Annotated in this window: 96 protein-coding genes and 2 pseudogenes (1 of these 98 running past the window's edge); 56 read left to right on the top strand and 42 right to left on the bottom strand. The window is 64.6% G+C overall.

Annotated features, from left to right (window positions below; genetic code table 11):
• The coding region (locus NCR37_RS21035) for a manganese catalase family protein (RefSeq protein ID WP_250474961.1) at positions 1-131 on the bottom strand (131 nt) is incomplete at its 3' end.
• A gap of 407 nt (positions 132-538) precedes the next feature.
• On the opposite strand from NCR37_RS21035, the gene NCR37_RS21040 reads away from it, so the two are divergent.
• Both NCR37_RS21040 and NCR37_RS21045 read left to right on the top strand, forming a co-directional pair.
• Entirely contained in the window at positions 539-1,708 is a 1,170-nt protein-coding gene (locus NCR37_RS21040; RefSeq protein ID WP_250474763.1) for a zinc-dependent alcohol dehydrogenase, read from the top strand.
• A gap of 241 nt (positions 1,709-1,949) precedes the next feature.
• A complete protein-coding gene (locus tag NCR37_RS21045) occupies positions 1,950-3,692 on the top strand; it encodes a ShlB/FhaC/HecB family hemolysin secretion/activation protein (protein ID WP_250474962.1) in 1,743 nt (580 codons plus the stop codon).
• Between the two features lie 41 nt (positions 3,693-3,733).
• Here the strand turns inward: NCR37_RS21045 and NCR37_RS21050 are convergent, their stop codons facing one another.
• The 3 genes from NCR37_RS21050 to NCR37_RS21060 all read right to left on the bottom strand — a co-directional run bounded on the left by NCR37_RS21050 (position 3,734) and on the right by NCR37_RS21060 (position 7,905).
• On the bottom strand, positions 3,734-6,067 hold the full coding sequence (locus NCR37_RS21050; protein ID WP_250474764.1) for a two-partner secretion domain-containing protein: 2,334 nt from the start codon (positions 6,065-6,067) through the stop codon (positions 3,734-3,736).
• 293 nt (positions 6,068-6,360) lie between these two features.
• Positions 6,361-6,729, bottom strand: coding sequence for a hypothetical protein (locus NCR37_RS21055; protein ID WP_250474765.1), 369 nt, complete (start codon positions 6,727-6,729; stop codon positions 6,361-6,363).
• Positions 6,730-6,798: 69 nt separating this feature from the next.
• The gene (locus NCR37_RS21060) at positions 6,799-7,905 is read right to left on the bottom strand and encodes an NADH:flavin oxidoreductase/NADH oxidase (protein ID WP_250474766.1); all 1,107 of its coding nucleotides are present in this window, start codon (positions 7,903-7,905) and stop codon (positions 6,799-6,801) included.
• Between the two features lie 237 nt (positions 7,906-8,142).
• On the opposite strand from NCR37_RS21060, the gene NCR37_RS21065 reads away from it, so the two are divergent.
• The 5 genes from NCR37_RS21065 to NCR37_RS21085 all read left to right on the top strand — a co-directional run bounded on the left by NCR37_RS21065 (position 8,143) and on the right by NCR37_RS21085 (position 14,723).
• Entirely contained in the window at positions 8,143-8,793 is a 651-nt protein-coding gene (locus NCR37_RS21065) for a hypothetical protein (protein ID WP_250474767.1), read from the top strand.
• Between the two features lie 281 nt (positions 8,794-9,074).
• Positions 9,075-9,770 (top strand): ABC transporter ATP-binding protein, encoded by a 696-nt coding sequence (locus tag NCR37_RS21070; protein ID WP_244850670.1) that lies wholly within the window; start codon positions 9,075-9,077, stop codon positions 9,768-9,770.
• On the top strand, positions 9,767-12,328 hold the full coding sequence (locus NCR37_RS21075) for an FtsX-like permease family protein (RefSeq protein WP_250474768.1): 2,562 nt from the start codon (positions 9,767-9,769) through the stop codon (positions 12,326-12,328). Before NCR37_RS21070 ends, NCR37_RS21075 begins: the two co-directional genes overlap by 4 nt.
• The gene (locus tag NCR37_RS21080) at positions 12,328-13,431 is read left to right on the top strand and encodes a lipocalin-like domain-containing protein (RefSeq protein WP_250474769.1); all 1,104 of its coding nucleotides are present in this window, start codon (positions 12,328-12,330) and stop codon (positions 13,429-13,431) included. Before NCR37_RS21075 ends, NCR37_RS21080 begins: the two co-directional genes overlap by 1 nt.
• A 77-nt stretch (positions 13,432-13,508) precedes the next feature.
• The gene (locus NCR37_RS21085; protein ID WP_250474770.1) at positions 13,509-14,723 is read left to right on the top strand and encodes a YeeE/YedE family protein; all 1,215 of its coding nucleotides are present in this window, start codon (positions 13,509-13,511) and stop codon (positions 14,721-14,723) included.
• Positions 14,724-14,727: 4 nt separating this feature from the next.
• On the opposite strand, the gene bluB is transcribed toward NCR37_RS21085, so the two are convergent.
• Positions 14,728-15,375: a 5,6-dimethylbenzimidazole synthase gene (gene bluB, locus NCR37_RS21090; protein ID WP_250474771.1), complete on the bottom strand. Its 648-nt coding sequence runs from the start codon at positions 15,373-15,375 to the stop codon at positions 14,728-14,730.
• Positions 15,376-15,597: 222 nt separating this feature from the next.
• Here bluB and NCR37_RS21095 point away from each other — a divergent pair, with 222 nt between their 5' ends.
• Entirely contained in the window at positions 15,598-16,785 is a 1,188-nt protein-coding gene (locus tag NCR37_RS21095; RefSeq protein ID WP_250474772.1) for a hypothetical protein, read from the top strand.
• A 39-nt stretch (positions 16,786-16,824) separates the two neighbouring features.
• Positions 16,825-17,844, top strand: coding sequence for a polysaccharide deacetylase family protein (locus NCR37_RS21100; RefSeq protein WP_250474773.1), 1,020 nt, complete (start codon positions 16,825-16,827; stop codon positions 17,842-17,844).
• An 18-nt stretch (positions 17,845-17,862) separates the two neighbouring features.
• On the opposite strand, the gene NCR37_RS21105 is transcribed toward NCR37_RS21100, so the two are convergent.
• Both NCR37_RS21105 and NCR37_RS21110 read right to left on the bottom strand, forming a co-directional pair.
• Positions 17,863-18,990 (bottom strand): MraY family glycosyltransferase, encoded by a 1,128-nt coding sequence (locus tag NCR37_RS21105; RefSeq protein WP_250474774.1) that lies wholly within the window; start codon positions 18,988-18,990, stop codon positions 17,863-17,865.
• A 397-nt stretch (positions 18,991-19,387) separates the two neighbouring features.
• On the bottom strand, positions 19,388-19,954 hold the full coding sequence (locus tag NCR37_RS21110; protein WP_250474775.1) for a serine O-acetyltransferase: 567 nt from the start codon (positions 19,952-19,954) through the stop codon (positions 19,388-19,390).
• 165 nt (positions 19,955-20,119) lie between these two features.
• On the opposite strand from NCR37_RS21110, the gene NCR37_RS21115 reads away from it, so the two are divergent.
• Both NCR37_RS21115 and NCR37_RS21120 read left to right on the top strand, forming a co-directional pair.
• Positions 20,120-21,097, top strand: coding sequence for a right-handed parallel beta-helix repeat-containing protein (locus tag NCR37_RS21115; protein ID WP_250474776.1), 978 nt, complete (start codon positions 20,120-20,122; stop codon positions 21,095-21,097).
• Positions 21,098-21,189: 92 nt separating this feature from the next.
• Positions 21,190-22,272 (top strand): EpsG family protein, encoded by a 1,083-nt coding sequence (locus NCR37_RS21120; RefSeq protein WP_250474777.1) that lies wholly within the window; start codon positions 21,190-21,192, stop codon positions 22,270-22,272.
• A 62-nt stretch (positions 22,273-22,334) separates the two neighbouring features.
• On the opposite strand, the gene NCR37_RS21125 is transcribed toward NCR37_RS21120, so the two are convergent.
• Complete coding sequence (locus NCR37_RS21125) at positions 22,335-23,450, bottom strand: GNAT family N-acetyltransferase (RefSeq protein WP_250474778.1); 1,116 nt, start codon at positions 23,448-23,450, stop codon at positions 22,335-22,337.
• Positions 23,451-23,558: 108 nt separating this feature from the next.
• Between NCR37_RS21125 and NCR37_RS21130 the strand changes: the two genes are divergently transcribed.
• The 3 genes from NCR37_RS21130 (at position 23,559) to NCR37_RS21140 (ending at position 27,148) form a co-directional block, all read left to right on the top strand.
• Positions 23,559-25,025: a GNAT family N-acetyltransferase gene (locus NCR37_RS21130; protein ID WP_250474779.1), complete on the top strand. Its 1,467-nt coding sequence runs from the start codon at positions 23,559-23,561 to the stop codon at positions 25,023-25,025.
• A gap of 503 nt (positions 25,026-25,528) precedes the next feature.
• Positions 25,529-26,719 carry a glycoside hydrolase family protein gene (locus tag NCR37_RS21135; protein WP_250474780.1) on the top strand — a complete coding sequence of 397 codons (1,191 nt, stop codon included), beginning with the start codon at positions 25,529-25,531 and terminating at the stop codon, positions 26,717-26,719.
• A 198-nt stretch (positions 26,720-26,917) separates the two neighbouring features.
• Positions 26,918-27,148 carry a hypothetical protein gene (locus tag NCR37_RS21140; protein WP_250474781.1) on the top strand — a complete coding sequence of 77 codons (231 nt, stop codon included), beginning with the start codon at positions 26,918-26,920 and terminating at the stop codon, positions 27,146-27,148.
• Positions 27,149-27,292: 144 nt separating this feature from the next.
• Here the strand turns inward: NCR37_RS21140 and NCR37_RS21145 are convergent, their stop codons facing one another.
• The 7 genes from NCR37_RS21145 to NCR37_RS21175 all read right to left on the bottom strand — a co-directional run bounded on the left by NCR37_RS21145 (position 27,293) and on the right by NCR37_RS21175 (position 36,965).
• Entirely contained in the window at positions 27,293-28,489 is a 1,197-nt protein-coding gene (locus NCR37_RS21145) for a glycosyltransferase (RefSeq protein WP_250474782.1), read from the bottom strand.
• The gene (locus tag NCR37_RS21150) at positions 28,486-29,661 is read right to left on the bottom strand and encodes a glycosyltransferase family 4 protein (RefSeq protein WP_250474783.1); all 1,176 of its coding nucleotides are present in this window, start codon (positions 29,659-29,661) and stop codon (positions 28,486-28,488) included. Before NCR37_RS21150 ends, NCR37_RS21145 begins: the two co-directional genes overlap by 4 nt.
• Positions 29,658-30,848 (bottom strand): glycosyltransferase family 4 protein, encoded by a 1,191-nt coding sequence (locus tag NCR37_RS21155; protein WP_250474784.1) that lies wholly within the window; start codon positions 30,846-30,848, stop codon positions 29,658-29,660. Before NCR37_RS21155 ends, NCR37_RS21150 begins: the two co-directional genes overlap by 4 nt.
• Positions 30,845-32,140 (bottom strand): murein biosynthesis integral membrane protein MurJ, encoded by a 1,296-nt coding sequence (murJ, locus tag NCR37_RS21160; RefSeq protein WP_250474785.1) that lies wholly within the window; start codon positions 32,138-32,140, stop codon positions 30,845-30,847. Before murJ ends, NCR37_RS21155 begins: the two co-directional genes overlap by 4 nt.
• Before the next feature lie 85 nt (positions 32,141-32,225).
• The gene (locus NCR37_RS21165) at positions 32,226-33,329 is read right to left on the bottom strand and encodes an SDR family oxidoreductase (protein WP_250474786.1); all 1,104 of its coding nucleotides are present in this window, start codon (positions 33,327-33,329) and stop codon (positions 32,226-32,228) included.
• A 20-nt stretch (positions 33,330-33,349) separates the two neighbouring features.
• Positions 33,350-34,627: a Vi polysaccharide biosynthesis UDP-N-acetylglucosamine C-6 dehydrogenase TviB gene (tviB, locus tag NCR37_RS21170; RefSeq protein WP_250474787.1), complete on the bottom strand. Its 1,278-nt coding sequence runs from the start codon at positions 34,625-34,627 to the stop codon at positions 33,350-33,352.
• A gap of 91 nt (positions 34,628-34,718) precedes the next feature.
• Positions 34,719-36,965: a polysaccharide biosynthesis tyrosine autokinase gene (locus tag NCR37_RS21175; protein WP_250474788.1), complete on the bottom strand. Its 2,247-nt coding sequence runs from the start codon at positions 36,963-36,965 to the stop codon at positions 34,719-34,721.
• A 552-nt stretch (positions 36,966-37,517) separates the two neighbouring features.
• Here NCR37_RS21175 and NCR37_RS21180 point away from each other — a divergent pair.
• The 6 genes from NCR37_RS21180 (at position 37,518) to NCR37_RS21205 (ending at position 42,798) form a co-directional block, all read left to right on the top strand.
• Entirely contained in the window at positions 37,518-38,135 is a 618-nt protein-coding gene (locus NCR37_RS21180; RefSeq protein WP_250474789.1) for a DJ-1/PfpI family protein, read from the top strand.
• 176 nt (positions 38,136-38,311) lie between these two features.
• Complete coding sequence (locus NCR37_RS21185) at positions 38,312-38,737, top strand: NUDIX domain-containing protein (RefSeq protein WP_248324568.1); 426 nt, start codon at positions 38,312-38,314, stop codon at positions 38,735-38,737.
• Positions 38,738-38,909: 172 nt separating this feature from the next.
• Positions 38,910-39,944 carry a PDDEXK nuclease domain-containing protein gene (locus tag NCR37_RS21190; protein ID WP_250474790.1) on the top strand — a complete coding sequence of 345 codons (1,035 nt, stop codon included), beginning with the start codon at positions 38,910-38,912 and terminating at the stop codon, positions 39,942-39,944.
• Positions 39,945-40,049: 105 nt separating this feature from the next.
• On the top strand, positions 40,050-41,969 hold the full coding sequence (locus tag NCR37_RS21195) for a DNA-binding protein (protein WP_250474791.1): 1,920 nt from the start codon (positions 40,050-40,052) through the stop codon (positions 41,967-41,969).
• A gap of 77 nt (positions 41,970-42,046) precedes the next feature.
• Entirely contained in the window at positions 42,047-42,460 is a 414-nt protein-coding gene (locus NCR37_RS21200; protein ID WP_250474792.1) for an ester cyclase, read from the top strand.
• Entirely contained in the window at positions 42,457-42,798 is a 342-nt protein-coding gene (locus tag NCR37_RS21205; RefSeq protein ID WP_250474793.1) for a GFA family protein, read from the top strand. The genes NCR37_RS21200 and NCR37_RS21205 overlap by 4 nt, the downstream gene beginning before the upstream one ends.
• A 13-nt stretch (positions 42,799-42,811) precedes the next feature.
• On the opposite strand, the gene NCR37_RS21210 is transcribed toward NCR37_RS21205, so the two are convergent.
• Both NCR37_RS21210 and NCR37_RS21215 read right to left on the bottom strand, forming a co-directional pair.
• Complete coding sequence (locus tag NCR37_RS21210) at positions 42,812-44,365, bottom strand: MFS transporter (protein WP_250474794.1); 1,554 nt, start codon at positions 44,363-44,365, stop codon at positions 42,812-42,814.
• A complete protein-coding gene (locus NCR37_RS21215) occupies positions 44,362-44,877 on the bottom strand; it encodes a MerR family transcriptional regulator (protein WP_250474795.1) in 516 nt (171 codons plus the stop codon). The genes NCR37_RS21210 and NCR37_RS21215 overlap by 4 nt, the downstream gene beginning before the upstream one ends.
• 168 nt (positions 44,878-45,045) lie before the next feature.
• Between NCR37_RS21215 and pssA the strand changes: the two genes are divergently transcribed.
• The 8 genes from pssA to NCR37_RS28545 all read left to right on the top strand — a co-directional run bounded on the left by pssA (position 45,046) and on the right by NCR37_RS28545 (position 52,886).
• The gene (gene pssA, locus NCR37_RS21220) at positions 45,046-45,654 is read left to right on the top strand and encodes a CDP-diacylglycerol--serine O-phosphatidyltransferase (protein ID WP_250474796.1); all 609 of its coding nucleotides are present in this window, start codon (positions 45,046-45,048) and stop codon (positions 45,652-45,654) included.
• 174 nt (positions 45,655-45,828) lie between these two features.
• The gene (locus NCR37_RS21225) at positions 45,829-46,749 is read left to right on the top strand and encodes a DUF3034 family protein (protein ID WP_250474797.1); all 921 of its coding nucleotides are present in this window, start codon (positions 45,829-45,831) and stop codon (positions 46,747-46,749) included.
• A gap of 11 nt (positions 46,750-46,760) precedes the next feature.
• Positions 46,761-47,189: a group I truncated hemoglobin gene (locus NCR37_RS21230; RefSeq protein WP_250474798.1), complete on the top strand. Its 429-nt coding sequence runs from the start codon at positions 46,761-46,763 to the stop codon at positions 47,187-47,189.
• A complete protein-coding gene (locus NCR37_RS21235) occupies positions 47,186-47,797 on the top strand; it encodes a methylamine utilization protein (RefSeq protein WP_250474799.1) in 612 nt (203 codons plus the stop codon). The genes NCR37_RS21230 and NCR37_RS21235 overlap by 4 nt, the downstream gene beginning before the upstream one ends.
• Before the next feature lies 1 nt (position 47,798).
• On the top strand, positions 47,799-50,138 hold the full coding sequence (locus tag NCR37_RS21240; protein WP_250474800.1) for a putative bifunctional diguanylate cyclase/phosphodiesterase: 2,340 nt from the start codon (positions 47,799-47,801) through the stop codon (positions 50,136-50,138).
• Between the two features lie 436 nt (positions 50,139-50,574).
• Positions 50,575-51,252, top strand: a complete 678-nt coding sequence (locus tag NCR37_RS21245; protein WP_250474801.1) for a response regulator — start codon at positions 50,575-50,577, stop codon at positions 51,250-51,252.
• 82 nt (positions 51,253-51,334) lie between these two features.
• Positions 51,335-52,018 (top strand): response regulator, encoded by a 684-nt coding sequence (locus tag NCR37_RS21250; protein WP_250474802.1) that lies wholly within the window; start codon positions 51,335-51,337, stop codon positions 52,016-52,018.
• Positions 52,019-52,430: 412 nt separating this feature from the next.
• A complete protein-coding gene (locus NCR37_RS28545) occupies positions 52,431-52,886 on the top strand; it encodes an ESPR-type extended signal peptide-containing protein (RefSeq protein ID WP_350029077.1) in 456 nt (151 codons plus the stop codon).
• Positions 52,887-53,620: 734 nt separating this feature from the next.
• On the opposite strand, the pseudogene NCR37_RS28550 reads toward NCR37_RS28545, so the two are convergent.
• Together NCR37_RS28550 and NCR37_RS21260 are read right to left on the bottom strand one after the other, a co-directional pair.
• A pseudogene (locus NCR37_RS28550) lies at positions 53,621-54,538 on the bottom strand (two-partner secretion domain-containing protein); the annotation flags it as partial.
• 469 nt (positions 54,539-55,007) lie between these two features.
• Positions 55,008-56,033 carry a hypothetical protein gene (locus NCR37_RS21260; RefSeq protein WP_250474804.1) on the bottom strand — a complete coding sequence of 342 codons (1,026 nt, stop codon included), beginning with the start codon at positions 56,031-56,033 and terminating at the stop codon, positions 55,008-55,010.
• Positions 56,034-56,254: 221 nt separating this feature from the next.
• On the opposite strand from NCR37_RS21260, the gene NCR37_RS21265 reads away from it, so the two are divergent.
• The 8 genes from NCR37_RS21265 to NCR37_RS21300 all read left to right on the top strand — a co-directional run bounded on the left by NCR37_RS21265 (position 56,255) and on the right by NCR37_RS21300 (position 69,278).
• Entirely contained in the window at positions 56,255-58,144 is a 1,890-nt protein-coding gene (locus NCR37_RS21265; RefSeq protein WP_250474805.1) for a peptide transporter, read from the top strand.
• A gap of 278 nt (positions 58,145-58,422) precedes the next feature.
• On the top strand, positions 58,423-60,162 hold the full coding sequence (locus NCR37_RS21270; RefSeq protein WP_250474806.1) for a ShlB/FhaC/HecB family hemolysin secretion/activation protein: 1,740 nt from the start codon (positions 58,423-58,425) through the stop codon (positions 60,160-60,162).
• A 67-nt stretch (positions 60,163-60,229) separates the two neighbouring features.
• Positions 60,230-62,116, top strand: coding sequence for a peptide transporter (locus NCR37_RS21275; RefSeq protein ID WP_250474807.1), 1,887 nt, complete (start codon positions 60,230-60,232; stop codon positions 62,114-62,116).
• Between the two features lie 7 nt (positions 62,117-62,123).
• Positions 62,124-63,890 (top strand): methyltransferase domain-containing protein, encoded by a 1,767-nt coding sequence (locus NCR37_RS21280; RefSeq protein ID WP_250474808.1) that lies wholly within the window; start codon positions 62,124-62,126, stop codon positions 63,888-63,890.
• Complete coding sequence (locus NCR37_RS21285) at positions 63,890-64,207, top strand: hypothetical protein (RefSeq protein WP_250474809.1); 318 nt, start codon at positions 63,890-63,892, stop codon at positions 64,205-64,207. The genes NCR37_RS21280 and NCR37_RS21285 overlap by 1 nt, the downstream gene beginning before the upstream one ends.
• 445 nt (positions 64,208-64,652) lie before the next feature.
• Positions 64,653-65,081: a hypothetical protein gene (locus tag NCR37_RS21290; RefSeq protein ID WP_159832538.1), complete on the top strand. Its 429-nt coding sequence runs from the start codon at positions 64,653-64,655 to the stop codon at positions 65,079-65,081.
• Positions 65,082-65,310: 229 nt separating this feature from the next.
• Complete coding sequence (locus NCR37_RS21295; protein ID WP_250474810.1) at positions 65,311-65,976, top strand: response regulator; 666 nt, start codon at positions 65,311-65,313, stop codon at positions 65,974-65,976.
• Positions 65,976-69,278 (top strand): ATP-binding protein, encoded by a 3,303-nt coding sequence (locus NCR37_RS21300; protein ID WP_250474811.1) that lies wholly within the window; start codon positions 65,976-65,978, stop codon positions 69,276-69,278. Before NCR37_RS21295 ends, NCR37_RS21300 begins: the two co-directional genes overlap by 1 nt.
• A gap of 12 nt (positions 69,279-69,290) precedes the next feature.
• On the opposite strand, the gene NCR37_RS21305 is transcribed toward NCR37_RS21300, so the two are convergent.
• The gene (locus NCR37_RS21305; protein ID WP_250474812.1) at positions 69,291-70,856 is read right to left on the bottom strand and encodes a sensor domain-containing diguanylate cyclase; all 1,566 of its coding nucleotides are present in this window, start codon (positions 70,854-70,856) and stop codon (positions 69,291-69,293) included.
• A 206-nt stretch (positions 70,857-71,062) separates the two neighbouring features.
• On the opposite strand from NCR37_RS21305, the gene aroQ reads away from it, so the two are divergent.
• A complete protein-coding gene (gene aroQ, locus NCR37_RS21310; RefSeq protein WP_250474813.1) occupies positions 71,063-71,500 on the top strand; it encodes a type II 3-dehydroquinate dehydratase in 438 nt (145 codons plus the stop codon).
• Between the two features lie 22 nt (positions 71,501-71,522).
• Here the strand turns inward: aroQ and NCR37_RS21315 are convergent, their stop codons facing one another.
• On the bottom strand, positions 71,523-71,684 hold the full coding sequence (locus NCR37_RS21315) for a hypothetical protein (RefSeq protein WP_250474814.1): 162 nt from the start codon (positions 71,682-71,684) through the stop codon (positions 71,523-71,525).
• Between the two features lie 44 nt (positions 71,685-71,728).
• Positions 71,729-72,025 (bottom strand): hypothetical protein, encoded by a 297-nt coding sequence (locus NCR37_RS21320; RefSeq protein ID WP_250474815.1) that lies wholly within the window; start codon positions 72,023-72,025, stop codon positions 71,729-71,731.
• A 294-nt stretch (positions 72,026-72,319) separates the two neighbouring features.
• Here NCR37_RS21320 and NCR37_RS21325 point away from each other — a divergent pair, with 294 nt between their 5' ends.
• Both NCR37_RS21325 and NCR37_RS21330 read left to right on the top strand, forming a co-directional pair.
• Positions 72,320-73,720: an amino acid permease gene (locus tag NCR37_RS21325; protein WP_250474816.1), complete on the top strand. Its 1,401-nt coding sequence runs from the start codon at positions 72,320-72,322 to the stop codon at positions 73,718-73,720.
• A gap of 48 nt (positions 73,721-73,768) precedes the next feature.
• Entirely contained in the window at positions 73,769-74,965 is a 1,197-nt protein-coding gene (locus NCR37_RS21330) for an amino acid aminotransferase (RefSeq protein ID WP_250474817.1), read from the top strand.
• Positions 74,966-74,994: 29 nt separating this feature from the next.
• Here NCR37_RS21330 and NCR37_RS21335 read toward each other — a convergent pair whose 3' ends face one another.
• The gene (locus NCR37_RS21335) at positions 74,995-75,387 is read right to left on the bottom strand and encodes a hypothetical protein (RefSeq protein ID WP_250474818.1); all 393 of its coding nucleotides are present in this window, start codon (positions 75,385-75,387) and stop codon (positions 74,995-74,997) included.
• A 137-nt stretch (positions 75,388-75,524) separates the two neighbouring features.
• Between NCR37_RS21335 and NCR37_RS21340 the strand changes: the two genes are divergently transcribed.
• The 5 genes from NCR37_RS21340 to NCR37_RS21360 all read left to right on the top strand — a co-directional run bounded on the left by NCR37_RS21340 (position 75,525) and on the right by NCR37_RS21360 (position 81,398).
• Positions 75,525-75,773 carry a hypothetical protein gene (locus NCR37_RS21340; protein WP_250474819.1) on the top strand — a complete coding sequence of 83 codons (249 nt, stop codon included), beginning with the start codon at positions 75,525-75,527 and terminating at the stop codon, positions 75,771-75,773.
• A 53-nt stretch (positions 75,774-75,826) separates the two neighbouring features.
• Positions 75,827-76,150, top strand: coding sequence for a hypothetical protein (locus NCR37_RS21345; RefSeq protein ID WP_250474820.1), 324 nt, complete (start codon positions 75,827-75,829; stop codon positions 76,148-76,150).
• Positions 76,151-76,299: 149 nt separating this feature from the next.
• On the top strand, positions 76,300-78,900 hold the full coding sequence (locus NCR37_RS21350; protein WP_250474821.1) for a glucose/quinate/shikimate family membrane-bound PQQ-dependent dehydrogenase: 2,601 nt from the start codon (positions 76,300-76,302) through the stop codon (positions 78,898-78,900).
• A gap of 347 nt (positions 78,901-79,247) precedes the next feature.
• Positions 79,248-80,975 (top strand): outer membrane protein assembly factor BamB family protein, encoded by a 1,728-nt coding sequence (locus NCR37_RS21355; RefSeq protein ID WP_250474822.1) that lies wholly within the window; start codon positions 79,248-79,250, stop codon positions 80,973-80,975.
• 42 nt (positions 80,976-81,017) lie between these two features.
• Complete coding sequence (locus tag NCR37_RS21360; RefSeq protein ID WP_250474823.1) at positions 81,018-81,398, top strand: DUF1801 domain-containing protein; 381 nt, start codon at positions 81,018-81,020, stop codon at positions 81,396-81,398.
• A gap of 262 nt (positions 81,399-81,660) precedes the next feature.
• Here the strand turns inward: NCR37_RS21360 and NCR37_RS21365 are convergent, their stop codons facing one another.
• Positions 81,661-83,040, bottom strand: coding sequence for a CoA transferase (locus NCR37_RS21365; RefSeq protein WP_250474824.1), 1,380 nt, complete (start codon positions 83,038-83,040; stop codon positions 81,661-81,663).
• A 382-nt stretch (positions 83,041-83,422) separates the two neighbouring features.
• Here NCR37_RS21365 and NCR37_RS21370 point away from each other — a divergent pair.
• Positions 83,423-83,587: pseudogene (locus tag NCR37_RS21370) on the top strand (glucose-6-phosphate dehydrogenase); the annotation flags it as partial.
• A gap of 126 nt (positions 83,588-83,713) precedes the next feature.
• Here NCR37_RS21370 and pdxA read toward each other — a convergent pair.
• From pdxA to NCR37_RS21385, 3 genes are read right to left on the bottom strand one after another with little or no spacing between them, the layout of a single operon-like run.
• Positions 83,714-84,715: a 4-hydroxythreonine-4-phosphate dehydrogenase PdxA gene (pdxA, locus tag NCR37_RS21375; protein WP_250474825.1), complete on the bottom strand. Its 1,002-nt coding sequence runs from the start codon at positions 84,713-84,715 to the stop codon at positions 83,714-83,716.
• A 34-nt stretch (positions 84,716-84,749) separates the two neighbouring features.
• Entirely contained in the window at positions 84,750-86,078 is a 1,329-nt protein-coding gene (locus tag NCR37_RS21380; RefSeq protein WP_250474826.1) for a four-carbon acid sugar kinase family protein, read from the bottom strand.
• Positions 86,075-87,082 (bottom strand): 2-keto-3-deoxygluconate permease, encoded by a 1,008-nt coding sequence (locus NCR37_RS21385; protein ID WP_250474827.1) that lies wholly within the window; start codon positions 87,080-87,082, stop codon positions 86,075-86,077. Before NCR37_RS21385 ends, NCR37_RS21380 begins: the two co-directional genes overlap by 4 nt.
• A 289-nt stretch (positions 87,083-87,371) precedes the next feature.
• On the opposite strand from NCR37_RS21385, the gene NCR37_RS21390 reads away from it, so the two are divergent.
• The gene (locus tag NCR37_RS21390) at positions 87,372-88,145 is read left to right on the top strand and encodes a DeoR/GlpR family DNA-binding transcription regulator (RefSeq protein WP_250474828.1); all 774 of its coding nucleotides are present in this window, start codon (positions 87,372-87,374) and stop codon (positions 88,143-88,145) included.
• Positions 88,146-88,160: 15 nt separating this feature from the next.
• On the opposite strand, the gene NCR37_RS21395 is transcribed toward NCR37_RS21390, so the two are convergent.
• A complete protein-coding gene (locus NCR37_RS21395) occupies positions 88,161-90,635 on the bottom strand; it encodes a hybrid sensor histidine kinase/response regulator (protein ID WP_250474829.1) in 2,475 nt (824 codons plus the stop codon).
• A 267-nt stretch (positions 90,636-90,902) separates the two neighbouring features.
• Complete coding sequence (locus NCR37_RS21400; protein ID WP_250474830.1) at positions 90,903-91,841, bottom strand: LysR family transcriptional regulator; 939 nt, start codon at positions 91,839-91,841, stop codon at positions 90,903-90,905.
• Positions 91,842-91,952: 111 nt separating this feature from the next.
• On the opposite strand from NCR37_RS21400, the gene gbd reads away from it, so the two are divergent.
• From gbd to NCR37_RS21425, 5 genes are all read left to right on the top strand, one after another.
• Entirely contained in the window at positions 91,953-93,092 is a 1,140-nt protein-coding gene (gbd, locus tag NCR37_RS21405) for a 4-hydroxybutyrate dehydrogenase (protein WP_250474831.1), read from the top strand.
• A gap of 105 nt (positions 93,093-93,197) precedes the next feature.
• Positions 93,198-93,401 carry a hypothetical protein gene (locus NCR37_RS21410; protein WP_248324604.1) on the top strand — a complete coding sequence of 68 codons (204 nt, stop codon included), beginning with the start codon at positions 93,198-93,200 and terminating at the stop codon, positions 93,399-93,401.
• 140 nt (positions 93,402-93,541) lie between these two features.
• Entirely contained in the window at positions 93,542-94,462 is a 921-nt protein-coding gene (locus NCR37_RS21415) for an urea transporter (RefSeq protein WP_250474832.1), read from the top strand.
• A 420-nt stretch (positions 94,463-94,882) separates the two neighbouring features.
• Positions 94,883-95,659 carry a class II aldolase/adducin family protein gene (locus NCR37_RS21420; RefSeq protein ID WP_250474833.1) on the top strand — a complete coding sequence of 259 codons (777 nt, stop codon included), beginning with the start codon at positions 94,883-94,885 and terminating at the stop codon, positions 95,657-95,659.
• A gap of 23 nt (positions 95,660-95,682) precedes the next feature.
• Positions 95,683-95,868 carry a 4-oxalocrotonate tautomerase gene (locus tag NCR37_RS21425; protein ID WP_175945609.1) on the top strand — a complete coding sequence of 62 codons (186 nt, stop codon included), beginning with the start codon at positions 95,683-95,685 and terminating at the stop codon, positions 95,866-95,868.
• Between the two features lie 48 nt (positions 95,869-95,916).
• Here NCR37_RS21425 and NCR37_RS21430 read toward each other — a convergent pair whose 3' ends face one another.
• From NCR37_RS21430 to NCR37_RS21445, 4 genes are all read right to left on the bottom strand, one after another.
• Positions 95,917-98,091 carry a malate synthase G gene (locus NCR37_RS21430; protein ID WP_250474834.1) on the bottom strand — a complete coding sequence of 725 codons (2,175 nt, stop codon included), beginning with the start codon at positions 98,089-98,091 and terminating at the stop codon, positions 95,917-95,919.
• Positions 98,092-98,280: 189 nt separating this feature from the next.
• Positions 98,281-100,518: a xanthine dehydrogenase family protein molybdopterin-binding subunit gene (locus tag NCR37_RS21435; RefSeq protein ID WP_250474835.1), complete on the bottom strand. Its 2,238-nt coding sequence runs from the start codon at positions 100,516-100,518 to the stop codon at positions 98,281-98,283.
• A 41-nt stretch (positions 100,519-100,559) separates the two neighbouring features.
• The gene (locus NCR37_RS21440) at positions 100,560-101,564 is read right to left on the bottom strand and encodes an FAD binding domain-containing protein (protein WP_284506965.1); all 1,005 of its coding nucleotides are present in this window, start codon (positions 101,562-101,564) and stop codon (positions 100,560-100,562) included.
• Positions 101,565-101,574: 10 nt separating this feature from the next.
• Entirely contained in the window at positions 101,575-102,177 is a 603-nt protein-coding gene (locus tag NCR37_RS21445) for a (2Fe-2S)-binding protein (protein ID WP_250474836.1), read from the bottom strand.
• 398 nt (positions 102,178-102,575) lie between these two features.
• Between NCR37_RS21445 and NCR37_RS21450 the strand changes: the two genes are divergently transcribed.
• A complete protein-coding gene (locus tag NCR37_RS21450; RefSeq protein WP_250474837.1) occupies positions 102,576-103,262 on the top strand; it encodes a nitroreductase in 687 nt (228 codons plus the stop codon).
• A gap of 220 nt (positions 103,263-103,482) precedes the next feature.
• Here the strand turns inward: NCR37_RS21450 and NCR37_RS21455 are convergent, their stop codons facing one another.
• A complete protein-coding gene (locus NCR37_RS21455) occupies positions 103,483-104,799 on the bottom strand; it encodes an MFS transporter (RefSeq protein ID WP_250474838.1) in 1,317 nt (438 codons plus the stop codon).
• Positions 104,800-105,028: 229 nt separating this feature from the next.
• Between NCR37_RS21455 and NCR37_RS21460 the strand changes: the two genes are divergently transcribed.
• Entirely contained in the window at positions 105,029-105,925 is an 897-nt protein-coding gene (locus NCR37_RS21460) for a LysR substrate-binding domain-containing protein (protein WP_250474839.1), read from the top strand.
• A gap of 94 nt (positions 105,926-106,019) precedes the next feature.
• Positions 106,020-107,213: a M20 aminoacylase family protein gene (locus NCR37_RS21465; protein WP_250474840.1), complete on the top strand. Its 1,194-nt coding sequence runs from the start codon at positions 106,020-106,022 to the stop codon at positions 107,211-107,213.
• Here NCR37_RS21465 and NCR37_RS21470 read toward each other — a convergent pair whose 3' ends face one another.
• Positions 107,214-108,086: an endonuclease/exonuclease/phosphatase family protein gene (locus NCR37_RS21470; protein WP_250474841.1), complete on the bottom strand. Its 873-nt coding sequence runs from the start codon at positions 108,084-108,086 to the stop codon at positions 107,214-107,216.
• A 157-nt stretch (positions 108,087-108,243) separates the two neighbouring features.
• Here NCR37_RS21470 and NCR37_RS21475 point away from each other — a divergent pair, with 157 nt between their 5' ends.
• Complete coding sequence (locus NCR37_RS21475; RefSeq protein WP_250474842.1) at positions 108,244-108,702, top strand: DUF4019 domain-containing protein; 459 nt, start codon at positions 108,244-108,246, stop codon at positions 108,700-108,702.
• Between the two features lie 18 nt (positions 108,703-108,720).
• On the opposite strand, the gene NCR37_RS21480 is transcribed toward NCR37_RS21475, so the two are convergent.
• The 7 genes from NCR37_RS21480 to NCR37_RS21510 all read right to left on the bottom strand — a co-directional run bounded on the left by NCR37_RS21480 (position 108,721) and on the right by NCR37_RS21510 (position 114,975).
• Positions 108,721-109,026, bottom strand: coding sequence for a high-potential iron-sulfur protein (locus NCR37_RS21480; RefSeq protein WP_250474843.1), 306 nt, complete (start codon positions 109,024-109,026; stop codon positions 108,721-108,723).
• A gap of 388 nt (positions 109,027-109,414) precedes the next feature.
• Complete coding sequence (locus tag NCR37_RS21485) at positions 109,415-109,543, bottom strand: MFS transporter small subunit (protein ID WP_159834252.1); 129 nt, start codon at positions 109,541-109,543, stop codon at positions 109,415-109,417.
• 27 nt (positions 109,544-109,570) lie between these two features.
• Positions 109,571-110,965 carry an L-lactate MFS transporter gene (locus NCR37_RS21490; protein ID WP_250474844.1) on the bottom strand — a complete coding sequence of 465 codons (1,395 nt, stop codon included), beginning with the start codon at positions 110,963-110,965 and terminating at the stop codon, positions 109,571-109,573.
• A gap of 244 nt (positions 110,966-111,209) precedes the next feature.
• Positions 111,210-111,995 carry an enoyl-CoA hydratase gene (locus NCR37_RS21495; RefSeq protein WP_250474845.1) on the bottom strand — a complete coding sequence of 262 codons (786 nt, stop codon included), beginning with the start codon at positions 111,993-111,995 and terminating at the stop codon, positions 111,210-111,212.
• A 13-nt stretch (positions 111,996-112,008) separates the two neighbouring features.
• The gene (locus NCR37_RS21500; protein ID WP_250474846.1) at positions 112,009-113,652 is read right to left on the bottom strand and encodes an acyl-CoA synthetase; all 1,644 of its coding nucleotides are present in this window, start codon (positions 113,650-113,652) and stop codon (positions 112,009-112,011) included.
• A gap of 31 nt (positions 113,653-113,683) precedes the next feature.
• Positions 113,684-114,319, bottom strand: a complete 636-nt coding sequence (locus NCR37_RS21505; protein ID WP_250474847.1) for a glutathione S-transferase family protein — start codon at positions 114,317-114,319, stop codon at positions 113,684-113,686.
• Positions 114,320-114,348: 29 nt separating this feature from the next.
• On the bottom strand, positions 114,349-114,975 hold the full coding sequence (locus NCR37_RS21510) for a glutathione S-transferase family protein (protein ID WP_250474848.1): 627 nt from the start codon (positions 114,973-114,975) through the stop codon (positions 114,349-114,351).
• 272 nt (positions 114,976-115,247) lie between these two features.
• On the opposite strand from NCR37_RS21510, the gene NCR37_RS21515 reads away from it, so the two are divergent.
• Positions 115,248-115,343, top strand: partial view of an ABC transporter substrate-binding protein gene (locus NCR37_RS21515; protein WP_250474849.1) — the 5' end (the start) only. 1,164 nt of this gene lie beyond the right edge of the window; the window shows 96 of its 1,260 coding nt (coding positions 1-96); the start codon lies at positions 115,248-115,250; the stop codon falls past the right edge of the window.

Here is a 115,343-nt window from a genome sequence, read left to right on the forward strand (position 1 = left end):
GTGAAGTAGCGCATGGCGGCGGCAAGCTCGCCTTGCGGGCCGCCGAACTGCTCGAGGAGCAGATTGGCGAGGCCGGGGTTGGGCGCGGCAACGCGCACCGTGTACTGCAGACGTTTGTTGTGGATGAACATGGCAGGCTCCTTCGATGAAAGTGCGAGAGGTCCAAACAAGCGATGCGGGGAAGCGCCATCGAGCGTCCAGGGCTAGAACCGGATGGGCGCATCGAGTGAATAGCAGTGGGTATTCCCACGGCGCGCCGCGCCGTTGGATTTTTCCAATCGCGCCGATAGGGGCGACGCGCGGCGCGGTTTGCGCGGGCGTTTCCCAGGCGTGGGGCATTCGCCCCTCAAGGGGTGGACCCCGCTGCGCCGTTCGCGTTATTGCATCGCTTACGTACTGCGCGCAGTCGATGCCGTCATGGACATCCTGCGGCCGCCAACGCGGAACACGCGTTGCTGACCTTGTTTGCGGTCGCGGCATTTCCGCCGCTCACCGATGCAACACGCGATCCGACCTTTCACTCCCGCTGGAGGCAACAATGAAGGCGCTGATTTGGCAAGGCAAGAAAGACATCCGATACGAGACAGTCCCGGACCCGGTCATCGAGCACCCGCGCGATGCCATCATCAAGGTATCGACGTGCGCAATTTGCGGTTCGGACCTGCATCTCTTCGACGGCTTCATGCCTGGCATGGAATCCGGCGACATCATGGGCCACGAGTTCATGGGTGAGGTGGTCGAAGTCGGCGCCGACAACAAGGCGCTCAAGAAAGGCGATCGCATCGTTGTGCCGTTTACTATCGTTTGCGGCGAGTGCGATCAATGCAAGCGCGGCAATTTTTCGGTCTGCGAACGCAGCAACCGCAACAAGGATGTCGCGGACAAAGTGTTCGGCCACACGACTGCGGGCCTCTTCGGCTACACGCATCTGACGGGCGGTTATCCCGGCGGACAAGCCGAATACGTGCGCGTGCCGTTCGCGGACAAGACGCACGTCAAGATTCCGGACGGCCTGACGGACGAGCAAGTGCTCTTTCTCGGCGACATCTTCCCGACCGGCTGGCAGGCCGCCGTGCAATGCGATATCGAGCCGACCGACACGGTCGCGATCTGGGGCGCGGGCCCGGTCGGCCAGATGGCGATTCGCAGCGCGGTGCTGCTCGGCGCAAAGCAGGTGATTGCGATCGACTATATTCCCGAGCGCCTCGCGATGGCGCGCGCGGGCGGCGCGACCGTCATCAATTTCAAGGAAGAGAGCGTGCTGGAGCGCCTGCGCGATCTGACGCAAGGCAAGGGTCCGGAGAAGTGCATCGACGCAGTGGGCATGGAATCGCATGCGACGCGTTCCGTCGATGCCATGTACGACCGCGCGAAGCAGGCCGTGATGCTGGAGACGGACCGTCCGCATGTGCTGCGCGAGATGATCTACGTATGCCGTCCGGCGGGCACGCTGTCGGTGCCGGGTGTGTACGGCGGGCTCATCGACAAGATTCCGTTCGGCGCCGCGATGAACAAGGGACTGACGTGGCGCATGGGTCAGACGCACGTGAACCGCTGGACGGACGACTTGCTCAAGCGCATTCAGGACGGACAGATCGACCCGTCGTTCGTCATCACGCACACGGTGTCGCTCGCGGACGGGCCGGCCATGTACAAGACCTTCCGCGACAAGGAAGACGGCTGCATCAAGGTCGTGCTGAGGCCCTAAGCGCGTGATGCGTTGCGCGCGGGGCGAGTCGATTCGTATGCTTACCGTGCGCTTTCGCACATTCATGCCGGACGCGTGCTGGCGGGCCGGACCGCCGCCGATATATAGTCGGCGGCCCAGCAACGGACAGCATCGGAGGCGGCATGACACACGCTGACAACGCGCGGCGCGGCCTGCCTGCCCGCCGCGTCGAAAGTTCGGCCATGCGCATTCGCGGCGCATGACGCGTCTTTTTCCGCCGATGCGCGCGCTGGCCGTCGCGGTGGCCGCGCTGTGCGCGCATATGGGCGATGCCGCAGCGCAGGCTTATCGCGATGTCGCGCCGATCGCGCCGCCCGCCGCCGAGCGCCCACGCGCGCCGCAGCCGCCGCAGCAACCGGCCGACGAGTCGCAGGCCGTCGCAATCGAAGACTTGCGCGGCATGGCGTTCGCGCGCGCAGGCGAGGCCGCATCGGGCAATCGGCAGTCCGCCGCGCAGGGCGCGATCGCGTCCACTGACCTTCCGCTCCTCGACGCCGCGTTTCTCGACACCTTCGCCGCCGATCTCGGCAAGCCGCTTACCTTCGCGCGTCTCGCGCAGATCCGCCGCGCGGTCGTGCAGCGATATCGCGCCGCGGGACAGCCGCTCGTCGATGTCTACGTGCCCGAGCAGGACGTGAGCAACGGCGTGGTGACCATCGCGGTCGCCGAGTTCCGCGCGGGGCGCGTGATGGCGAAGGGCAACCGCTATTTCTCGGATGCGCTGCTCACGCGCGAGATGCCGCTTGCGAGCGGCGAGCCGATCCACGAGGCCGATGTCGCAGCGGGGCTCGCGCTGCTCAACGCGAATCCGTATCGCCGCGTCGATGTGATCTATGCTCCGGGCGAGGCGCAGAACACGACCGACGTCGTGCTGCAAACGGACGACCGCCTGCCGCTGCGCGTCTACGGCGGCTACAACAACGACGGCGTGCGCGATCTTGGACGCGACCGGGTTCTCGCGGGCTTCGACTACGGCAACCTGTTCGGCATCGACGCGCGCATCGGCTATCAGGCGACGGCGAGCAACGACCTCTTCTCGGGCAACCCCGACATCGAAGGACGTCCCGATCGCGCGCGCTTCGTCGCGCATTCGTTCAACTTTTTCGCGCCGCTGCCGTGGCTGGATCGCATCGAACTGTTCGGCGTGTTCGCGCAAAGCACGCCGCGCCTGCCGGACAGTTATGGACAGACCGGGATCAGTTCGCAGTTGAGCTTTCGCTACGACCGCCTGCTTCCGCCGCTGGACCGCGCGGGCGCATGGCAGCAGCAGATTCAGTTCGGCTATGACTTCAAGCGCTCGAACAACGACCTCGAATTCGGCGGCTTTCAGGTATTCAACGCGAACACGCATATCCACCAGTTCGTGTTTGCCTACGATCTGACGAACAGCGACCCGACGGGCGGCACGCATCTGAACGCGTCGCTCTTTGCGAGTCCCGGCCGTCTCGACAGCAGCAACAACGAAGCTGCCTTCGATGCCGCGCGGCTCGGCGCGACGCCGCGTTATCAGTACTTGCAACTGTCGGGGCAGAAGGAGTCGCCGCTGGGCGCGTCGGGATTTTCGGTGTCCGCGCGCGGGCTTTTTCAGTGGACCGGCAACACGCTTTTGCCGAGCGAAGAACTCGGACTAGGCGGCGATGCGACCGTGCGTGGCTACGAGCCGTATGCAGCGCAAGGCGATCGCGGCTGGAACGTGCAGACGGAAATGCGCGCGCCCCCGCTCACCCTAGGCGTCGCGGCGATGCAGCCGTTCGTCTTCTTCGATGCCGGACACGTGTGGAACCGCATTCCCGAAGCGGGCGAGGTCAACAACGCATCGCTTGCGAGCGTCGGCGCGGGCATTCGCTTCCAGATGGGGCGCTTCGTCAGCGTGCGGGGAACGTTCGGGTTCCCGCTGAAAGCGGTCGTGCCGAACGGATCGAAGGCGCCGCTCGGTGAAGTGTTCGTCGTGATCGGCAGTTGAAGGGCGGGCCGCAGCCCGCCCTTCGCTCTGCGCGAGACGCCTCAGGGCCGCGCCTGCTCCCAGCTCAGAACCGGATGCGTCGCGTTGGCGGGCATGGTCCACGCGCCGCCCGCGCCGAAGTTCCACGACTTGAAGTTGCCCGGCACGCGCATTTGCGCGTTGGAGAGCCCGTTCGCGTCGCCCGGCGCGGTGCCGTTGTTGACGGCCACGGCGTTCGTGAGCGTCGTCGTGTCACGGTTCCAGTAGACGTTGCCGATCACGCCCTCGTTCATCGCCGCGATGCCGCCGTACCCGGCAAACGGAGGTCCGCCGCCGCCGACCTGACCGACCGCGAACGATTCGTTGATGACGCCCGCGCTGCCGTTGTCGTAGACCAGTCCGCCGTCGCCGGTCTGGCCGCCCGTGCTGCCGGTCGCGTAGGACTGCGTGATCGTGCCGTTATTGAAGGCGACGAGCCCGCCCACCGATGCATGCGAGCCGCCAGTCAGATTGCCCGTCGCATACGACTGCGCGATGGTCCCGGTATTCACGCCCACGAGACCGCCCGACGGGCCCTGGAAGCCGACCGTCGCGCTGCTCGACGAACGCTCGATGCGGCCGTTGTTCGCGCCGACGAGCCCGCCGTTTCCTCCGCCGCCGAAGCCGCCGTACGACAGGTCGCCCGAAGTCGAGGCATACGTGACGAGGCCGTTGTTCTGCGCGGCGAGCAGGCCGTAGGTTCCGGGCGCGCCGCCGCCCACGCTGGCGTTCGTCAGCTTGATATCGCGCACGACGCCGCTCGCGCCGATCACCCCGAACATGCCGACGTAGCCCGACGACGAAGGATCGCTGACCGCTAGCCGGTCGATGGTGTGGCCGAAGCCGTCGAACTGGCCGGTGAACGGCGTGGCGGGCGTCGCGCCGATCGGCGTGAAGAAGTTGGGATACGCGGTCGCGCTCGCGTCGATGTCCTTGCCGAGCGCATAGTTGCCCGCGAGGTTCTGCGAGACGCGGCCGAGATCGGCGAGCGAGTTGACGAGCTTGTACGCGGTAATCTGCGTGACGACGCCGCTATACGGCGCGGCCGTCCAGCCGGCGTGCGTGAGCAGCGTGCCGGGCGCGTAGCTGCCGTTCATGTCGTAGAGCGCGCTCACGATGCCCGTGCTGCCCGACCAGTCGATGTTGCCGCGATTGGTCACGCTGCCGCCGTTGTCCACGCCCTTCGAATCGGCGCGCAGCGTGAGGCTGCCGCCGCCCGTGTTCGCGATAGTCGATGTCTGCGCCACCGTGACGCCATGCCCCGCGCCGAACGTCAGCGACGCGTTGCCGTTCCATCGCACGTTGCCGTTCACGGTCAGATCGCCGCCGGACTGTGCATTCACGGACGTGCCGTTGCCGAGGCTGCGCGACAACGCGTTCGCGGTGGCGCCGTCGATGGTGAAGGTCGGCGACGCGAGCGACCACTCGCCCGCGACAACGTTTGCGTTCGCGACATCGAGCGTGGCCGCGCGGGTTTCGACCGTGCCGCCGCTGCCGTTGGCATTCGTCGCGGCGAGAGTGCCCGCCGCATGCACCGCGCCCTGATCGGCGACGAGCCACACGTGGCCGTCGCGCTTCGCGGTGCCGGTCGCGCGGATCGCCGCGTTGTTGCCCGCGAGCGCGTAGACGTTGCCGTCGGCGGCCTGAAGGCTCGCTTGCGCCGCGTGGATCACGCCCGCGTTCGCGACCGTGCCGTGGCTGCCCGTTTGCACGAAAATCTGCTGGCCGCTCGATGAATCGTGCAGCAGCACTTGCGCGCCCGCCGCCAGTTCGGCGCTGCCTTTGGGCGCGTCGATGGAGCCGGCGTTGACTGCGGCCGTGCGCGAGACGAGGAAGACATCGCCGCCGCTCGATCCGATTTTGCCGAGATTCACCACGACGCCGCGGCCGTCGCCGGAAAAGGTGAGGTCGCCGCCCGTCATGAAGGCCGCGTCGCTCACGTTCAGCGAGGACGCGACGAAGCGCCCGCCCGTCGCGACCACGCCGCCCGGCCCGATCACCACGCCCTGCGGGTTGATGAGATACACGCTGCCGCTCGCGGTGAGCTGGCCGAGAATGGTGGACGGATCGCCGCCCGTCACGCGATTGAGCGTCGCGCCGTTGCCGTTGTTGAACGTGACCTGCCGGCCGCTGCCGATGGAAAAGCTCTTCCAGTCGATTACTCCGCGCGTCGAGGTCTGGTCGATCACGAGCGACCGGCCGCCGCCGGTGATCGAACCGCTGCCCACGGCGAACTGGCCGCCGCTCGGAAGCGGCGGCGCGGCGTGCGCGGAGTGAAGACCGACGATAAGCGGCACGATGGCCGAGAGCGGCCGAAGCCGCGAGGCGCGACTGAAAGAACCGATGCTGCGCTGCATACACCCTCCGGGCTGTGTCGATTTGTTTTGTCGTTCTTTGGCCGCTGACGGTGTAGCCGCGCCGTCATCGGCTAGCGAGAGGGCGAACATCGATGTGCGAGCAGGCGGCACGAATTTAGCAACGCGCCCGAACGCCGAAGTGTGTGCTACCGCACATTGGGCCCGCAGAAAATATCCGCGCGGCCGAAGGCTTGCTGCAAGGCGCGGACGACCGGCTTGTCAAGTGAAATAAGCGTTTGGAGGAAGGCGTTCTGTCGGACAAATGCAACGCCCGCGCGCGTGGTTGCCCACCGTCAGCGCAAGGGCCGCCGCCGGTCCGTTAGCTGAACCACGCACGCGTGGAAGATGCGCTGGACGAGCTCGCTCTCGTAGTCGAGATCGTCGCCTTCGATGATTTTCTCGATGGCGCTGCGTCCCGCTTCGGTATCGAGCAACGGACAGAAGCGCGACGCGAGCGCCTGAGCGGTGACGGAGAGCTTCGCGGTCTCGATCCAGTCGGCGGCGCGGTTGTGGTTGTCCAGCCAGCGATGCGCCGCGCGCACCTGAAACGACGGCTCGGGCCACGCGCCTTCGAGATAAAACGCGCCGAGAAAGCCGCATGTGAGCCAGCAGAGAAGATGCACCCGGTCGTCGGGTCCGAGCGGATAGCGGACTTGACTCATGATGGCACCACATGACACGGCGACGCGCGACGGCTTGAAGATAGCACGCCGCGGCGTTTGCGCGGGGCCTCAGTCCTCTTCGAACAAGTCTCTATATTGATGCGGCTGTGAGCGCAGATACTGCTTGGGCGCGCGCACGTGCGCGCCCAGTTGCGCCGCCGCGTGCCACGGCCAGCGCGGGTCGTAGAGCGCGGTGCGGGCGAGCGCGATCATGTCCGCGTCGCCCGTTCCGATGATGCTCTCCGCCTGCTCGATGCCGGTGATGAGCCCCACCGCGACGACCGGCATCTTCACCGCGCCCTTGACCGCGCGCGCAAGCGGCACCTGATAACTAGGACCGACAGGAATCTTCTGCGCCGGGTGCAGACCGCCGCTCGACACGTGGATCGAATCGCAGCCGCGCGCCTCCAGCGCGCGCGCGAAGGCGATGGTCTGTTCGATATCCCAGCCGCCTTCCACCCAGTCCGTGCCGGACACGCGGACCGTCACCGGCCGGTCCTCGGGAAAGGCGCCGCGCACGGCGTCGAAGACTTCGAGCGGAAAGCGCATGCGGTTTTCGAGCGAGCCGCCGTATTCGTCGTCGCGCCGGTTCGAAAGCGGCGACAGGAACTGATGCAGCAGATAACCGTGCGCCGCGTGAATCTGAATGAGGTCGAGGCCGAGTCGCGCGGCACGCTGCGCCGAGGCGGCGAAGGCGTCGCGGATGCGCTCCAGCCCCGCGCGGTCCAGCGCGACGGGCGGCGTTTCGTTCTCATCGAACGGCACGGACGAGGGCGCTTCGGTCTGCCAGCCATGCGCGTGGTCGGGCGCGAGTTGCGCGCCGCCTTCCCACGGCACTTCCGTCGATGCCTTGCGGCCCGCGTGGCTCAACTGGATGGCGATCGGCATGTCGGACCAGCGGCGGATGCCCTTCAGCGTGCGTTCGAGGGCGGCTTCGGTCTCGTCATTCCATAGGCCGACATCCGCCCACGTGATGCGGCCTTCGGGCAGCACGGCGGTCGCCTCGATGGTGAGCAGCGCCGCACCCGACAACGCGAGCTGGCCGAGATGGATCAGGTGCCATTCGTTCATGCAGCCGTCTTCGGCCGAGTACTGGCACATCGGTGCAATGACGATGCGGTTCGCCAGTTCGAGATTGCGCACGCGCGCGGGGGAAAACAAAGCGGCTTGTGGCATAGGGGGTCTCCGGAATGACAGATGGTCGGAGAGGGCAGCAATCGATATTCCGGCATGCCGGCGCCGTGTCCGCGCGCGTCCAATAACCATTGAATGCCAAATGAAGGCCGGTTCCTAAGCGTTTGTTAAGGAACCGTTCCGGAAAATGCAGGTTGCCCGCCCGGCGGGCGCCCCACAAAACAACTGCGAGGTCGCCGCCATGCCGCATTCCTTTGCCCTTCGACCGAGCCTGCATGCATGATGCAGCGCGTCTGCACGTCTTTCCCGCTGAAACTGGCCGATGACGCCGTGTGGCGTTATCACGATCTCGCGAAATCGCGCGCCGTCGACCGGCCGCCCGCGAGCGGCGAGTTGTGCGTGTGGCTCGTCACGAGCGAATTCCGCTTCGCGTCGGCGTCGAACGTCGGCAGCTGGCTGAGCGTCGCGGAGCGCAGGCGCGCGCGACTGCATCCGCATTCGGCCATCGGGCGGCGTTTGGGCGTGGCGCGCGCGACGCTGCGGCTCGTCGTCTCGCAGATGTTCGATTGCCGTCCGCAAGAAGTGCAGGTCGAGGACGGCCCGGACGAGCGCATCATCGCCACCGACCCGCGCGGCGAACGCAGCGTTCATGTCGATGTCGCGTATTCGGGCATCTGGATCGTGATCGCGGTGGGATCGGCGAGCGTCGGGATCGGCGTCACGGTGGATGCGCTCGCGGATGCCGCGCGTATCGCCAAGACGCGCGCCGAACGGTGCGAGAGCGGCGCGGATGCATCGTGGCACGCGATCGTGCTGCCGATGCCCGGCGAGATACGCGGCGTCGTGGCGGTCGGCGGTGCGGTGACGGACGTGCAGGCGTTCGGCTGGGAGAAGCCGGCCGTAGCCGATGCGGTGAAGACGGGGCGGTGACGGCGCGAATGCGGCGAAACGCGGTCAGCGCTCCGATGGGATCGTTTGCATGACGAATAAACGAGTCGTGCCTGTGAAGAAAGTTTTCCTAACGAATGTCCGGCCACAATACGGCGCCTCCTAACATTCCGAGCGTCAATCACTAGGCTTTCATCGCGCCGCCCAAACATCAGGCGAATCAGCAAAGCTGACCGTCGAACGAGACGCGAACGAGCTTTCACATCGGACGAAACACCTTAGGCATAATACTCGTTACCCGAGGATACTGAGCGCGCTTGCCTATGACACGCCCCGCCCTGGAATGCCGCCGCCTTCACAAAACCTATGGTCCCGGCAGAACCATTCTTGCAGGGCTGGACTTCACGCTCGGCGCGAGCGAATTCATCGCGATTATGGGCGATTCGGGCGTGGGAAAATCCACGCTGCTCAATCTGATCGCAGGCCTCGACGCCCCCGACAGCGGCGAGATTCTGATCGACGGCGTGCCTATCTCCGCGATGAGCGACGAAGCTGCCACCAAAACCCGGCGCGAAAAGCTCGGCTTCGTGTTTCAGGCGTTTCACGTGCTGCCGCATCTCACGCTGGTGCAGAACGTCGCGGTGCCACTGCTCCTGAACGGCCTGCCGACCACGCCCGCGCACGGCATGCTCGCCGCCGTCGGTCTCTTCAATCGTCAGAACGATCTCCCGCGCCAGCTTTCCGGCGGCGAACTTCAGCGCGTGGCCATCGCGCGGGCGCTGGTGCATCGCCCGCGGCTGATACTCGCCGACGAACCGACCGGCAATCTCGATCCGCAAACGGCTCACGAAATTCTCGGCCTCTTCCACGCCGAAACGAAAGCAACCGGGGCGGCCGCGATCATGGTCACGCATTCGGAAGCCGCCGCCGCGTTCGCGGACCGCGTGCTGATCCTCGCCGACGGCACGCTGCACGAAGCCGCGTCGCTCGCGGCGTTCAACGAGTCGCGCGCACGATGACGGCGCGCGCCGCCGGTCATCGCATGCTCGCGCGCTGGCTGCTGGGCGCTCAATGGCGCAGTCATCGCGGGCGAGCGCTCGTCGCCGTGCTGACGATCGCGCTCGGCGTCGGGCTCGGCTACGCGGTGCAACTCATCAATAGCGCGGCCTTCAACGAATTTTCCGCCGCCGCGCGCAGCCTGTCCGGGCAGGCGGATTTGCAGGTGCGCGGCGCGCAACAGTTCATCGACGAGCGCCTTTATCCGATGCTCGCCATGCGCCGGGGCGTCGTCGTGGCGAGCCCCGTGCTCGAACTCGATGTCGCGGTGCCGAAGCAAACCGCGCCGCTCAAGGTGCTCGGCATCGACGTGTTCCGCGCGAAGCGCATCGCGCCCGATCTGACCGGCGTGCCGTCGCCGCAGACGCCGCTCGACGTCTTGTCGGACGACGCCATCTTTCTCTCGACGGCCGCGCAGCAATGGCTGAACACGCGCGTCGGCGCGGACGTCGATTTGCAGAACGGCACTTCGCCGGTGCGCTTGCGCGTGGCGGGCGGCATCGTGCGGGCCTTGGCCGGCCAGCGTATCGGCGTGATGGATATTGCGGCCGTGCAGTCGCGTTTCGGCGTGCAGGGGCGGCTCTCCCGCGTGGACCTGCAACTGGCGCGCGGGGTCGATCGCGAAGCGTTTCGCCGCGCGTTGCAGGATGAACTGGGCCCGCGCTTCGTCGTCGCGGAGACGCGCGACACCGAAAGCCGCACGGACAGGCTGTCGCGCGCCTACCGCATCAACATGAACGTGCTCGCGCTGGTTGCGCTCTTCACCGGCGCGTTCCTCGTCTTCTCGACGCAGGCGGCGGGCGTCGTGCGACGCCGCGCGCAGTTCGCGATGCTGCGCGTGCTCGGCATGACGCGCGGCCAGCTCGTGCGGCAGATCATGTCCGAAGGCGCGTTGCTCGGCGTGGCGGGCGCGCTGTTGGGCATCGCGCTCGGCTTTGCGGTGGCCGGGCTCGCGCTGCGCTTTTTCGGCAGCGATCTCGGCGGCGGCTACTTCCCGGGCGTGCAGCCGCGCGTGCATTTCGAGCCGGTTTCGACCGCGATCTTTCTGGCGCTCGGCTTGGGCGTCGCGCTCGCGGGCACCTTCGTTCCCGCGCTCGAAGCGGTTCGCGCGCGCCCTGCGCCGGCCCTGAAAGCGGGCAGCGAGGAAGCCGCGCTCTCGCCGCTTTCGACGCCGTGGCCCGCGCTCCTGTGTCTCGTCGCGGGCGCGGCGCTCACGCAGGCGCCGCCCATCGACGATGCGCCCATCGCGGGTTATCTCGCCGTCGCGCTGCTGCTGGTGGGCGGCATCGCGCTGATGCCGCGGCTCACGGCGATGGTCTTCGGCGCGGCGAGCGCGGCCTACGCGTGGCTGCGCCGCAATCATGGTCGCAGCGCGGTGGGCACGCTCGCGCTCGCGCGGCTCGCGAACGCCCCGGGCCAGGCGTCGATTGCAATGGGCGGCGTGCTGTCGAGCTTCACGCTGATCGTCGCGATGGCGATCATGGTGGCGAGCTTCCGGATATCGGTCGTGGACTGGCTGGAGCATCTGCTTTCCGCCGATGTCTACGCGCGGCTCGCATCCACCGGCGATACGGGCGGCCTCACGCCGCAGCAGCAGGCGCAGATCGCGGCCACCGGCGGCGTCGCGCGGGCGGCGTTCTCGCGCTCGTCGCAGGTGACGCTCGATGCCTCGAAACCGCCCGTCGCGGTGATCGCCCGCGAGATCAACGGCGCGGACCCCGGCGCGATGCTGCAAATGACCGGCGCGACGCTGCCGCCCGAAGCCTGGCGGGCCGACGAAACGCCGGTGTGGGCGTCCGAGGCGATGGCCGATCTCTACGGCTATCGCACCGGCCAGCGCGTGACGCTGCCGCTCGGCGGCGCGGACGAACATTTCGTCGTGGCGGGCATCTGGCGCGACTACGTGCGGCAGACGGGCGCGCTGCAACTGCGGCTCGCGGACTATCGGCGGCTGACGGGCGACATGGGCGCAACCGAAGTGGCCATCACGCTGCGCCCGGGCGTGCGGGCAGGGCAGGTCATCGCGGCGCTGCAAAGCCTGCCGTTCGGCGACGCGCTGGAGTTCTCGCAGCCCGGCGACATCCGCTCGCGCACGCTGACCATCTTCGACCGCAGCTTCGCAGTGACATACCTGCTCGAAGCGGTGGCGATCATCATCGGCTTGTTCGGCGTCGCGGCGACGTTCTCGGTCCAGACGCTCGCGCGCTCGCGCGAATTCGGCATGCTGCGCCATGTCGGCGTGACGCGAAAGCAGATCCTCGCGCTGCTCGCCTCCGAAGGCGGCCTGCTGACGCTGCTCGGCATTGCCATGGGCTGCGTGCTCGGCTTCGCCATCAGTCTGATCCTCGTTTTCGTGGTCAATCCGCAATCGTTCCACTGGACCATGTCGCTGCATGTGCCGTGGACGATGCTCGTCGTCATCGGCGTGGTGATGCTCGTGTCTTCCTGTACGACGGCGGTGCTGGCGGGGCGGCGCGCCGTATCGGTCGATGCGGTGCGCGCCGTGCGGGAGGACTGGTGATGCGCTCGTTGCTCGCGATGCTTTCGGCGCTGGCCGCGTTCTTTTCGACGAGCGCGCTCGCCGCCGATGCGCCGTTCGCGGCGGTCGAGCCAGGCCGGGCGATCGACTGGCCGCAGGACAGCGGCGCGCATCCCGCGTACCGCACGGAGTGGTGGTATGCGACCGGCTGGCTGCAAACGCCGGACAAGAAGCCGCTCGGCTTCCAGATCACCTTCTTTCGCTCGAATACCGGCAAGGGCGGCGGCGGCGCGTTCGATCCGTCGCAGGTCATCGTCGCGCACGCCGCGCTCTCCGATCCGGCGTTCGGGCGGCTCGTGCACGATCAGGACATCGCGCGGCAGGGTTTTGGGCTCGCGTATGCGGCGAACGGCAACACCGACGTCAAGCTCGACGCATGGCGCATGGTTCGCGAAGCGGATGGCCGCTACGCCGTGAGCGCAGATGCCGCCGGCTTCGCGCTGCATCTCACGTTCACGCCGACGCAGCCGCCGATGGTTCAGGGCGAGCGCGGTTATTCGCGCAAGGGGCCGTCGCCGGAAGAAGCGAGCTATTACTACAGCGAACCGCAATTGCAGGTGACGGGAAGCGTCACGCGGCCCTCCGCGAAAGGCCGGGGCGATACGGTCGATGTCACCGGCAGCGCGTGGCTGGATCACGAGTGGTCGAGCACCTTGCTCCCCGCGGACGCCGCCGGCTGGGACTGGCTCGGCGCGAACCTCGACGACGGTTCCGCGCTGATGGCGTTCAAAGTTCGCAGCCGCGATGGCCGCGCGGTCTGGGCGCACGCGGCGCTGCGCGACCGCGATGGCCGCACGACGCGGTTCGGCCCCAACAATGTCGAGTTCACGCCGGAGCGCCAGTGGCGCTCGCCGCGCACGAACACGCGCTATCCGGTCGCGATGACGGTGCGCGTCGGCGCGATGCGCTGGCGTCTTGCGCCGCTCATCGACGATCAGGAACTCGACTCGCGTGAATCCACCGGCGCGGTGTACTGGGAAGGCGCCGTGACGGTGAAGGGCGAAGGTCAGGCCGAAGGCAAGGGCGGACGCGGCTATCTCGAACTCACGGGCTACGGCAAAGAGGCCGAAGCAGGGAAGCGGTGACGAAGCGGCCGCCAGCAAGAACCCCAAAATAGGCCGACAATATAGGGGTTTACGCAAATTCACCGCCTCGACTCATCATGTCCGACTTAGCCAGCCCTCTTCGCCGCCGCACCGAGATCAACCCGAAGCCGTTGACCGTGGCCTGCCTCCTTCTACTTGCCGGTGTGCTCTATCTCGCGCAGACTGCGGGCGCGCGTCAGGCCGCGTTGTACGTCGTCGGCGCGCTGCTCGGCGTCGCGCTCTATCACGCCGCCTTCGGCTTCACTTCCGCGTGGCGCGTTTTCATTGCCGATGGCCGCGGCGCCGGCCTGCGCGCGCAAATGCTCATGCTGGCCGTGGGCGTCGCGTTGTTCTTTCCCGCGCTGTCCGCCGGGTCGCTCTTCGGCATGCCTGTGAGCGGGCTCGTGTCGCCTGCGGGAACGTCGGTCATCGTGGGCGCGTTTCTCTTCGGCATCGGCATGCAACTGGGCGGCGGCTGCGCATCCGGCACGCTCTATACGGTCGGCGGCGGCAGCACGCGCATGATCGTGACGCTTGCCGCGTTCATCGTCGGATCGGTGATCGCGACCGCGCATATGCCGTTCTGGACCGGGCTGCCTTCGTTGCAGCCCATCTCGCTCGTGAAGTCGCTGGGCCTCGCGCCCGCGCTCGCCGTCAACTGGATCGTGTTCGCGCTGATCGCCGCGCTGACGGTCGTCATCGAGAAGCGCCGGCACGGCAAGCTCGTCGCCGCGCACGTGCAGCCAGCGCACACGTCGCCGTGGCTGCATGGTCCGTGGCCGCTCTTGGCCGGCGCGCTGGCGCTCGCGGTGCTCAACTTCGCCACGCTCGCGCTGTCGGGCCGGCCGTGGGGCGTCACGTCCGCGTTCGCGCTGTGGGGCGCGAAGGCGGCGTCCGCTATCGGCTTCGACGTTGCGAGCTGGCCGTACTGGATGAGCAAGCCGAACGCCGCGGCGCTCGCCGCGCCGGTTTCGCACGATGTGACGTCCGTGATGGATATCGGCATCGTGCTCGGCGCGATGCTCGCCGCCGCGCTCGCGGGCCGCTACGCGCCGGTCTGGCGCGTGCCGATGCGCTCGCTGATCGCTGCCATCGTCGGCGGTCTGCTGCTCGGCTACGGCGCGCGGCTCGCATACGGATGCAATATCGGCGCGTACTTCAGCGGCATCGTGTCGGGCAGCCTGCACGGCTGGCTGTGGCTCGTGGCGGCGTTCTTCGGCAACGTGCTCGGCACGCGCCTGCGCCCGCTCTTCGGGCTGGAAGTCGAACGCGTCAGGCCGACGGCCTGTTAAGAAGTCAACGCGCCGGCCACCGGTTCTCGAAGACGCATTCTTCGTGCGGCCGGCGCGTGGCCCACCCTTCGGTTTCCAGCATCGGCGCGTCGTAGAACCGCTCGACGTGTCCTACGCAGAGAATCGCCACGGGCCGCGCGCCTGCGGGCATCGCGAGCACGTCGGCAATTTCGCGCGGGTCGAAAAGCGACACCCATCCCATGCCGATGCCTTCCGCGCGCGCCGCCAGCCACATGTTCTGAATGGCGCAGGCCACCGACGCCAGATCCATCTCGGGCAGCGTCCGGCGGCCGAACACATGGCGCTCGCGGCCGTCCATCAGCGCCATGACGAGCACCTCCGCGCAATCGCGCATGCCCTCGACCTTCAACTTCATGAACGCATCGCGCCGCTCGCCGAGCGCATCGGCGGTCAGCAGACGCTCGCGCTCGACCGCCGCATGAAGTTGCGCGCGAATCTCGGGGCATGTGATCCGGACGATACGCCACGGCTGCATGAAGCCGACGCTCGGCGCATGCAACGCGGCGTCGATGAGCCGCTGCATCACGGGCGGCGCAACAGGATCGCTCACGAAATGGCGCATGTCGCGGCGCTCCTGAATGGCGCGGTATACGGCGTTGCGTTCCGATTCGCTGAAGGTCTGGTTATCCATGGTCTCGAAGAAATTGCGGTACCGCCACTCTATCCGCATCGCGGTTTGCCGGACAGCCGACCTTCGCTCAGTACGCCTTGCATTTGCATAACGGTGCGGTAGCCCACCTTCGCGGCGAGGAAAATCAGCGAACATGCGCGAGGCTGTCCGGAACAGTCGCCTGACCGATATCAGTCTCGTGCGAGCTGCGGGGCTGGGTCGACACATCGTCTGGAGATCGCCATGTTCAACGAACCCGTTCTGCGCCGCGGTGTACGCTGGATGCTGCTCGTCGTGATGTATTACGTGGTCGCGGCGGCATCGTACAACGGTTATTTCACGAAGTGGCAATTCCGCGACCAGACGCCGGAATGGGCGTTGCCCGCCATGCTCGATGGCACGATCGATCGTCCCTTCGTTTATCGCCAGTTATTGCCGATGCTCGCGAACGGCGTCGAACGCGCCATGCCGGAGAAGCTGAAGACGAAAGTCGACGCGCTTCTGATGGACGACAACCGGACGCATCACCCGATCACATGGTTCTACCCGAGCGCCGTCGACGCGCGTAATCCCCAGTACGCGCTGCGTTATTACCTGATCTTCGGCATGTCGTTCACCGCGCTTTTTCTCGCGATGTTCGCCATGCGCGCCGTCTGCCTGACCTTGCAGGCGGACAGAACCGCCAGCACGCTCGCACCGATGGCGCTCGCCGCGGTCTTCCCGCTGATATTGACCGACGGCGCCTATTTCTACGACTTCCCCGAACTGCTTTTCATGATGCTCGCGGTATGGCTCGCGGCGACCGGCCGAGCGTTATGGCTAATTCCGCTCACGGCCATCGCGACCTTGAACAAGGAATCGTTTCTCTTCTTCGTGCTCACGTTGTTTCCGTTTCTTCATGCGCGACTTTCTTTGCGTCGTGCCGTGATCGCGCAGGCGGTGTTGCTCGCCATCGCGGCGGCCGTCAATGTGGCCGTCAAGCTGAAATATGCGGGAAATAGCGGCGATGTCGCGCAGTTTCATCTATTTCATAATCTCGACTTTCTGATTCATCCATTGAGCTATCTGCGCTTCGAATACAACTATGGCGTCGTGATGTCGAAGGGTTTCAACGTCATCAACATCGTGATTGCCGTTGTTCTGCTGCGCTCGGGATGGAGCAAGCTGCCGCTCGTATTCCGGCGTCATGTATGGATTGCGCTGGCCGTGAACGTGCCGCTTTTCATCACGTTCGGATTCCACGATGAATTGCGCAATCTGAGCATGTTGATCGTGGGCCTTCTCATGATTCTGTGCGTGAACATTGCACTCCTCTTGGCGTACGAGCGCGCGGGCGCAACCGCGGCGGCGGATGCGCGAAGCGATGTGCCCGACACGCCCGCCGCGACGCCACTGCGCGAGCGCAACGCCATGGCCCGTTCCTCTCGTTGATCCACCGTAGCCGCGCGTATTTTGTCGGGAGACCGATTCATGCCATTCGATCACGGCGTCTTCACCGTTTCTCTCGACTTCGAGTTGCTATGGGGCGTGCGCGAAACGCGCACCATCGAAAGCTACGGGGACAACCTGCGCGGCGTGCGGCGCGCCATTCCCGAGATGCTTCGCGTGTTCGGCGCAAGCGGCATTCACGCGACGTGGGCGACGGTAGGCTTCCTGTTTCATCGCGATGTCGCGGAACTGAAGGCGAATCTGCCGGATGCGCGGCCGCGCTATACGCGGCCGGGCATATCGCCCTATGAGTACATCGAAGCTGCGCGCGATCTCGATCCGCTCTATCACTTCGCGCCGGAACTGATCGAGCGCATTGCGCGCCAGCCGGGACAGGCCATCGGCACGCATACGTACTCGCACTACTATTGCCTGGAAGAGGGACAGGGCCTGCGCGAATTCGAAGCCGATCTCGCGCGCGCCGTCGAAGTGGCGCGGCGCGCGGGCGTGTACGTGCGAAGCATCGTGTTTCCGCGCAACCAGTGCAACGACGCATACCTCGCTTCGCTTAGCCGCTTCGGGGTGCTGTGTTATCGAGGAACGCAAGAGGGGCACGCCTATGCGGCGTCCGACAAGGCAGGACAGAGCCGGCTCAAGCGAGCGACGCGCCTGCTCGACGCATACATCGACCTCTCCGGCCACAACACCTATGCGCTCGACGACTGCTATCGCGCGATGCCGTTCAATTTCCCGGCGAGCAGCTTCTTGAGGCCGTATAAGCGCAAAACGGCGTGGCTGGACAGTTTTCGCCTGAAGCGAATCACCGACGCGATGACCTACGCGGCCATCAACAAGCGGCTCTATCACCTGTGGTGGCATCCGCACAACTTCGGGCGCGACACGGCGCAAAACATCGCGTTCCTGCAGCGCATCGCGGACCACTACGCGCATCTGCGCGACAAGTACGAATTCGTGTCGATGAACATGGAAGAGCTGTGCGCGCTCGCCGCCCATCATCGGACGAACGAGCCCGAGTACAGCGCATCCGAAGCGGCGACCTGAGCCGCTGCTTCCGTTCCGTCAGCGCCGCGTCTCCTGCGACGTGGCCGGCGTGATCGACGAATGGCCGACCAGGAAGCGCGGTGTCCTGAAATGCACGATGCACGTGTAGAACCACACGTAGACGCTCACGAATACGAGGTCGGTGGCGAATAGCGCGACGGGCTCGTTCCAGAACAACGACGCAGGCACGACGCCTACCGAGCACAGCACCCACAGATAAGGCGACGTGCGCGCATTGCGGCGTCCGCGCTGCCGTACATCGCGATAATCCGCGCCCCGTAGTGCAATGCGCCGATACACGAGCGTATGCAGATGCACGCCGTCCGGTTCGCTGACCGGCCGCCCGCGCACCAACTTGCGCCGATAGATCGAGAAGATGGTTTCGAACAGCGGATAGATGGCGACCACGGCCGCGTACCACGCCGAAACCGCCGGGTGGCGCGCGATCAGGAGTACGAGCAGTTCCGCCATGACGAAGCCGATGAAATAGGCGCCGCCATCGCCGAGAAAGATCGCGGCGCCCGGATAGTTCCAGACGGCGAAACCGAGGATGGTGCCGATCATCGTCAATGCAACGCTCATGATGAGCCAGTCGCCCACTTGATGCGCGACAAAGCCTATCGAGCCGAAGATGAGGATGGACGATACCGAAGCGAGGCCGTTCATGCCGTCGATCAGGTTGATCGCATTGGTGAGCCCCGACACCGTGAGCACGGTTAGCGCGATGGCGAGCGGCATCAGCGCGAGACCGCGATCGACGATCGGCAAATCTACGCGCCCGATCACGGCATTCAACGCATAGACGCCGCCGATCGCGCCCGCCATCGCCGCGAGCAACCTTGCGCGCGGGCTCACGCGCTTGGTCAAGTCCTCCACGCAGCCTGCCGCGAACGGCACCGCCGCGCATGCGAGCAGCAACAAAGACTCGCCGCGCGGGTTCGCGCCGAATAGCCCGCCCATGACAAAGGTAATACCCGTTCCTCCGATGATTGCGATGCCGCCGACACGCGGAACCGGAAACGCATGATTTTTCTGCACTCCCGTGAGATCGTTGTCGAGCCATCTCGATCCCGCATGGCTCGTGTATTTCACGATCAGAAGAGTCAGACAAAACGAAGTGAAGCAGCCGAGGGCAAGGTTCAGCATTGTCGTTTACTCATTTTGTCAACAGTGCGGAGGATTCGGTTTGAAACATGCTGCACCTGCGTACGATGGCCGCGATTCGATGCGCACGCGCCCATGCGGTTAAGCAGATGCAACAGACTCGCTTCGGCTCAAAAAAGGAACACCGATAAATAAGGGCTCCGAAGTCCCGTTTAGAAGAAACCTTTATTATGATTAATCAGGGAATTCCCGCGCATTCGCGGACGTTTGGAGTCCGAATATCATCGCGCGGACAGCCGTTTCGGTAACTAGGTTTTTCGTTGACGAAATGTTGGCTAGACCGCGTATTGATCCAAAATTGGCGGGTCGCAAAAGCCTACGTTTGTGCTTTAGCGACCTTGCGGACATATCTCATGTCGCCATCATGACAATCGAACGGTCATGCAATGTCCGGAGCGGCCCATCGGCGGACGATATAGCGGCCTTCGCGCTTTCGTGCGAGGTCGTCGCTCACCACGCGGGCAGGCGCGCCCGCAACCGTGACGTTGGAAGGCACATTCGACGTCACGACGCTTCCCGCGCCGATAGTCACCGAATCGCCGATTAATACGTTCTCTACAATGCACACGTTTGGACCGATATATACGTTGTCCCCAATGGTTGCGGCTTGTCCGTGATTGGAGCCGATGGTGACGCCTTGAGAGAGATTGCAATTGGCGCCGATCAACGTTGTTTCATTCACGACGATGGTGCCGAAATGGCCGATGTAGAGTCCCGGTCCGATACGCGTTCCCACCGGAATGACAATGCCGAATTGACGCTGTTTGCGGCGCAATATGATTCTAAGGAGTACGCCGGACAATCCTCGGGAATACCCCGACGCGAGGCGAAACCACACGGAGTAATTGAATCCTTCGGATGAAACGAATTTGCGAATGAACACGCCGGCACCGATCGATCCGGCGTAGCGGTAGAGATCGCTTCTGATAAGGTCGATGGGCTTCATTGCTCGATTTGTCGTGTGAGTTGAAGAGCGGGAATGGCGGGCGTTGCCGCGTAGCCTAGCGGGGACGAGCGGGCATATAAGTGTGAGAACTCACATTTCGTTTGGCTTATTCGATATGACGCGCGCATGCGCCTGAACGGTATGCAGAGAAGACTCGCGATACAGATGATTGCATCTGGCGTCCTGATGAAAAGCGTCGCGCCGCGGCTCGCGTGGGCAGACGATACGGTCGATGCCGCCACCTTCGGGGTGAAAGGCGACGGCACGACGAACGATCGCGTCGCGCTTCAGAAGGCCATCGACGCATCCGTCGGCAAGACGCTCGTGATCGGCGGACGCTGCCGCATTGACGCGAGCGGCATCGCACTCCGGAGCGGATCGCGCGTGCGCTTCCGCCCCGGCGCATCCATTAAGCTGCTGCGGCACGACACGCCGTTCTATCAGATCGTCCGCATCTGGGACGTGAACGACGTCGTGCTGGAAGGCGCCATGCTCGACGGCAGCAAGGAACTGAACGCCGCGCCCGCCAAACGCCATGAAGAGGGCTACGGCATGGGCATTTCGGTAGCGGGCAGCGCCAACGTGACGATTCGGTCGGCGACGACCATCGGCTGCTGGGGCGACGGCGTGTACATCGCCAACAGCTATCGGCCGAGCGCCACCGCGTCGGACGGCATTCGTCTCGTCGATCACCGCGCGGTCGGTTGCCGGCGACAAGGCGTGTCGATCATCAGTGGCCGCAATATCACCATCGAGCGCGGCGTGTGGGAAGACATCGGCGGCACGGCGCCCTCAGCGGGACTCGATATCGAGCCGAATTCGAATGAGGACGTGCTCGAAAACATCCGCGTCGTCGATCCCGTCACGCGCCGCTGCAAGATCGGCATTCTCGTGTTTCTCGCGCAATTGCCGGGACCGAGGGCGAAGAATGTCGATATTCGAATCACCGGGCATCGCGATGAAAATTCGGCCGATAACGCGTTCAGTGTTTCAGGACTCGATACGAAAGGGTGGATCGTGAAGGGCCGCGTGGAGAGCCGCGCGCCTACATGGGTGAATTCCCGGCTTGCGTCGGTTGAGAACGTGGACTATGACAAGCGCGGTCCCACTGTCGTCGTGACGGACCTGCGGCTCGTCCGATAGCGCCGTCCGCGCGTTGTGTGACAACGTACAGACTCGATGCGTGCGCCGCCGCACGCTCGCGTTAGGCCGATTATTCCTTTGGGAATCCTTAGATGAAAGCACGGGCAATGCGATTGAGCGACGCACAGGCGTCCCGGACAGGGCATCGCGCGCAGAACTTCTTTGCGACGCCGAGCGGCTGGGCTTATATCGCCATTGCGCTGGTCATTCTGTATCTGATGGCGACGAGTCCGCGCGAGGTGTCCACGCTGCTCGACCAGGACAACTACCTCGAATACTTCCGCCGCACGACGTGGGACTGGTTCGTCAGTTCCTATTATCAACGGACATCGACGCTTGCATTTGTCATCAGCACCGTCACCGAGGAGTTCGGCTGGCGCGCATGGGTGGTCGGGCTGAATGCGCTCGGCTTGTCGCCCGAAACGGGCGTGCGCGTGACCGTGGTGCTGCTCAACACGCTGATCTTTATCGCGCTGCTGGAAGTGCGCAGGCCGCTCGTCGGACTATGCCTGTGGGCAGTCGTGCCGATGGCGCTCGCCACCGTCGGCACATTTCAGATTCGTCAGGGCATGGGCTTTTCCATCGCCATGCTGCTCTCGCTGCGGTATCAGCGGCCTGTGACCGGCTGGGTACTCGCGAGCTTCGTTCACACGACGTTCGCCATTCCGGCGCTGCTGCTCATGGCAATTCGCGCGTGCGGCGACCGCCGGCGGCTTTCTTTCGCATGCGCGGGCGTCACGGCGCTCGTGCTCGTATCGTCAGCGGGCTTTCTGTTCCGCAACTTCGGCGGCCGACGCATCGACGAATATGCAGGCTATCAGAACGACTTCACGATGAAGCTCGTGATCTTGCTGGTCGTCTATATGACCGCGTCCATCGTCATGCTGTATTCGGAATGGAAGAACAGGCCGAAGGCGCAGCCCACGGTCTGGACCGAGCTGGCCACCATGCATATCGTGCTGGTCTTTTATCTGGTGCTCGCGTTCGCGCTGTTCCCTTTCGGCAAGGGGCGCGTCTGGTATTGCGTGCAGCTGCTCTTGCCGTTCATCGTGGCGCAGATTCGCTTCCGCAATGCTTTTTCGATCTGGTGGATCGTGGGCGTGTTGCTGGTGCTATCCGCCGAGATCATCAAGAGCTACTTCGAGGGCGTCTACGCGTACTTCATCGGAGGCTAGGCAGCGAGCGGTGGTCATCGACGCGATGTGTAAGCCGATGACGACCGCCCGAGCGCGTCAGATCACGTCTTTTCCGCCGGCATTTTGCGCAGACGCTTGGCGCCTGTCTTGGTCGCGGTCTTTTCGCCGCGCAGGACGGTACGCAGGGCGCCGAAGTCCGCGCGCACTTTCTCGATTTCATAGCGCGTGACGAGACGGCCGCCGAAGCCCGACAGGAAGTCGAGAATGCTGGCGGTGGAAATGCCGTCGAGGTCGAACAGCAGCTTGCGTTCGCGGGCCACGCGCGCCGCTTCCCAGATGAGCAGGCTGATGGCTCCACCGTGCGCTTCCGGAAGACGCGAAGAAAGCAGGTAATAGAGCGCACGGTCGTCCCAGACGAGCGCGGTCTCGGCCACGAGCTTGCCGGTCTGATCGAACGCGCCGAGCAACGTGCCCGACTTGCGCTGGAGCACTTCAGTAAGCAGTCGCCGCATGATCTGCGAGCCATAGACGTTGTTGCGCTTGCGCACGGCGAGGTTATCGTCGTAGAAGCGCGTGAAGCCGTCCGGGCTGTCGATCTCGCGAATGGTGAGCTGCTCGCTCGCGCGCCGCACCCAGTTGCGGGTATTGCGGCGCAGGCCGGACCATGCCTCTTCTTCCGTGCGTTCGGCGGGCATTTCCATCGTGTAGCCGATCGACACGTCGTAGCCGTGAATCATGAAGGCGAAGGCTTCGGCTTCCGACATGCGCGTATCCATCAGTTGATGGAAATGCGCGACCGGCGGGAGCTTGGCGATCAGTTGCCTCGTAATGTCCAGTCGATAACACCATTCGCGGTCGGGGGTGCCCGACTTCTGCGGCTTGATGACGGGCCCGAGCGTGCGGGTCATCGGCGGCAAGGCCGAGATGCGCCAGATGCCCTTGCGTTCGAGCGTGTACGGCATCTCGCCGATGACTTCATCGCCCTGTTTGACCTCGGCGATGCCCCACCTGCCGTCGCTGGTGATATCGAGCCACCACGGCTGATGAAAGATCGACCGTTCGAACGCTCCTTGCGGTCGAGCGTTGTCGTTCGCGCTCGTGACGATCTCTTTTGATTTAGCCTTGGGTTTGTTGGGTTTTGTCTTGGGTTTGGCTTTGACTGCTTCGGTATTCGTCGTATCGGGTAGAGCACTGACAGAAAAGCATTCGTTATCCATTGTCCCTCGCAACTCGGTTCATGATAGCCATGGGGCTAGATTCGGGCCTTTCGGCAGTATCAGGATCAGGCGCTGTGCGCGTTAGTCGACAACTTTCCGACGCCTCGCATGGCGGGATGGAAAGCGTGTGCCGAGATCGGATCAAAGAGGCAATGCATATTTTTCGGCGATGTCAAGTCACGTCATCAGGCGACGTATTACGGTGTTTTACCGCAGGGTATTGAGCATTCGCGTGAACCACTGTACGGCATCGCACGTTGCGCCCCTTGCTCGCCGATGCAAGATTTCAGGCGCAGGACACCCAAGGGTCCAGACTCGCGTACTTTTGTCCAACCCGTCGATCCCTGTTCCACGGGCGATCCTAAACCAAGCAAGGGCTTAGGCACATTCATGATTGCACCAGCACCGCACATCGAGATCATCAAATCACCCGAAGTATTCAAGGCACTCGAACCCGAATGGCAGGCCCTCTGGAGCCGCGCCAAGGGACGCCATCACGAATCGTTCCCGGTTGCGTGGCTAAGTTGGGAGTGCGTCGCCAAACCGCTCGGGCGCGCGTTGCGGCTCATCGCGGTTCGTAGTGAAGGTCGGCTCATTGCGGCATGGCCGCTCGTGCGCTCGCGCAATCGGCTCTGGACCATACTGCGTCCGTTGAGCCCGGAATCCGCTGACTATACGACCGTGCTCGCCGACCCCGACTATGCGTCGCCCGCGCTGACCGAAGCAGTCTGGCGCGCGGCGCGAGAGCAGTGCCCCTCGGACATTATCCTGCTTCCTTATCTGGACAAGAACGGCGATCTGTATCGGCTGGCGAGCGCCCACGACGGCATGATGGTGGCGAACGAGCATCCCTACGCCATTGCGCGACTCTCGCGCGAGAAGGACTGGGAGAGCTTCTCCGCTCCGCTCGGCACGCTATCCGGAAAGAAGCCCGGCGCGTTGCTCAGGCGTCTGGAGCGGCAGGGCAAGGTCGAGATTCGCATTCTTGGCCCCGACGACGCCGACGAAAACGCCCGCATGGTCGACTGGATGCTTGCCTGCAAGCGCAACTGGGCCGAGCGCGTCGACAAGAAGGGCGCCTGGCTCTATTCCCCGCTCTTCCGCAATTATCTAGTCAACATCCTCAACTACCCGGCCGGGCCTGACTCCGAGCCGAGCGCGCGGATGATGGTGCTCATGCTCGACGGCGCTCCCATCGCGGCCAATATGATCGGGATGGGCACCGACAGCATTCTCGGCGCGATGGGCGGATTCGACCGCCAGCACAGCAAGCTCGCGCCCGGCGCGATCACCACCGAGGCGTGGGTGCGCTGGGCGCTCGAACACCAACTGGACTTTGACCTCGGCGTCGGGTCCGAGGCATTCAAGCCGTACTGGAGCAAAGGCAATCTCGCGATCGCAGTCAGTCTTCAGATCGCCCAGTCTCCGTGGGGACGCGTCGCATTCGCCATGCAGGACGGCATTGCGAAACTCGCCGCTATTCGCGCCGGAATGCGCCGGCCGAGTACCGATGCGACATCCGGAAAAACCCGCGGTGAATCAGTAGAAACCCGCACGAGCGAAGCCGCTAAATAATCTGAATAAATCCGCCGGCTGGAAAATCGTGCAATAAAACACGCAGCCGGCGCATTAATTCAGAGGAATATTGTCAGAAAGAATTTCACTTATCTTCAGACGTGAAAACCGTCGTCCTTTTGCGACGACGGATTAATTTCGCCACTCGCGCGAAATTAATATCAATCCTCAGAAGTAATCCCTCACGTTTTCCCGAATCCCCCGCCTGGCGTGCGATTGAGGCGTACGTACGTCCTCGACATTATGACCTGTCCCCGCTATTTCGTTACAGCTCGTTACGAAACAATATTAATGGTCATACAAGGTTATGTATCATACGTCCCCGGTGTCGGTATTAGATACCTTTTTACGCGAGCGTTATGAAGTAAGTTTGACCGGCATATTCGAAGTGGCTTGCTTTGGGCAATTAAAGCCCCGGTTAAACCGCTCGGCAAATGTCACCCGATTTATCGGTCTTCGACGAACGTTCTTTTCCTAGTCGCCTATCAATAACGTCAAGCACAATGTCCTTTTCCAAAAAAACCGTTAATTCCTTCTTCGAGCACACCGCCTCCCAAACCGAAAACCGCGTTTTCACGCGCCGCAAGTTCGTCACCGCGCTTGTCATGGGCGCCGGCACGGCGGCACTGGCCGCGTGCGGAGGCGGCAGCACCGACGACCTCGCCGCCACCGACAAACGCTGGCACCGCGCGTCGACCGCTTCAGGCGCGTCGGCGGCATCGAGCACCAGCGTGGCATCGTCGACGCAAGCGGCCGCGAGCACCTCGACCTCGGGCACCGTCGTCAACGCGAGCTCCTTCGGCGTGAAGGCCGACGGCGTGACCAACGACCGCGTCGCGCTGCAAAAGGCCATTGACGGCTCGGTGGGCAAGATTCTGCTGATCTCGGGCAAGGTGCGCATCGATGCGGCCGGTCTCGATCTGCGCTCCAATTCGCACCTGCGCTTCGCAAGCGGCGCGTCGATCAAGCTGCTCGCGCACAACACGGCGAGCTACCAGATGCTGCGCGTGTTCGACGTCGATAACGTTCAGATCGAAAACGCCACGCTCGACGGCAGCAAGGAGTTGAATTCGGCCACGAACGATCCGAACGACGGCGGCCAGGGCATGGGCATCTCGATTGCCGGCGGAACGAACGTGACGATCACCTCGCCGACTACCATCAACTGCTGGGGCGACGGCATCTACATCGGCAACTCGTATCGCACGGTCACGAAGGCGAGCAACGCGGTCATGATCACCAAGCACGTGGCCACGGGCTGCCGCCGTCAGGGCGCGACGATCACGAGCGGCAGCAACATCACGTTCGACTCGCCGACGTGGTCGACCATCGGCGGCACGATGCCTTCGGCCGGCCTCGACATCGAGCCGAACAACAACAACGCGGTGTTGCAGAACATCAAGATCATCAGCCCGACGACGAACAGCTGCCACTACGGCATCCTCGTGTACCTGGGCGCGTTCCCCGGACCGGTGGCGAAGGTCGTGTCGATCGACATCACGAACCACCACGACAACGCTTCGAACCACGTGGCGTACGCGGTCGGCGGCTTGCAACTGAACGGTCGCTCGGTCACGGGCCACATCAGCAGCGACAACCCGGTGTACACGCATTCGGCGCTCGGCTTCAGCAAGACGGACTGGGATAACGCCGGTCCGTCGGTCGAAGTGACGAACATGACGTACACCCGCTAAGCGGCAGCAGCCGTTGCCGTGGACAGAAGAGCCGCCTTTTTGCCGCGGCTCTTCTGTTTGTCGGCTGTTTCTGATTTCCACTCAGCGCCAACGCACTAAACTTCCAGGGAAATCTGCCGAAAACTTAAGGCATGGATGGTGCTCTAAAAGGGTGGCCCGATTGCGGTTTACCCGGGCACCGAATCATCTGGAGAGTGCATGAATTTCGCCACTACTGTCGGCACGATCGCGTTTTTTGCGGTCGTCGCTCTGGCCTTGCTGGCGCTGGCCGAAGTGCTGCTGCCGTCGCGGCGGCGCAGCCGCCGGAAACCGGAAAACGCGGAGGCGTCATCCGGAATGTTCGGCGGCATGCGTTCGCGGTTCCACAAGTCCGGGCCGCTGAAGCCGAACGAAGCGGCTCAGTCGTCGCGCTCGGGCCACTCCGACTGAAGGCGTGCAGTTTTTTCAAAGTCGGCCGGTCATCCCGTTCAACGCCACCCAAAGCTTCAATCGTCAGTCTGTCGTGTCGTGGGCAACAGCGAACGCACGTAATGGGACCAAAGCGGTGACCCAAGCGGCAACCAAAGCGTCGTTTCAGGCATTGAGCCTTTCCGCACGCGGGCCGCGCGGCATCGTGCGGGTTGTGCGGTACGTTTCCTCATAGCGGCGCCAGGTCGTGTCGATGGAAAACTGACGCTCTATCCGCTCGCGAGCCGCCTTTCCCAGCGCCGCGCGTGTCTCCTCACTCAGCGTCAGCATCGCGATGAGCGCCGTTGCAAGCGCGTCTGCGTCTTGCGGCGGAACCACGAACCCCGTTTCGCCGATGAGCCATTTCGTATCGCCCACGTCGGTCGCCACGCAGGGCACGCCGCAGGCCATCGCTTCTCCGACCACCGTCGGCAAGCCTTCGCTGCGCGACGACAGGCAGAAGACGTCGAGCGCCGCAAGTGTCGTTTGCGGTTCCGGCAACGCGCCGAGCAGCCGGCACGCCTGCCCGACGCCGGCCTCGCGCAAGCAAGCGACGAGTTCGCCGTTGCTCTCGTCGAGGCCGCGCCCGGCCATCACGAAGCGGCAATGCGGGAGCGCCTGAAGCACGCGGCGCATCGCGGCGATGAAATTCGGGTAGTCCTTCACCGGGTGATATCGCCCGACGATACCGATCACCGGCGCATCCGCGTCGAAGCCGAACGTGCGGCGCAAGGTCTCGCGCGCCTGCGGCATCGGTCTGAAGACATCCGGCTCGAAGCCGTTCGGAATCACCATCATCTTGGTCGCGCAATAGCCGCCGTGCGCGTGCGAACGCCTGGCCGCCTCGCCGCAGCAGATGATCGAATCCGGCACGCGCGCCGACAGCAGCGCGCACGCTCGCGTGACCCAGCGCGTCGTGCGGTTGCTGCCGGTCGAGCGCAAGTCGGTGTGGTGGATGCCCCATACAAGCGCGGGACGCGGCGCGCGCAAACCGCGCATCCGTCGCCAGGCGCTCGCGGCATGCACGGCGAGCCCGCCCATCAGATCGCCGTGATAAAGCCACGTCTGCACGACATCCGGATCCAGTTCGCCGAGCCAGCGGATCAGCGTCGCGAACTTGCGCGGACCGGGCGCACCGCGGCGCATGCCGAGGATGCGTACTTCGGCGCCCGCTTCGCGAATGCGCGCCGCCAGCGTGTCTTCGGACGAAAGCGAGATCACCGTATGCCGAACGCCGGTCCCGCGCGATGCGCGTATCAGCCGGTAAAGGAGCATCTCCGCGCCGTCGGCCGGCAGCGCCGTGATGATATGGACGATTTTCACGGCGCGATGTGAAGCGACGAAGGCGCGCGTTCCGGCGCGGGCGCGAGCGTGCGGTACACGCCGATGGTCTTGTCGAGCACGATGGCTTCGTCGAACTCGCGCAAGGCTTTGTCGCGAGCGGCAAGACCCAGCCGGCGCGCGAGCGCGCGATCGTCGTCGAGCAGGCGGATCGCGTTAGCGAGCGCCGTCGCATCGCGCACCGGCACCACGAGACCGTCCTCGCCGTTGCGACTGACGACTTCGCGGCAGCCGGGCGCGTCCGTCGTGATGAGCGGCAGCGCGCACGCCGCCGCCTCGATCAGCGATTTCGGCAAGCCTTCGCGATAGCTCGGCAGCACCATCACGTCGGTTTGCGCGAGCAGCGCGGGCATGTCGCTCACGTGACCGCGCCATTCCACGAGACCTTCGGCCACCCAGCCTTCGATGGTCGACCGCTCGATGGACGCCGGATTGCCCGCGTCCGGCATGCCCGCGAGCACGAAGCGGAGGGTGCGATGCTCGCGCTTGAGTACGCGCGCTGCTTCGACGAATTCGGCGATGCCTTTGTCCCACAACATGCGCGCGGCGAGTAGCACGCGCAGCGGTTCGGACGAGAGCGGTGCGTCGTCGGGCGGCGCCTTGAAGCGCGAGCAGTTCACCCCCGAGCCTTTGATGAGATGAATCGCTTTTTCGTCGACGAGGCGCGCGGTCTTGAACATCGTCACATCGTCGGGGTTTTGAAGAATGAGCGCGCAGTCGTCGCCATCGAGCGCGACGCGCAGCACGCGTCGAACGAGCGGGCGCAGCAGCCGCGCTTTGAGATCGCGGCTCGTGAACACATAGCCGAGGCCCGCCACCGAATTCACCCGTGCGGGCACGCCGGCCAGCTTCGCGCCGAGTGATCCGTACACCGCGCTCTTGATCGTGAAACCGTGCACCAGCGCCGCGTCCTCTTCGCGAAAGAGGCGGGCGAGCCATAACACCAACGCCAGTTCGCGGAACGGATTCAGACTGCGGCGGATCATCGGCACGGCGCGCCAGCGAAAGCCGAGTTCGCACAGCTTCGGCCCGTATTCGCCGGGCGGCGATATCAGCACGACTTCGTGACCCATATCGCGTAACCGGTAGGCCAGCGACAGGCGGAAGTTGTACAGATACCAGTCGGTATTCGCAAACAGGATGACTTTGTTCATGGCCTCGTCCCATGCAGCGTAGTTGTGCCCCGACGATTGCGGACGTTCGCGCTCTGCGGCGCGTGGATGCCGGCTGCCCGCACACCGACGCGCTCGAATAGCGCGTCCCAGAGCCTGAGAACTGCGTCGACCGAGTAACGCTCGCGCATCGACTGTGCGCCTTTGCGTCCAAGTTCAGCGCGCAGTCTTGCGTTGCCGAGCAGACGGGCCAGCGCGTCGGCGAGCGCGTCGCGGTCGTTCGGCGGCACGAGCAGCGCGTCTTCGCCGTTGCGCGTGATGTCGCGCGGGCCGCTGCGGCAATCGACCGCCACGGCGGGCACGCCGAGCGCCATGCTTTCGGCGAGCGCGAGCCCGAATCCTTCGAAGCGCGACGACATGGCGAACGCCTGCGCGCGCCGCATCTCCGCCCACGGATCGCTCGTGACGCCGGGCATGGAAATGCGTTCGCCGAGACCGAAGCCGTCGATCTTCGCCTGTAGCGATGCGCGCTCGGCGCCTTCGCCCCATATGGTCAGGTCCCACAGCGGGAAGCGCGGAGCAATCGCCGCGAACGCGTCGATGAGCAGTCCGTAATTCTTCTGCGGATGGAGACGCCCGAACGAAGCGAGGCGCATGCGTCCGTTCTCGGCCGCAAGCGCGCGCGGCCCGCACTCGCGGAAGAGTTCGGGCGGCAGCGGGTTCGGCATGACCGCCATGTGGCGCACGCCGGGAACCATCGCCCGAAAAGGCTCCACGACATTGTCGGTCAGGACCGTTACCGCGTCCGCGTGCGGATAGGCAAGACGAGTGGCGAGCCGCCAGAACCGCGAGCGGCCGTCGACGGACGGATCGTTGTGCTCGCACACGACGAGCGGCACGCGTTGCCTAAGCGACGCGAGAATGCCCGCGACGTTGACGTTATACAGAAAGCACACGACGACATCCGGCCGGCTCTCGGCGATGATCGCGCGCAGCGCGCGCTGGCGCTCCAGATAACCGAGCGCGCCGCCGCGCGGCTGCTTCACGCGGTCGGCCAGCCGCACGAAGCGCACTTTGTCCGACAGCGCATAGAAGCAGGGCGTGCTACGACGATACGTCGCGACCAGCGTGACGTTGTCGCCGCGCTCGCTCCACGCATTGACGAGCGTGGCCGCGACGCGTTCGGCGCCGCCGCTTCCCATCGAACTCACGAGCAGCGTGATGTTCATGTAACCAGATCTCCCGTGGGACGCGCGGGCGGCACGCGCCTCGCGACGATCATCGAAAGGCCGAAGACCGAAGCGTGCATCATGCCGGTTGCGAGCAGCACGCCCGGCATGCCGATCCAGCGCGTGAGCACGACGTTGGCCAGCACCTTCACGACGAAGGCGAGCGCCGTGACGACCGCCATGTCCTTGTAGCGCCCCTCGACGGCCAGGAGGTTCATCATCACCAGCGCCGCGAAATAGAAGGGCAACTGCACGAGCGAATAACGCATCAGCTCGGCGACGAGCAGCGTATTGCTCGCGGTGAACGCGCCGCGCTGAAAGAGCACCTGCACCATCCACGGCGCGAGCGGATAGGCAATCACGGCGCACACCGTCCCCGCGCCCAGCATCAGCACGGACCATTGGAACGCGGTCTGCCGCGCGCGCGTCACGTCGTCCTTGCCGAGAATGTCGGAGAGCACGGGCAGCGTGCCCTGCGCAATGGCGAGCGCGCCCATGCTGATCAGCAGGCCGAAGACGCGGTTCGCATAACCGAGCGTGGCGACGGCGCCATCGCCCAGATGCGCGACGAAGTATTGATCCAGCGCAGGCGAGCAGCACACCACGAGCTGGCCCAGCATGAAGACGCGCACTGCGCGATAGATGGGTTGCCAGCGCTGCGAACGGAACGTGAGCGAGAGGCGCGCGTAACGGCCTTCCACCTTGCCGCCGAGCGGCCAGACCACCAGCACGAATAGGGCATAGCCGAGCAGCGTGCCCCACATGAGCGGCACCATTGCGCTCTTTTCCGTCATGAACAGCACGAGCAGCAGCGTCATCACGGCGGGCAAGCCGTCGAGCAGCGTGCCGATATGGCGCTCTTTCGACTGCAAGCGCGTGCCGTACGCAGTCTCGATCATGATAAGTACCCCGATGGGCGCCATGACCAGCATCATCTGATGCGCCATCTCCCTCGTCTTCGCGGAGAGGCCGCCCGCCATGAATTGAAGCGCATACGGCCACACGAGATAAAGGATCGCAGTGAAGAGAATGCCGACGACGATTCCCCATGCCACCAGTTCACCGAGAAACTGCGCCTCATCTTCGGCCGACTGGCGGCGCAGATCCACGAACGCCGGAACGAGCACGATTGCGAACACCGCCGAGCATGCGGCCGGCAGCCACGAAACGAGCGTCAGCGTGATCTGATACGCATCCACGACGTGACTGATGCCATAGCGGTACGCGATGACCATTTCCTTGGCCGCGCCCGCGCATCGCCCGAGCAGGACGAAGACGGCGACGCGTGCCATCCCGCGCGCGGCGCGCAGGTGATCCGGGTGAAGCTGTAAAAGCCGTTCTCTCAGTGCCGCAAATTGTGAGATCAACGCAAGGGCCTCATGGTCCGCCGCCTGCGGCCGAAAGCGCCTGTGCGCTGATTGGCTCGCGGTCAGCTTGTTCTGAAAGGAAGCGGACATACCACGGCATGGCTCTCTCGATGCCATCCGCGAAAGCGACCTTGCGTCCGTAACCGAGCAGACGCTCGGCCTTGGAGACGTCGGCTTGCGAATGACGCACGTCGCCTGCGCGAAACGGGCCGTACTCCGGGTCCCGGCGGCTCGTAATGCCATGTCGGGCGAGCGCCCGCTTGAGTTCTTCGTATAACTGCTTGAGCGTCGTGCGGTCCCCGACCGCGACGTTGTACACCTGCCCCTTCGCCTCGCGCTCTGCCATCGCGGCAAGGATATTCACTTGCACGACGTTATCGACATAACAGAAGTCGCGGCTCGTCTCACCGTCGCCATTGATAGTGATGACTTCGTCTTCGATCAGCGCGGCGGTCCACTTCGGAATCACGGCCGCATACGCGCCGTCCGGGTCCTGACGCTTGCCGAAGACGTTGAAATAGCGCAGCCCCGTCGCGTGGAAGTCGTAGGTCCGCGCGAACACCGACGCATACAGTTCGTTCGCATACTTGGTCACGGCATACGGCGAGAGCGGCTGGCCGATGCGATCCTCGATCTTCGGCAAGCCCGGATGGTCGCCGTAGGTCGAACTCGACGCGGCGTACGTGAAGCTCTCGACGCCCGCTTCGCGCGCCGCGCACAGCATGTTGAGAAAGCCGCTCAGGTTGACATCGTGCGTCGCGATGGGATCGCGCACCGAACGCGGCACGGAACCGAGCGCCGCTTCGTGCAGCACATGATCCACGCCTTCGAGCGCCGCCTTGCAATCGCCGGGATGGCGGATATCGCCTTCGATGAAGCGAAAGCGCTGCCACTGCCGCTCGTCGACGAGGCTGCGCACTTCGTCCAGATTGCGCCGGTGCCCGGTCGCGAAGTTGTCGAGGCCGACCACGCGTTGATCGAGCGCCAGCAAGGCTTCGAGCAGGTTCGAGCCGATGAAACCGGCCACTCCGGTGACAAGCCACGTCTGCGGCTTCTTGCGCAACGCTTCGCATACGGATTCGTATCGGTCGAGGTCAAGGTCGGAGTCGGGCATGGTCGTTCTCTGTGAAGGCGTCACAGACGCAGGTCGCTGGCGTCGGCCGGAAGCACGTATTTCAGGTCGTACACCACATGCTGGTCCTTGCCGAGCGCATGCAGCGCGTCAGCGCCCATCTCCGCGAACTGACGATGCGATACCGCCACGATGATCGCGTCGTACGCGCCTTTCGAAGGTTCCTCGATGGGCTGAATGCCGTACTCGTGATACGCGTCTTCGCGCGAGATCCACGGATCGTAGACATCGACGTTCGTGCCGTATTGCTGCAGCTCCGTGACGATATCCACCACGCGCGAGTTGCGCATGTCCGGGCAGTTCTCCTTGAACGCGAGGCCCATCACCAGCACGCGCGCGCCGGGAATGTAGATACGCGCCCGGGTCATCGCCTTCACGAGTTGCGAGACCGCGTAGGTGCCCATGCTGTCGTTCAGGCGCCGCCCCGCGAGAATGATCTCGGGGTTGTAGCCGATGGATTGCGCCATGTGCGTCAGATAATAGGGATCGACGCCGATGCAGTGGCCGCCGACGAGCCCCGGCCTGAAGTTGAGGAAGTTCCACTTGGTGCCGGCCGCAAGGAGCACGGCTTCGGTGTCGATGCCCATCTTGTTGAAGATGATCGACAGCTCGTTCACGAGCGCGATGTTCACATCGCGTTGCGTGTTCTCGATGGCCTTCGCCGCTTCCGCCACGCGAATGCTGCCCGCCTTGTGCGTGCCCGCGGTGATGATCTGCCGATACAACTCGTCCACCGCGTCCGCGACTTCGGGCGTCGAGCCGGAGGTCACCTTCTTGATGTCGGGCAGGCGATGCAGCTTGTCGCCCGGATTGATGCGCTCAGGACTGTAGCCGGCGAAGAAGTCCACGTTGAAGCGCAGGCCCGACACGCGTTCGAGCACGGGCACGCATTCTTCTTCCGTGACGCCCGGATACACGGTCGATTCGTAGATCACGACATCGCCGGGTTTCAGCGCCGAGCCGATGGTTTCGCTCGCGCGCAGCAGCATGCCGAGATCGGGGCGCTTGTGCCGGTCGATCGGCGTCGGCACCGTGGCGATGAAAACGGTGCAGTCCTTGAGCGCTGCGGGATCGTCGGCGAAGACGAGCGATTTTGCGGCGCGCAGTTCGTCGTCGGGGACTTCGAGGGTCGCGTCGTGGCCTTCGCGCAGCGAGTCGATGCGATGGCGGTTCACGTCGAAGCCCACGACTTCATGATGCTTGCTGAACTCGACGGCGAGGGGCAGGCCGACATAGCCGAGCCCGATCACGGCGATCTTCTGGTCAGTAAGCGAACGCATGACGGTTTCTCCAGTCTCTAAGCAACGCGTGGGGTCGGATGGTGCCTGGCGGTTCGTCTGCTGCGGCCCCACGGCGCGGGACCGGGCGAGCTTATTCGGGTGCGGACTCGTAGTTGTGCGCCACATAGGCGCTGCTGCCGTAGCGGCCCGCGAGCGCCTTGTTCGCCGTATGCAGCGAGACGCCGTTGAGCAGCACGCCGGTCACGCGCGCGCCCGTCTGGTTCAGCCGCTTCATCGCCTCCTTGATTTCGCCGACGCGCGTGCGTCCATACAGCGAAACGAGGAAGATGGTGCCGGCCGCCGGAGCGATCGCGCCTGCGTCCGACACGGCGAGCACGGCCGCGGCGTCCACCAGCACGATGTCGTAGCTTCGCGACGCTTCTGCGATCACCTCGCGATACTTCGAGTTCAACAGCAGCTCGGCCGGGCTCGCCGGATACGGTCCGCCTTGCAGCACATCGAGATTGGGCAGCACGTTGCGTTGCACCGAGCCTTCGAAGGTATGCGTGCCGAGCAGGATGTTCGCGAGCCCCGGGCCCGGCTGAATGCCGAACTGCCGATGCAGATAGCCTTTGCGCAAGTCGGCATCGATCAGCAGCACGCGCGTGCCGCCCGATGCGAGCACCGTGGCGAGATTCGCGGACAAGAACGACTTGCCGACGCCCGGCAGCGGCCCGGCGATCATGACGACGTTGTTGCGCGCGCCGACCAGCGAGAACTGGAGCGCCGAGCGCAGAATGCGCAGCGCTTCGACCGTCGGGTCCTTCGGGAACTGAGCGGCGAGCACCGCCTGACGCGGCGACGTGCCGTTCACGACGCTGGAGAGCGCTGGCTGACGCGCGCTCTGCGGAATCGTCGCGAATACGCTCAGACCGGTTTCGACTTCGATCTCCTGCGTATCCGTGACGCCGCGGAAGATGCGGTCGAGCAGCATCGCGAGGCCCACGGCGGCAAAGAGGCCGAGCGCGAGCGCGACGGCGAACGCGAGCCATTTGATCGGCTTGACCGGCAGTTCGGGCACGTCCGCCGTGTCGATCAATTGAACCGACGCGGCCTTGCCTGCCTTGATGAGCATCATCTCTTCGATGTTGTTGCGCAACGCCGTGTAGAGGTCGGTGCTCACCCGGACGTTGCGCAGGAGGCGCAGCGCGCCTTGCTCTTCCATCGGCATGGAACGCGTGCGGTCGTTCAGCTTCGAGAGAAACTGCTCGGTCGCGGCGATCTGCTTGTCGATCGCGACGATTCGCGGGTGCGCGCTCGAAAACGTCGTGGAGAGCTCGTCGCGCGAATGGCGCAAGGTGAGGAGCTGCGCGCTGGTGTCGGCGGTCTGCTTGAGCAGCAGGCGGTTCGCTTCATCCGTATCGAGCAGCGAATTCCTGTCGCGGTAAGTGTTGTACGCGTTCTCCGCGTCTTCCATCTGACGCTTGAGCACCGGCAACTGGCGTTGCAGGTAAGTCAGCGAATTCTCCGCGATGACGGCCTTGCGGTCGCCATTGAGCCGCACGTACTGCCGGCCGATCTCGTTGATGGTCGCGGCCACCTGCACGGCGTCGGCGCTTTCGAGCGTCGCCTTCAGCACGCTCGATTTATTACCCTGCTCGCTGATCTTCATCTGACTCTGGATCGCGTCGATGGTCAGCTGACGCGAGTAGTGCACGACCTCGAAGCCGACGCCCGGATTGCCCCGCAGCGCCGTGACGAGCAGGCGCACCGGTCCTTTCGGCGTCTGCACGAGCAACACTTCGCCCACGGTGCCGATGACCGGCGTGCCGAGCGCGGGATTGCTCAACTCGTACTGTCCGTCCTTGCGCGCCGTCAGCGTGAACTTGCTGCCTTCGAGCTGGCGCGGCACGTCGAGGTCGGGCACGGTGATGGATTCGTCGCCCCACGCGTAATCGCCGAAGCCGAAGAGGCCCGGCTCCGACAACTCGCCGTTGTGATGCGAGAAGCGGTTGCCGAAAATCGGCAAGCGCCGCGGCTCGGCGCTGATGTACAGCTTGAGCGCGTCGACCGCCCGCGAGACCACGAGCTTCGAGCCGAGCACCTGCATTTCGCCTTCCGCCGAGGAGCGATCGTCGAGCGTCGGCAGCATGTTGCTCAGCGGATCGCCGGGGCGCGAATTCGATACGTCCTTGTTGTCTTCGACCTTGATCAGAATCGCGGATCGATAGATGGGCGGGCTCAGATACGCGTAAGCCGCGCCGAGCAACAACGCGAAAAGCACGACCACCGTGATCAGCACGCGGTGATTGATCACCGTGTCGATTAAAGAGGCAAAAGGAATCTCGTCGTCGGTTTCGGTAGCGGCTTCGTCGGACGTTTTAGTTCTGGCAATCATATTCAGCAGTTCCGGGCGCTTATGGTCGGTTCAGACAGAGACGGCGGACTTCTGCAGCGGGATGCTCCGAGTGAGTTTCTAAGGAAGACAGATGAATGTTCCGTGTGCGCTTGAGAGAAATTGCGCGTGACGCAACCGTATCAGTCTGCATTTCACGGGTATGCGCGGAACCCCACACTCCGGCCTGCGGGTATATCGGACGGCGAATCAAATTGCCTGAGGAATATAGAAGAACGCTCGCAGCTAGTTAATTCGGGTTACTAATGCAAGCGTCTTAGAGTCGGTGTTTATACGGACGCCGTATCCATCTAATGAATCGAACGTGAATTGCATGTTCTTATGACTCGCGTATTAATCGAGTCGACTATTTCGCAATAAAGCCGGTTTTGTTCGAACGCTTAAAAGAACGATAATGCGAAAGCTTCGTCGGAAGAATGGACGGTGGCAGAAAGGCTCGATGTACTAATAGAGACCCGGCCCCGGAAGCCCCGGTTGCCTGCGTCCGCTCGTGGCTTTAGCATGCGAAGTCCCTAACGCCGATCCCTAGCCGCCATGCACATCGCCATTCTCACCTTCGAAGGCTTCAACGAACTCGACTCGCTGATCGCGCTCGGCATACTCAATCGCGTCAAGAAGCCGGACTGGACCGTGTCGATCGCGAGCCCGTCGGCGGAAGTGCGCTCGATGAACGGCGTCGTGCTGAAGGCGCAGGCATCGCTGGAAGACGCGGCCGCTGCCGATGCGGTCATCGTGGGCAGCGGCATGCTGACGCGCGAAGTCGTCGCCGACGCGAGCCTGATGGCGCGGCTCGCGCTCGATCCCGCGCGGCAGCTCGTGGGCGCGCAGTGCTCGGGCACGCTCGTGCTCGCAAAGCTCGGCTTGCTGCAAGGCGTCCCGGCGTGCACCGATCTCACGACGAAGCCGTGGGTGCAGGAAGCGGGCGTCGCGATCCTGGAGCAGCCGTTCTTCGCGCGCGGCAATGTCGCGACGGCGGGCGGCTGCCTTGCATCCCAGTATCTGGCGGCGTGGGTCATTGCGCGGCTCGCGGGCGTCGATGCGGCGCAGAGCGCGCTCCACTATGTCGCTCCGGTGGGCGAAAAGGACGCCTACGTGGATCGCGCGATGACCAACGTGACGCCGTACCTAGACGCGGCGAGCGTTGTCGCATGAGCGCTTTCCCCGGTCGATAGCCCCTCAAGCCCGTTAAACATCTGCCGAAAAAAGCGGTATAACCGATTGCGCGGCGCGTCGGTTATGCGTTACAACGAAATGACCGTCAGCGGCCGCAATGCTGACGAGGCAGCCGCGCGAACGGGGCGACGCGGCAATCATTTGGAGATGGGGACATGAGGGTTCGGGCGACGGTGTTGCTGGTTCGCCAACATGCAGTGCTGCTGGTGAAGGAACGGGGCGGTCCGTGGTTTCTGCCGGGCGGCGAAGTCGGTCACGGCGAGCTGGCGATGAGCGCGGCCATCAGGGAGCTCTACGAGGAGACCGGCGCGGAGGCAAGCGCAGCGGCGTTTCTGTGGCAGCACGTGTCGGCGCACCACGTGCATCACGTCTATCGCGTGGCGATTCCGGCCGACGCCCGTCCGCATGCGAACTATCGCGCAGGCATCGACGAAGTACGCTGGGTCGAGCTTTCGCAGCTCGCGGCCATGCCGGTCACGCCGGGCACGCGCGCCATTCTGAATCGCGCGGCCGGCGGCGGCACGACGCGTTCGTCGTGGCGCGACATCGGCTCGGCGCCGGGGGCGTCGGCGGGGTTCTGAGGGGCAAAAGCCGCGTGGCGCGGCTTGCGCTACGATCGCCACTGGCGCGCGGCCGGATTGCAGCGGGATTCCGGCCGGATTGCAGCCGGATTGCAGCCGGATTGTCTCCGCGCCGCGGAGACAATCGGCCAGCGCGGTGCTGCGCCAGATCGCCGATTCCGACCCTCACCCTATGAGCGACCTCATTCCTTCTTCGCTTCTCGACGAAGTCCGCCGGCTGATCGATGCCGCCCGCGAACGCGCGGCGGCCGCCGTCAACGCCGAACTCACGCTGCTCTACTGGCAGATCGGCAGCCGGGTACGCACCGAAGTGCTGCGCGGCACGCGCGCCGAATATGGCCGGCAAGTGGTCGCGACGCTCGCGCGCGAACTCGGCGCCCGCTACGGACGCGGCTGGAGCGAAAAGCAACTGCGGCACTGCATGCGGCTCGCGGAGATTTTCCCGGACGAGCAGAGTGTCTCCGCAGTGCGGAGACAATTGAGCTGGACGCATCTCAAGACCCTGATCTATATCGACGATCCGCTCAAGCGCGATTTCTACATCGAGCTTGCGCGCGTCGAGCGGTGGTCGTCGCGGCAAATGCAGGAGCGCATCAATTCGATGCTGTTCGAGCGCAGCGCCATTTCGCGCCAGCCCGAAGCCGCCATTGCGCATGACATTGCCGCGATGCGCGACGAAGGGCGCATGGAACCGGCGGCGCTTCTAAAAGACCCGTACGTGCTCGACTTTCTCGGGCTGAACGACCATTACCTCGAAAAAGACCTCGAAGACGCGATTCTCCGCGAGATGGAACAGTTCCTTCTGGAACTCGGCGCGGGCTTCACGTTCGTCGCGCGTCAGAAGCGCCTCCAGATCGACGACGACGACTTCTACATCGACCTGCTGTTCTACAACCGCAAGCTCAAGCGCCTCGTCGCCATTGAACTGAAGCTCGGCGCGTTCAAGGCAGAATACAAGAGCCAGATGGAACTCTATCTGCGCTGGCTCGCGAAGCACGAGCAGGAACCGGACGAGTTGCCGCCGCTCGGCATCATTCTGTGCGCGGGCAAAAAGCAGGAGCAGATCGAGCTGCTGGAATTGAACAAAAGCGGCATTCACGTCGCGGAATATCTGACGGTGCTGCCGCCGCGCGAGACGCTCGAAGCGAAGCTGCATCAGTCGATTCAGGCCGCGCGGTCGCGCCTTCTCACGCAGGAGCCGGATTGAAGCGGTGCTTCATCCGACGAAAGCGGGGCGCGAGCGCCAAGTTGTTGGATAATCCTATCTTTCGTCTGGCAAGTCGTTGCCCGATGCCTGTAATTCGAGGCGCCTATGTTCACAGAAGCAGACAACATCACCGATGAAGAGATTTTCTCGACCGTTCAACGCCTGACCGACGCCGGTCGTCCGGTATCGCCCGTGACGGTCTGGTCGGAACTGCGTCGCGGTTCCATCGTATCCATTGCCGCCGCGCTCGAACGCTGGCGCGACGCCCGGCAGCCCGCGCCGCCGGCCGCGCAGCCTTCGGCCGAGATGCCGCAGGAACTGGCCGACGCGCTGATGAGCGCGGCGCATCGGCTGAGACAAGCATCGTGGGACGAGGCGCATAGCGCGGGCGCGCACCGTGCCGACATGCTCGGGCAACGCCTCCAGACGGCGCTTGCCGAGCGTGACGAGGCGCTCGCCGTCTACCAGCAGACCGAGGGCGACGCGGCGAACAGCCGCCGGCAGCTGGAAGAGCTAATGCACGCGCTGCGGGCATCGGAAGAAGCGGTCGCGCGTCTGCAGAATCAACACAATGCCGCGAACGAGCGCGCCGAGGCCGCCGAAGCGCGCGCCGGCGAACTCGCGCAGCGCGTGTCCGCGCAGGACGCCGAACTGAGCACGGCGCGACTGTCGCTCGACGAGGAGCGCAAGGCGCGCGAAGCCGTGAGCGCCGACCTCGCGAACAAGAACGAAGAGCTTGCGCGTATCGCTCACGAGCGCGACGAAGCGCGGCAGCATCACGCGGCGAGCTCGCAGGAAGTCGAGCGTCTGTCGCAGGAGGCCGGCACGGCGTCGGCGCGCGCCGAGACCGCGACCGCGCAGGCGAACGAAGGCGCCGCGCGCATCGCCGCGCTCGAAGCGGAACTGGACGCGGCGCGTCACGCGCTCGCCAGCGAACGCGAAGCCGGCGCGGCGCGAGAAGCGGAAGCCTCGGCCCGCGACGAAGCATTGCAGCGCGCGACGCGTGAACTCGACGAAGCACGCGCGAAGATTGACGAGAACCAGACGCGCATGTCGGCGCTGGAGTCGGAACTCGCGGCACAGCGCGAGGCAAGCGCGGCGGCATCGGTCGCGCACGAAGCGTTGCAGCACGCGACTCGCGAACTGGACGAAGCGCGCGCCAGTATCGACGAGAGCCAGAACCGCATCGCGGCGCTGGAGTCCGAACTGATGGCAGAGCGCGAGGCGAGGGCGCAGCACAGCGCAGCGGCATCCACGGCGCAGGAAGCGTTGCAGCAGGCCACGCGCGAACTGGACGAAGCTCGCGCCCAGATCAACGACAGCCACGCGCGCATCGCGGCGCTGGAATCCGACTTGTCGAGAGAGCGCGAGACGAGCGCGGCGCAGAGCGCGCAGGCATCCACGGCGCAGGAAGCGTTGCAGCAGGCCACGCGTGAACTGGACGAAGCACGCGCCCGCATCGACGAGATCACGCAGGAGAAGCACGTCGCGCAAAGCGAACTGGCGCGCGTCACGCAGGAAGCCGCCGCCGCCGTCGCCCGCGCCGACGAAGCGCAGCAGCACGCGGCGTCGCTCACGCAGCAGCTTGCCGAGCGCGAGAAGAGCGAGGCCGCCATGCGCGACGAACTGCGCGACCACAAGATCGCGTTGCAGACGGCGGGCGCGGCCAAGGAAGAGGAAATCGCGGCATTGCAGCGCCGCATCTCCGCGCAGGCGCAGACGCATTCGAAGGCCTATGACGAGCTTCGCGGCAACGCAGAGCAATGGGTCACGTATGCGCGCGACCTGAAGCAGCGGCTCGACGTGGCGAACGAGAAGATCCTCTTCATCGACGCGCGCAGCACCGGCGAGGTCGCGTTGTTGCGCCGGCTCTCAACGGAACTGGAGCGCCTGAAGCCGGATCACGAACTCGTGTTCCGCGAGGCGCAGCAGAAAGTGATCGGCGAAAAGATCGCGCAGCAGCTTGCGCAGAAGGGCTATCGATACGATCCGACGACGGCCGTCATGTCGAAGATAGAAGGCTAAACGCGCCGCGTGTGGGCGCACCGCTTCAACTGATCGGAGCGGTGCGCGCGTTTCATCACCGCGATGAGGCTTTTGCAATGCAAACGGAACGCAGCGGCCTGGCAGAGATATACCGCGACTACATCGCGTGCCTGAACGAGCAGAACTGGCCGATGCTCGGCGCGTTCGTTCACGATGACGTGATCCACAACGGCCAGTCCATCGGGCTCGCCGGCTATCGGGCGATGCTCGAACGCGACTTCGCGCAGATTTCCGATCTTCGCTTCGATATCCGCCTGCTCGCCGCCGATCCGCCTTTCGTCGCGAGCCGCTTGTGGTTCGACTGCACGCCGAAGCATGACTTCATGGGCCTGCGCATCGACGGCAGGCGCGTTTCGTTCGCGGAGAACGTGTTCTACGAGTTTCGGGAGCGCAAGATCGCGCAGGTCTGGTCCGTGATCGACAAAGCCGCGATCGAAGCGCAACTTTCAACCGCTGCTCCCTTGCCATGATCGACGCTTCCTGTCATTGCGGCGCCATCCGATTCACACTCGACGCTCCGCCCGCCGAAATCAACGAATGCCAGTGTTCGCTCTGCCGCCGCTACGGCGCGCGATGGGCGTATTACCCGTTGCCGGCTGTCCGCTTCGCGCCCGATTGCGGCCCGACCGACATCTACATGTGGGGCCCGCGCCGGCTGCAGTTTCATCGCTGCACGCAGTGCGGGTGCCTCACGCACTGGCGCGCCGTGGACGTGAATCGCCCGGTCATGGGCATCAATACGCGGATGATGCCGCGCGAAGCCGTCGCCGGCGCGCGCGTGTTTCACGGCGGCGAGGCCGCCGAATAGCCGATGCGAGCGATCAATCGATCTGCTTTTGCCACACGGCGAGCACGCTCGCGCAGAGCGCAACGCCGATCAGAAAATAGAAGCCATCGAGCGAACTCAGAAAGCTCGCCTGTTGCGTGACGATGCGTCCCACTTCCGCGAGCGCCAGGCTCTTCGCCTGCTCAGCGCCGTAGCCGAGCGCCGCGAAACCGCCAGTCAATTTCTCGTACGTGTTCTGGAACAGCGGATTGAATGCGCTCACGGATTCCGCGAGCCGCGACTCGTGCACGGCCATGCGATGCTGCTCCAGAATGATCATGGTCGCGGTCGAGAACGAATACGTCAGTTGCTTGACGATATTCTTGAAGCGGTAGCCGTGGTTGAATTCCTCGATCGCGAAGAGGCGAAAGGTGACGTTCGCCACCGGCAGCGCGATGAAAAGCAGCAACAGGCCGCGCAGCACAAGCGGCGCGACGAGCCACTGCATGCTGACATCGGGCGGCATGCTCGACATCCACAACCCGACGAACGCCGCTAGCAGAAAGCCCGGCACGATCATCCATTTCTTGTGCGTGATGCGCGCGGAAAAGCGGAAATAGACGAACGCCATCACGACCGAGAACAGCGACGAAAGCCCGACGAGCCGCCCGGCGTTTTCCACCGGATAGCGCAGGCCGCCTTCGAGAAAGCGCGACACGAGATAACTCATCGCGTTGCTGACGTAATAGAACGCGATGTACAGCGCGATGCCCGCACGGAAGGACTTCTCGCGCAGCGCATGCAGCCGAAGCAGCGGCTGCGGATGATGCCACTGATGCCACACGAACCAGCCGAGCGACAGCACCCCGGCGACTGTGAGCACGATGAGTTCGGGCGATGTGCTGAACAACTCGAAGCGCACTTGCTGCATCACGATCTGCAACGCGCCCTGCGCGAACGCGAAGGTGATGTACGGCCAGAAGTGCGCCTCGCCGCGCTGCTCGCGCTCTACGTGGCCCGTATGCGGCACCGCGAGCAACGCGAACACGCCCATCGCGACGCCGCCCGCCGCGCCGCATGCGAAAAGCGCGCGCCAGCCGAGCCACGCGACGACATATCCGCCGATCAGCGGCGCGAGTCCGCTGCCAAGCAGGATCATGAGAAGGAAGTAACGCACCGCAGTCGCTCGCCGTTGCGACGTGATCTGCGTCTGGATGAGGATGCGGCACGCGCTCATCATCGGGCCGATGAAGTAGCCCTGAAATCCACGGGCGAACGCCAGTTCCAGCGACGATTCCGACGCGGCTGCCGCCACCGCGCCCGCCGCGAACAGCAGCAGGCATCCGCCGACGTAGCGCCGGTAGCCGAGCCGCTCGATCCACCATTGTTGCTGGAGAATGCCAAGAACCGAGGCGACGGCATACGCGCTCGATGCCCACACGAGTTCGTCTGCCGATGCGTTGATGCCGCCCGCGATATAGCTCGTGAAGAACGAAAAGACCGCGTTGTCGAAGTAGTCGAGGCCGGTGGCGAGCGCAATCGCCCACGGAAAGGCGTCGTCGAGAAGGCGCGACGCGAACGAGCTTCGCGCAAGCGGCACGGCGGTCATTCGGCGGCGTCCTCGCTGCCCTCGCTGCCCTCGGTCTTGCGCCGCTGCCGCGCAGCCAGCCTTTCCTGAAAGAGCGTTTCCTGTTTTTCGCCGGCGATGCGCCGCCGGATGTAGTCGAGGTCATCGCTCAGTTCGGCGCGCACGGCCTGCGCCTCTTTCAGCTCGCGCCGGACCCCGGCGATGCGCGCGTCGAGCGCATCCACCTGCTGCGCGAGCGCCGCTTCGATTTCGCGCAGCGATTCGCTGGAATAGCCTTTGCGTCCGTCGCCCATGGGTTCGACCGGCCGCTTCAGCAATTCGACGATGCCTTGCAGCGAGAAGCCGAGCGCGCGAAGCCGCAGAATGCGCGCGAACCGTTCGAGGTCCTGCTCGCTGTAAAGCCGGTAACGTCCAACGCTACGGCTCGGCGCGACGAGGCCGCGCTCCTCGTAGTACTTGAGCGTGCGAGGCGTGACGTTCAGACGCTCGGCGGCGTCGCGAATGGTGAGCAGCGCGGGTTTGCTGGAAGACATGACGGCGAGCGCCCGGAATGGGAGACTTGCCGCGGATTATAGCGCAAACCTGTACGTTCACGTTCACGTTGAGCCGGCGCGTCCGAAAGAGGGCGCGATGATAGACTTGACCCGACTCCGAGGCTTTCCGCGACGCAAATGACCGACATACAGCAAAGACAGAAAGGCATGAAACGTTTTTCGATGATCCGGGATTTCCACCTGGCCGACTGGTTCACGCTGGGTAACGCGATCTGCGGCACGGGCGCGCTCTTCTCGACGATGAGCTACATCGACGACGCGGAAGTCCTGCACATCTATCTCGCGTGCGCGCTGGTGTTCGCGGCGCTCGTGTTCGATGTGCTCGACGGCCGCATCGCGCGCTGGCGTCAGAAGGCGTCGCTCCTCGGCAAGGAACTGGATTCGCTCGCGGACGTGATCTCGTTCGGCGTCGCGCCCGCCATCATCGGCTATGGATTCGGCATGCGCGGGCTGTACGACCGCGTGGTGCTGGCGTACTTCGTTGCTTGCGGCGTGTCACGGCTCGCGCGCTACAACGTGACCACAGAGGAAATGTCGGGCGGCAGCGGCAAGGTCACGCACTTCGAGGGCACGCCCATCCCGACATCGTTCGCCATCGTGCTGATGCTTGCGGTGGCCGCCTGGTCCGGCGCGCTCGGGCCGAACATGTGGTTCGGCGAATGGCGCATTGCGGGCTTCACGCTGCATCCGCTCGTGCTGGTCTACGCGCTCTCCGGCTCGCTCATGATCAGCCGTATCCGGATTCCGAAGCCCTAGCGTCCTGCCGCGTCTATCAAGTTTCGCCCAGCACCGCCGTATACCTGTGGATGAAAGGCGCCCCCGCACGGGTAAGTGCCGCCCAGACGCCGAGGCTCGCCGCGCTTTGCACGCGGCATTCCCCGCGCGGCCGACGGGATTCTGACGAACCCGTCTCACGAGCTCATCCACGCAATGCCATTCATCCGCAAGACTGCGGGCCTTGCCTGCGCCATCGCGTGCGCATGCGCCGGCCTCGCGACCCTTTCGCCGCCAGCGCGCGCCGACGACGCGCCGGAAGCGCCGAACGTGCCGCTCACGGGCGGCAAGCTGCTGCTGACGGGCGGCGTATCGCAAGTCGAAGGCGCGGCCGGCGGCGGCCTCGCGCCGTGGGCCGTCATCGGCGGCTACGGCACCGCGCGCCAACTCGGCGCGAACGTTCACGGCACGTATCTCCACACGCAGGACTACGCGCTCGGCACGTGGGGCCTCACGGTCGGCGTGGCGAACCGCGTGGAACTGTCGCTCGCGCGTCAGCGGTTCGACACGCGCGAAGCCGGCGCGAAGCTCGGCTTGGGCGAGAACTACACCTTCAACCAGAACATCTTCGGCGTGAAAGTGCGCCTGCTCGGCGACGCCGTGCTCGATCAGGACACGTGGCTGCCGCAGATCGCGGCCGGCGTGCAGTTCAAGCACAACGAAGAGGGCGGCGTGCTGAAGGCGATCGGCGCGGCGAGCAATTCGGGAACCGACTTCTATCTCTCGGCGACCAAGCTGCTGCTCGCGCAAAGCCTGCTGCTCAACGGCACGTTGCGCTTCACCAAGGCGAACCAGTTCGGCCTGCTGGGCTTCGGCGGCGACAAGTCGAATGCGTATCACCCGGAATTCGAATCGTCGGTGGCGTATCTGCTGACGAAGAAGATCGCCATTGGCGGCGAATACCGCATGAAGCCGAACAATCTCTCGTTTGCGCGGGAGCAGGACGCGTACGACGCGTTCATTGCGTGGGCGCCGAACAAGCACATCTCACTGACGGCGGCGTATGTCGCGCTCGGCGATATCGCGACGATCAGGAATCAGCGCGGGCCGTACGTTTCCTTGCAGGCGGGGTTCTGATGAGGACGACGATGATCCTTCGCCATGCCGCGCTCGCCGCGTGCGCGTTCGCAGCTCTCAGTGGCACCGCTCAGGCCGGCGACGACATGCTCTATCGCCAGTTCGGGGAACAGGCCGGACTCACGCGAATCGTCGATGATCTGTACGACAACGTGCTCGCCGATCCGCGCACCGCGCCTTACTTCGAGAACGCGCCCATCAAGCGCATCAAGACCAAGCTCGTCGAGCAGTTCTGCGTGCTGCTCGGCGGCCCGTGCGAATACACCGGCCGCCCGATGCGGCGCACGCACGAAGGCCAAAACATCGACCGCGCCGCGTTCGACGCGCTCGTCGAAGACTTGCAGGCCGCGATGGACAAGAACGGCGTGCCGTTTCACGCGCAGAACAAGCTGCTCGCGAAACTGGCGCCCATGTACCGCGACGTACAGGACCGCGAATGACACCCCGCTTCGTTATCTCTTCCCTGCTGTCGGCGATGGCGCTCATCGCGGCCTGCGCGCACGCGGCGAGCGTTCACGTGCAAGTCGTCGATCAGGCGGGCGCGCCCGTGCCGGACGCCATCGTGTATGCGGTGCCGGCAAGCGGCAAGCTGCCCGCGACGAAACCGGCCAGCGCGGTCATCGATCAGGTGAAGCGCCGCTTCGTGCCGCTCGTGTCCGTGGTGCAGACGGGCGCATCGGTCACGTTTCCGAACAAGGACAACATCGAGCACGACGTGTATTCGTTCTCGCCGGCCAAGCGCTTCGAGTTGAACCTGTACCACGGCATTCCGGGCGCGCCGGTCGTGTTCGACAAACCCGGCCTCGTCGTGATGGGCTGCAATATCCACGATGCGATGGTCGCGTATTTGCTAATCGTCGAGACGCCGTATTTCGCGAAGACCGACGCGAAAGGCGCAGCCACCATCGACAACCTGCCGGCCGATGCATACAAGCTGACCGCGTGGCATTTCCGCCAGGCCGATGCGAACGCGCAGCCCACGCAGAAGTTGAGCGCGGTTTCCGACGCGACGGCGAAGTTCTCACTGCAACTGAAGGCCGCCGAATAGCATGCGCCTGCACAGCCTGCGGGCGCGCATCGCGCTGGTGTTCGTGTTGCTGATGCTCGTCGCGCAGGCGGCGGCGTACGTCGTCATCAATTCGGTGATTCTGAAGAACGCGCACCAGAACGCCGAGGAACAGTTGTCGGTGGCCGAGCGCGTCTTCGGGCAAGTGCTGCGCGGCAACAGCCAGCAGTTGACGCAGGCGGCGAGCGTCGCGGCGTCCGACTTCGGTTTTCGCGAGGCGGTCGCGACGCACGACAGCAAGACGGTCGCTTCCGCGTTGCAGAATCACGGCGACCGCATTCACGCGGATATCGTGATGCTCGTCGATCTCGACGGCACGCTCGTTGCCGACAGCGGCGGCGCGGCGCATCAGGGCGCGGCGTTCCCGTTCCCGCATCTCATCAAGACGGTGGCGCAAAAGGGCGACGCGTCGTCCTTCGGCATGATCGGCGGCAAGGCGTATCAGCTCGTCGCGGTGCCGGTGAAGGCGCCTATCGTGATCGCGTGGGTCGTGATGGGCTTCGCGATCGACGACGCGCTCGCCCGCGAAATGAGTTCGCTGACATCGCTCGATGTGTCGTTCCTGACCGTCGACAAACGCGGCGCCTGGGGCGTGCTCGCGAGTTCGCTGCCTGAAGCGGCGCGGGCGCGCCTCAAGAATCAGGCGCAGCTCGCCGAGGATGGCTACGCGACGCGCGTGCTTCATCTGCACTCTGAAGGCGAGACCGTCGCGGTGTTGCTGGAACGTTCGCTCAGTCAGGCGCTCGCGCCGTTTCATCGACTGCAATCGGCGCTGTTGCTGATCACCATGCTGGGCGTGATCGTGTCGATTGCGGGCAGCATGCTAATGGCGCGCTCGGTCACGCGTCCGCTCGCGGCGCTCGCGCAGTTCTCGCGGCGCGTCGGACACGGCGATTACAGCGCGGCGATCGACGTGCGCCATCAGGATGAAATTGGCGAACTGGCGAGCGCGTTCAATCAAATGCAGGAAGGCATTGTCGAGCGCGAGCGCCGCATCACCGAACTCGCCTACATGGACCGTCTCACCGGCCTGCCGAATCGCGCGCTCTTCAACGACCGGCTGCAAGAGGCGATCGTGGCGGCGCGCGTAGAAAGCCGCGCGTTGTCCGTGATGATGATGGACCTCGACCGCTTCAAGCTCGTGAACGACACGCTCGGGCATCCTATCGGCGACATGCTGCTGCGCGAAGTCGCGAAGCGCCTGCGCGCCTCATTGCAGCGTCCGGCGGATACGGTCGCGCGTCTGGGCGGCGACGAGTTCGCCGTGCTGCTGCCCGCCGACGATCTGCCGGCGGCGCGCGTGATCGCCGCGCGCATGCTTCGCGCGCTCGAAGAGCCGATCATGATCGAAGGCCAGCTCGTCGACGTGGGCGCGAGCATCGGCATCGTCGCGTTCCCGGACAACGGCAGCGACATGAACGTGCTCTTGCGCCGCGCCGATATCGCGATGTACGTGGCCAAGCGCGCGAACCTCGGCTATGCGCTCTACGACGAGCGGCACGACGAGAACAGCGCCGAACGCCTATCGTTGATGAGCGAACTGCGGCAGGCCGTCGAGCACGATCAGCTGACGCTCTACTATCAGCCGAAGATCGATCTGGCGACGCATCGCGTGAAATATGTCGAGGCGCTGGTGCGCTGGGATCATCCGACGCGCGGGTTCATCGCGCCGGACCAGTTCATTCCGTTCGCGGAGCAGACCGGCTATATCAAGACCGTGTCGCGCTGGGTCGCGAACAAGGCGATCGCGCAGTGCGCGGCGTGGCAGGCGCAAGGTATCGAGCTCGCCGTGTCCGTCAACGTCTCGGCGCGCGAGTTGATCCAGTCGACGCTGCCGGAGACGTTCCAGAGCCTGCTTGACCGGCACGGCGTGGCGCCGCAGTGGATACGCGTCGAAATCACCGAAAGCGCCATCATGGACGATCCGAATCACGCCATCGAGACGCTCGACCGTCTGCACGCGCTCGGCATTCGTCTGTCCATCGACGACTTCGGCACCGGCTATTCGTCGCTGTCGTATCTGAAGCGCATGCCCGTGGACGAGCTGAAGATCGACAAGTCGTTCGTGATGGGCATGACGCATCACAAGGACGACGAGACCATCGTGCGATCGACCATCGACCTCGGGCATAACATGGGGCTGAAAGTGGTCGCGGAAGGCGTCGAAAACGAAGCGACGATGCAGTGCCTGCGCGCGCTCGGCTGCGACCTCGCGCAAGGCTTTCACCTGAGCCGGCCGCTGCCGCCCGCCAAGCTCATCGACTGGCTCGACCACTGGCGCATGCAGAGCAGCGTCGAAACCGAACCGTCGCTGCCCGCCTGAATCGCGTTCCATGCCCGGCATAACGATGATTAACCATCGGGCATGCCACCTTCGCAACACCGCGTGCGCAAGCGTTTAGAACTCATTCTATGGACGGCAGGCCGCGCATTTGCGATGCGATCCGCATGCCGCATCACTGCCTCTCCGAAAGCCCCGCTGCGCCAAAGGTCTGCATGCTCGATTTAAGGGGGCAGGGTTTTCGACATCGTTCTATATGACCGAAATTGCCGCGCCTTTATCGTTCAATGCAAGTCACGGCCACATGGATGCACGGATCATTGTCGATAGACGGACGCTTGCATCGTATCGCCGTGACGACCTCGCAGAGCGCGCTTATCGCGTTCCTGCGACGCTCGCCGACCAGCCGGGCTAACGGTTGAAAACTGCGCGAGTCAGTTGATGAGGAGGCCATTCGGCCTGTCGGGAGAGGTTAAGGATGGGAAAGACAAAAATCGCCGTCGTCGACGATCATCCGCTCGTGCTGTGCGGACTTCAGAAGACACTGGAGAGCGCGGACTTCGATGTACTGGGCGCAGTCACGAGTCCGGCGCAATTGCTGAAACTGCTGAGCGACGAGCCATGCGATGTGGTCATCACCGACTATTCGATGCCCGGCGACCGGGCGCTCGACGGCTGGCGTTTTCTCGCTTCCGTCTCCAGCCAGTTCCCGGAGACGCGGGTTCTCGTTTATACGGAGTTCGATGACCCGTTCCTTGTGGGCAGTCTCGTGCAGCGGGGTGTCGCGGGGATCGTGAGCAAGCGCGACGAGATGCAGGAAGTGCTTGCCGCGGCGCGCAGTCTCGCGCAAGGCGAGCGTTATCTGTCGCCCATCGCCCGGGCGTCGCTGGAACGCTTCGGTGAGTTGCCGCAATACAAGCGATTCATGGCGCTCACCCGCCGTCAGATGGAAGTGACCGGTCTCATGCTCTGCGGTCTCACTGTCTGCGAAACGGCCCGTCTGCTCGACCGGCGCGTCAACACCATTAGCGCGCAGCGCAGCGAAGCATGCAGGCGGCTCGGCTTCTCGGGCGAGTGGGAGATGTACCGTTTCGCGGTCGGACATGGCTTGTGGCTGGATCGCTCGACAGCCGGGAACGAGCTTTGGCCCGCGTGACGGGGGGCGTGCGTAAGCGTCGCCCGAGTCAGTTTTGGTTGGAGGCGACGGCGAAATTGCCGTCTGAATGGAGAACATAATAATGCTGAAAAAAAAGATCAGCGTCGCGATCGTCGACGATCATCCCCTCGTGGTATGCGGACTGCGTAACGCACTCGAAACCGCCGGTATCGAAGTGATTGGGGCCGTTAGTTATCCTTCTGAATTGATTGAGCTGCTGAATCGCGAGCATTGCGACGTCATCGTCACCGACTATTCGATGCCGGCCGGCGGCGCGCTCGACGGCTGGCGTTTTCTCTCTTCCGTTTCGGTCAAGTATCCGCACCTGCCGGTTCTCGTCTATAGCGAGTTCGACGATCCGTTCCTCGTCGGCACGCTGGCCCAGCGCGATGTCGCGGGCATCGTGAGCAAGCGCGAAGAAATGTCGGTCGTGGTAAACGCGGTGCGCGACCTGGCGATGGGCAAGCATTATCGATCGCCCGTGGCGATGTGCGCGCTCGCGCAGTTCAACGCGGAGCCGGACCTGCGGCGCTTCGCGGCGCTCACGCGGTGGCAAATGGAAGTCACGGGCCTCATGCTATGCGGCATGGGCGTCGTCGAGACGGCTCGGCTCTTCAGCCTCGGCAAGAGCACGATCAGCGCGCGGCGCGTCAAGGCATGCAGACAGCTCGGCTTTTCGCGCGAGGCGGAGTTGCATCGCTTCGCGGTGGACCGGGGATTGTCGCTGGACCGCTCGCGCGCGGCGCGCGACGTGCATTACATCTAGCGCGTGGTTCGACCGGCCGCGCAATGCGAGCCGGTTGCCCTTCAGGGCAGTTTTGCCGCTAGGACATTTCCGGAATTTGCGTTCGGCCCATGCTGGGCGAACGCGCCGCGCCTTATGCGGCGGGCAGGCCGACGCCGGCTGTCAGAAGGCTCGCCGAGATTCGAAGTTCTTCTATATGGCCCAAACCCGCCGCTTTCTACCATTCGTTTCGTGGATTCGGTAAGGCAGTCGGGCGCGCCGATGCGGCGTTAGAAGACGCGACTTGCCAGCCGCCTTCAAAGGCGGCAACGAATCCAGATTGCCGAGGCGCTCAGCCCTTTCTGCAATTTCCCAAGTGCATCGCGCTGAGCGCATCGGTCCGCCGTTGATTGGTCAACGCGGAACGTCTCATCTCTCTCATTTGTGTTTTCCTATGAACAAGAATCGGTTTCGTCGCGTCTTTAGCAAACGACTCGGTATGTTGGTCGCCGTCGCGGAAGATGTCGTCAGTCAAGGCAAGACGCCGGGCGAAGGCACGACTGCTCAATCCTTCCCGAACGAAGGGGTGTTGCGCGTCGTTTCGGCGATGACCGCGTTCGCTGCCGCCATCCTCGCGACGCAACCCGGCGTGAGCTTCGCGCAGGCGTTGCCGACGGGCGGTCAGGTCACGGCAGGTCCGGTCACGGTTAGTGTGCCGCCTGTCTGCGTGAGATTGCCAGCGAAGTCGACACCGGCACCCGTATTGGCCGCACCCGTGATCGAACCGCCGCCGATATTGGCGATGTTGCCAGCGAGGTACACAGCATTAACACCGGCCATACCGTTGCCGTTCACGGTATTGCCAGAGATGGTCAGCGTGCCGCCATCAAGGTCGGTATTCGCACCTTGAATCGTCACTGAACCATTGTGATTACCGCTCATGTCCGCGGTCAGGTTCAGGTTCAGCGCGCTGCCCGTGGCCGTGATGTTGCCGTTGAGCTGGATGCTGCCATTGGCGAGCATGTTCAGCGTCGCGGCATTGTTGCCGGTCTTCACGATGTCAGCGCCTGCGACCTGCGTGATATTGCCCGTCGCCGTGCCCGAGCTCGCCGTCGCGATCGTCACGTTCGTGCCCCCGCTCAGCGCATTGCTGATCGTGGCGTTGTTCACCGTCGCGCTCGTGTTCGAGCCGCCGCTGAAGCCGCTCGACACGTTGCCGCTGTAGTTCGAGTCTGCGCTCGTGCTAATGGTCACGTCCGTCGGATCGATCAGCCATGCGCCAGCCTTGCCGTTCGGCGCCGCTGCGCTCACCGTGCCTTGCACGCTGAGGCTGTGACCCGACGTTTCGACGAAACCGCCATTGCCATGCGCCGAGCCCGCATTGATGCTCGCGCCGCTATCCACTTGCGTGAAGTTCGCGAACGTCACGCCGTCTTGCAGCATGCCGGCGGCAGCCGTGCCGTCGAGCTTCTTCAGACTGTCGCCACCGATGATGACCTTGCCGCCTGCCGTATCGCCGCTGGCATCGATCGTCGCGTTGCCGAACACGCCCACGCGGTCGCCCGACAACACCACCGTGCCGCCCGCGCCCGTTGCGCTCGATGCATCGACCTTGCCCGTGACCGTCACATCGCCCGTGTTGCCGGCATCGGCGACGACCGTGCCTGCGCGCGTCACGCCGTCGAGGTTCACCACCGTGTTGAGCAGCGTGTTGCTGCCGCGCGCGGTCAACAGCACCGAGCCGTCCTTCGCGTTGATCGTGCCGCTGTTTTCAACGAGCGCGTTGGCCGTCGCGTTGGTCAGCGTCAACTGGATGCCTTGGCCGTTCGGCAGCGCCACCGTCGCGCTGTCGCCCGCGGCGAGCACCACTTGTCCGCCTTGCGCCGTGTTGATCGAGCCAGTGTTGCGAACCTGATCGCCCACCAGCGTCACAAAGCCTTGCGCCTGAATCGAGCCATCGTTCTCGACGCTCGCGTTCTTGCCGGTCGAGCTCAGTTGCAGCGGGCCGCCCGCCATGAACTGGTTCGCGTCGATCGATTTGGTCGTCGCGAGCAGCGAGCCGACGTTGACGACCGAACCCTTGCCGAACAGCACGCCGTTGGCGTTCTGGATCAGGATCTGACCGTTGGCGAGGAGCGAACCCTGAATGTTCGATGCACCGCCGCCCGTCACACGGTTCAGTGCTTGCGATTGCGCATTCGGCTGGTTGAACTGCACCGTGTTGCCGGCGCCGACATTGAACGAGTTCCAGTCGATCACGGCGCGTTGGCTGCCCTGATTGATGGTCATCGTGTTGCTGTTCTGCGAGATCGCTGCCTGACCTGCCGTGACCTGACCGCCCGTCGGCAACGCCTGCGCGAAGCTCACGCCGGGTTGCGTCGCGAGGATGGCGGCGGCGAACGCGGTCATCGCGGAGACCGTGCCGAACGCACTTTCACTGGAGGCAGCACCGGAAGCCGTGCCTTCGCCCGGCGTCTTGCCTCGACTGACGACATCTTCCGCGACGGCCACCAACATGCCAAGTCGTTTGCTAAAGACACGACGATACCGATTCTTGTTCATAAGAGAGACAGATTTATAAGAGAGATGAGACGTTGCTGCGTCGATGACTCAACGGCAGTCCAATGCGTTTCACGTGGATGAATCACGAAATGAAAACGCGGCTTGGCAAACAGGATTCGATGCAGCCTTCAAAGGCCGTAAGTTCTTGACTGAATCCTGCGAGGCGAATGGTAGAAAGCAACGCCGCGGATCGATATAGAAGAACTTCGAATCTCGAAGGCACAAAGAAAGCCGGCGCGCGGCGCTTTGTATGCAAGGGCGTGCGCCCGGCGAAACAACCGGCCACCACACGAATGCTCGGCGTCGGCAGGAGAAAGGTTAAGATTTCAGTCGGGCTGAATGAATAGAAGAAGTTCTAACTTTTCTGTGCGGATGTCGCGAGCACGCAAAAAAAAGCCCGGCGCGAAGGCCGGGCTTGGAACTGCGTCAGACACACGACGAGCGTGCTACCTGCCCGTCGTGCGCATCATCAGGCAGAGGCGCCTGCGGTGGCCGCACGGGGGCTTCCGTGAAGAACCGCCATGCCCGGCTTGAGCCAGCCATGCGACTTGACGACGTACGGCTTGCCGTCCTGCATGCCGCTCTCCGTGTAGAAGTACTCACGCGTCTGCATGTTCACCGACAGGTCCGCCTTGGTCTGCTTCTTGTCGTCCTCGAACGTGTAGTGCTTCACGCCGTCCGCGCCGTCACGGTATTGCATGTGACGCGACAAAGCGCCCGCGCGGGTCAGCAAATCGACGTCGGCCGTATCCGTGGTCAGATCGATCGACACTTGCTGCACGGTTGCATCTGCCCAGAAAGCGGCATCGCCCATCTCCATCGTCAGCGGTTGCACGTGGTCCAGATACATGTGCATCGCGTTGTTGTAGATCAGGTACGACAGACCGCCCGCCACGCCGATACCGCCAACAATGGCCGCCGCCGTGCCGCCCGCCGAACTGCCCGAACTGCCCGAGCTGCCGTGGGCATCGGTGTTGCCACCGTTGTCCGTGCCGTTGCCGTTGCCGTTGCCGCCGTTGGCACCGCCGTTGGCACCGCCGTTGGCACCGCCGTTGTCGCCGCCGTTGGCACCGCCGTTGGCACCGCCGTTGGCACCGCCGTTGTCGCCGCCGTTGGCACCGCCGTTATCGGATCCGTTGTGGTCCGTGTTGCCACCGCCCGTATGGATGATTACGCCGTTGTCGATCACGTTGACCGTACCGTTGCCGTCGGTGTTGAACGTGCCGTTGTCGTCGATCACGCCCTGGCCGTTGGTCGAATTGCCCGAGATGTTCGTCGTGCCATTGTCCGTGGTGTTGATCGTGCCGTCATCGATCACGCCCGAGCCATTGGTCGAGTTGCCCGAGATATTCGTCGTGCCATTGTCCGACGTGTTGATCGTCGCGTTCGGCTCGATGTCCGTGCCCGTACCATTGGTCGAGTTGCCGTCGATGTTGGGCGAACCGTTGCCGTCGGTATTCACCGAGCCGTTGATGTCCGTGCCGTCAGCTAGCACGCCCGTCGTGTGTCTGAAGCAGACGCAGTACCGAAGCCCGGCCCTCGCGCCGGGCTTTTTCGTGCGTGCTCGCGACATCCGCACAGAGCAATTTAGAACTTCTTCTATTCGTCAGCCTGCGTCGAAACCTTAATCTTCTATTCGTCAGCGCCAGAGCGAATACGAGCATCAACGGAACGTCAGTCAGCGGCGCGTTGAAACAATCGACCAGGAACCGAAACATGAAATTCAGCATCGCAAAGTTCGAACACCACTGCTATCGCCGCGAATACGAAAAAGCGGGCCGCATGCTGCTCGAGCTGCTCAACAAGATCGATCAGAACTACGGCGTTCTCATGGACATCGACACGTGGGCGCAGTCGGTCGAAGCGCGCGACATCATGGACGATCACCTGCTCACGCGCCTCGCCTCTGCGATCACCGCGCTGGCATCCGATCCGAAATTCACCATTTCCGACCACGGCATCGGCAAACTGATGCTGTTTCAGCGATGGCTCGCCGCGCTATTCGCCGCAAGCTCGTTCCGCAACGCGGACCACGTCCTGCGCTCGTTCAGCGCAAACGAGGAATCGCGCAACTCGCTCGAACTGCGCAACGCAGAATTCCGCAAGTTCCAGCTCTTCTATCTGCCGGAATCGGAAGTGCGCCTCGACTGGGATCTGCTCTGGAAGCACGACAAGGTGATGACGGCCAGCATGGCCACGACGATCATGTCGTCACGCTTTCTCGCGACGCCTTCCGCGCACGCCAAACGCGAATTCCTGCTGCGCTGGCTGCCCGAGCGTCTTGCCGAAGTCGAAAGCCTCGATGTGCTGCCGATGGGCGTTTTCCACGACATGTACATGCATTGCAGCTACGCGGACTATCCGGGCAAGCACGACATCAAGAAGCCGATCAACGCGCTCGTGCGCCGCAAGCTCGCGAGTCTCGGCATCCATGACGTCGAGCGCCGCGCGCAAGCCGTCAAGAAGGGCGAAAAGCCTGTGCTGCTCGTCGTGCTGGAGTGGTTCTCGAAGAATCACTCGATCTACCGCACGCATTCGCAGACCATCGTTGCGATGCGCGAAAAGTTTCATATCGTCGGCATGGGCTTCGACGGCCGTGTCGACGATGCAGGAAAGGCTGTGTTTCACGAATTCATTCCGCTGCAAGGCGGCAATGTCTGGGAAGTCGCCAAGCACGTTCGACGGACCAGCGAAGAGCGCAATGCGCAGATGATGTATATGCCGAGCGTCGGCATGTTCCCGATCACCATGGTGCTCGCCTGCCTGCGTGTGGCGCCGCTGCAATTGATGGCGCTCGGTCATCCGGCGACGACGCACGGTCATGCAATGGACTATGTCGTCGTGGAAGAAGATTATGTCGGCGATGAAGCCTGCTTCAGCGAGACGCTGCTGAAGCTGCCCTCGGACGGCATGCCGTATCGCGCGCCCGCTGCACTGCTGGAGCTCGAATTGCCGCCGAAGCAGCCGTCGGATGGCGTGGTGAAGATCGCTGTCGCCGGCACCACCATCAAGCAGAATCCGGGCTTCCTGAACACGTGCGCGGAGATTGCGCGTGAGTCCAAGGTGCCGGTGCATTTCCACTTCCTGATGGGGCAGGCCAACGGTCTCATCTTCCCGCAGGTGCGCAATCTCGTGCGCCGCCTGATGGGCGACAAGGCGACCGTGCACAAGCACCAGAACTACCACAGCTACATGAAAGTGATCGCCGGTTGCGATCTGTTCCTCAACCCGTTCCCGTTCGGCAATACGAACGGCATCGTGGATACCGTGTGGGCGGGACTCGTCGGCGTGTGCAAGACGGGGCGCGAAGTGCACGAGCATATCGACGAAGGCATGTTCCGCCGTCTCGGCTTCCCGGAATGGATGGTCACGAAGACGAACGACGAGTACAAGGCGTCGGCGCTGCGCCTGATCGAAAACGCCGACGAACGCAACGAACTCGCCGCGAAGCTGGCAGGACCGCAGGCCATCGAAAAGCTGATTTTCAAGGGCCGGCCGGAGATTCTCGGTGAACGCATGCAGGCGCTCTGGCAAGAGCAGTTGCGAAGCGCGACGAGCGTCAAGGCCGAGTCGGAGAACGCGGAGCCTGCCGAGGCTATCGCATAAGCATCCAGCGCGCTAACACGTTTCATCTGTCGAGAGCCCGGCCATCGTGCCGGGCTTTTTTGCATGGGCGGTCCGCATTCGTGGTCCGCGTGCTCGAAAAGCGAAACGCACGCATCGAAACACAGCGTTTCTTGCTTGCCAGAAGGCACTTTAGAACTTGTTCTATTCGGATCGGACAAGCGAATCCTTAACCTTTGATCTGAGGACGATACGCGAACAAAGGTCGATGAACCAGGCGCGACGTTCCAGCGTTCGGGTTCATAGCAAGGATACGTGCAATGTTGAAGATGAATGAGATTGCGGCAGCGGTCCGCCGCATGGTGTGTGTCGGATCGGTCGTGCTGGTCGGCGTGACGGGCGCCGAGCGCGCGGTGGCGTCGGAAGTCACGGAAGCAGACGCGATCGTGCAGAAGGCGATGCCCGCCACGCAGGATGCAGCCGCGAGCGAGTCGCAAGAAACGCACGAAACGCGCGCAAGCGTGAACGTGGTTCCCGCCGAAGGCGCGGATGCGCTCTTCGTGAAGCAGATGCTCGATGCGGACATCAAGAAGCTGGGCGATGCGCCGCATTCGCTCAAGGAAGTCGATCACTGGTCCGACGTTCTCACGACGGCGCTGCGTCAGGGCGGCTTTCCGCTCGGTCAGGTGCTGATGACGGATGCCGACTGGCGCGCGGCGCAGAAGGGCGGGCAGGCGCAGTTCACGGTGTTTCCGGGGCGCATTCGCAAGATTGTCGTCAACAACAAGTCGCGCGCCGCGGATGCGCGCCTGCAACGGCTCGTCACCCATGCGCTGTGCGGCAGCGAAGGCGTGAGCGGCGTGTGCCTGCTGCGCACGTCGCGGCTCGAACGCGCGACGCAATTGCTGCAAGACCTGCCGGGCGTCGCGCTCGATGGCGCACCGCGCTTCTCGCCGGGCGCGGCCACGGGAGACGTCGATGTCGTGTTCAACATCGCGCAGCAAGGCAAGCCGGTCCGTGCGGACCTGATTCTCGACAACAAGGGTGTCGAGTCGACGGGAACGTATCGCGCGGGCGTGACGGCATCGGCGAACAATCTGTTCCATGCCGGCGACGCCTATGCGTTCACCATCACGAGCACGGACAAGAAGATGTGGACCGGCGCGTTGACCGGCAGCGCGCCGATTTTCGACGACGGCCTGCGCATGACCGGCGGCGTCACGCGTCAGCAGTACTTCATCAACGCGGGGACGCCGGTCAGAGGCGTGGCGACGACCGGACAGGCCGGCGTGCAATATCCGTTCGCCCGCGGACTCGACGCCAATGTGTGGGGCGGTATGTCGCTGCTGCACAGCCAGACTTCGACGGACCTCACGGATTATCACGAGACCACGCACAGCAAGCTCGATTCGCTGCAACTTTCGTTGACCGCGGATAACGGCGAACGCGCCCGCGCGCTGCGCACCAATCTCGCGGCAGGGCAGATCGCGCTGACGCTCGGACATCAACGCAACGACGACCCGTCGGACCCGATCACGCAGCGCGCGGGCAACTACGCGAAGTTGAGCAGCACCGCGTTCGGCACCTATGCGCTCTCGAAGAGCGGCAACCTCTTTGTCTCCGGCCGCTTCACTGGTCAGCTCGCGAGCCGCAATCTCGATGCGAGCGAGAAGCTCTCGCTCGGCGGTCCGGATGCCGTGCGTGCCTACCGCGCCGACGAAGGTTCGGCCGATGAAGGCTTCGTCGCGAACGTGGGGCTGTATCAACGCATTCCGGTCGCCACGGGCCATCAAATCCAGCTGGGCCTCTTCAACGACTTCGCCTATGGACGCGTGAACCACTCGCCCTGGGACCGCTGGGAGAACACCTATCCCGGCGTTGACGGCGTGACCAACAACCGCGTGCTCGCGGGCTATGGCGTGAGCGTCGACTGGCTGACGCCGATTGGCGCAACGGTGTCCGCGTCCGTTTCAAGACCGTATCGCTTCTCCGAAAGCTCATGGGTCGAGCCCGGCAAGAAGCCGACGCAGTACTGGCTCTCCGTCACCTGGAGCCATTGAGCTCGCGACCCGCTTCGGCGCGATGCCGGCGGACAACCCTTTGCTGCAACAACCGGGACACAGCATCATGCAATTCAGCATCAATAAATTCGAGTACCTTTGCTATCGTCGTGAGAAGGAAGCCGCTGGCCGCGAGCTCTTGAAACTGCTTGCGCGAATCGACGCCAACTACGGCCTTTTGATGGATGTCGACAGCTGGGCGCAGTCCGGCGAAGCAAGCAACATCATGGACGATCACCTGCTGACGCGCATCACCTCGGCCATCACGGCGCTGATGAGCGATCCGGATTTCCAACTCTCCGAAGTCGGCATCCGTCAGACGCAGGTGTTTCAACGCTGGCTTGCCGGTCTTTTCGCCGCGAGCCCGTTCCGCAACGCCGATCACATTCTGCGCTCGCTCGGTCTCGACGAAGAGGCGCGTCACTCCGTGCAACTGCGCGCGGGCGACATGCGCAAGTTCCAGTTGTTCTATACGCCCGAGTCCGAAGTGCGGCTCGACTGGGACGTGCTCTGGAATCACGACAAGATCGCAACCGCGAGCCTCGCGACGACCATCATGTCCTCGCGCTTTCTCGGCACGCCTGCCGCGCATCAGAAGCGCGAAATGCTGCTGCGCTGGCTGCCGGACAAGCTGGATCAGATCGAAAGCATCGACGCGTTGCCGGTCGGCGTGCTGCACGACATGTACATGCATTGCAGCTATGCGGACCTGCCGGGCAAGCACGACATCAAGAAGCCCATCAACACGCTGATTCGCCGCAAGCTCGCAAGCCTCGGCATTCACGATGTCGAGCGCCGCGCGCAAGCGGTGAAGAAAGGCGAAAAGCCGGTGCTTCTGGTGGTGCTGGAATGGTTTTCGAAGAATCACTCGATCTATCGCACGCATTCGCAAACGATGGTCGCCATGCGCGACAAGTTTCATCTGATCGGCATGGGTTATGAAGGCCGCGTCGATGAAGCGGGTCGCGACGTCTTCGACGAATTCATCGCGCTCGAAGGCGCAGACCTGTGGGACCACGCGCGCCAGGTACGCGATGTCAGCGAAGCGCGTGCCGCTCAGGCCATGTATATGCCGAGCGTCGGCATGTTCCCGATCACGATGGTGCTCGCCTGCCTGCGCGTCGCGCCGCTTCAGATGATGGCGCTCGGTCATCCGGCCACCACGCACGGTCACGCGATGGACTACGTGGTCGTCGAAGAAGACTATGTCGGCGACGATGCATGCTTCAGCGAGAAGCTGCTCAAGCTGCCGTCGGATGGCATGCCGTATCGTCCGCCGGCAGCGATGCTCGAGCTCGACTTGCCCAAGCGCAAGCGCCTCAAGGCCGATCCCGTGAAGATCGCGGTGGCGGGCACGACCATCAAGCTCAATCCGGGCTTCCTGCAGATGTGCGCCGACATTGCGCATGAAGCGCCGGTGCCCGTGGAGTTCCACTTCCTCGTCGGACAGGCGACGGGCCTCACGTTCCCGCAGGTGCGCAATCTCGTGCGCCGCCTGATGGGCGACAAGGCCGTGGTCCACAAGCATCAGGACTACGCGAACTACATGAACGTGATCGCCGGTTGCGACATGTTTTTGAATCCGTTCCCGTTCGGCAACACGAACGGCATCGTCGATACGGTGTGGGCGGGTCTGGTCGGCGTATGCAAGACCGGGCGCGAAGTGCACGAGCATATCGACGAAGGCATGTTCCGCCGCCTCGGTTTCCCCGAGTGGATGGTCGCGAAGACCAACGCGGAGTACAAGGCGGCGGCGCTGCGCCTCATCGAAAACGAAAGCGAGCGGCGTGATCTGTCGCGCGCGCTCGCGGGTAAGAAAGCCATCGAGAAGCTCATTTTCAAGGGCCGGCCGGAAATTTTGGGCGAGCGCATTCAGGCGCTCTTGAAGGACTTGTGTGCCGCTCGGACGGCGACTGTGGCGACTGCGGCGGCTGCGGCTGTCGCTGCGAAGTGAGGCAAACATGAAGGAAACCAGCAAAGCAAGCCAGCGCCGTTCGCATGAACCGGCATTCGTCCAGCACTACTTCGTGGGCGACGGCCTCGATATCGGCGTAACCGATGATCCGCTTTCATCGCATGCACACGTCTTTCCGCGCATGGGCAAGGTCACGTCGTGGGCCGCCGAAAAGGGCGATCTCGCTTCGATGGACGGCGCGAGCGACGCGGGATTCGATTTCGTGCACGCGAGCCACGTGCTCGCCCGCCAGCAGAATCCGCACAAGGCGCTCGCGCGATGGCTCGATCTCGTCAAGCCGGGCGGTCATGTGGTCGTCACCGTGCCGGACGAAGACCTCTACGGCAAGGGCGTGTGGCCGAGCCGCTTCAACGGCGCGCACAAGGCGAGCTTCACCATCTACAAGGCCGAGAAGAAGCTGCCGCGCTCGGTGAACGTGCTGGAACTCGTACAGGCGATGTCGCATGTGGCGGACTGCGAGCGCATTGCGCTCGTGCGCGACAGCTTCAACGCCGCGAGAGCGGACGCGGACCAGACCGCCGACAGCAACGCCGAGTGCGTGATCGAAATCGTGCTGCGCAAGCGCGCCGTGCCAACGGCGCATGAGATGAAGCATGCGATGGAGCACGCGCACAACGCGGCGGACGCCATCGCCGCGGCGCAGGCGGCGGTGCGTCAGTATCCGTATCGCTTCGACATCTATCACCGCGCGATGATGCAGTTCCTGCGCTGGGATGCGCCCGAGCTCGCCGACGCCATCTGGAAGCAGTGCGTCGAGCGATTGCCGGGCGAGCATCTGCCGCGTCTTTACGAGGCGTTGCATCTGATCGCGCGCGGCAAGCTGAACGAAGGCTTCGCGTTGCGGGAAACGCTGATGGCGCCGTTCGGATGGAAGCGCCGCAGCACCATGGAGCCCCCGCAGAACGTGCCGCAGTGGAAGGGCGAATCGTTGAGCGGCAAGTCCATCGCCATCTGGAGCGAGTTCGGCCTGGGCGACGAGATCTTCTTCCTGCGCTTCGCGAAGATCTTCCGCGAGAAATGCGGCGCGAAGCGTGTGGTCGTCGTGTGTCAGGCGCCGCTCGTCGAACTGTACGAGGCGTCGCTCGGCGCGGGCGATGTCGTCAATGTGCAGGACGCCGCGAACATGACGGGCATCGACTACTGGGTGTTTCCGCACGCCATACCGGCGCATATGCCGCTCGAACTCGACGCGCTGCCGCGCACGGTGCCTTATCTGCGCGCGCCCGCAGCCGTTGCGTCGAAGCTGCCCGATGTTGCGCCGGGAAAGCTGAAGGTCGGCGTCGTGTTCAAGGGCAACCCGACGCACGAGAACGATGGCCACCGCTCGCTGCCGTCGCTTGCCGTGCTGAACGATCTGCTCGGGATGGACGGTATCGAATTCTTCAGTCTGCAAAAGGGCGCGGGCGCCGACGAAGCGGTACGATACGCAACCGAACGCGCCAACTTCCACGACGTGGGCGCACGCCTCAACACGATGGCGGAAACGGCGAGCGCCATCGCGGCACTGGACCTCGTGCTGACCGTGGATACGTCGGTCGCGCACGTCGCGGGCGCGATGGGCAAGCCGGTGTGGCTGATGTTGCCCGCCTACGGCGACTGGCGCTGGCATTACACGCGGGAAGACAGTCCGTGGTATCCGAGCATGCGCCTCTTTCGCCGCCGCTTCGGTGGCGACTGGGCGGAAGTCGTCGCGCGCATCGGCGGACACTTGCGGTATCAACGGGCGATGCAGGCCCCGGCCGCAAGCGCGTGATGAAACGCCCTTCGCCGCGTCAGGTGTTCGTGACGTTCATCGGCAACTTCGTGCTTGCATTGGGTGTGCTGCTCGCCGCGTCGAACGTGTTGCGGGACTCGTGCAGCGGCTGTGCGGCGCCACAGCGTGCGTTGATCGTCATTGCGGCGGCGACGTGCATCGTCGTCGCGCGGCCGGCGTTCAGAACGGAGCGCGGCCGCGCGAGCCGCTCGATGTTCGCCTCGGAGCCGGACATCGACGCCCTCTTTATCGGCCGATTGATGGGGCTCGCGCTCGGCGTGATGACTTCGCTTTGGCTCAGCGTGTCGTTCCGCTGAACCGGCGAGCCGGTGTCAACGAATCGAAATCCGTCTATATCGCGCGACGCTGGGGGCGCGTGAAAATGTAAGCGACCTGCGATGTCCGGGAAAGCTTGCCCGCGCGTGCAATGCATGGCGCGTTCAAGCACAAGGGAGCCATCCCGCCCGGACCTCCGGTTCTTGTTCGACCCACTTCGCCGCCTTACCCGGGCGGTTTTTTTTTGCTGGAGAGAAGGGCTCGACGAGCGAAACAGTGCGTCTGCCTCGTTGCTGCACGTTATCGACATTGTTCGATATATCGCGCGACAACGTTTGACTAAAGTCATGGGATTGATGCTGCAGGGGATGGACGCAAGCCATGCATGCGGGGTGTCGGCGATGGCTTCGGTCCTGCGCAGAGGCACCGCATAGGCGAAGCGGCCGCCTCACCGGATGCCAGCCGCATTCCTAGACAGGTGCTCACATGTTCGTTTCAGATTCGATCAGCCAGGCCTTTCGCAAGTGTTGTGAAGCAGTGGGAATCGCGTCGACGTTCCTGGTACCCGCGTTCTTCGCCATGTCGTTCGTCATACTCGCGGTGCTGTGCGTGGGTATGTCGGAGTCCATATTAAATATAACGATCGCAGTCGTGTTCATCGTGGCGATGCTCGTGATTACCGGCATGCTGTTAGCCGAGAGCCGGAAGTACAAGAAACGCGGAAAGTCACATGTTACGTCGATGCCGCTCTGTCGCCTGATTGAGCCCGCGCCGCAGGACGATGAACGCCCCCTTGCGAACAGCGAACAATGCGACTGTATCGAGCCGCGTTGCCGTCTGTGCCGTAGCGGCGGCCGGCGCCTGCGGCTCGGCTGCCTGACCCCTGGAGCCCACTGTGAAGACAGGAATGAATAGCGTCCCATCGGACCAGACCGCGCTTGCGCACGCGCCGTCCCCCGTCTTTCAATGCGAATGCCCTTATCCTAGAATGACTACAGGGCATCTCTGCCCGCTGGGGAGACGTGATGATGAAACAGTCCGTTCGTCTGTTGCACCGATTGCTCCGATTGTTCCGATTACGTCGGGCAGCGCGTCGATTTCATTTTTCGAAGCACATGTCCAACACGCCGGCAACGGTGTGCTCATGAAGGGACACACCGGTCCCATCCGCGTGGTGCTGGCCGATGACCACCCCATCGTACTTCTGGCCGTGTCCGACCAGTTCTCCAAGCTTCCCGGCTTCACGATCACCGGCACGGTGAACTCCGGCGCGGAACTGATCCGCGTGCTCGACAAAGCGCCTGCCGATCTCATCATCACCGATCTCGTGATGCAGGGCGACGAGGAAGTGGAACTCGACGGCTTGCGGCTCGTGAGCAAGCTGCGCCGCTCGTATCCGGATATTCCGCTCGTCGTGCTCACCATGATGACGAGCGGCGGCATGTTTCATGAACTCTGCAAGCTCGGCGTCGCCGCTATCGTGAGCAAGGAAGAGCCCGCGAGCGAGTTGGCGCAGATCAGCATGCGCGCGCTCGCCACGAAGGAAACGATCTTCTCGCCGAAGATCCAGCATCGTCTCGCGCGGGAAGGGTCCACGACAAAAGACCTCGCCCGCGAACAGCCGCTTTCGCCGCGCGAGCTGGAAGTGGTGCGCCTCTTCGCGCAGGGGCTCTCGGTGACCGAGATCGCGCGCACGCTCAACCGCTCGGTGCCGACGGTCGCGACCCAGAAACGCTCCGCCATGCGCAAGCTGCATGTCGAGAATCACGTGGACCTCGTCAAATACGCCGCGAAGACAGGGTTGGCCTGATGGAGCGTTTTTTCGCCGCATCGCAGAATTCTCCTCTGCAAATGCTGCGGATGCTCGAAAGCAACCTGAAGCGCGAGCGGCGCATCTTCGCGATCGCCGTGGGTTTGCTGATCTTCGCCGCGCTGTGCGGCGCAATGGCCAGCGCGTTTTTCATGTTGAACTCGACGTTGAAGACCGAGGCCGAGTTCGCGCAGACGGCCATGCGCGGCGTGAACGTCAGCGTATTCAGCCGATACAACATGCTCACGCCCGGCAGCCTGCTGCTGGAAGTGGGCGCCTTGCCCCCGAAAGACAGCGTGCCCGAGCCGCGAGGCAAGCCTCAGTGCCAGGCGTATCCATCGGGCCGGGAGGACGCGGCGCTCTCCGCCGCATGCGAGGCGGCGCGTCAGATGATCCCCGAGGAAAGCACGCCGCCCATCCTGCAGTACGCGAGGTTCGACGGTAGTGCGTCCCACGGTTTCGCGTTCTTCGAGGGCACCGACAACAAAGTCGCGCCGCCCGAGAGGCTGTCCGCACTCACGGATCTGGCGAAAATCTTCATGCGCACGCGCGGCATCGCGCCGCTCGACGCCGCGCGCGCCCGGCGCGTCATGTGGTTCATGGCGCCGGCGTCGATCGGATTCGCGACGCCGACGGTCATCATGTTCATGGTGGTCGCGCGCAACAACGAGCCTTTCGGACTCGTGTACACGCGGGTCTCGCTTCAGAAGGCGATGGACGCCGCGACGCCGCAATCGATGGAATCGCAGATGGCCATCATGGACGACGAGCATCACGTGCTGGCTGGCGACGACACGGTCTATGTGCGATCCACCAACGCGCAGCTCGCGAAAGCGCAAGCGGGCGTGTTCCACTGGGCGTCCGGATACAGCTGGGGCGCACGGCTCGACACGCTTGCGCTCGGCATCGGGCATATCGTCGTGGTGCTGCCGGTCGCGACCGAACTTACCTCGAAGCGCATCCAGTTGTCCATTCTGATGACCGTCACCGGGGCGCTCATCGCCATGTTGCTCGCGATGTACCGCTACTGGAATTTCCGCTTTCTCACGCGCTCGTACGAGCAGGCGTGCCGCGCGGTCGAAGGCGAGATACTCAACCACCTGCTCGTGCATGCGACGCCCGTGGGTCTGTGCATCGCGCTGAAGGAAGACCTGCATGTGATCGCGGCCAATCAGGTCGCGCGCTCGCTGTTCGATCTGACCGACGCGTCCATGCGCCTGCCGGCCGGTCTCTGCGATGCGTTTCGCGCGCACGGCATCGCGCCGGCGAAAGAGGGCCCCGACGCGACCATCCGGCAGCTTCACTACACGCTCGACAAGCCGGATGCCGGCACGCTGCATCTGAAGGTGTCGTACGCGTCGGCGGTCGTCAACAAGACCGACGTGCTGTTCTGCGCGATCGCCGACATCACCGAGCACCGCGAAGTGGAACGGCTGCTGCGCGACGCGAAGGAAAGCAGCGACGCCGCCGCGAAAGCCAAGCTCAGCTTCTTCGCCTCGATGAGTCACGAGATCCGCACGCCGCTCTCGTCGCTCGTCGGCAATCTGGAACTCGTCGCGCTCGGACCGCTCGCCGCCGAACAGGAAGCCCGCGTTCACGCGATGCAGGCGTCGGCGGGCGCGCTCTTGCAGGTCGTCAACGACGTGCTCGACTTCTCCAAGATGGACATCGGCGAAATGCGGCTCTCGGAGGAATGGGGCTCCATACGCGCACTCGTGGTCCGCGTGATGGTCGCGCATGCGCCGCTCGCGAACCGGCAGGGCTTGCGGCTCTTCGTCGTGATCGACCGCTCGTGTCCCGGGAAGCTCTTCTTCGATCCGATTCGCGTGTCGCAGATTCTGAACAACCTGCTCGGCAACGCGCTCAAGTTCACCTACTCCGGAAAGATCGTCGTGCGCGCCCGATGGCTGAACGAGGCGCTCGAACTCAGCGTCGCGGATTCGGGTATCGGCATTCCGCCATCGCAGCGCGAAAAGCTCTTCCAGCCGTTCATTCAGGGCGACGCCCACCGACTCACGCAGGCGCGCGGAACGGGGCTCGGCTTGTCCATCTGCGTGCGGCTTTGCGAACTCATGAAAGGCCGCATCTCGCTCGACAGCGCCGAAGGCGTCGGCACGCGCATTAGCGTGTCGCTGCCGCTCGCCGCCGACGCAACCGCGAAAAGCGACGACGCGGTTTTGCTCGACGGCAAGCCGGCCGTTCTGTGCCGCGCGAGCGAGTATCGTGAATGGTTCGAGAATCTCTACGACCCGGAGCTCAGTTCCGTCACGTATCTGACACAGCCGGACGCCGCGCTCACGGAGGGCTGCGACTACTTCATCGCCACGGACGAGTTCACCGAGGAAGATATCAAGGCGGCATGGAAGGACGGCACGCGCGTGATCCGCATGACGCAGGACGGCCCGCTCGTGCCGGTGCATTGGGGCGACGGCGTGCTCGAAGTGAGCATCTTCAGTCTCAAGGGATTCAAGGACGCGATCGCGACCATCAAGGGACGGCAGCGCGGGTCGACACTGGCCCGCGCCGCCGACGTGCTGAATTCGCCGGCCGCGCGCAAGGCGGGGCCCACCGTCGTGATCGCGGAAGACAATCTTCTGAATCGCGGGCTCCTGCGCGATCAGCTTCTGACGCTCGGCGCAACCGTGCTGGAGGCGCACGACGGCGAAGAGGCGCTCGATCTCTTGCGCAAGCATCGCGTGGATATCGTTCTGACCGACATGGACATGCCGAAGATGTCGGGAGCCGAACTGCTCGTCGCCGCCCGCGCGCTCGATCCCGCCATGCGCATCTATGCGATCAGCGCGAGCGCAAGCGCGCAGGATGTCGAGCGCGGGCGCGCGCGCGGCTTCACCGACTATCTGACGAAGCCCGTTCCGCTCGCGGTGCTGGCAGGCGTGCTGCAGACAGCGGGCGCGGAAATGGCGCATGCCGCGCAGGAACCGGAGCAGCATGCCGCGAGCGATTCGCACGAAGACGACGATCTTCCGCCGCGCTTCCCGGCGATTCCGCCCGCCTACATGCCCGATCTGGCCGGGCAGATCGACGAAGACATCGTCGCGCTGGACGACATCTGCAAGGAAAAGGACGCGCGCAAGCTGCGCCGCTGGGCGCATAAGCTCGCGGGCGGGCTGACGGTGCTCGGTCCGTCCATGCTGTACGACCAGTGCCAGGAACTGCGCGCGTTGCTGCGTGAATCGGAAAGCTGGGTCGAAGACGTCGATACCTTCACCGCGCTCATTCGCCGCGACCTGATCGAATTGCGCGACATGCTGCATGCAGTGCTGGACCCGCATCCGAGATAGCGAGCCGGATGATTACATCCGCTGCGTCGGCGAGGCGACCGCGTCCAGTTCTTCGCGTGCCGCGAGCGCGTCGTCTTCAGAGAAGCGGTATCCGCCGCGGCCTTCGATCTTCGCTTCGTAGAGCGCGATGTCGGCCCGCTTGAGCGCGCGCTCGAACGATTCGCCCGGCTTCCCAAGCGCAATGCCGATACTCACGCCCAGCGTCACGACCATGCCCGCGTCGAGTTCGTAAGGCAGCGAGAGATCACGCACGATGCGCCGCGCGAACGCGATGCTCGCCGCATCCGCGAAGTAGGTCGCCACAAGGGCGAATTCGTCGCCGCCCAGACGCGCCGCGAGTTCGCCATGCCGCATCGCGTTGCGCAGACGGTCCGCGACGCGCCGCAGCAGTTCGTCGCCCGCATCGTGGCCGTGCGAATCGTTGACGTGCTTGAAGCCGTCCAGATCGACATACATCACCATGACTTTCTCGCGGTGCGCGCTGCCCGCGATCAGGCGCTCGGCGTGGTCGCTCAAGTAACGCCGGTTCGGCAGGCCGGTCAGCGAGTCGTGATGCGCCCAGTGCAGGATCTTCGCTTCCGCGCGGCGGCGCGCGGTCACGTCCTCGACGATGATGACGGCGCTGCCGTCCGGCACCGGATCGCGGCTCAGTTCGAGTCGACGGCCATCGGGCAGCGTGAGATCGAGCGGGGCGTGGGGGTCCTTCAGCCACTCGCCGCAGCGCGCGGTCAACTTCGCGCGCAGGGATTCGCCGTGTCCGGCGAGCGCAAGATAGCCGATGAACTCCGGCAGCGCCACGCCGATGCGCAGCATGTCGGCGCTCGCGCCGAAGAGCTCCGCCACCTTGCGATTGGCGATGACGACCGCGCCCGCCGCGTCGATGGTACAGAGGCCGTGCGGCATGTGCGCGAGCGCGGCGTCGAAGCGGGCGGCCAGTTCCGCGTGCTCTTCTTCGGCCGTCATCAGCGCAACGAGATTGCGATAGTGGCGGCGCACGACGACGCTCATCGCAGCGATATAGACGACGAGCGGCGGCACGAGCATCCAGTAACCGGCGGGGCCCATGAGCGCGCCCGCGCCGATCGGCACGCTGCCCGCGCAGATCTGCGAGATCGCGAGATGCGGCACGCCCGCATTGCGCGACGCGATGCCGCCGAGCATGCCGGCCGTCACCATGATCGCGAGCGAGGCGAGCATGGCGTCGCCGGACATGACGCAGGCCATCGCGCCCAGGCCGGTCAGGCCGCAGGCGATGAGCCCGAACGGCGCATAGCGCCGCGCCCACGGCTCGGGCTGCGGCGATTGCCTGCGCCGCGCGGCGCGGTAGCGGCACACGACCGCCACGCGTGCGGCGAGAAGCAGCGCGTCCGCGACGAACCACGCGACGGTCCACGGCGCATGCGCGCGCACGAGCGCGACCAGCGCGACGAATGCGGTGGAGCCGCCCGCGAGCAGCAGCGGGCGAAGGTCGTCGAGCAGAGTGAAGAGCAGCGAGGAGCGATGGCCCGGCGTGATGCGCCCGTCGTCCGTTGCCGGTGTCGCCAGAAGGGAATCGAGCAAGGACGAGGAGCCTGACATGCGAGATACCGGCGGACCGGAAAAATACTGGGAAGGCATCGGTGAGGCACGGGCTTATCCGGCGTGCACCGTCATATGCGGGTTTACGGCAGGTCGGTCGAAAACTGAAAGAGGCAAGCGGTCAGCAGGCGCTATTGTCATCGCGCGAGCCGGCCTTCAGAATCTGCGCATCCCCGAGCCGCTGCTTATCAATTCAAGGACACACCATGGCAAAGATCCTGACGCTGCACGGCGTCAACCTCAACATGTTCGGCAAGCGCGATCCCAGGCAGTACGGCACCGCGACGCTCGCGCAAATCGACGAGCAACTGGCCGCGCTCGGCAAGGAACTGGGCGTCGAAGTCGAGTGCTACCAGACCAACATCGAAGGCGAGATGTGCTCGCGCATCCATCAGGCGTTCAGCGATAACGTCGATGCAGTCGTCATCAACGCGGGCGCGTGGACGCATTACAGCTACGCGATCCGCGATGCGCTCGCCATTCTGACCGTGCCCGTCATCGAGGTGCACATGTCGAACGTTCATGCGCGGGAAGCCTTCCGGCACGTGTCCGTGTTCTCCGAAGTCGTCAAAGGGCAAATCTGCGGCTTCGGCGTGGAAAGCTATCTGCTCGGCCTGCGCGCGGCGGTATCGGCGATCAAGTGATGCCGCGCCGCGTGTAAGGCCGTTACGCAGCGCGGCTCGCGTCTTTCACGCTGGCGGCGGCGCGGCGCGCGCGGCTTTGCACGGGCACAGGCTTGCGCTCGCGCAGCGTCGCGCCACGGATGAACAGCACAGCGAAGAGCGCGCAAACGGTCCAGACGATGGCGATGATGGTCAAGTAGTTCATTGTCGTGTTCCTGATTCGATGCGTATTCTTGTGAGTCGTGATGCTCAGGCTTGTGCGACGGGCATGGCGAGGAGGCGGCCGATCAGCGTTTGCGCGATCGCGTGCTGCTCGGCCAGCGTTTCGGCGGCGTCGGCGGCATCGGCGTTGGCCTGCGCGCGGACCTGCGCGGCAAGGCGCAGCACGTTGTCCGACGCCGTCCGGAGTTCGGCGAGCAGTTCGGCTTCGAAAGCCGCCACGCCGGCGTGGGATTCGATCGCGCCGAGAATCGCCGTCTGCTGCGGCGTGCTGTTCGTTTGCATCGTCTGGAACATGTTGGCTTCCCCGTAAGTGGATGAATCCATTCTGCGCGGGGAGCGCCCGAATCAATCCTCCGAAAAAGACCTGATTCCCGGTTCAGTTTGATCTCTTGACGGCCCGCCTTCGCGCCCCAGGAGGGTGCGAAGTCCATCCGGCAAGGCTTCCCGGGGCGCCGGGAAGGTAAAATGGCGTGTTTTTCCGCGCGCCGTGAAGCACGGTTCGACGAGTGTTCGCCCTGTACAGTCGCCCGTCGCACGAAAAAACAACACTTTTCGCGTTTTCCCGGCAGGCAGCGGCAGAGCGGCGCGCGTCCTTGGCAGTTCAGGCAGAGATCGACAATGGCTTCAGGCAACAACCCGGCAGCAGCCCAGCACGAAACACTCAGGCGCGGACTCAAGAGCCGCCACATTCAACTCATCGCGCTCGGCGGCGCCATCGGCACGGGGCTTTTCTTAGGCGTCGCGCAGACCATCAAGCTCGCCGGGCCGTCCGTGCTGCTCGGCTATGCGATCGCCGGGATGATGGCGTTTTTCATCATGCGGCAGCTGGGGGAAATGGTCGTCGACGAGCCCGTGGCTGGCTCGTTCAGCCATTTTGCGGACAAATACTGGGGCCACGCGGCCGGTTTCGTGTCCGGCTGGAACTACTGGGCCGTGTATATCCTCGTGAGCATGGCCGAGCTGTCCGCGGTCGGCATCTACATGCAGTACTGGTGGCCGGCGCTGCCGCCCTGGGTATCGGCGCTCGCGTGCTTCGCGATCGTCAACGCGATCAATTTGACGAGCGTGAAGTCGTACGGCGAGCTCGAATTCTGGTTCGCCATCGTGAAAGTCGCGGCGATCGTCGGCATGATCCTGTTCGGCGGCTATCTGCTCGCGTCGGGCCACGCGGGGCCGCAGGCCAGTGTGACGAACCTCTGGCGGCTCGGCGGCTTTTTCCCGTACGGCGCGAGCGGACTCGTGATGTCGATGGCGGTCATCATGTTCTCGTTCGGCGGGCTGGAACTGGTCGGCATCACGGCGGCTGAAGCCGAGGACCCGTCGCGCAGCATTCCCCGCGCGACGAATCAGGTCATCTACCGCATCCTCATTTTCTATATCGGCGCGCTCGGCGTGCTGCTTTCGCTCTATCCGTGGGACAAGGTCGCCACCGGCGGCAGCCCGTTCGTGCTGATTTTCCGCGAGATGAACAGCACGGTGGTCGCGAACGTGCTGAACGTGATCGTGCTGACGGCCGCGCTTTCCGTGTACAACAGCGGCGTCTATGCCAATAGCCGCATGCTGTACGGCCTCGCGCAGCAGGGCAACGCGCCGCGCGCGTTGCGCCAGGTGAGCGCGCGCGGCATTCCGCTCGCGGCGCTCTTCGTTTCGGCCGTCGTGACGGCGGCGTGCGTGCTGATCAATTACTTCATTCCCGGCCGCGCGTTCGAACTGCTGATGGGGCTCGCGGTATCGGCGCTCATCATCAACTGGGCGATGATTAGCATCATTCATTTGAAATTCCGCCGCCACAAGCGCGAGCAGGGGGCGGCCACGACGTTTGCGAGCCTCGGTTATCCGTTCACGAACTACCTGTGCCTCGCATTCGTCGCGGGCATCGTCTGGGTGATGTACGAGACGCCGGACCTTCGGCTATCCGTCTATCTGATTCCTATCTGGCTGGCGATTCTCGGAATCGGCTACTATCTCAAAACCAAGGGCGACGACGCCGGCAAGCGAAGCCGCGCGCCGTCCCGCTGATCCTTCGTGCTGCATTTTCGTCCTGAATCTAGTTCTTATACCCAGACCATGTTCGAACATATCGATGCCTACCCCGGCGACCCGATCCTCTCGCTGAACGAAAACTTCCAGAAGGACCCGCGCACGAACAAGGTCAATCTGAGCATCGGCATCTATTTCGACGACGCCGGCCGCTTGCCCGTCATGCAGGCGGTGCGCGAGGCCGAACTCTCGATCCTTCAGGAGCTCGGCCCGAAGCCGTATCTGCCGATGGCCGGTTTCGCGCATTATCGCGATGCCGTGCAGGCGCTCGTGTTCGGCACGGGCAGCGCGGCGCGCGCCGAAGGCCGCATCGCGAGCGTGCAGACGCTGGGCGGCTCCGGCGCGCTGAAGGTGGGCGCGGACTTCATCAAGCGATACTTTCCGGCGTCGAAAGTATGGGTGAGCGATCCGACGTGGGAAAACCATCGCTTCATCTTCGAGCGCGCGGGCTTCGAAGTGGACACGTATCCGTACTACGACGAAGCCACCGGCGGCCTGCGCTTCGATGCAATGCTCGATGCCATCGACGCGTTGCCGGCAAAGAGCGTCGTGCTGCTGCATGCGTGCTGCCACAATCCGACGGGCGTGGATCTCGACGAAGCGCAGTGGGTCAAGATCATCGACGTGCTGCATAAGCGCGACCTGCTGCCGTTCGTCGACATGGCATATCAGGGCTTCGGCTCGGGGCTCGAAGACGACGCGTTCGCCGTGCGCGAGCTTGCGCGCCGTGGCGTGCCCGCGTTCGTCGCCAATTCGTTCTCGAAGAACTTCTCGCTGTATGGCGAGCGTTGCGGCGGCCTGCATGTGATCTGCGACGATGCCGCCGAAGCCGACCGCGTGCTCGGCCAGTTGACGAGCGCGGTGCGCGCCAACTACAGCAATCCGCCGACGCACGGCGCGAAGATCGTGACCAAGGTGCTGACGACGCCCGAACTCGCGCAGTCGTGGAAAGATGAACTCGCGGCGATGTGCGAACGTATCGCGCGCATGCGCCGCGCGATTCACGACGGCCTGCGCGAGCACGTGCATGGGGAGGCATTGTCGCGTTACGTCAAGCAGCGTGGCATGTTCACCTACACGGGTCTGGAAGCGCCGCAAGTGGACCGTCTGCGCGAGGAATTCGGCGTGTATATCCTGCGCTCGGGGCGCATGTGCGTCGCGGGGCTGAACGAGAGCAACGTGCAGACCGTCGCCGACGCCATCGGCAAGGTACTGGCTAAGTAAGGCATCGCCGGGCGCCGGCCGCAAGCGCCTCACAACGCGGGACAGGACAGCACCTGCTGCGGCGGCAGCGTGCCCGGTCCCGCGTCCACTTTCGAGCCGCGCGGCGGCGTCGAAATCAACCGCACGCTGTTTTCTCCCGCGCCTTCGCCCGCGCTTTCCCCCGCATTCGCAAGCACGTACTGCTCCGCGCTTCCATCCGGCTGCCAGTACACGCGATACACCGCGTCATCCCGATAGATATGTAGCGTGCCGTGCACGGGCTTGTCGCCTTGCACGAGATCGGCGCGCGCGCCTTCCTGCAAGGTCAGCGCGTTGCCCGACGCGCCTTGCAGCACGCCGCAGGCGGGCTGGCCGGCGTGCGCGTGCGCGCATGCAAGAAGCGCCGCGCAGAAGGCCGCGTAGCGATACGGCGAAACGTTCATCGGCGATGCCTCCGAAAAGTGAATCGGCCATGCTCCGCAGCAAGTTATGTGCGTACCGCGTGCCGAGGCGATTCGCTTCGCCGTTCGTCCGCGCGTGTGCTACCTTGAATGAGCAGCGTTCGATGTTGGAGGGCGCCATGTCAGTGATCGCACCCGACGAGAAGGCGGATTTCCTCGCGATTCTCGCGCGCCACCGGCTCGACCCGAGCGATTTCCTCGTGCAGGAGGCGGGCGAATCGGATGTCGTGGACGACGTTTATCCGCTGCGGGGACACGTGAGCATCGTGCGGCGTTCGACGCTCAAGGAGCGCGAATATCGCATCGGGCACGGCACCGCATGGGTGACGGCGTTCGAGAAGGACCTCAATAAGGGCGCGTTTGGCTGATCGCGCGCGCCGCGCAAGTGTTTTCAACGCATCTTTTTGAAGCGGAGCACACGATGAGACCGACCGACTTCACATCGTTCAGGGCGCACCTCGCCATGCTGCTCCGCGATCTGCCGCGCGGCATGACCGCCGATCTGACCGATGTGGCCGTTGCATACTGGAACGGCAAGCAGGTCGTCGGCGCGTATCTGCGCGATAACGGATGCATCGACGAAGATTTCGACTTCGACGAAAACGCCTGGGGCGTATGGCGCGACGAGTTCCTGCCCTGGTTCGACGCCCCGCGTTTCTCGGAACGCAGCGATCTGAAGGCTGCGCTCGTCTCCGGCACGCATTGCGCGACGGTTCACGGCGGACAGTGGCCGCGTCCGCGCTGAAACGGCTTCGCAACGAAGCATCGCCCTACTTCTCATTCGCTCTCCCGCCCGCGAACGGCACGTGACTTGCTGCCCGAGACCGGTCTGGCAACGTCCGAACCACGGCTGACGACGGCCGCGTTCCGCCATTCTTCAGGGAGGGTTGCAGCATGGCGAGTACTTCAAGACTTCATCCGCTCACGTTCGGCACGGCCGTCGCGTTCATCGTGATCGGACTCGTGCTCGCCGCGGGCGGCGCGTATCTCGTGACGCTCAATGGATCGTGGTACTACGCGATCACCGGCGTGGCCATCGTGCTGACGGGTCTCCTCCTGCTCATCCGACGCCGCTCCGCGTTGCTGCTCTTCGCGCTCGTGCTGTTCGGATCGACGATCTGGGCGGTGTTCGAAGCGCGTTTCGACTTCTGGCAGCTTCTGCCGCGCTTGTGGATCTGGGTCTTGCTGGCGGTGTGGCTGCTCATTCCTTACGTGCATCGCGGCGCGCTGTTCGGTCCGCCTTCGACTGCGCGCGCTGCGCGCGTGCCGCTCGCGGCTGCGATCGTGCTGGCGTTGCTGCTCGGCATCGGCACGTACTTCACCGATCCGCACGATCGCGCGGGCAGCATCGACGTGAGCGTGGCCGCCGATCCGAACCAGCCCGACCTGAACGCGGCAACCGGACGGCAGCCCGGCGACTGGATCGACTATGGCGGCTCGCCGCTCGGACAGCGCTACGTGCCGCTCGCGCAGATCACGCCGCAGAACGCGCATCAGTTGAAAACGGCGTGGACGTTCCGCACCGGCGACATGCCCGGCCCCGACGATCCGACGGAGACGACCGACGAGAATACGCCGCTCAAAGTGGGCGACACGCTCTTTCTATGCACGCCGCATAGCAAGGTGTTCGCGCTCGATGCGGCGACCGGCAAGGAACGCTGGCACTTCGATCCGCAGATTCAGAGCGCGGTCGGGTTCAAGCATTGGGAGCACATGACCTGCCGGGGCGTCGCGTACTACGATCCGGCGATGCATGCGGCGGCGGCTTCGCCCGCGGCCGCGTCCGCGTCCGCCGCTTCGGAAGCGTCATCCGATGCGCAGGCGTCCGCGCCGGCCGCCACGAGCGACGGCGCGGCTTCCCTGCCCGCCGCGTCCAGCGATGCCGGTTCCACGCCGGCCGCATCGAGCGACGCCGCCGCCTCCGCGCCCGCGCAGACCGGCGACCAGACCGCCGCGCAACCGGCCGCGCAACCCGCCGCGCCTTCCAATGAATGCCCGCGCCGGCTCTTTCTCCCGACCGCCGATGCCCGCCTGATCGCGCTCGACGCCGACACGGGCAAGCCATGCGCGAGCTTCGGAAAGAACGGGACCATCGACTTGCGCATGAACATCGGGCCGTTCACGCCGGGCGGCTATTACTCGACATCGCCGCCGGCCGTCGCGCGTAATCTCGTGATCGTCGGCGGTCACGTGACGGACAACGAATCGAACAACGAGCCGTCCGGCGTGATCCGCGCGTACGACGTCAACGACGGCCATCTCGTCTGGAACTGGGATTCGGGCAACCCGGACGCCACCGAGCCGATCGCGCCCGGCGGAACCTACGTGCGCAACTCGCCGAACATGTGGTCGATCTTCAGCGTCGACGAAAAGCGCGGCATGCTCTATCTGCCGATGGGCAATCAGACGCCCGACCAATGGGGCGGCCAGCGCACGCAGCAGGCCGAGCGTTTCGGCGCGGGCGTCGTCGCGCTCGATCTCGCAACCGGCAAGCTGCGCTGGAACTATCAGTTCACGCACCATGACCTTTGGGACATGGACGTGGGCGGCCAGCCGACGCTCGTGGACCTGCAAACCGCGCAAGGCATGCAGCCGGCGCTGGTCGCGTCGACAAAGCAGGGCAGCCTCTACGTGCTGAACCGCGAAACCGCCCAGCCGATTATCCCGATCAACGAGGTGCAGGTGCCGCAAGGCGCGGCGCGAGGCGACCGCACGTCGCCGACGCAGGCCGTCTCCGCGCTCAATTTCAATCCGCCGCGCGTGCGGGAGGCGGACATGTGGGGCACGACGCCGTTCGATCAGCTCTGGTGCCGCATCAAGTTCAAGAGTCTGCGCTACGAGGGGCCGTTCACGCCGCCGTCCGAGCAGGGCACGCTGGTGTTTCCGGGCAATTTCGGGGTATTCGACTGGGGCGGCGTGTCGGTCGATCCGGTGCGGCAGATTCTGATCGCGAATCCGGATTACATGGCGTTCACGTCGAAGCTCATTGCGCGCGAAAAGCTGGACGAGCAGGCGGGCGAGAAGAAGGGCAGCGAGACGAGCGGCATCAAGCAGGCGCGCGGCACGCCGTTCGCGTTCGAGCTGAACGCGTTTCTGTCGCCGCTCGGCATTCCGTGTCAGGCGCCGCCGTGGGGGTATATCGCCGGTGTCGATTTGCGCACGGGCAAGATCGCGTGGCAACACAAGAACGGCACGATTCGCGACAAGGCGCCGCTGCCGATTCCAATGCCGCTCGGCGTGCCGAGCCTCGGCGGCACGATCGTGACGGCGGGCGGCGTCACCTTCCTGACGGGCACGCTCGATCAATACGTGCGCGCCTACGACGTGCGCAACGGCAACAAGCTATGGGAAGCGCGTCTGCCGGCAGGCGGCCAGGCAACCCCGATGAGCTACGCCGACGCGAGCGGCAAGCAGTACGTCGTGGTGACGGCGGGCGGGCATGGTTCGCTGGGAACCAAGGCGGGGGATTACGTAATCGCGTACACGCTGCCGTGAAGTCAGCGCAAGGGCGGCGGTGCATTGAACCGCCGCCCTGAGCGAATTTAGACCGCGCGGCGATAGGCTTCGGCCATCAGCGCGCTGACCTTGGCGCGAGCCTTGAGTGCGTCACGAACGGTGTCGGCGATCATCGAAAAAAGCGGGGCGAGGATTCCCATGGCAACTCCTTGAATGTGTGGCGTCTAGGTTAACTACCTAGGTAGTAACCCGAATATTAGCAGGTTTGATGCGACGCAGCAACCGAGCCCGCCGAGTGCTCGCTACGCTGAACGACTCACGGTGCGAAGTTCGCGCGATAATCGACTGAACCGCGTGCTTCGCTCGTTCCCAGAAGGAGAACGCACATGAGTCGGCATTTTTCGGGTCGCGCAGTGCTCTCCTTGCTTGGCGCGGCGATCGTCGCGGCGGCGATCGTCGTGGGATGCAGCGGGGGCGGTTCTTCATCGACGACGAGTTCCGTCGCGGCCGGCGGCAGTGCGGCGGCGCCGGCTTCGAGTTCTGCCCCGGCGTCGGGCGCGTCGGGCGCTTCCGGTGCGACCGCGGGCGGCACTCCGACGCAGCCGGTCACGCACCCGATGGACGTCGCCACGTATCACAACGACATCGCGCGCACCGGCCAGCAACTCTTCGAATCCGTGCTCACGCCCGCGAACGTCAACGCCGCCGCGTTCGGCAAGCTCGCCGTCTTCGCGGCGGACGGCCCCGTCGATGCGCAGCCGCTTTTCCTCGCCGCCGTGCCTATCGCGGGCGGCACGCACAACGTGCTGTATGTCGCGACCGAGAACGCGAGCGTCTTTGCGTTCGACGCGGACACCGGCGCCACGCTCTGGAAAGCGAGCACGCTTGCAAGCGGCGAGACGCCGAGCGACGACCACCGCTGCGGCCAGATCACGCCGACCATCGGCATCACGGCGACGCCGGTCATCGACCGCGCGCGCGGCGCGATGTATGTCGTCGGCATGTCGAAAGACGGCGCGGGGCGCTATCACCAGCGCATTCATGCGCTCGACATTGCCACGGGCGCCGAGCTTTTCGGCGGGCCGACGGAGATTGCGGCGTCGTATCCCGGCACCGGCGTGGGCAGCCAGAACGGACGCGTCGTCTTCGATCCGGGCCAATACGCCGAGCGCGCGTCGCTGCTGCTGCTGGGTGGCATCGTCTATACGGCGTGGACGTCGCATTGCGACATCATGCCGTACACCGGCTGGGTGATCGGCTACAACGCTAGCACGCTGCAACAGGCGAGCGTGCTGAACGTCACGCCCAACGGACAGATGGGCGCGATCTGGATGAGCGGCGCGGGCCTCGCTTCGGATGGCGCGTCCATCTATTTTCTCGATGCGAACGGCACCTTCGACGCGACGCTCGACGGGCAGGGCATGCCGATTCACGCCGATTTCGGCAACGGCTTCCTGAAGCTCGCGACGACGCCGACGCTCGCCGTCACCGACTACTTCCAGCCGTCGAACACGGTGCAGCAGTCGAGCGCGGACGAGGATCTCGGTTCCGGCGGCGCGCTCGTGCTGCCCGATCTTCCTGACGCAAGCGGCGCGATCCACCATCTCGCGCTCGGCGCGGGCAAGAACTCGGTGATCTACGTGGTCAACCGCGATTCGATGGGCAAGTTCGATTCGAACGCGGATCACATCTATCAGGAGGTCGTCGGGCAGATTCGCGGGCCGATGTTCGGCATGCCCGCGTACTTCAACCGGACCGTTTACTTCGGCGCGATTGGCGACAGCATCAAGGCGTTCACGATTACCGACGCGCGGCTCTCGTCCACGGCCGCGAGCCAGACGCCGACGAGCTTCGGTGCGCCGGGCGCGACGCCGAGCGTGTCGGCAAACGGCGCGGCGAACGGCATCGTGTGGGCGGCAGAGAACGGCACGATCGCGGCGCTGCATGCGTACGACGCGACGAATCTCGCGCGCGAGTTGTACAACAGCCGACAGGCCGGCGCGCGCGACCAGTTCGGCCAGGGCAACAAGTTCATCACGCCGACGATTGCGAACGGCAAGGTGTACGTGGGCACGCGAAGCGGCGTGGGTGTGTTCGGACTGCTTCCGCGATAGACCCGGTGCTGTCATCGCTTCGTCGAGAGTGAGAGAGATCGAATGAACGCATCGCAACGCATCGACCAGTTGATCGCCGAACTGACGGACTGGCGCGGGCAGACCTTCGCCCGTGTGCGCGAAAGCATCCTCGATGCCGATCCCGAGATCGTCGAGGAGTGGAAGTACATGGGAAGCCCAGTGTGGTATCGCGACGGCATGATCGCGGTCGCCAACGCGCACAAGGGCAAAGTGAAGGTGACGTTCGCTCATGGCGCGTCGATTGCCGATCCCGACGGGCTGTTCAACGCGGGACTGGAAGGCAACGCGCGACGCGCCATCGATTTCTTCGAAGGCGATACGGTCGATGCGGCGCGGCTATCGCGCTTGGTGCGCGCGGCGATCGAGTTCAATCAGGGGAAAGCGAAGAAGTCGGGGAAGTGAGGGCGGGTTGGGCCGCTTCTGGCGTGAGGTACCGGCTTGGCCGTGCCGCCTCGACCTGTTGCGCGTTCACCCCGGACGGCTCTGATGCAACTGCGACCGAAGCGTTCTCGTAGCCGGCCGGCGTTCGCGAAAGTGCGCACTTCGCCGCGCCGCTTCCCGGCCAACGTCAGTCAAGCGTCGTGAGGCGCGCTTCGCCCGTAGGAGCGAACCTCGGCAACTCCGGCCGCATCGACGGATGCGCTTCCATCGGCCAATCGCACCCTCACCAGCGCGCCTCCGACGTCCCCGGCGGCACCGACGCCCTGTCGTAGCCCGCCGGCGTGCGCGTGAGTTGCGCGCTCGGCCGCACCGCTTCCAGTTCGCCGAATCCCGATGGCACGCGCTCCAGAAACGCCGCGATATCCGGCTTCTTCGCGCCCAGACCACCCTCGATCCGGCCGAGCCCGCGCAGCCAGTGTCCCGTCTGCGCCAGCGATACCTCCACATGCCAGCTTCCGCCTTCCCGCTGCTGCTTCCACAGCGCTGCCGCGGCGCCGAACGCCATCAGAAAGCCTGTCGCCATGTCGAGCATCTGCATCGGCAGCGCGCGAGGCTTGCCTGCGCCTTCTGCCTCGCCTTCGGCCGCGTTGAAGCCCATCGCGGTCTGAACGAGCGAGTCGAAGCCGCGCCGCCCGGCCCACGGGCCCTTCGTCCCGTAAGCCGACAGCGACACCTGCACGATGCCCGGCCGCCGCGCCGCCAGTTCGTCCGGTCCGAAGCCGAGCGACGCCAGCCCGCCCGGCCGGTAGCCTTGCGAGAACACATGCGCCTCCCCGATCAGACGCCACAGCGCCGCGCGCCCGTCTTCCGAGCGCAAGTCGACATGGGCGGAGCGCTTGCCCCGGCTCGTATCGGCAATGGCGGAAATGTTCGGCAGATGCGGCGAATTCACGAGCATCACGTTAGCGCCGAACGCGGCGAGCGCGCGACCGCCGACCGGACCGGCCAGAATGCGCGTCAAATCGAGGACGCGCACGCCGGAGAGCGGACGCGCCGTTTCGGGAAGTGGGGCAAGCGTGAGCGGCGGCGCATCGCCGATGCGCGTGAACGTCATCAGCGGCTGCCCGGCGAGCGCCTGACCTTGCGGCGTCGCGTCCCATTCGTCGAAGCGGCGCAGCTTGGTGACGACGAGACTGCGTTGCGCGCAGGCCTCCTCGAAGTCGCCCGCGCGCCAGTGGACGAGCGCGCGCTCGGCCTCGGCGCGCGTCGCCGTGGCCGGATCGAGACCGAGCACGCGCAACGCGCCGTCCTGATGGTGCGCGAAGTTTGCATGGATGCGCACGTAGCCGTCGGCGCAGCGGTAGAGCCCGGAAAACGGGCCCCACGTTTCCGGCTCCTTGCCGTCGAGCGTGAAGTAGCCGGTGCATTCGACGGCCGCGTGCGTCATATCGACCGCCACGCGCTGACGCGGCGCGCCGCGGATATGCGCGAGCTCGCAGGCGGCGAGGGCCGCTGCGGCGATGGTGGACTGCGCGGCCGTGCCGACCGCGAAGGTCGAAGGAAAGACCGGATCGTGCCCGGTCAGGTCGACGAACGAGAGCGCATCGCCGGGCAGACCGGCGATGCGCCATAGGGAAGCGAGGGTTTCGAAGGAAGCGGTCATGATGGGAGCGCGGCGACGAAAGATGCGCCATTGTCGCGCCGATTGGCGTCGGCTTCCCGCTACAGTGTTATCCGCGCTTGCCGGGCCGCTGGGACGCGGCAGCCGTGCCGTGCCGCCGTTGCGCCCCGGGCTCAGCGCCTTCAGCCGCAGGCGTGCGACGTCGCCGGTTGCGGGTCTTGCCAGAGTGGCTTCGGTCGGGGCCGCGCCATGCCGCCGATTCTGCGCCCCGGGCGTAGCACCTTCAGCTTAAGGCGCGGCGCCGCCGGTTGCGCGTCTCGCCGCACCGGCCTCGGACCGAGCCGAGCCGGCGACGAATCCTGCGCGTGCGCGTAGCGCCTTCAGCCGCGGCCCGTGCCGCGTCGCCGGACGCGTCGGCCGTAGCTTCGACGCGATGAAGCCGCTTTCGGCGCAGGACGTGGTGTTCGGGCAATATGAAGCCAGCGCGGCGGGACCGGGTTATCGCGAAGAGCCGGGCGTCGCGAAGGACAGCCGCACCGAAACCTGTGCGGCGGCGCGCGTCTTCATGGAAAACTGGCGCTGGGCCGGCGGCTTCAGTCCAAGCCGCGCCGTGCCGCCGATTCCGCGCCCCGCCGCAGCGAACCCGGCATGTCGCCTAGTCGACGATGCCCCTGCCCGCGATATCGAGCGGCGAGCACCCGCGCTCGATCACGTATCACCCGCGCCGCGTCGCCAGTTCCGCGCCCTGACGCAGCGCTTCCAGCATGCTGCCTTCATCGGCAATGCCCTTGCCCGCGATATCGAACGCTGTGCCGTGATCCACCGACGTGCGGATCACATCCAGCCCGACGGTCACGTTCACGCCCGCTTCGAGCCCGAGCACCTTCACGGGGCCGTGTCCCTGATCGTGATACATCGCCACGACGAGATCGAAGTCGCCGCGCCCCGCGCGATAGAACAGCGTGTCGGCGGGCAGCGGGCCGGTCACGTCGAGACCGCGTTCCTGCAAGGCCTTCACCGCCGGGATGATCTTCTCCTCTTCCTCGCCATAGCCGAAAAGGCCGTTCTCGCCCGCATGCGGATTGATCCCGCACACGCCGATGCGCGGCCTCTCGATGCCTGCCTTCTTCAGCGTCGCGTCGCCGCGCTCGATGGTGCGCTGCACGAGCCCCGGCTCGATCTTGCGGATCGCGTCGATGATGCCGATGTGCGTCGTCACGTGAATCACGCGCAGCTTCGGCGCGACCAGCATCATCGACACTTCGTCCACGCCCGTCAGATGCGCGAGCATCTCCGTGTGTCCCGGAAACTTGTGGCCGCCCGCGTGCAACGCTTCCTTGTTGAGCGGCGCGGTGCAGATGGCGTCGATCTGATTGGCCTGCGCCAGTTCGACCGCGCGGGCGATATAGCGGTAAGCGGCGTCGCCCGCGACCGGCGAGAGCTGGCCGAACGGCAGGTCGTCGGGAATCAGCCCGAGGTCGATGCAGTCGATCACGCCCGGTTCATAACGCGCCTCGGACGCGTCCTCGACGCGCCGCACGGTGGCCTTCACGCCGGTGATCTCGATGGCGCGCTCGAGGCGGCGCGCATCGCCGATCACGAGCGGACGGCACTGCTGGTAGACGGTGTCGTGCGCGAGGCTCTTGACGACGATTTCCGGGCCCACGCCGCTCGCGTCGCCCATCGTGATGCCGATTACGGGAAGATAGTTGGTCATGGTGATTGATAGATGTTGAGGGTTCGCGTGGTTTCTAGCGGGCGGCAACGGGCGAGGCCGCTGCGGCGTGTTCGTTCGAGAGGCCGCGCAGATGCCGGTACGCGCCATACAGCGCGTGCTCGCTGCCGAACGCGCCTGCCTTCGTGACGATGGCCGCGCCGCCCGCCGTGTCGCCCGCCGTGTTTGATGCGCCCGTCGTGGCCCGGCCGAGCGCGACGCCGGCTTCGATTTCGCGCACGAGTTCGAGGCTGCCGACGTTCGCGGCCGCGAGCATCGCGCGGGCGGTTTCGCCGCCGGTCGCGATCAGGCCGCCCAGCGCGTCGAAATGCGGCGCGACGAGCGCGGCAAGGGCAGTGGAAAGGCGCGCGCCTTCGGCGGGATCGAAGGCATCGTCGCGTCCGATTCGCACGATCAGATCCTGCCCGCCGCGCAAGGTTTCGCCGATGCGCTCGCCCCACGCGCGCCAGTCCGCGTGACGGTCGCCGTCGCGCAGCACCGCCGGCGGCAGGATAAATTCGACGATGCCCGCTTCGGTGCGCAGCATCGCGCATTGCCGCTCGGACACCGCCGACAGACTGCCGACCAGCGCGAGCACCGGGCCGCGCGCCACGTCTGCTGACGCATGCCGCGCCGCCGGCGCCTGGTCCGCAGCCGCTGCGAAGAGATCGGGCAGCGCCGCGAGTTCGCGCGCAAGTCCGCCCGAGCCGACCCAGAAGAACGGCGTATCGAGCGATGCGGTGATGCGCGCGAGCGCGGCGAGATCGTCGCTGGTTCCGGCATCGACGATCAACGCGCCGATGCCTTCTGCCGCCGCCGTCGCGATGATCGCGGCGAGTGACTGCGGCTCGCCGCGCAGCGTGTCGAGCGCGACGTGGGCGGTCGAAAGGCCCGCCGCCTCGAGCATCGGCCCGAGGCGCGCGTCGCGCCCGGCGTGTTCGAGCTGCCACGTTTCCGTCTCTTCGAGCTGCACGCCATGCACGAACACGATGCCGTCGCGCACGGCGCGGCCCGTGGCCGGAAACGCGGGCGCGACGATCGCCGGCCCGGCGAGACGCGCGAGCGCCGCGACTTCCGCGGTCCAGTTGCCGCGCAGCGTCGAATCGATTTTCTTGTACAGACGCCGGCCGGGCGCGCGCAGCGCCTGCCACGCATCGGCCACGCGCGCGCCGGCGTCGGCAGGCGCGAGACGGCGCGTGTCGGTGTCGGCGGCGATCACGGTGGCGTCGTCGAAGGGCGATGCGACGTCCAGCGTCACGACCGTCTTGCGCCCCGACGCCGCGAACGCGATGGCGCAGTCGGCAGCGCCCGAGAGGTCATCGGCCAGAATCAGCATGCTTGCTGCCTGGGCAGGCTGCGCGCTCATTGCGTGGCTCCCCGCTTGTCCCGCGCGCCGACCGCCACGCGCGCTTCGCTGCGTGCGTTCACGCGCTTGGCAATCGCGGCCGTGACGATCGGCGTGACGATGGCCGTCACGACCACGCATGCCGCGACGAGCAGCGTCGCGGACTTCGCCGCCGATTCGTAGACCGGATTGGCCGCCGCGATCAGCGCGGGAACCGCCGCCGCATTGCCTGCGGTATTGGCCGCCGCCGCGCCCGCCACGCCGGTGCCGCCCGTCAGACGGTCCGCGAAGTAGAGCGGAATGCCCGTCACGACGACCACCGCGAGCCCGAGCCCGATGCCGAGCAGCCCGGCCTGCCAGACCTTGTGCAAGTCGAGGCTCGCGCCCAGCGCCAGCGCGAAGAACGGGATCATCACCGGAACCGCGCGGCCGAGGAAGTCGCGCATGTCGCGGTCCAGATTGCCGAGCAACATGCCGATGGCGAGCGGCAGAATGCTGCCGACGAGCGTCGGCCACGGAAACGCCGAGAGGCCCGCGACGCCGAGCGTGACCATCGTGAGGAACGGACCCGATTCGAGCGACATGATCGTGTATGCGCCAACGTCTTCCGAGCGTCCGTACTGGCCCATCAGCGCCATGTAGAGGCCGCCGTTCGTGTCGTTCATCGCGGCGACGACGGCCAGCGTCGAGAGGCCTGCGAACATGCCGGAGCTGATCGGCTGCTCGCCGAGAAAATGCCCGAGCACGATGCCCGTCAGAATCGCCATGCCGACTTTCGTGGCGAAGAGCGCGCCGCCTTTCTTGAGCAGGTAGGGCGTCGCTTTCACGTCGATGCCCGCGCCCATGCAGACATAGAAGACCGCGAGAATCGGCAGCGCGCCGGTGAAGAGCGCGTTCGTGAACGAGCCGAAGAACTTCGGCATGCCCGGCAGGAACGTCGCGATGAGCGAGCCGATCAGAAGCGGAACGATCATCATGCCGCCGGGTACGCGCTCCACCGCGCGTTTGATGGGAATCTGGGCCATGGGTGTCTCCAGGAGGATCTTGTCTGGTTCGATCAAGAAATGATTACATCGATCATTTCCAAGTGTATCGTTTGATCGAATCACGCGCAATTCGACGCCTCTAGGCGTTTACACTGATCGAACCGCGCAAACGTTATGACAATTAATGATCGAACCGATCAAAATCGGTAGCGCGCGCTTTTGAAAACTCGATCAGCATTGCCCGCGCCCGAAAGCGCCGCCCGATTCGCTAAACTTGCGGACCGCCGCACGCAGCACGCGTCATCACGCTCAATCGAACAGGAACCGCATGAAAGTCGAGAAACGCCGCGAAGCCATGTTGAAGGCCGTGCTGTCCGGCATGAACGATGTGGCCGCGCTGTGCGAGCACTTCGGCATGTCGGAGGCGACGGTGCGGCGCGACCTGCGCGCGCTCGCCGAAGAACGCCGCATCGTGCGCACGTACGGCGGCGCGGCGTCGGTGGGCGTGCACGAGCCGGAGGAATCGCTCGATACGCGGCGGGGAAGTTTTCGGGAACAGAAGGAAGCCATCGCGCGGGCGGCGGCGCGGCATGTGCAGGACGGCGACACGCTCTTTCTCGACGGCGGCACGACGACCGCCGCGCTCGCGCGCTGCCTCGCGGGACGCAAGGACATTCAGGTCGTGACGAATAATCTGCTGGCGGTCAGCGCGCTCGCGTCGGCGGACGTGCGCGTGACGCTGATCGGCGGCGACGTGCGGCCGTCCAGCATGAGCACGCTCGGACCTATTGCGCAGCTTGCGCTGTCGCGCGTCACTTATGACCTGGCTTTTCTGGGCGCGGACGGCGTGGTGGCGGGCCGCGGGCTATGCGAAGCCACGGCGGAGCAGGCGTTTCTGAAAGAGTGCATCGTCGCGCAGGCGGCGAGCGTGTTCGTGCTCGTCACATCCGACAAGCTCGGGCGCGCGAGCCAGCAGCACTGGACGCCGCTCGAGCGAGACTGGACGCTCATCACCGATTCGCTGGCTGACCCGGCCGCCGCGAGCCGCTTCACGGAGCGCGGGAACGTGACTGTCGAGCGCGCGGAGAGCGAAGCGCGCTAGCAGCCCGCTCCGGTTTCATTTGGCGGCGAGCGCGAGCACCGCTTCCACTTCGTCGAGATCCACGGGCTTGACGAGATGCGCATCGAAGCCGGCAGCGCGCGTGCGGGCGATGTCTTCGTCCGACCCGAGCCCGGTCATGGCGGCGACAATCACATGTTTGCCGCCGTCGCTGCTCGCCTGCTCGCGGATGCCGCGAATCACGTCGAAGCCCGTGAGCCCCGGCATCGACAGGTCCAGCAGCACGACCTGCGGCCGGCGCGCGCCGAACTGCTGCAACGCCTCTTCGCCGTCGTAGGCCGAGCGCGCGGTGTGACCGAGCATGTCGACGAGCAGCGTCATGCTGTCGGCGGAATCGCGATTGTCGTCCACCACGAGCACTTCCAGTTGCCGATCTGCCGATGCCGCGGGCTGCGCCGGCGTCGCTCCGATGTCCGCGGGCGCCTGCGCGAGCGGCAGCCACAGCGTGAACGCGCTGCCCTTGCCGGTGCCGCCGCTCTTCGCCTCGACGTGGCCGCCGTGCAGTTCCGCGATCGCGCGCACGAGCGTGAGGCCGATGCCGAGCCCGCCTTCGTCGAGATGCGCGCCCGGCGGATGCTCCTGCACGAACAGATCGAAGACCGTGGCGAGCGCATCGGCGGAAATGCCGCGTCCCTGATCGGTCACTCGCAGCATCGCCGCATTGCCGCGCGGGCCGACTTCGAGCGTGACCGTCGACCCGGGCGGGCTGAACTTGGATGCGTTGTTGAGCAGATTGTTGAGCGCCTGAACGAGCCGCGTGGAATCGCCGTTCACGTGCATGCGCTGGCCGCTCTCCTCGACCGCGAGGTGCTGGCCGCGCGCGTCGAACAACGGCTGGCTCGCTTCAACGCTCAGATGCACGACATCCGCGATATCGACGATTTCCGTCGAGAGACGAATCTTGCCCGAACTGACGCGGCCCGCTTCGAGCAGATCGTCGACGAGCTTCGTCAGGTGCGCGAGCTGCCGGTCGACGATCAGCCGGCTGCGGTTGACGTCGGGATCGTCGGACGCCTTCAGCTTCAGAATGCTCACGGCGTTGCGTATCGGCGCGAGCGGATTGCGCAACTCGTGACCGAGCAGCGCGAGAAATTCATTCATGCGCCGGCTCGACGCTTCGAGTTCTTCCAGGCGGCGGCGCGCGGTCATGTCGCGCGTGATCGCGACGAAGTTCTGCTCGCGGCCATTGGTGGACGGCAGCGCGCTCAGAATGGCATGCGCCCAGAACGCGGAGCCGTCCTTGCGCACGCGCCAGTCTTCATGCTCCACGCGGCCGTTTTCGCTCGCGCGGCGCAGCGCCTCGTCGGGACGGTCGCGGCCCAGTTCGTCGGGCGGATAGAAGAGCGCGAAATGCCGCCCGACCGCTTCTTCCGCCGTGTAACCGTAAAGAGCGCGAGCGCCATCGTTCCACGATTGCACGATGCCGTGCCGGTCCAGCATGCAAATCGCGTAATCGCTGACCGAATCAATCAGAAGGCGCAGGCGCTGGTTCGCTTCGGTCGCGCGCAGCCGGTCCGTGACGTCGTGGATGAAGCACGCGAACTGGCGCTGGCCGTCGAACCATACTTCGCTCACCGTCAGTTCGGCCGCGAACTCGGTGCCGTCGCGACGCAGCGCCGGAAGTTGAATGCGGTTATTGATGACGCGGGCTTCGCCGGTGGCGAGATAGCGCGTGAAGCCGGTGCGATGCGCGTCGCGAAGACGCTCGGGCACGATCAGTTGCGCCAGTTCCCGGTTCACCGCCTCTTGCGCGCGCCAGCCGAAGAGCGACGCCGCGGCCTCGTTCCAGTCGACGATCATGCCGGCTTCGTCCATCGAAATGAAGGCGACGTTCGCGTTGTCGATCACGGTGCGGCGGCGGCGCAGCGCATCGGCGAGCTTTTTCTCGTACTCCGCGCGCAGCGACGATTCCACGCTTAAGTCCGCGCTCACGCTCGCGTTGGCCGCCACGAGCTGGCGATTTTCCTGCGCCGCTTCCTCGCGGGCGATGGTTTCCGCGATGCACGCGCAAAACGCGTTCAGGATGGCGATGTCGGACTGGTCGAACTGGTCCGGCTCGCCGGAGATGAGCTTGAGCACCGCCACCGAGCGGCCGTCGTAGATAACCGGCGCAACCACCATGGAAATGGCGCCGACCGCCTGACAAGCCGCGCGATCCACGCGATGGTCGTTTGCAGTATTGCGGCTGATGAGCGCCTGCTGACGCGTGATGCACAGGCCCGACAGACTGCCGGCGCTCGGCAGCCGGACGCCGACGTGCTGCGCGGCCGCGCCGCTCGCTGCGCAATAGACGAGCTGATCGTCTTCGATCCACTCGACGACAGCGGACGCGACGGCCGCGACTTCGCGCAAGGTGTCCGTGACTTTTTGCAGATACGCCGGCAGTGGCAGGCGCGAATGCGCAAGACTGGCGAACGTCGCGAACCACCGCTGGAAATGCGCCTGACGCTGGCGATCGGGCTTGTGCCTCATATCGGATGCGGAAGCCTCATACTGGAAACGCATAGCTCTTTATCCCATCGATGAAGCGCGGAATAGGGCGCGCGGGGAAGTCGGCGTATCGGTGGCAGAAGGGCCTCAATTGAAACACAAATGAATCGCAAACGTTTGCCTAAAACCCCGGCTTTTCGTGTTACGAAAAAAGGGGTGCGGTAAGCGTTTCTCGCCAGCCGTGATTGCGTATTTTGTGCATGCAACGCGCGGCGCGTCGGTAATCTCGTCCGTTGGCAAACAGAGCGCTCATGCGCCCACAGCGCGTCCCGCTTTGGTGATCTCTTCCATCAATAACCGCACGCCGGGCGATAACGGCGCATCGCGTCGCGTGACCATTTCGTACGGCTCGCTCTTCGACGAAAACGCGAGCGGCAGCGTGCACACGACGCCATGCGCCGTACAGAAGCGCGCGACATCGACCGATACCAGCGCCACCAGCGACGGATTCTTTTGCAAGAGCGCGAGCGTCGCGAACGCCGAGGTCGTTTCCAGCAGATGCGCCGGAAAGCGCAGTCCTGCGTCGTGGAACTCGCGTTCGAGCAGAAGACGCATCGGCATGTTCGCGCGATACACGACCCAGCGGTGCCTCGCCAGATCCTTGAGCGCCACGCGCCGCCGCTTCGCGAGCGGATGCGCGGTATTGGCGATGACGGCAAGCGTCTCCTGCTGCACGACCACGCTGTCGTAGAGATACGGCGTCTGGCTCACGCTCGTGCGACAGACCGCGACGTCGAGCCGGCCCGCGTCGATGAGACCGAGCAGCGTCGCGCTCGTGTCCTCGACGATCTCGACCGACATCTCCGGCTGACGCGCGCCGAGCGCCGTGATGGCGTCGGTGACGAGCGGCACCGCGCCCATGATGACGCCCACCGACACGCGCCCGCCAAAGCCGCGCATGATGCCGACGATCTCTTCGCGCAGATGCGCGAGGTCCGTCTGAATGAGCCGTGCATAGCGAATCACGCAATGTCCGACGGCGTTGGGCTCGAGGCCCCGATGCGTGCGCACGAAAAGCGGCGTGCCGAACGTGGTTTCGATCTCATGCAGCGACTTGCTCACGCCCGGTTGCGTGAGGGCGAGCTGGCTCGCCGCGCCTTGCAGTGAACCGCGTTCTTCGAGCGCAATGAGAAGACGCAGTTGCCTCAAGTGCAGCCGTGAAAGAATCGAATTGAGCGATGGCGTCATGTTGCGGTTTGACTTGAGGAAAAATTATACCCCTATCACATGCCGTCAGTATCGCGGACGCACAGCGCTACGTATACTCAGCCGACGCGCCTATAACTTCCTCATCTCGCCATGCCGCTCATCAATTACATCACGCAGATCCAGTTCGACTTCAACGCCGTGCGCCTCCTTGCCGGCGAGTGCGAACGTATCGGTATCCGACGTCCGCTCATCGTGACGGATGCAGGTATTCGCGCTGCGGGCCTGCTCGACAAGATCGTGGATGCGCTCGGTCCCACGTTCGACGCGCCGGTGTTCGACGCGACGCCGCCGAATCCCAACGAAGCCGCCGTGCGCGCGGCGGTCGAGCTGTATCGCTCGAACGGGTGCGATGGCGTGATCGCGGCAGGCGGCGGCTCGTCGATCGATCTGGCGAAGGGCGTCGCGGTCTGCGCGACGCATGAAGGACCGCTGCAGAGCTTCGCCGTGATCGAGGGCGGGCTAGCGCGCATCACGGCGGCGACCGCGCCGGTCATCGCCATTCCCACGACGGCGGGAACGGGCAGCGAAGTGGGTCGCGGCGCGATCCTCATTCTGGATGACGGCCGCAAGGTCGGCGTGATCTCGCCGCATGTGGTGCCGAAAGTCGCCATCTGCGATCCCGAGCTGACGCTCGGCCTGCCGCCGATGCTCACCGCCGCGACCGGCATGGACGCCATCGCGCATTGCCTCGAAACGTTCATGGCGCCGGCGTTCAACGCGCCCGCCGACGGCATCGCGCTCGACGGCCTGTGGCGCGCATGGCGATACATCGAGCGGGCGACGCGCGACGGCTCCGACCGCGCCGCGCGCTGGAACATGATGAGCGCGTCGATGCAGGGCGCGCTCGCGTTCCAGAAGGGCCTCGGCTGCGTCCATAGCCTGAGTCATTCGCTCGGCGGCATCAATCCGAAGCTGCACCACGGCACGCTGAACGCTATCTTCTTGCCGGCGGTGATCGCGTTCAACCGCAGCGCGCCGTCGATGCAGGAAGAAGGCAAGCTCGACCGCATCGCGCAGGCGATGGGTCTGGCATCCGGCGACGAAGTCGGCGACGCGATCCGGGCGATGACCGCTACGCTCGGCCTGCCGCGCGGTTTGGCGGAACTGGGCGTCACGCGCGACCTGTTCCCGCACATCATCGCCGGCGCGATGAAGGATCACAGCCACAAGACGAACCCGCGCGAGGCGACAAGCGACGACTACGCCGCCATGCTGGAAGCGTCGATGTAACGCGTGTCCGAAGCGGCGAATGGCGGATTTGCGGCATTGCAACAGAGAACTAGGGAAAACCCCTAGGCTCTGTTACAATAGCGTGCAAATTCAGGAAGAAACGCCATGCGCCACCGCTATATCATTCTCGAAAAGATCGCTTTTACGTTGCTCACGCTGTCCGCAGTCGTCGATGCCAGCTACATCACCTGGGAAGAGCACCCCAACTTCCGCGAAAACGTCACGGAATTCGTCCAGAAGAGTTCAGAGCTGAATTACGCGACCGCCACGGTCGACGGCTCGACCCTGATGCCGATGGCTTTCAACTAAGCGGCCTCGCAGCTGCCCGCCGCTTCCGAAGCGGCGGGCTCAAGCATTCCCCTCCCGCATACCCGCTATTCGGTCCGCCGTCGCACGGCGCGCGCCGCTTGTCCTATGCTGGCTGCTTCCGTTCAACGCAGCCGCCGCGCATGTCCACCGTTCTTCGTTCCGATGCCCTTCTCGGCGGAACCCTCTTCAGCTTCGCACGCAGCATCGGGCAGATTATCCTCCAGCGGAACGCCGCAACCGGCGCGCTCGTGTTGGCGGGCGTGCTCTGCGCGAGCCCGCGCCTTGCCTGCGGCTTGCTGATTGGCGCGCTCGCGGGGAAGGTCGTGACGCTCATCGCCGAACCTGCCGATTCGCCCGCCGTGCGCGACGACCTCTACGGTTTCAACGGCGCGCTCGCGGCGCTGGCCGCCTTCACCTTCATTCGGGACACGTCGCAGGCGGCGGCCGTCGCGATCCTCGCCGCCGTCTTTGCGACGATGCTCGCGGGCACGCTCGCGCGCGGCCTGTCGCGCTGGAACTTGCCGATTCTGTCGAGCCCGGCGATCATCGTCACCTGGTGCTGGATGCCGCTTCTGGCCGACCGGGGCGAAGTCGGCGCGCTGGGGCCCGTCGCCAAGAGTCTCGACGCACTGATCGAGGCCGCTTTCGCGGGACTCGCGCCCATCGTGTTTGCATCCGGGGCGCTCGCGGGCGGATTGATCGCCGTGGGACTCCTGGCCGCGCGGCCCGCGCGCGCGGGCTGGGCGCTCACGGGCAGCGCGTTGGGCGCGGCGCTGCACGGCCTGGGCGGCGCGAACGACGCCGTGCTGCTGTCGGGCGCCTGCGGCTTCAACGCGGCGCTGGTGGCGCTGGCTGCCGCGCCGCTCGGTGCGCGGCATGCGTTCATCGGCATTGCGGTTGCGGTGGTGATCGAGCGCATCGCGGATAGCGCCGGCATCGCTGCACTGACCGCGCCGTTCGTGCTGGCGTCGTGGGCGGTGATTGCGCTCGCGCGCAGGCTGGAAGCGGCGTCGCGGAACAACGTGCTTCATTCAAGGCCGGAGTCAGCCGTCGAGCCTTGATTACGGTGGCGCGCCGACGCGGCTGGTGGCTTCGCATCGAACTCGAGTACGGTCGGGCTAAAGAGTCAGGCATTGGCCAGGGTAAGGCGCTAACGCGCTAGGTTCTTGCCGACAGCTTTGCGTGGAGCCGCGGTGCGGCGCGAAGCGCCAGCGCGGACCGGCAGTTTTGCACCCGGCCAGAGCAAAGCGCTAACGCGCCAATGCTTGCCGACAGGTTCGCGCAGAGCCACGGTGCGGCGCGAAGCGCCAACTGTGGCGAATCACTCTGCATGGGGCAAGAGTAGGGCGCTAAACCGCGAGCTCTGGCCAGCCGCTCTGCATGAAGCGAAAGCAAGCGCAAGAGCGCCCAATCTGCCCGACCGCTCTGCATCGGGCCAGATAAGGCGCTGAAGCGCCGATTCTGGCTCACAGGAGACCCCTATGTCATTCACTCACACCCCTGAGCGCCGTATCGACGACAACGCGCCGCGTTCCGCCGCCGAAGCGGCCACGCGCGTCGAGTTGGCCGCCGCGTATCGGCTCGTCGCGCTAAACGGCTGGGATGACGTCGTCTATACGCACATTTCCGCGAGCGTGCCGGGCGAGCCGGGGCGCTTTCTGATCAATCCGTTCGGGCTCGCGTTCGATGAGGTCACCGCGTCCAATCTCGTGAAGATCGACATAGAAGGCAACGTGATCGGCGAAAGCGCGCACAGTGTCAACGCCACCGGCTTCGCGCTACACGCCGCCGTGCATGCCGCGCGAGCCGACGCCGCGTGCGTGATGCATCTGCATGTGCGCGAAGTCATCGCCGTATCGGCGCAACCGCATGGTCTGCTGCCGGCGTCGCAGCACGCGATGCGCTTTCACGGCCATCTCGCGTATCACGATTACGAGGGCCTCGCGTTCTCGCCGGCCGAAGGCGAGCGGCTCGTCGCGAGCCTCGGCGGGCATCGCGCGATGCTGTTGCGAAATCACGGCCCGCTCACGCTCGGGCGCACCATCGCGGAAGCCTATGTGCTCATGGACACGCTCGTGAAAGCCTGCGACATTCAATTGCGCGCGCTGGCCGGTGTCGGCAAGATGATCGTGCCGACGCCCGACGTCGTGGCACGCACCGCGGCGCAGCTGCATGACGACGACGCCATAGAAGGCGCGCTCGAATGGCCCGCGCTCTTGCGCAAGATCGACCGCATCGATCCGTCTTACCGCCATTGACTATTCAAGAGGAGAGCGAAGCAATGCCGACTTTCAACATCCAGCTTTTCGAAGGCCGCACGGTGGAAGAAAAGCGCAAGTTCGTCGAGGCGATCACGCGAACCACGTGCGAAACGCTCGGCTGCGAGCCGGGATCGGTGGACATCATCCTGACCGACGTGAAGCGCGAGAACTGGGCGACGGCCGGCAAGCTGTGGTCGGACCAATAGGCCGCAAGAAGAACGCAGCAGCATCGCGCTGCTGCGTTCACGCGAAGACTACTGCGTCTCTTTCGCGGCCAGCCGGAACTTGTGCAAGAGCGGTTCCGTGTAGCCGTTCGGCTGCGTGCGGCCTTCGAACACCAGCGCGCACGCGGCCTTGAACGCGTACGAGCTGTCGAACGCGGGCGCCATCGGACGATAGTACGGATCGGCGTCGTTCTGCTTGTCGACGACGGCGGCCATGCGCTCCAGCGTCTGGCGCACCTGCTCCTCCGTGACGATGCCGTGCCGCAGCCAGTTCGCGATGTGCTGGCTCGAAATGCGCAGCGTCGCGCGATCTTCCATCAGGCCGACATCATGAATGTCCGGCACCTTCGAGCAGCCGACGCCCTGATCGATCCAGCGCACCACGTAGCCGAGAATGCCTTGCGCGTTGTTCTCGATCTCGTTGCGGATATCGTCTTCCGTCCACGACGGATTCTCGACGACCGGAATGGTCAGGAGTCCGTCGAGAAGCCCGTTCTTCACGCTTTCGTAGTCGATGCTTTCCATCTCCTGCTGAACCTGCTGCACATCGACTTGATGGTAATGCAGCGCGTGCAGCGTCGCGGCGGTGGGCGACGGCACCCACGCGGTGTTCGCGCCGGCTTTCGGATGCGCGATCTTCTGTTCGAGCATCGCGTGCATCAGGTCCGGCATGGCCCACATGCCCTTGCCGATCTGCGCGCGCCCGCGCAAGCCGGCGTTCAGGCCGACGAGCACGTTGTTGCGCTCGTACGCGCTGATCCACGCCGACGACTTCATGTCGCCCTTGCGCATCATCGGGCCGGCTTCCATCGACGAATGCATCTCGTCGCCGGTGCGGTCCAGAAAGCCCGTGTTGATGAACGCGACGCGCGCGCTCGCCGCCGCGATACACGCCTTGAGGTTGACGCTGGTGCGCCGCTCCTCGTCCATGATGCCCATCTTGATGGTGTGACGCGGCAGGCCGAGCAGATCTTCCACGCGTGTGAAGAGCTCGTCCGAAAACGCCACTTCGGCAGGCCCGTGCATCTTCGGCTTCACGATATAGATGGAGCCGGTGCGCGAGTTGATCTTGTTCTTGAGATCGTGCATGGCGCCGAGCGTCGTCATCACCGCATCGAGGATGCCTTCGGGCACTTCGTTGCCGTCGCGATCCAGCACGGCGGGGTTCGTCATCAGATGCCCGACATTGCGAATGAAAAGCAGCGAGCGGCCATGCAGCTTGAGCGTGGAGCCGTTCGGCGCGGTGTATTGGCGGTCCGGGTTCAGGCTGCGCGTGAAGGTCTTGCCGTTCTTCGTGACCTGCTCCGACAGTTGGCCCTTCATCAAGCCGAGCCAGTTGCGGTAGAGCTGCGTCTTGTCGGCGGCATCCACGGCCGCGACCGAATCTTCGCAGTCGATGATCGTGCTCACGGCCGCTTCGATCAGCAGGTCCTTGACGTGCGCCGCGTCGGTCTTGCCGATGGAGTCGTTCGCGTCGATCTGAATCTCGATATGCAGGTCGTTGTGCTTGAGCAGCACGGCGTGCGGCGCGCTCGCATCGCCCTGAAAACCCGCGAACTGTTCCGGATTCGCGAGGCTGCTCTTGCCATCACGCAAGGTCACGACCAGTTGGCCGCGCTCGACGCTGTACTTCGTGGCGTCGGCGTGCGAGCCGTGCGCGAGCGGCGCGTTGTCGTCGAGGAACGCGCGCGCGTAGGCGATGACTTTCGCGCCGCGCTTCGGGTTGAACTCGGCGGTGCGCTCGGCGCCGTCGCTTTCGTCTATGGCGTCGGTGCCGTAAAGCGCGTCGTACAGGCTGCCCCAGCGCGCGTTCGCGGCGTTGAGCGCATAGCGCAGATTCGACAGCGGCACGACGAGCTGCGGGCCGGCCTGCTCGGCAATCTCGCGGTCCACGTTCGCCGTGGTCGCGCGCACATGCGCGGGCGCGGGAACGATATAGCCGATCTCCTCCAGGAACTTGCGATACGCGCGCAGATCGCGCACCGGGCCGGGATTGCTGCGGTGCCAGTTGTCGAGTTCGCTCTGCATGCGGTCCCGTTCGGCGAGCAACGCGCGGTTCTTCGGCGCGAGGTCGTGCACGAGTGCATCGAACCCTTGCCAGAAGGCTGCGGCATCGACGCCCGTGCCGGGAATCGCTTCTTCTTCGACGAACTTGGCGAGGCTCGATGCGACCTTCAGGCCGTGCTGTTGAATCATGTCGTTCATGGGCACTCCGGCTGATTGCTGCTTAAAAGAATGGGGGCGGGGTGGCTTATGGTAGCGCGGATCGAGGGCGGGATCGAATCTTGACCGCGCGCAAGCGATGTGCCTGCGCGGGCGGCATTAGGCTGTCGAAGAGAAATGTTGGATCAGTCCGGCCCGTCGCGGGCAATGCGCGACCGGGCCGGGGGATGACTACGCGCCGAGCAGATCCTCGATCATGACCGGCAGTTTCCTGACCCGCACGCCGGTCGCGTGGTAGACCGCTCCGGTGATGGCCGCCGCGATGCCCGCAAGCCCGATCTCCGCGATACCCCGCGCGCCGAGTTCGTTGAACACCGTATCGGGATGGTCGAGGAAAGTCACATCGAGGCGGGGCGTGTCCGCATGCGTCGCGACCACGTAATCGGCCAGATTGTTGTTGACCGGCGCGCCGCTGCGCTCGTCGTAGACCGTGTGCTCGAAAAGCGCCATGCCGACGCCCATCACCACTGCGCCTTCCACCTGATTGCGCGCGGCACGCGGATTGAGAATCTTGCCGCCGTCTATCACGGTGACCACGCGGCTCACGCGCAGCCGCGCCGTCTCCGGCTCCCACGTCACTTCCGCGAAATGCGCGCCGTACGAGTGAATAGACCACTCCTTCTTGAGCGGATCGTCGAAGCCGCCTTTCGCGCTCGCGCTGCCCGACGCCGCGTGCATGCGCGCCGCCTCCAGAATGCGCGGAAACGGCACGCCGTTCTCCGGCGCTTCGTTCTTGCGATGCACCCGCGCGTGGCTGAACGCGAGTTCGTCCGCCTTCGCGCCCGCGAACGGCGAGCCCTCCGCCGCCGCTGCCCGCGAGAGCACCATCTCGACGGCGGCGCGCGTTGCGTCCATCACGGCGGGAATCACCGATGCCGTCGCCGCCGATCCGCCGGAGATCGGGCCGAGCGGCAACGCGGTGTCGCCGAGGCCGACTTCGATTCTGTCGAGCGCGATGCCGGTCTGCTCCGCGACGAGCTGAGCGAGGATCGTGTACGTGCCCGTGCCGATGTCCTGCGTGCCGCACACGACGCGCGCCGTTCCGTCCGCGCGAAGATCGACGCTCGCTTCCGCCGAGAAGCGCAGCCCCGGCCAGCTGCACGCGCCGACGCCCCAGCCGAGCGTGAGTCCGTCGCGCTTCATCGAGCCGACTTCCGGCGTGCGCTGCGACCAGCCGAAGCGTTCCGCGCCCGTCTTCAGACATTCGACGAGATGCCGCGACGAAAACGGCAAGCCGCTGCTTTCATCGAGAGAAGGTTCGTTGCGCAGGCGCAATTCGACCGGGTCCATCTTCAGCGCAATGGCGAGCTCGTCTATCGCGGATTCCAGCGCGTAAAGGCCGGGCACCGCGCCCGGGCCGCGCATCGACGTGGGCGAGCCGACGTGGCGCTTGACCGTGCCGCCCGTCACGCGCAGATTCGCCGTGCTGTACATGTGCGGCGTGGCTTCGCCGCAGTCTTCGGTGTAGTCGTCGGCGAGCGCGCTGTGATTCAGGAAGTCGTGCTGCAAGGACACGAGCTTGCCATCCTGCGTCGCCGCGAGCCGCACGCGCTGCTGCGTCACCGGACGATGCCCGACGTTCTGGAACATCATCTTGCGGCTCACGACGAGCTTCACCGGCCGGCCGGTCAGACGCGTCGCGGCGGCGGCGAGCAGCGAATGCGGCCACATCCACAACTTGCCGCCGAAGCCCGAGCCGAGATAGCGCGAGATCACGCGCACCTTCTCTTTCGGCACGCCGAGCATCTGCACGAGCGTCCCGCGATGGTTGGACACCGCCTGACTCGTCTCGTAAAACGTGTAGCTCTCGCCGTCCCATTGCGCAATGGTCGAATGCAGCTCGATCGGATTATGCGTCTCGACGGGCGTGACATACGTCTCGTCGATCTTCACCGGCGCGCTGGCGAACGCGCCGTCCGGATCGCCGCGTTCGCTCGCGACCTTGGGCGCCTTGTCGGGTGTCAGCGCGGCGCTGACATCGTGCGGCGCGACTTCGTAGCCGACCTTGATCGCAGCGGCCGCCGCGCTCGCGGCTTCGAACGTGACCGCGATCACGCACGCGACGTATTGCCCGTAATAACGAATGACGTCGTCTTCGAACGGCGGGCGCTGTTCATCGACATAACCGTTCTCGAACGAGTTGCCGGGGATGCGATACAGACGCCCGATATTGCCGCGATGCAGAACGAGCTTCACGCCCGGCATCGCTTCGGCGGCGGCGAATTCTAGCGACGTGATCCTGCCGCTCGCGATGGTGCTACAGACCGGCACGGCGTACAGCATGCCGGGCAGATCGACATCGGATGTGTAAGTCGCGCGGCCGCAGACCTTGAGCGGTCCGTCGATGCGCGACTGCGGCCGTCCGATGACGCCGTTCGGTGACGGCTGAATGTCTGGCGCAGTGGACATGGGTCGGTTCCTCCATCAGGTTCAGACGGGTTCAGACGGATTCAGGATGCTTGCGTGGCGAGCTTCAGCGCATGCACGATGCAGCGCTTCGCCAGCTCCACCTTGAAGGCGTTGCCGCTTTGCGGCTTCGCGTCGGCGAGCGCGGCGTCGGCGGCGCGGCGGAAGGCCGCTTCGTCGGGCGCGGCGTTCAGCAGTTCGTTTTCGGCTTCGCGCGCGCGCCAGGGCTTCGTCGCGACGCCGCCCAAGCCGACGCGAACATGCGCGATGCGTCCGTCGCTCACGCCGATGACAATGGCGGCAGAGGCCAGCGCGAATTCGTACGAAGCGCGGTCGCGCAGCTTCAGATACAGCGAACGTGTGCCCGCGACCGGCGGCGGCAGCGTCACGTGCGTGATGAGATCGCCGGGTTCGAGCACGGTCTCGCGATCGGGCGTCGAACCGGGCAGCAGATGGAAGTCGTCGAATGCGATCGCGCGTTGGCCTCGCGCGCCTTCGACGTGAACCGTCGCTTCCAGCGCGGCGAGCGCCACATTCATGTCCGACGGATTGCTCGCGATGCACGCTTCGCTCGTGCCGAGAATCGCCTGCGTGCGGTTGAAGCCGCCGATGGCTGCGCAGCCCGTGCCCGGCTCGCGCTTGTTGCAGGGCGACGCGGTATCGCGGAAATAGACGCAGCGCGTGCGCTGCAACAGGTTGCCGCCGGTCGTCGCCATGTTGCGTAGCTGAACGGACGCGCCCGACAGCACCGCCTGCGAAAGCACCGTATAACGCTCGCGTATCAGCGGATGATGCGCGAGATCCGAATTGCGCGAGGTCGCGCCGATGCGCACGCCGCCGTCGTCCGTCGCTTCGATCTTGTCGAGCGGCAAACGGCTGATGTCGACGATGCGCGCGGGCTGCTCGACGTTGAGCTTCATCAGGTCGATGAGCGTCGTGCCGCCCGCGAGAAATCGCACTTCCGCGCCTTGCTGCGCGGTATGCGCCGTCGCGCCCGTGTGGATGGCGTCAGGCAGGTCGCGCGCGCGGGAAAGCTGGAACATTTCCATGGCGCGCTCCTCAGCCCTTGTTGCCGCGCACGGACTGAATCGCCGCGACGATGTTCTGATAGGCGCCGCAACGGCACAGATTGCCGCTCATGGCTTCGCGCACGGCTTCGTCGTCCGGGCCGATGGGTTCGTCCAGCAGCGCGACCGCCGACATCAACTGGCCGGCGGTGCAGTAGCCGCACTGATAGCCGTCGCATTCGACGAAGGCCGCCTGTAGCGGATGCAGCGCTTCCACTTCGCCGATGCCTTCGATGGTGGTGATCGCGTCGCCGTCGTGCGCGGCAGCGAGGCACAGACACGAGTTCACGCGGCGGCCGTTGACATGCACCGTGCATGCGCCGCATTGCCCGTGATCGCAGCCTTTTTTCGTGCCGGTCAGATGCAGATGCTCGCGCAATGCGTCGAGCAGCGTCGTGCGCGGATCGAGCGACAGCGTCATGCTGCGGCCGTTCACGGTAAGCGTGACGCTGGCGCTCGCATCGCTTGTCTTGGTCGATGGCGGCGTGAGCACTTCGGCCGGCGCGGCGTGCGTCGCGGACTCTGTTTCAGGAACGCCAGGCGGCGTGCGCGGCATGATGCGCGTGGCGTTCGATTGAGGGACGGGGTGTTGCATCGAGCATTCTCCTTTTCGACCGGCGCGGCGGCGCGTCCGGCCCCATGCAAATGGTTGCGGGCAGTGGCGCGACTTGCGGCAGTAAAGCGGCAGGAAGCGTCCAGACTGAAAAAGACGAAGAAGCGGCGACACATGCGGGGCGCGGCGAGCGCCCGCCAGTGCGGAGATGCGGCGCGAAACGGGTTTGCGCATGAAGGCGTCAGGACCGTTCCGGCTTTCGGTGTGATACGAGGCGACACTCAGTCAGTATAGGCAGACGCAGCGGATCTTTCACGATTCGTGCGCCGGGTACTTTGATCTCGGCTCGCGGCAGACTGCATCTCTGTACCGGGGATGGTAGCGTTCGCAGTGTCGCTTCACTGCCTTCACTACTGCCTATTTCCGCCCGATTCCGCCCGATGAACGAAAGCCTTTCCGTCACCGATGCCATCGCCACGCGCCGTTCGATCCGCGCGTTCTTGCCCGATCCTGTCGATCGCACGACGCTCGAAGCGATCTTCACGCACGCCTGCCGCGCGCCTTCGGGCAGCAACATCCAGCCGTGGAAGGTGTACGTGCTGACGGGCGACGTCAAAGCGGCGCTGTCGCAGGCGATACTCGACGTGTTCAACGATCCGGATGCCGACCGCGAGCACGAAGAAGAGTTTCCGTACTATCCGCGCACGTGGTCCTCGCCTTATCTCGAGCGCCGCCGCGCGCTCGGCATCGGTCTTTATACGCTGCTCGGCCTGACACGCGAAAACAAGCAAGGCATGCATGCGCAGATGGCGCGCAATTTCGAGTTCTTCGGCGCGCCCGTGGGCGTCATCTTCACGACGGATCGCACGATGGAGCGCGGTTCATGGCTCGACTACGGCATGTTCCTGCAGAACGTGATGTTGATGGCGCGCGCCTTCGGCCTCGATACGTGTCCGCAGGCGGCGTTCAACCGCTATCACCGCATCATTGCGGCGCACCTGAAACTGCCGGAGAACGAGACGGTGGTCTGCGGCATGAGCCTCGGTTATGCGGACTGGTCGCAGCCGGAGAATCAGTTGATTAGCGCGCGGGAGCCGCTGCACAACGTGCTGCGTTTCGTCGATTAGTCAGTGGGCCATGATGCCGCGAGCGAGAAGCGAAAGCGCGAGTTCGCCTAGCGTCACGAAGATGACGAGCACGACGATCACGGCGAGAAGACGCATGAGCAATTGCATTGCCTCGGCCTAAAAAAAAGGCCGCTTGCGCGGCCGGAAGGAGGGGTGGGTCGGTCGAATGCAGACTACGACCCGTTCCTTAATCGAGGCTTAAGCAATGCAATGCAGCGCGTTAGCGCAGCGCGTCGCTGTAGCGGTCGCGCAGCGGAAGAATCGTCACCAGCGCGACGGCGCTGCCGAAGATGACGTAATAGCAGATCGCGAGCGGATCGCCCGTCGTCATCGTGAGCCATTGGACGATAGCCGGCGCAAAGCCGCCGAAGATCATCACCGCGACGTTGTAGCTAACCGAGATGCCCGTCGAGCGGACGCTGGACGGCAGCAGTTCCGAGATGAACGCGGGATAGCAGCCCTGATACGCGCTGAGATAAACCATGAGCAACGCCTGGCAGCAGATCAGCGTCGGCAGGCTCGGATGCGCGGTCAGGAACGAGAAGATCGGGTAGGCGGTCACGAGCGACAGCGCGAGCGCGGTGGCCATCACCTTCTTGCGCCCGAGACGATCCGACAGTCTGCCGAAGACCGGGCAGCAGACGAGATAGACCAGCGCGCCGATGGTCGAGCTGATGAGGCCGTCGGTGAGCGCCATGTGCAGCACGCGCGTCGCGTGCGTCGGCAGGTATAACAAAAAGATATACGTGCCGATGGTGCCGAACACGGTCAGCCCCAGGCCGGCCAGCACGGGCAGCCAATGCTTCGTCGCCGTATCGCGGATAGGGCTCGCGCTGAGTTCGTTTTTCTGCGCCTTCTCGACGAAGACCGGCGATTCGTCCAGTTTCGAGCGCAAATAGAGACCTACCGGCACGATCAACAGGCCGATCACGAACGGCACGCGCCAGCCCCAGCTGCTGAGATGCTCGGGACTGAGCGTGCGCGTGAGCACTGCGCCGAAGAACGAACCCGCGAGGCTCGCGGCGGCCTGCGCGACCATCTGAAAACTGCCGAAGTAACCGCGCTTGTTCGCGGGCGCGTATTCGACGAGGAACGCCGTCGCGCAGCCCACTTCGCCGCCCGCGGAGAAACCCTGGATCAGGCGGCCGAGCAGCATCAGAAGCGGCGCGGCCACGCCGATGGCTGCATACGTCGGCGCAAATGCGATGATCGCGATACCGACGGCCATCAGCGAAATGGTGAGCGTGAGCGCCGACTTGCGCCCGACGCGATCGGCCACCGCGCCGAGCACCACGCCGCCGAGCGGCCGCGTGAGAAAGCCCACGCCGAAGGTCGCCCAGGTGGCGAGCAGCGAGATGGTCGGGCTGGTCGCCGGAAAATACAGCTTCGCGATGATGACCGCGAAGAAGCCGTACACCATAAAGTCGAACCATTCCAGCGCATTGCCGATGGTCGATACGACGATGGCGCGTCGCCCGGAAAGATTGACCGCGGTGTTTTCGCCGGCGGCGTGGGAAGCAGGTAGTACGGTGCTCATCGAGTGGACTCCGTGGCTTGGGGTCGAGTGTGGGGGTAAAAGCGCGGTGGCTCCCGGCTTCGTTGCGACGACATCCGCTTCAACCTGCTGAAACGACCCCACAAGAGTACGCTTCGCTGAAATAAGAAAATATAGAATTTCTAAACTGACACTCAAGGAAACCTGATTACAACGTCAGGTGCTTCCCTAATACCGAACGAGATCGCCACGAGCGCGCCACGAGATCGCCATGAGCAACATCCGTTTTTTGCGCACGTTCATCGCCGTGGCGCGCTACGGCTCGTTCGCCGCCGCCGCCGAGAAAGTCGCGCTGACGCAGGCGGCCGTCAGCATGCAGATGCAGTCGCTCGAAGACGACCTGAAACGGCCGCTGTTCGATCGCGTCGGGCGCACGAACCGGCTGACGAGCATCGGCAAGCAGGTCTTGCCGCAGGCGGAGCGGATCGTCGCGCTGTACGACAGCATGCGTCTCACCGGCCTCGACGATGAAATCGCCGGCTCCGTGTCGATAGGCGCGGTGGATTCGGCAATGGGCGCGCTCGCATCGGTGGTTACGGAGTTGAAAGGCCAGTACCCCCGGCTCGACGTGCGGCTTTTCACCGGCAAGGCGCTCGCGCTCGCGCCGCAAGTGGAAGCCGGCGAAATCGACGCGGCGGTGATCGTCGAAATGACCGGCAAGACGCCCGCGAGCCTAAGCTGGACGCCGCTCTACTCGGAGCCGCTAGTCGCTATCGGCTCGTCGGCGAGCAAGGGCGCCAGCGCAGCAGAGGTGCTCGCGAGCGCGCCGTTTCTGCGCTTCGACCGCGCGCAACGCACCGGCGCGTTGATCGACCGCGCGCTGCGGCACAACCGGCTCGCGGTGAACGAGTTCCTCGAACTGAATTCGCTGGAAGTGATTGTCGAACTCGTGCGGCAAGGCGCGGGCGTGTCGGTCGTGCCGCTGCTCGAGTACGGTTCGTGGGCAAGCGATCCCGCGCTCGCCGTGCTGCCGCTTGCGAAGAACACGCCGCGCCGCGTCGTCGGCATGCTGGAGCGGAAGATTCATGATCGGCACGCTGTCATGCGCGTGGTGCAGGACAGCATTCGCGCGCGCTCGCACGCCGCAGACACCGCGTGCAACCCATGAATTTTGCTTAAGTCACGGACAAGAAATATCAGCTTTCCCTGTGAATTACGGCCGTCGACAATGCCATATTCTTCATTCGACGCAAGAGGACAGCATGCCGATCATTTCCGATATCGCAGAGGCACAGGACGAACTCAAGGCCATTCGCCGCGACATTCACGCGCATCCCGAGCTTTGCTACGAAGAAGCCCGCACTGCCGATCTCGTTGCGAGCAAGCTCGAAAGCTGGGATATCGAAGTGACGCGCGGACTCGGCAAAACAGGCGTGGTCGGCGTGTTGAGGAAAGGCACGAGCCAGCGCGCGATCGGCCTGCGCGCGGACATGGACGCCTTGCCGATTCCCGAGCTCAACACGTTCGCGCACGCGTCGAAGCACGAGAACAAGATGCACGCGTGCGGGCACGACGGCCACACCGCGATGCTGCTCGGCGCGGCGCGCTATCTGGCGAAGCACCGCGACTTCGACGGCACCGTGGTCTTCATCTTCCAGCCTGCGGAAGAAGGCGGCGGCGGCGCGAAAGCGATGATCGACGATGGCCTCTTTAAGCAGTTCCCCGTCGATGCCGTGTTTGCGCTGCACAACTGGCCCGGCATGGCCGCAGGCAACTTCGGCGCACGCGTGGGTGCGACGCAGGCATCGAGCAACGAGTTCGAGATCCGCATCGAAGGCGTGGGCGCGCATGCCGCGATTCCGCACGATGGCGTCGACCCCGTCTTCACCGCGTTGCAGATCGGCACGGGCTTGCAGAGCATCGTCACGCGCAACAAGCGGCCCATCGACGCCGCCGTGCTCTCCATCACCAAGATGGAAGCGGGCCATGCGGTGAATGCCATTCCGACGACCGCGACGCTCGCCGGCACGGTGCGCACGTTCTCCGTCGAAGTGCTCGACCTGATCGAGACGCGCATGAAGGAGATCGTGACGGCGACGGCGGCGGCGTACCGATGCAAGGTCGAAGTGAACTTCGTGCGCAACTATCCGCCGACCGTGAACACGGAAGCCGAAACGCAGTTCGCGCTCGGCGTCATGCAGGAAGTCGCGGGCGCGGATCACGTGAACACGAACGTCGATCCGACGATGGGCGCCGAAGACTTCTCGTACATGCTCCTGGAACGTCCCGGTTGCTATGGATACATCGGCAACGGACTGGGCGCGCATCGCGAGCATGGGCACGGCATCGGCCCGTGCATGCTGCACAACAGCAGCTACGACTTCAACGACGAAGTCCTGACGCTCGGATCGACGTACTGGGTCAAGCTCGTCGAGAAGTACCTCGCGCGGAGCTGATCAACGTAGTTCCAGCCACATGGGCTGATGGTCCGATGACTGGCTCTGCTGATCCGCCTCGCAACCCACGATGCGCGGCGCAAGATCTTCGGTCACGAAGATGAAGTCGCACGCGAACGGACCGTCCGCCCATTGTTCGTGATCGTAGAGGCCGACCGTCGCGGCGCGCGGCTCGTTCGGATGCGCGTGAGACCAGGCATCGACGAAAGAGGGCGCATCGGACATCGGCTCCCGCATCGCGCGATACGCCGCGCCTTCGTAGGCGCTGTTGAAATCGCCGCAGACAATCGCCGACATGGGGCGCGCGGTATCGGCAAACGGGCTCGCGAGCGTCTCGGCCTTCGCCGGGCGGCGCGCATGCTCGCACGCCTCGCGATGCAACTCACGCAGCCGCGCGACCTGCGCGAGACGCTGCGTTTCCGAATAGAACTCCAGATGCGTGCTGATGACGCGCAGCGGCCCGACATCCGTCTCGATGACCGCTTCGAGCGCCACGCGCAGCATCGACGGCTTCGCCGGATCGGCAGGCCACGGCAGCGAATGACGCAGCACTTGCCGCACCGGCAAGCGGCTGACAATGGCGTTGCCGAACTGCCTGCGCGCGGTGCCTGAGCCTGCGGGCGGCAAGTCCGAGCCGATTCCTTCGATGACCGTCGCGCCCGGCATGAGGCTCGCCAGTTCCGCGAATTGATCCGCGCCGGGACCCCCCGCTAGCCCGCCCGCCTGCTGGCCTTCGTGGAAACCGCGCGTGACTTCCTGCAGGCAGAGCACGTCGAAATCGCACAGCGCTTTTGCTTCCGTGACGATCCTCGCCACATCGACGCGGCCGTCCACGCCGCGTCCCCATTGCATGTTCCAGTCGACCAGTCGCATGTCGTGTCTCCTTCGAACGATGGATCCGGCTCGCCCGATGCGCGTGACCGCAGCATCCAGTACGCCTGACGAAACGCTGAATTTCAGACTGTCTCATAAAAGCGCGACCTACAATTGCTGCAAACCAATAGGCAATCCTCACACTATGAAAACACGCATGAACAAGCGGTTGGCCGCATTGGCGCTGATGTCGTTTGCGGTGCTCTCGCATGCGCAGCCGGCGCCTTCGCTGACGCGCGAACAACAGGCGGGGCTCGACAAGCAGGATCACGACATCGCGCAAATGGCCGATGTCATTGTGAAGATGATCGATCAGAACAAGGCGGGCGAGGTGTGGGACGCGGGGTCGGCCGTCGCGAAAAAAGTGATCTCGCGCGAGGACTTCGTGAGCAAGGTCACGCGCGACCGCGCCGCGCTCGGCACGCCGGGCATGCGCATGCCGATGGGCGTCAAGCACCTGCATTTCGACGGCACCGGCAACATGCCCGCGGGCTGGTTCATGAGCGTTTCGTTCGATACGCAGTTCAGCCAGGCGCGACAGTCGGCGCGGGAAGTGGTGACGTTTATGCTGGATCCGGACAGGGTGTGGCGGTTCGTGGGGTATTCGGTGCGGTGACGGTTCGCCAGCCGCCCCTCACATATTCGTATAAGAAGCACACCACCCGCGCCCGGCCACCAGCTTTGCGCCGAACAGCGTGCAGCCGCCCCACGCATCGGTGGACTTGCCCTGAAACAGCGAGCAGTTCGCGCACGCCTGATCCGTCGCGTAGTTCGGGTACTTCGCCTTGTCCACTTTCGCGGCATCTTCCTTGTAGCCGACGGCAATGGCCGCGGGATCGGTTTCGCTCAGATGCGGCGCGTCGGCGCGGGCTCGCGTGAGCCAGAGCGATGCGCCCGCGCCCGTCGTCAGAATCAGGAAGTGTCGGCGAGAGGTGGTCATAGCAAGCGAAAGTGAGGAAGGGCGATCAAGCATCTCGCACGATACGCCGACTCGCGCCGCGCCGCACGCGCGGTTCGCGAACGCGCGATCGTTTTTCTCCGGTCGCGACAACGCCGCTCAACCTTCGCGCGCGCCTGCCGTTATTCCACCCAGAACGGCAAACGTACAACACTCAACGCAGCGCCGCTGCGACCTAACTTCGAAGGAGAACGACGATGACTGAAGCAGACTGGATGATGGCAGGCGTGTACCTGTTCGATTTCGTGGCTGGCGCGCTCCTTCTGAGCGCGCTCGCGCGACGCAGCCTGAGCCGGCAAAGCCAGCGCGGCCGTTAAGCGCGCCGCGAAACCGGGCGCCGGGACACGGCGTCCGGCAACGAACCGCCGCGTTACTTGAAGAGCTTGACTGCCTGCGCGAGGGTGTTGGTGATGCCCCACGCGAGCGGAATCAGCACGTAGAGCCAGAAAAGCAGCAACAGGGCCTTGTTCGACGAGCCGCCCTCGTATCGATCGTTCATGCGGGTCTCCTTGTGGGTCTCGTTGATTCAGCCGGCCGTGGCCGCCGTGTCCATGTGATGTCTCTCATCCACGCGCTTGATGAGAAGGTTGCATACGAAACCGATCACGAGCAGCGCCGCCATGATGTGCAGCGTCATCGTGTAAGCATCCGACTTCGGGACGCCGCGCGCCACTTCGTAGGCGCGGATGTAGTTCACGAGCACCGGACCCGCGATGCCCGCCGCTGCCCACGCGGTCAATAGACGCCCGTGAATGCCGCCGACGAACGCCGTGCCGAACATGTCCGCGAGGTAAGCCGGAATCGTGGCGAAGCCGCCGCCGTACATGGAGAGAATCACGCCGTACGCGAGCACGAATAGCGCGATGTTGCCGGCCTGCGCGAACTGCGGCACGAGAAAGTAGAGCACCGCGCCGAGCGCGAAGAACACGAAGTAGGTGTTCTTGCGGCCGATCCAGTCCGACGCCGACGCCCACACGAAGCGTCCGCCCATGTTGAAGAGCGACAGGAGGCCGACGAAGCCGGCCGCCGCGCCCGCCGTGATCGACGACTTGAAGCTCTCCTGGATCATTACCGAGGCTTGACCGAGCACGCCGATGCCCGCCGTCACGTTCAGAAAGAGCACGAGCCACAGCAGATAGAACTGCGGCGTCTTGAGCGCCTGATCGATGTGCACGTGATTCTTCGTGATCATCTTGTTCGCAGTGGCAGGCGGCGTCCAGCCGGCCGGCTTCCAGTCCGCGGGTGGGATGCGGATTGCCAGCGCGCCGATGGTCATCGAGATGAAGTAGAGCACGCCCAGCACCACGAAGGTCTCAGCCACGCCCACGCTCGTCGCGCTCTTGAAGTAGTTCATGAGAGCGACCGAGCCGGGCGCGGCGATCATCGCGCCGCCGCCGAAGCCCATGATCGCCATGCCTGTAGCCATGCCGCGCCGGTCGGGAAACCAGCGAATGAGCGTCGATACGGGCGACACATAGCCGAGCCCCAGGCCGATGCCGCCGATCACGCCATAGCCGAGGTAAAGCAGCACGATCTGATGCAGGTACACGCCGAGCGCGGACACGAGAAAGCCGCCGCCGAAACAGCAGGCCGCGGTAAACATGGTGCGGCGCGGACCGACTTTCTCCAGCCACTTTCCCGCGAACGCCGCCGACAACCCGAGAAACACGATGGCGAGCGAGAAGATCCAGCCGAGCGTCGTGAGCGACCAATCGTCGGGCGCGGACTGCGTGATGCCGACCACGCGCGTCAACGGCGCATTGAAGACGGAGAACGCATACGCCTGCCCGATGCAGAGATGCACGGCGAGCGCCGCGGGCGGGACCATCCAGCGCGAGAAGCCGGGCCGGGCGATGGTCGCTTCCTTGGAAAAGAAGCCATGCGGGCCGTGCGCGGCCCCTTGCTTGATGGTGCTGTTCATCGTGGTCTCCGTGGCGCGCCGGTCGCGAGACATCTAGCGTGGCGCGCTCGTCTTTACTTTGTCGTGGGCTGTGCACGGTACGACGCACCACTGTCCGTTCCGGAAAAGATGCGATGGAACGACATATAGGCGCGACATTCCGTCACGGCTGCGCATGACGTTAGACAAGAGCGATGCGCTTTGCAATATGAACCGGGCCGCCATAAGCGTTTGCCCCAACCCGCATGTGGACACGCGTGAGACGTCACCAGCGCGGCGGTCGCTTCTCGATGAACGCCTGCGTGCCTTCGAGCGCGGACTCGTCCATCATGTTGCAGGCCATCGTCTCGGCGGCGAGCGCGTACGCGGCTTCGATGCCTGATTCGAGCTGCCGGTAGAAAAGCAGCTTGCCCGCCGCGACGGCTTCGCGCGGCTTGCGTGCGATGCTCGCTGCAAGCGCGCGCACGGCGTCATCGAGTTCGTTCGGCGACGCGACGCGATTCACGAGGCCACGCTCGCATGCGGTCCGCGCATCGATGAAGTCGCCGGTGACGAGCATCTCGAACGCGGCCTTGCGCGAGACGTTGCGCGAGAGCGGCACGCTCGGCGTCGCGCAGAAAAGCCCCAGATTCACGCCGGATACCGCGAAGCGCGCTTCGTCGGATGCGACCGCGAGATCGCACATCGCGACGAGCTGACAGCCCGCCGCCGTCGCAATGCCATGCACCCGCGCAATGACCGGCTGCGGCATGCGCTGAATCGTCATCATCATGCGCGAGCAGCGTGCGAAAAGCTTGCGATAGTAGGAAAGCGACGGCGTTGCGCGCATTTCCTTCAGATCGTGGCCCGCGCAGAACGCGCGCCCCGCGCCCGCGATGACGACCACGCGCGCGTCGGATCGAGCGATGCGATTTAGTTCGGTGTCCAATGCATCGAGCATGGACTCGGAGAGCGCATTGAACGCACTCGGGCGGTTCATCGTGACCGACACCGCGCCTTCTACGCCATATGCGTCGTGTTCGACGTGGACGAGTGTTTCCGTATCGCTCATGGCGTGGGCTCCATCAAACGTCGATTGCCGCGACCGAGCCCGCGCGCTTGCGCAGTTCGAACTTCTGAATCTTGCCGGTAGACGTTTTCGGCAACTCGCAGAACTCGATTGCACGCGGCACCTTGAAGCCCGCGAGCAGCGTCTTGCAGTGTGCGATCAACTCTTCGGCGCTCGCCTCTGCGCCGGCCTTCAGTTCGACGAATGCGCAGGGCGTCTCGCCCCAGCGCGCATCCGGTTTGGCGACGACCGCGACGGCGAGCACGGCGGGATGCCGATAAAGCGCGTCCTCCACTTCGATGCTCGATATATTCTCGCCGCCCGAGATGATGATGTCCTTGCTGCGATCCTTGATGCGCACATAGCCGTCCGGATACGCGACGGCCAGATCGCCGGTATGAAACCAGCCGCCTCGGAACGCTTCTTCGGTCGCGCTCGCGTTCTTCAGATAGCCTTTCATCGTGATGTTGCCGCGAAACATGATCTCGCCGATGCTTTCGCCGTCAGCGGGAACCGGCTCCATCGTCAGCGGATCGCGCACGCTGACCGCATCCTGCAAGTGGTATCGCACGCCCTGACGCGCATTGAGCTTCGCGCGTTCGCCGATATCGAGCGCGCTCCATTCGGCCTGTTGCGCGCAGACGGTCGCGGGTCCGTAGACTTCGGTGAGACCGTACACATGCGTCAGTTCGAAGCCGAGCCGCTCCATGCCTTCGATCATCGCGGCGGGCGGCGCGGCGCCCGCGACCATCGCGTGAACCTTCTGCGTGATGCCGGCCTTCATGTCGTCCGGCGCATTGACGAGCAGGTTCTGCACAATGGGCGCGCCGCAATAATGCGTGACGCGCTCGCTGCGGATCAGATCGAAGATCGTCCTGGCGTCGATCTTGCGCAGACACACGTTGACGCCCGCGCGCGCGGCCACCGTCCACGGAAAGCACCATCCGTTGCAATGGAACATCGGCAACGTCCAGAGATACACCGCATGCTTGGGCATGTCCCATTCGAGGATATTGCTCACCGCATTCGTGTAAGCGCCGCGATGGTGATAAACGACGCCCTTCGGATTGCCGGTGGTCCCCGACGTGTAGTTCAGGCAGATGGCGTTCCACTCGTCCGACGGCGGCAGCCATTCATACGCCGCGTCGCCACTTGCGAGCAGCGTCTCATAGTCGGTTTCGCCGATGCGTTCGCCTTCGCCGGCGTACTGCGGGTCATCGACATCGATCACGATCAGCGGTTGCGGCACGTCCGCGAGCGCCTTCTTCACGACCGCCGAGAACTCGCGATCCACGATGACCGCCTTCGCTTCGCCGTGCGTCAGCATGAAGGCGAGCGTCGGGGCATCGAGGCGCGTGTTGAGCGTGTTGAGCACGGCGCCCGTCATCGGCACGCCGAAGTGCGCTTCGACCATCTCGGGCGTGTTCGGCAGCATGGCCGCCACCGTATCGCCCAAGCCGATGCCGCGCGAAGCCAACGCCGATGCGAGACGTCGCGTGCGCGCGTAGGTCTCGGCCCATGTGCGACGCACATCGCCATGCACGACCGCGAGCCGCGTCGGATAGACGGATGCCGCGCGTTCGATGAACGTGAGCGGCGTCAGCGCCGCGAAGTTGGCGGCGGTCCTGGGAAGGCCTTCGTCGTATTTGCCGGCGTTCATGATCGTCGTCCTCGTGCGGATGCGGCGGTTATCAAGCCAGATCGTCGAGCTTCACTTCGAAGCCGCGCTGCACGCCATCACGCGCGAACAGCGCTTCGTACCAACGCTTCACGTTGGGGTAATCGTCGAGCGACACTTGATGGCGCTCGTGCCGCCACGCCCAGCCGAGTATCGCGAAGTCGGCTACGGACAGCGCGCCCGCGACGTACTCCACTTCGCCGAGCCGCTTGTCGAGCACGCCGTACAGCCGGCGCGTTTCGTCGGAATAGCGTTTGAGGCCATAACGCCGGTCGCTTTCCGCTTCGACCATGCGAAAGTGATGCACCTGTCCCGGCATCGGGCCGAAGCCGCCCATCTGCCACATCAGCCATTCGAGCACCGGCACGCGCTCGCGCAGGCTCGCGGGCAGGAACTTGCCGGTCTTCTCGCCGAGATACAGCAGGATGGCGCCGGATTCGAACACGCTGATTGGCTGGCCGTCGGGACCGTCCGGATCGACGATGGCGGGAATGCGATTGTTCGGGCTGATGCGCAGAAAGTCGGGCGCGTGCTGTTCGCCCTTGGTGATGTTCACGGTTCTGACCGTATAGGGCAGTTGCGTCTCTTCGAGCGCGACGCTGATCTTGCGTCCGTTCGGCGTGTTCCACGTATGCAGTTCGATAGTCATGGCGGTACGGTCCAGGGTGTGATTCGCAGTCAGGTCAATTCGGACGCGACATAGCGCTGAAAGCCCGCGCGCGCCGACTGCTGTGCGTACCAGCGTTCGAGATCGGGCAGCGACGGCCGCGCGAGTTCCGCGATGCCGTACCAGCGCCGCGCATACGCCGCGATGACGAGATCGGCCAGCGAGAAGGTGCCGCCTTCGAGAGAGTCGCGGCCCTTCAGATGCGCATCGATCATGCGCCAGAGTTTTTCCAGTTCAGTGGCATCGGCTTCGAGCTGCTTGACGTGGCGCTTGGCTTCGGGCGTTCGAATATAGCCCCAGAAAACGGGGCGTTCGGCGGGCTGAAGCGTGGAGAGCGTCCAGTCGAGCCAGCGGTCCACGCTCGCCCGGACTTTGGGATCGGCGGGATAGAGCGCATCGTCGCTGCCATATTGCATGACCAGATAGCGGATGATCGAATTCGATTCCCACAGCACGAAGTCGCCATCGACGAGCGTGGGTATGCGGCCCGTCGGGTTCATCGCCAGATAGCCGGGCTCGTGATTACGGCCGAACTGCATGCCGGCGTCGATGCGCTCGTAGTCCAGACCCAACTCGTCGCAACACCACAGCACCTTCTGCACGTTGACCGAATTCGCTCGGCCCCAGATGGTCAGCATCGGACATTGCCTCCGTCGAAGTATTCGTAGCGACAAGCATAGCGTCTAACGATGACGCGCTGTGCTTTGCCGCTTTGCAGCATGACATGCGCGAGAAGTGTCTATCGTAACTACCGATTCAGCGCGTATTGAGCGAATGCTACTGTTGTGCGCGCATCCTTAACAGCTGCACGTATCCGGATGACGTCGGTCCATAACGATCAAAGCGCAGTTCCTGCATGGGCCAGAGAAAGCGCGTTCGAGCGCCGCTCTGGACGACAAGGAGACGAGACATGTCCAGGTGCAAGACGTGGCGACTGCATGGCTTCATGGCGACCGGCGCCATGATGACGGGCCTGGGCTTGATCGCGACGGCTCATGCGGCGGGG

The organism is Caballeronia sp. GAFFF1 (assembly GCF_023630705.1).
Taxonomy (GTDB): Bacteria; Pseudomonadota; Gammaproteobacteria; order Burkholderiales; family Burkholderiaceae; genus Caballeronia.

Coding starts and splice junctions, on each gene's coding strand:
- NCR37_RS21140 (WP_250474781.1), top strand. CDS start 26,918: ATGAATTTCGCCACTACTGTCGGCACGATCGCGTTTTTTGCGGTCGTC.
- NCR37_RS21065 (WP_250474767.1), top strand. CDS start 8,143: ATGATGCAGCGCGTCTGCACGTCTTTCCCGCTGAAACTGGCCGATGAC.
- gbd (WP_250474831.1), top strand. CDS start 91,953: ATGCCGCTCATCAATTACATCACGCAGATCCAGTTCGACTTCAACGCC.
- NCR37_RS21335 (WP_250474818.1), bottom strand. CDS start 75,387: ATGAACGTTTCGCCGTATCGCTACGCGGCCTTCTGCGCGGCGCTTCTT.
- NCR37_RS21250 (WP_250474802.1), top strand. CDS start 51,335: ATGCTGAAAAAAAAGATCAGCGTCGCGATCGTCGACGATCATCCCCTC.
- NCR37_RS21490 (WP_250474844.1), bottom strand. CDS start 110,965: ATGAACAGCACCATCAAGCAAGGGGCCGCGCACGGCCCGCATGGCTTC.
- NCR37_RS21210 (WP_250474794.1), bottom strand. CDS start 44,365: ATGACCGCCGTGCCGCTTGCGCGAAGCTCGTTCGCGTCGCGCCTTCTC.
- NCR37_RS21300 (WP_250474811.1), top strand. CDS start 65,976: ATGGAGCGTTTTTTCGCCGCATCGCAGAATTCTCCTCTGCAAATGCTG.
- NCR37_RS21495 (WP_250474845.1), bottom strand. CDS start 111,995: ATGAGCGATACGGAAACACTCGTCCACGTCGAACACGACGCATATGGC.
- NCR37_RS21195 (WP_250474791.1), top strand. CDS start 40,050: ATGTTCACAGAAGCAGACAACATCACCGATGAAGAGATTTTCTCGACC.
- NCR37_RS21315 (WP_250474814.1), bottom strand. CDS start 71,684: ATGAACTACTTGACCATCATCGCCATCGTCTGGACCGTTTGCGCGCTC.
- NCR37_RS21040 (WP_250474763.1), top strand. CDS start 539: ATGAAGGCGCTGATTTGGCAAGGCAAGAAAGACATCCGATACGAGACA.
- NCR37_RS21385 (WP_250474827.1), bottom strand. CDS start 87,082: ATGGCCCAGATTCCCATCAAACGCGCGGTGGAGCGCGTACCCGGCGGC.
- NCR37_RS21340 (WP_250474819.1), top strand. CDS start 75,525: ATGTCAGTGATCGCACCCGACGAGAAGGCGGATTTCCTCGCGATTCTC.
- NCR37_RS21395 (WP_250474829.1), bottom strand. CDS start 90,635: ATGAGGCACAAGCCCGATCGCCAGCGTCAGGCGCATTTCCAGCGGTGG.
- pssA (WP_250474796.1), top strand. CDS start 45,046: ATGAAACGTTTTTCGATGATCCGGGATTTCCACCTGGCCGACTGGTTC.
- NCR37_RS21165 (WP_250474786.1), bottom strand. CDS start 33,329: ATGCCCGACTCCGACCTTGACCTCGACCGATACGAATCCGTATGCGAA.
- NCR37_RS21110 (WP_250474775.1), bottom strand. CDS start 19,954: ATGAAGCCCATCGACCTTATCAGAAGCGATCTCTACCGCTACGCCGGA.
- bluB (WP_250474771.1), bottom strand. CDS start 15,375: ATGGATAACCAGACCTTCAGCGAATCGGAACGCAACGCCGTATACCGC.
- NCR37_RS21080 (WP_250474769.1), top strand. CDS start 12,328: ATGCGCTCGTTGCTCGCGATGCTTTCGGCGCTGGCCGCGTTCTTTTCG.
- NCR37_RS21280 (WP_250474808.1), top strand. CDS start 62,124: ATGAAGGAAACCAGCAAAGCAAGCCAGCGCCGTTCGCATGAACCGGCA.
- NCR37_RS21150 (WP_250474783.1), bottom strand. CDS start 29,661: ATGAACAAAGTCATCCTGTTTGCGAATACCGACTGGTATCTGTACAAC.
- NCR37_RS21285 (WP_250474809.1), top strand. CDS start 63,890: ATGAAACGCCCTTCGCCGCGTCAGGTGTTCGTGACGTTCATCGGCAAC.
- NCR37_RS21345 (WP_250474820.1), top strand. CDS start 75,827: ATGAGACCGACCGACTTCACATCGTTCAGGGCGCACCTCGCCATGCTG.
- NCR37_RS21230 (WP_250474798.1), top strand. CDS start 46,761: ATGATCCTTCGCCATGCCGCGCTCGCCGCGTGCGCGTTCGCAGCTCTC.
- NCR37_RS21095 (WP_250474772.1), top strand. CDS start 15,598: ATGTTCAACGAACCCGTTCTGCGCCGCGGTGTACGCTGGATGCTGCTC.
- NCR37_RS21215 (WP_250474795.1), bottom strand. CDS start 44,877: ATGTCTTCCAGCAAACCCGCGCTGCTCACCATTCGCGACGCCGCCGAG.
- NCR37_RS21430 (WP_250474834.1), bottom strand. CDS start 98,091: ATGAACGACATGATTCAACAGCACGGCCTGAAGGTCGCATCGAGCCTC.
- NCR37_RS21415 (WP_250474832.1), top strand. CDS start 93,542: ATGTCCACCGTTCTTCGTTCCGATGCCCTTCTCGGCGGAACCCTCTTC.
- NCR37_RS21475 (WP_250474842.1), top strand. CDS start 108,244: ATGAACAAGCGGTTGGCCGCATTGGCGCTGATGTCGTTTGCGGTGCTC.
- NCR37_RS21050 (WP_250474764.1), bottom strand. CDS start 6,067: ATGCAGCGCAGCATCGGTTCTTTCAGTCGCGCCTCGCGGCTTCGGCCG.
- NCR37_RS21270 (WP_250474806.1), top strand. CDS start 58,423: ATGTTGAAGATGAATGAGATTGCGGCAGCGGTCCGCCGCATGGTGTGT.
- NCR37_RS21070 (WP_244850670.1), top strand. CDS start 9,075: ATGACACGCCCCGCCCTGGAATGCCGCCGCCTTCACAAAACCTATGGT.
- NCR37_RS28545 (WP_350029077.1), top strand. CDS start 52,431: ATGAACAAGAATCGGTTTCGTCGCGTCTTTAGCAAACGACTCGGTATG.
- NCR37_RS21245 (WP_250474801.1), top strand. CDS start 50,575: ATGGGAAAGACAAAAATCGCCGTCGTCGACGATCATCCGCTCGTGCTG.
- NCR37_RS21505 (WP_250474847.1), bottom strand. CDS start 114,319: ATGACTATCGAACTGCATACGTGGAACACGCCGAACGGACGCAAGATC.
- pdxA (WP_250474825.1), bottom strand. CDS start 84,715: ATGACCAACTATCTTCCCGTAATCGGCATCACGATGGGCGACGCGAGC.
- NCR37_RS21185 (WP_248324568.1), top strand. CDS start 38,312: ATGAGGGTTCGGGCGACGGTGTTGCTGGTTCGCCAACATGCAGTGCTG.
- NCR37_RS21180 (WP_250474789.1), top strand. CDS start 37,518: ATGCACATCGCCATTCTCACCTTCGAAGGCTTCAACGAACTCGACTCG.
- NCR37_RS21075 (WP_250474768.1), top strand. CDS start 9,767: ATGACGGCGCGCGCCGCCGGTCATCGCATGCTCGCGCGCTGGCTGCTG.
- NCR37_RS21425 (WP_175945609.1), top strand. CDS start 95,683: ATGCCGACTTTCAACATCCAGCTTTTCGAAGGCCGCACGGTGGAAGAA.
- NCR37_RS21460 (WP_250474839.1), top strand. CDS start 105,029: ATGAGCAACATCCGTTTTTTGCGCACGTTCATCGCCGTGGCGCGCTAC.
- NCR37_RS21225 (WP_250474797.1), top strand. CDS start 45,829: ATGCCATTCATCCGCAAGACTGCGGGCCTTGCCTGCGCCATCGCGTGC.
- NCR37_RS21465 (WP_250474840.1), top strand. CDS start 106,020: ATGCCGATCATTTCCGATATCGCAGAGGCACAGGACGAACTCAAGGCC.
- NCR37_RS21240 (WP_250474800.1), top strand. CDS start 47,799: ATGCGCCTGCACAGCCTGCGGGCGCGCATCGCGCTGGTGTTCGTGTTG.
- NCR37_RS21105 (WP_250474774.1), bottom strand. CDS start 18,990: ATGCTGAACCTTGCCCTCGGCTGCTTCACTTCGTTTTGTCTGACTCTT.
- NCR37_RS21235 (WP_250474799.1), top strand. CDS start 47,186: ATGACACCCCGCTTCGTTATCTCTTCCCTGCTGTCGGCGATGGCGCTC.
- NCR37_RS21355 (WP_250474822.1), top strand. CDS start 79,248: ATGAGTCGGCATTTTTCGGGTCGCGCAGTGCTCTCCTTGCTTGGCGCG.
- NCR37_RS21445 (WP_250474836.1), bottom strand. CDS start 102,177: ATGCAACACCCCGTCCCTCAATCGAACGCCACGCGCATCATGCCGCGC.
- NCR37_RS21130 (WP_250474779.1), top strand. CDS start 23,559: ATGGCGGGATGGAAAGCGTGTGCCGAGATCGGATCAAAGAGGCAATGC.
- NCR37_RS21470 (WP_250474841.1), bottom strand. CDS start 108,086: ATGCGACTGGTCGACTGGAACATGCAATGGGGACGCGGCGTGGACGGC.
- murJ (WP_250474785.1), bottom strand. CDS start 32,140: ATGGCACGCGTCGCCGTCTTCGTCCTGCTCGGGCGATGCGCGGGCGCG.
- NCR37_RS21045 (WP_250474962.1), top strand. CDS start 1,950: ATGCGCGCGCTGGCCGTCGCGGTGGCCGCGCTGTGCGCGCATATGGGC.
- NCR37_RS21410 (WP_248324604.1), top strand. CDS start 93,198: ATGCGCCACCGCTATATCATTCTCGAAAAGATCGCTTTTACGTTGCTC.
- NCR37_RS21450 (WP_250474837.1), top strand. CDS start 102,576: ATGAACGAAAGCCTTTCCGTCACCGATGCCATCGCCACGCGCCGTTCG.
- NCR37_RS21500 (WP_250474846.1), bottom strand. CDS start 113,652: ATGAACGCCGGCAAATACGACGAAGGCCTTCCCAGGACCGCCGCCAAC.
- NCR37_RS21485 (WP_159834252.1), bottom strand. CDS start 109,543: ATGAACGATCGATACGAGGGCGGCTCGTCGAACAAGGCCCTGTTGCTG.
- NCR37_RS21380 (WP_250474826.1), bottom strand. CDS start 86,078: ATGAGCGCGCAGCCTGCCCAGGCAGCAAGCATGCTGATTCTGGCCGAT.
- NCR37_RS21115 (WP_250474776.1), top strand. CDS start 20,120: ATGATTGCATCTGGCGTCCTGATGAAAAGCGTCGCGCCGCGGCTCGCG.
- NCR37_RS21265 (WP_250474805.1), top strand. CDS start 56,255: ATGAAATTCAGCATCGCAAAGTTCGAACACCACTGCTATCGCCGCGAA.
- NCR37_RS21125 (WP_250474778.1), bottom strand. CDS start 23,450: ATGGATAACGAATGCTTTTCTGTCAGTGCTCTACCCGATACGACGAAT.
- NCR37_RS21440 (WP_284506965.1), bottom strand. CDS start 101,564: ATGGAAATGTTCCAGCTTTCCCGCGCGCGCGACCTGCCTGACGCCATC.
- NCR37_RS21400 (WP_250474830.1), bottom strand. CDS start 91,841: ATGACGCCATCGCTCAATTCGATTCTTTCACGGCTGCACTTGAGGCAA.
- NCR37_RS21120 (WP_250474777.1), top strand. CDS start 21,190: ATGAAAGCACGGGCAATGCGATTGAGCGACGCACAGGCGTCCCGGACA.
- NCR37_RS21455 (WP_250474838.1), bottom strand. CDS start 104,799: ATGAGCACCGTACTACCTGCTTCCCACGCCGCCGGCGAAAACACCGCG.
- NCR37_RS21085 (WP_250474770.1), top strand. CDS start 13,509: ATGTCCGACTTAGCCAGCCCTCTTCGCCGCCGCACCGAGATCAACCCG.
- NCR37_RS21420 (WP_250474833.1), top strand. CDS start 94,883: ATGTCATTCACTCACACCCCTGAGCGCCGTATCGACGACAACGCGCCG.
- NCR37_RS21290 (WP_159832538.1), top strand. CDS start 64,653: ATGTTCGTTTCAGATTCGATCAGCCAGGCCTTTCGCAAGTGTTGTGAA.
- NCR37_RS21350 (WP_250474821.1), top strand. CDS start 76,300: ATGGCGAGTACTTCAAGACTTCATCCGCTCACGTTCGGCACGGCCGTC.
- NCR37_RS21055 (WP_250474765.1), bottom strand. CDS start 6,729: ATGAGTCAAGTCCGCTATCCGCTCGGACCCGACGACCGGGTGCATCTT.
- aroQ (WP_250474813.1), top strand. CDS start 71,063: ATGGCAAAGATCCTGACGCTGCACGGCGTCAACCTCAACATGTTCGGC.
- NCR37_RS21360 (WP_250474823.1), top strand. CDS start 81,018: ATGAACGCATCGCAACGCATCGACCAGTTGATCGCCGAACTGACGGAC.
- NCR37_RS21320 (WP_250474815.1), bottom strand. CDS start 72,025: ATGGATTCATCCACTTACGGGGAAGCCAACATGTTCCAGACGATGCAA.
- NCR37_RS21305 (WP_250474812.1), bottom strand. CDS start 70,856: ATGTCAGGCTCCTCGTCCTTGCTCGATTCCCTTCTGGCGACACCGGCA.
- NCR37_RS21205 (WP_250474793.1), top strand. CDS start 42,457: ATGATCGACGCTTCCTGTCATTGCGGCGCCATCCGATTCACACTCGAC.
- NCR37_RS21060 (WP_250474766.1), bottom strand. CDS start 7,905: ATGCCACAAGCCGCTTTGTTTTCCCCCGCGCGCGTGCGCAATCTCGAA.
- NCR37_RS21325 (WP_250474816.1), top strand. CDS start 72,320: ATGGCTTCAGGCAACAACCCGGCAGCAGCCCAGCACGAAACACTCAGG.
- NCR37_RS21200 (WP_250474792.1), top strand. CDS start 42,047: ATGCAAACGGAACGCAGCGGCCTGGCAGAGATATACCGCGACTACATC.
- NCR37_RS21480 (WP_250474843.1), bottom strand. CDS start 109,026: ATGACCACCTCTCGCCGACACTTCCTGATTCTGACGACGGGCGCGGGC.
- tviB (WP_250474787.1), bottom strand. CDS start 34,627: ATGCGTTCGCTTACTGACCAGAAGATCGCCGTGATCGGGCTCGGCTAT.
- NCR37_RS21365 (WP_250474824.1), bottom strand. CDS start 83,040: ATGACCGCTTCCTTCGAAACCCTCGCTTCCCTATGGCGCATCGCCGGT.
- NCR37_RS21100 (WP_250474773.1), top strand. CDS start 16,825: ATGCCATTCGATCACGGCGTCTTCACCGTTTCTCTCGACTTCGAGTTG.
- NCR37_RS21275 (WP_250474807.1), top strand. CDS start 60,230: ATGCAATTCAGCATCAATAAATTCGAGTACCTTTGCTATCGTCGTGAG.
- NCR37_RS21330 (WP_250474817.1), top strand. CDS start 73,769: ATGTTCGAACATATCGATGCCTACCCCGGCGACCCGATCCTCTCGCTG.
- NCR37_RS21175 (WP_250474788.1), bottom strand. CDS start 36,965: ATGATTGCCAGAACTAAAACGTCCGACGAAGCCGCTACCGAAACCGAC.
- NCR37_RS21190 (WP_250474790.1), top strand. CDS start 38,910: ATGAGCGACCTCATTCCTTCTTCGCTTCTCGACGAAGTCCGCCGGCTG.
- NCR37_RS21135 (WP_250474780.1), top strand. CDS start 25,529: ATGTCCTTTTCCAAAAAAACCGTTAATTCCTTCTTCGAGCACACCGCC.
- NCR37_RS21155 (WP_250474784.1), bottom strand. CDS start 30,848: ATGAACATCACGCTGCTCGTGAGTTCGATGGGAAGCGGCGGCGCCGAA.
- NCR37_RS21390 (WP_250474828.1), top strand. CDS start 87,372: ATGAAAGTCGAGAAACGCCGCGAAGCCATGTTGAAGGCCGTGCTGTCC.
- NCR37_RS21510 (WP_250474848.1), bottom strand. CDS start 114,975: ATGCTGACCATCTGGGGCCGAGCGAATTCGGTCAACGTGCAGAAGGTG.
- NCR37_RS21435 (WP_250474835.1), bottom strand. CDS start 100,518: ATGTCCACTGCGCCAGACATTCAGCCGTCACCGAACGGCGTCATCGGA.
- NCR37_RS21295 (WP_250474810.1), top strand. CDS start 65,311: ATGAAGGGACACACCGGTCCCATCCGCGTGGTGCTGGCCGATGACCAC.